At 65.9% G+C, this 109,123-nt stretch carries 105 protein-coding genes and 1 other RNA gene (1 of these 106 only partly in view); 58 read left to right on the top strand and 48 right to left on the bottom strand.

Going from position 1 to position 109,123, the window contains the following annotated elements; all coding sequences use genetic code 11:
- Positions 1 to 159: 159 nt before the first annotated feature.
- From AC3XQU_RS13500 to AC3XQU_RS13485, 4 genes are all read right to left on the bottom strand, one after another.
- Complete coding sequence (locus AC3XQU_RS13500; RefSeq protein ID WP_489874672.1) at positions 160 to 1,878, bottom strand: methyl-accepting chemotaxis protein; 1,719 nt, start codon at positions 1,876 to 1,878, stop codon at positions 160 to 162.
- Positions 1,879 to 2,204: 326 nt separating this feature from the next.
- Positions 2,205 to 3,143: a MerR family transcriptional regulator gene (locus AC3XQU_RS13495; protein ID WP_489874675.1), complete on the bottom strand. Its 939-nt coding sequence runs from the start codon at positions 3,141 to 3,143 to the stop codon at positions 2,205 to 2,207.
- 98 nt (positions 3,144 to 3,241) lie between these two features.
- On the bottom strand, positions 3,242 to 4,378 hold the full coding sequence (locus AC3XQU_RS13490; protein WP_489874671.1) for a PilT/PilU family type 4a pilus ATPase: 1,137 nt from the start codon (positions 4,376 to 4,378) through the stop codon (positions 3,242 to 3,244).
- A 9-nt stretch (positions 4,379 to 4,387) separates the two neighbouring features.
- The gene (locus tag AC3XQU_RS13485; RefSeq protein WP_489874670.1) at positions 4,388 to 5,431 is read right to left on the bottom strand and encodes a type IV pilus twitching motility protein PilT; all 1,044 of its coding nucleotides are present in this window, start codon (positions 5,429 to 5,431) and stop codon (positions 4,388 to 4,390) included.
- Between the two features lie 78 nt (positions 5,432 to 5,509).
- On the opposite strand from AC3XQU_RS13485, the gene AC3XQU_RS13480 reads away from it, so the two are divergent.
- On the top strand, positions 5,510 to 6,211 hold the full coding sequence (locus AC3XQU_RS13480; RefSeq protein WP_489874669.1) for a YggS family pyridoxal phosphate-dependent enzyme: 702 nt from the start codon (positions 5,510 to 5,512) through the stop codon (positions 6,209 to 6,211).
- 18 nt (positions 6,212 to 6,229) lie between these two features.
- Positions 6,230 to 7,045, top strand: a complete 816-nt coding sequence (gene proC / locus AC3XQU_RS13475) for a pyrroline-5-carboxylate reductase (protein ID WP_489874668.1) — start codon at positions 6,230 to 6,232, stop codon at positions 7,043 to 7,045.
- 47 nt (positions 7,046 to 7,092) lie between these two features.
- On the opposite strand, the gene AC3XQU_RS13470 is transcribed toward proC, so the two are convergent.
- The 5 genes from AC3XQU_RS13470 to ubiA form a co-directional block, all read right to left on the bottom strand.
- The gene (locus AC3XQU_RS13470; protein WP_489874667.1) at positions 7,093 to 9,297 is read right to left on the bottom strand and encodes a S8 family serine peptidase; all 2,205 of its coding nucleotides are present in this window, start codon (positions 9,295 to 9,297) and stop codon (positions 7,093 to 7,095) included.
- A gap of 254 nt (positions 9,298 to 9,551) precedes the next feature.
- Complete coding sequence (locus AC3XQU_RS13465; protein ID WP_489874666.1) at positions 9,552 to 9,854, bottom strand: hypothetical protein; 303 nt, start codon at positions 9,852 to 9,854, stop codon at positions 9,552 to 9,554.
- Positions 9,844 to 10,221, bottom strand: coding sequence for a phage holin family protein (locus AC3XQU_RS13460; RefSeq protein WP_489874665.1), 378 nt, complete (start codon positions 10,219 to 10,221; stop codon positions 9,844 to 9,846). The genes AC3XQU_RS13465 and AC3XQU_RS13460 overlap by 11 nt, the downstream gene beginning before the upstream one ends.
- 16 nt (positions 10,222 to 10,237) lie before the next feature.
- Positions 10,238 to 10,558 carry an ElaB/YgaM/YqjD family protein gene (locus tag AC3XQU_RS13455; protein WP_489874664.1) on the bottom strand — a complete coding sequence of 107 codons (321 nt, stop codon included), beginning with the start codon at positions 10,556 to 10,558 and terminating at the stop codon, positions 10,238 to 10,240.
- 57 nt (positions 10,559 to 10,615) lie between these two features.
- Complete coding sequence (ubiA, locus tag AC3XQU_RS13450; protein WP_489874663.1) at positions 10,616 to 11,470, bottom strand: 4-hydroxybenzoate octaprenyltransferase; 855 nt, start codon at positions 11,468 to 11,470, stop codon at positions 10,616 to 10,618.
- 246 nt (positions 11,471 to 11,716) lie between these two features.
- Here ubiA and AC3XQU_RS13445 point away from each other — a divergent pair, with 246 nt between their 5' ends.
- From AC3XQU_RS13445 to AC3XQU_RS13435, 3 genes are all read left to right on the top strand, one after another.
- Positions 11,717 to 13,219 carry a PhoX family protein gene (locus tag AC3XQU_RS13445; RefSeq protein WP_489874662.1) on the top strand — a complete coding sequence of 501 codons (1,503 nt, stop codon included), beginning with the start codon at positions 11,717 to 11,719 and terminating at the stop codon, positions 13,217 to 13,219.
- A gap of 30 nt (positions 13,220 to 13,249) precedes the next feature.
- Positions 13,250 to 13,816, top strand: coding sequence for a PEP-CTERM sorting domain-containing protein (locus tag AC3XQU_RS13440; protein WP_489874661.1), 567 nt, complete (start codon positions 13,250 to 13,252; stop codon positions 13,814 to 13,816).
- Positions 13,817 to 13,890: 74 nt separating this feature from the next.
- The gene (locus AC3XQU_RS13435) at positions 13,891 to 14,349 is read left to right on the top strand and encodes a YaiI/YqxD family protein (RefSeq protein ID WP_489874660.1); all 459 of its coding nucleotides are present in this window, start codon (positions 13,891 to 13,893) and stop codon (positions 14,347 to 14,349) included.
- A gap of 88 nt (positions 14,350 to 14,437) precedes the next feature.
- Here the strand turns inward: AC3XQU_RS13435 and AC3XQU_RS13430 are convergent, their stop codons facing one another.
- The 3 genes from AC3XQU_RS13430 to AC3XQU_RS13420 form a co-directional block, all read right to left on the bottom strand.
- Positions 14,438 to 15,391, bottom strand: coding sequence for an IS1595 family transposase (locus tag AC3XQU_RS13430; protein ID WP_489874659.1), 954 nt, complete (start codon positions 15,389 to 15,391; stop codon positions 14,438 to 14,440).
- Between the two features lie 133 nt (positions 15,392 to 15,524).
- Positions 15,525 to 16,496, bottom strand: coding sequence for a PEP-CTERM sorting domain-containing protein (locus AC3XQU_RS13425; RefSeq protein WP_489874658.1), 972 nt, complete (start codon positions 16,494 to 16,496; stop codon positions 15,525 to 15,527).
- Positions 16,497 to 16,686: 190 nt separating this feature from the next.
- Entirely contained in the window at positions 16,687 to 17,628 is a 942-nt protein-coding gene (locus AC3XQU_RS13420; protein WP_489874657.1) for a hydrogen peroxide-inducible genes activator, read from the bottom strand.
- A gap of 156 nt (positions 17,629 to 17,784) precedes the next feature.
- On the opposite strand from AC3XQU_RS13420, the gene AC3XQU_RS13415 reads away from it, so the two are divergent.
- The gene (locus AC3XQU_RS13415) at positions 17,785 to 18,969 is read left to right on the top strand and encodes a PilT/PilU family type 4a pilus ATPase (RefSeq protein ID WP_489874656.1); all 1,185 of its coding nucleotides are present in this window, start codon (positions 17,785 to 17,787) and stop codon (positions 18,967 to 18,969) included.
- A 6-nt stretch (positions 18,970 to 18,975) separates the two neighbouring features.
- On the top strand, positions 18,976 to 19,449 hold the full coding sequence (locus tag AC3XQU_RS13410) for an adenylyltransferase/cytidyltransferase family protein (RefSeq protein ID WP_489874655.1): 474 nt from the start codon (positions 18,976 to 18,978) through the stop codon (positions 19,447 to 19,449).
- A gap of 35 nt (positions 19,450 to 19,484) precedes the next feature.
- On the opposite strand, the gene AC3XQU_RS13405 is transcribed toward AC3XQU_RS13410, so the two are convergent.
- The 5 genes from AC3XQU_RS13405 to AC3XQU_RS13385 all read right to left on the bottom strand — a co-directional run bounded on the left by AC3XQU_RS13405 (position 19,485) and on the right by AC3XQU_RS13385 (position 22,416).
- Complete coding sequence (locus AC3XQU_RS13405) at positions 19,485 to 19,685, bottom strand: hypothetical protein (protein WP_489874654.1); 201 nt, start codon at positions 19,683 to 19,685, stop codon at positions 19,485 to 19,487.
- A gap of 34 nt (positions 19,686 to 19,719) precedes the next feature.
- The gene (locus AC3XQU_RS13400; RefSeq protein WP_489874653.1) at positions 19,720 to 20,355 is read right to left on the bottom strand and encodes a class I SAM-dependent rRNA methyltransferase; all 636 of its coding nucleotides are present in this window, start codon (positions 20,353 to 20,355) and stop codon (positions 19,720 to 19,722) included.
- An 81-nt stretch (positions 20,356 to 20,436) separates the two neighbouring features.
- Positions 20,437 to 21,000: a PEP-CTERM sorting domain-containing protein gene (locus AC3XQU_RS13395; protein ID WP_489874652.1), complete on the bottom strand. Its 564-nt coding sequence runs from the start codon at positions 20,998 to 21,000 to the stop codon at positions 20,437 to 20,439.
- A gap of 167 nt (positions 21,001 to 21,167) precedes the next feature.
- Positions 21,168 to 21,638 (bottom strand): tRNA (uridine(34)/cytosine(34)/5-carboxymethylaminomethyluridine(34)-2'-O)-methyltransferase TrmL, encoded by a 471-nt coding sequence (gene trmL / locus AC3XQU_RS13390; protein WP_489874651.1) that lies wholly within the window; start codon positions 21,636 to 21,638, stop codon positions 21,168 to 21,170.
- A gap of 22 nt (positions 21,639 to 21,660) precedes the next feature.
- On the bottom strand, positions 21,661 to 22,416 hold the full coding sequence (locus AC3XQU_RS13385) for a double zinc ribbon domain-containing protein (protein ID WP_489874650.1): 756 nt from the start codon (positions 22,414 to 22,416) through the stop codon (positions 21,661 to 21,663).
- 86 nt (positions 22,417 to 22,502) lie between these two features.
- Between AC3XQU_RS13385 and AC3XQU_RS13380 the strand changes: the two genes are divergently transcribed.
- The 6 genes from AC3XQU_RS13380 (at position 22,503) to AC3XQU_RS13355 (ending at position 28,497) form a co-directional block, all read left to right on the top strand.
- Positions 22,503 to 23,432: a methyltransferase domain-containing protein gene (locus tag AC3XQU_RS13380; RefSeq protein ID WP_489874649.1), complete on the top strand. Its 930-nt coding sequence runs from the start codon at positions 22,503 to 22,505 to the stop codon at positions 23,430 to 23,432.
- 338 nt (positions 23,433 to 23,770) lie between these two features.
- Positions 23,771 to 24,958: a cytochrome c oxidase subunit II gene (coxB, locus tag AC3XQU_RS13375; RefSeq protein WP_489874648.1), complete on the top strand. Its 1,188-nt coding sequence runs from the start codon at positions 23,771 to 23,773 to the stop codon at positions 24,956 to 24,958.
- A gap of 30 nt (positions 24,959 to 24,988) precedes the next feature.
- A complete protein-coding gene (gene ctaD / locus AC3XQU_RS13370; RefSeq protein ID WP_489874647.1) occupies positions 24,989 to 26,590 on the top strand; it encodes a cytochrome c oxidase subunit I in 1,602 nt (533 codons plus the stop codon).
- A gap of 114 nt (positions 26,591 to 26,704) precedes the next feature.
- A complete protein-coding gene (locus AC3XQU_RS13365) occupies positions 26,705 to 27,286 on the top strand; it encodes a cytochrome c oxidase assembly protein (RefSeq protein ID WP_489874646.1) in 582 nt (193 codons plus the stop codon).
- 2 nt (positions 27,287 to 27,288) lie between these two features.
- Positions 27,289 to 27,495: a DUF2970 domain-containing protein gene (locus AC3XQU_RS13360; RefSeq protein ID WP_489874645.1), complete on the top strand. Its 207-nt coding sequence runs from the start codon at positions 27,289 to 27,291 to the stop codon at positions 27,493 to 27,495.
- 144 nt (positions 27,496 to 27,639) lie between these two features.
- The gene (locus AC3XQU_RS13355; RefSeq protein WP_489874644.1) at positions 27,640 to 28,497 is read left to right on the top strand and encodes a cytochrome c oxidase subunit 3; all 858 of its coding nucleotides are present in this window, start codon (positions 27,640 to 27,642) and stop codon (positions 28,495 to 28,497) included.
- Positions 28,498 to 28,599: 102 nt separating this feature from the next.
- On the opposite strand, the gene AC3XQU_RS13350 is transcribed toward AC3XQU_RS13355, so the two are convergent.
- Complete coding sequence (locus tag AC3XQU_RS13350; protein ID WP_231059415.1) at positions 28,600 to 28,800, bottom strand: twin transmembrane helix small protein; 201 nt, start codon at positions 28,798 to 28,800, stop codon at positions 28,600 to 28,602.
- Positions 28,801 to 28,833: 33 nt separating this feature from the next.
- On the opposite strand from AC3XQU_RS13350, the gene AC3XQU_RS13345 reads away from it, so the two are divergent.
- The 6 genes from AC3XQU_RS13345 to AC3XQU_RS13320 all read left to right on the top strand — a co-directional run bounded on the left by AC3XQU_RS13345 (position 28,834) and on the right by AC3XQU_RS13320 (position 34,016).
- On the top strand, positions 28,834 to 29,577 hold the full coding sequence (locus AC3XQU_RS13345) for an SURF1 family protein (protein ID WP_489874643.1): 744 nt from the start codon (positions 28,834 to 28,836) through the stop codon (positions 29,575 to 29,577).
- Positions 29,549 to 30,169 (top strand): SCO family protein, encoded by a 621-nt coding sequence (locus AC3XQU_RS13340; protein ID WP_489874642.1) that lies wholly within the window; start codon positions 29,549 to 29,551, stop codon positions 30,167 to 30,169. The genes AC3XQU_RS13345 and AC3XQU_RS13340 overlap by 29 nt, the downstream gene beginning before the upstream one ends.
- A gap of 16 nt (positions 30,170 to 30,185) precedes the next feature.
- Positions 30,186 to 31,310 carry a COX15/CtaA family protein gene (locus tag AC3XQU_RS13335; protein ID WP_489874641.1) on the top strand — a complete coding sequence of 375 codons (1,125 nt, stop codon included), beginning with the start codon at positions 30,186 to 30,188 and terminating at the stop codon, positions 31,308 to 31,310.
- A 56-nt stretch (positions 31,311 to 31,366) separates the two neighbouring features.
- A complete protein-coding gene (gene cyoE, locus AC3XQU_RS13330) occupies positions 31,367 to 32,260 on the top strand; it encodes a heme o synthase (RefSeq protein WP_489874640.1) in 894 nt (297 codons plus the stop codon).
- Positions 32,261 to 32,304: 44 nt separating this feature from the next.
- Entirely contained in the window at positions 32,305 to 32,892 is a 588-nt protein-coding gene (locus AC3XQU_RS13325) for an SCO family protein (RefSeq protein ID WP_489874639.1), read from the top strand.
- A 65-nt stretch (positions 32,893 to 32,957) separates the two neighbouring features.
- Positions 32,958 to 34,016 (top strand): AI-2E family transporter, encoded by a 1,059-nt coding sequence (locus AC3XQU_RS13320; protein ID WP_489874638.1) that lies wholly within the window; start codon positions 32,958 to 32,960, stop codon positions 34,014 to 34,016.
- A 34-nt stretch (positions 34,017 to 34,050) separates the two neighbouring features.
- Here AC3XQU_RS13320 and AC3XQU_RS13315 read toward each other — a convergent pair whose 3' ends face one another.
- The gene (locus tag AC3XQU_RS13315; protein ID WP_489874637.1) at positions 34,051 to 35,547 is read right to left on the bottom strand and encodes a CYTH and CHAD domain-containing protein; all 1,497 of its coding nucleotides are present in this window, start codon (positions 35,545 to 35,547) and stop codon (positions 34,051 to 34,053) included.
- Positions 35,548 to 35,711: 164 nt separating this feature from the next.
- Here AC3XQU_RS13315 and AC3XQU_RS13310 point away from each other — a divergent pair, with 164 nt between their 5' ends.
- Positions 35,712 to 37,166, top strand: coding sequence for a Ppx/GppA phosphatase family protein (locus AC3XQU_RS13310; RefSeq protein WP_489874636.1), 1,455 nt, complete (start codon positions 35,712 to 35,714; stop codon positions 37,164 to 37,166).
- 25 nt (positions 37,167 to 37,191) lie between these two features.
- Here AC3XQU_RS13310 and AC3XQU_RS13305 read toward each other — a convergent pair whose 3' ends face one another.
- Positions 37,192 to 37,653 carry a SixA phosphatase family protein gene (locus AC3XQU_RS13305; RefSeq protein WP_489874635.1) on the bottom strand — a complete coding sequence of 154 codons (462 nt, stop codon included), beginning with the start codon at positions 37,651 to 37,653 and terminating at the stop codon, positions 37,192 to 37,194.
- Positions 37,604 to 39,784 (bottom strand): polyphosphate kinase 1, encoded by a 2,181-nt coding sequence (ppk1, locus tag AC3XQU_RS13300; protein WP_489874634.1) that lies wholly within the window; start codon positions 39,782 to 39,784, stop codon positions 37,604 to 37,606. The genes AC3XQU_RS13305 and ppk1 overlap by 50 nt, the downstream gene beginning before the upstream one ends.
- A gap of 249 nt (positions 39,785 to 40,033) precedes the next feature.
- Here ppk1 and AC3XQU_RS13295 point away from each other — a divergent pair, with 249 nt between their 5' ends.
- The gene (locus tag AC3XQU_RS13295) at positions 40,034 to 41,176 is read left to right on the top strand and encodes a DUF3616 domain-containing protein (protein ID WP_489874633.1); all 1,143 of its coding nucleotides are present in this window, start codon (positions 40,034 to 40,036) and stop codon (positions 41,174 to 41,176) included.
- A gap of 47 nt (positions 41,177 to 41,223) precedes the next feature.
- Here the strand turns inward: AC3XQU_RS13295 and AC3XQU_RS13290 are convergent, their stop codons facing one another.
- The 5 genes from AC3XQU_RS13290 to nhaR form a co-directional block, all read right to left on the bottom strand.
- Positions 41,224 to 42,108: an RMD1 family protein gene (locus tag AC3XQU_RS13290; protein WP_489874632.1), complete on the bottom strand. Its 885-nt coding sequence runs from the start codon at positions 42,106 to 42,108 to the stop codon at positions 41,224 to 41,226.
- A gap of 18 nt (positions 42,109 to 42,126) precedes the next feature.
- Positions 42,127 to 43,719 (bottom strand): hybrid sensor histidine kinase/response regulator, encoded by a 1,593-nt coding sequence (locus AC3XQU_RS13285; protein ID WP_489874631.1) that lies wholly within the window; start codon positions 43,717 to 43,719, stop codon positions 42,127 to 42,129.
- Positions 43,720 to 43,722: 3 nt separating this feature from the next.
- Positions 43,723 to 44,532, bottom strand: a complete 810-nt coding sequence (locus AC3XQU_RS13280; RefSeq protein ID WP_489874630.1) for an alpha/beta fold hydrolase — start codon at positions 44,530 to 44,532, stop codon at positions 43,723 to 43,725.
- A 94-nt stretch (positions 44,533 to 44,626) separates the two neighbouring features.
- Positions 44,627 to 45,967 (bottom strand): hemolysin family protein, encoded by a 1,341-nt coding sequence (locus AC3XQU_RS13275; protein WP_489874629.1) that lies wholly within the window; start codon positions 45,965 to 45,967, stop codon positions 44,627 to 44,629.
- A gap of 50 nt (positions 45,968 to 46,017) precedes the next feature.
- Positions 46,018 to 46,926: a transcriptional activator NhaR gene (gene nhaR / locus AC3XQU_RS13270; RefSeq protein ID WP_489874628.1), complete on the bottom strand. Its 909-nt coding sequence runs from the start codon at positions 46,924 to 46,926 to the stop codon at positions 46,018 to 46,020.
- Between the two features lie 133 nt (positions 46,927 to 47,059).
- On the opposite strand from nhaR, the gene AC3XQU_RS13265 reads away from it, so the two are divergent.
- From AC3XQU_RS13265 to AC3XQU_RS13250, 4 genes are all read left to right on the top strand, one after another.
- A complete protein-coding gene (locus tag AC3XQU_RS13265; protein WP_489874627.1) occupies positions 47,060 to 48,115 on the top strand; it encodes a DUF475 domain-containing protein in 1,056 nt (351 codons plus the stop codon).
- Between the two features lie 120 nt (positions 48,116 to 48,235).
- Complete coding sequence (locus AC3XQU_RS13260; RefSeq protein WP_489874626.1) at positions 48,236 to 48,811, top strand: TerD family protein; 576 nt, start codon at positions 48,236 to 48,238, stop codon at positions 48,809 to 48,811.
- Between the two features lie 52 nt (positions 48,812 to 48,863).
- Positions 48,864 to 49,559: a TIGR00266 family protein gene (locus AC3XQU_RS13255; RefSeq protein ID WP_489874625.1), complete on the top strand. Its 696-nt coding sequence runs from the start codon at positions 48,864 to 48,866 to the stop codon at positions 49,557 to 49,559.
- Positions 49,560 to 49,575: 16 nt separating this feature from the next.
- On the top strand, positions 49,576 to 50,160 hold the full coding sequence (locus AC3XQU_RS13250) for a TerD family protein (RefSeq protein ID WP_489874624.1): 585 nt from the start codon (positions 49,576 to 49,578) through the stop codon (positions 50,158 to 50,160).
- 204 nt (positions 50,161 to 50,364) lie between these two features.
- Here AC3XQU_RS13250 and AC3XQU_RS13245 read toward each other — a convergent pair whose 3' ends face one another.
- Positions 50,365 to 52,257 (bottom strand): sensor histidine kinase, encoded by a 1,893-nt coding sequence (locus tag AC3XQU_RS13245; RefSeq protein ID WP_489874623.1) that lies wholly within the window; start codon positions 52,255 to 52,257, stop codon positions 50,365 to 50,367.
- A gap of 218 nt (positions 52,258 to 52,475) precedes the next feature.
- Here AC3XQU_RS13245 and AC3XQU_RS13240 point away from each other — a divergent pair, with 218 nt between their 5' ends.
- Genes AC3XQU_RS13240 through AC3XQU_RS13230 form a run of 3 tightly spaced genes read left to right on the top strand, consistent with a single transcriptional unit; the run spans position 52,476 to position 55,029 of the window.
- The gene (locus tag AC3XQU_RS13240; protein WP_489874622.1) at positions 52,476 to 52,874 is read left to right on the top strand and encodes a GntR family transcriptional regulator; all 399 of its coding nucleotides are present in this window, start codon (positions 52,476 to 52,478) and stop codon (positions 52,872 to 52,874) included.
- Positions 52,871 to 53,620, top strand: a complete 750-nt coding sequence (locus AC3XQU_RS13235) for an ABC transporter ATP-binding protein (RefSeq protein WP_489874621.1) — start codon at positions 52,871 to 52,873, stop codon at positions 53,618 to 53,620. Before AC3XQU_RS13240 ends, AC3XQU_RS13235 begins: the two co-directional genes overlap by 4 nt.
- Complete coding sequence (locus AC3XQU_RS13230; RefSeq protein ID WP_489874620.1) at positions 53,617 to 55,029, top strand: hypothetical protein; 1,413 nt, start codon at positions 53,617 to 53,619, stop codon at positions 55,027 to 55,029. The genes AC3XQU_RS13235 and AC3XQU_RS13230 overlap by 4 nt, the downstream gene beginning before the upstream one ends.
- A 9-nt stretch (positions 55,030 to 55,038) precedes the next feature.
- Here AC3XQU_RS13230 and AC3XQU_RS13225 read toward each other — a convergent pair whose 3' ends face one another.
- From AC3XQU_RS13225 to AC3XQU_RS13210, 4 genes are all read right to left on the bottom strand, one after another.
- On the bottom strand, positions 55,039 to 55,929 hold the full coding sequence (locus AC3XQU_RS13225; RefSeq protein WP_489874619.1) for a bile acid:sodium symporter family protein: 891 nt from the start codon (positions 55,927 to 55,929) through the stop codon (positions 55,039 to 55,041).
- 43 nt (positions 55,930 to 55,972) lie between these two features.
- Positions 55,973 to 56,512: a YybH family protein gene (locus tag AC3XQU_RS13220; RefSeq protein WP_489874618.1), complete on the bottom strand. Its 540-nt coding sequence runs from the start codon at positions 56,510 to 56,512 to the stop codon at positions 55,973 to 55,975.
- A gap of 86 nt (positions 56,513 to 56,598) precedes the next feature.
- Positions 56,599 to 58,344 (bottom strand): gamma-glutamyltransferase, encoded by a 1,746-nt coding sequence (gene ggt, locus AC3XQU_RS13215; RefSeq protein WP_489874617.1) that lies wholly within the window; start codon positions 58,342 to 58,344, stop codon positions 56,599 to 56,601.
- 23 nt (positions 58,345 to 58,367) lie between these two features.
- Positions 58,368 to 58,775, bottom strand: a complete 408-nt coding sequence (locus AC3XQU_RS13210; RefSeq protein WP_489874616.1) for a hypothetical protein — start codon at positions 58,773 to 58,775, stop codon at positions 58,368 to 58,370.
- Between the two features lie 166 nt (positions 58,776 to 58,941).
- On the opposite strand from AC3XQU_RS13210, the gene pstS reads away from it, so the two are divergent.
- The 4 genes from pstS (at position 58,942) to AC3XQU_RS13190 (ending at position 64,088) form a co-directional block, all read left to right on the top strand.
- Positions 58,942 to 59,970: a phosphate ABC transporter substrate-binding protein PstS gene (pstS, locus tag AC3XQU_RS13205; RefSeq protein WP_489874615.1), complete on the top strand. Its 1,029-nt coding sequence runs from the start codon at positions 58,942 to 58,944 to the stop codon at positions 59,968 to 59,970.
- A 61-nt stretch (positions 59,971 to 60,031) separates the two neighbouring features.
- Positions 60,032 to 60,655 carry a winged helix-turn-helix transcriptional regulator gene (locus AC3XQU_RS13200; RefSeq protein WP_489874614.1) on the top strand — a complete coding sequence of 208 codons (624 nt, stop codon included), beginning with the start codon at positions 60,032 to 60,034 and terminating at the stop codon, positions 60,653 to 60,655.
- A gap of 80 nt (positions 60,656 to 60,735) precedes the next feature.
- Positions 60,736 to 63,462 (top strand): bifunctional diguanylate cyclase/phosphodiesterase, encoded by a 2,727-nt coding sequence (locus AC3XQU_RS13195; RefSeq protein WP_489874613.1) that lies wholly within the window; start codon positions 60,736 to 60,738, stop codon positions 63,460 to 63,462.
- A 65-nt stretch (positions 63,463 to 63,527) separates the two neighbouring features.
- A complete protein-coding gene (locus tag AC3XQU_RS13190) occupies positions 63,528 to 64,088 on the top strand; it encodes a manganese efflux pump MntP (protein WP_489874612.1) in 561 nt (186 codons plus the stop codon).
- Between the two features lie 8 nt (positions 64,089 to 64,096).
- Here the strand turns inward: AC3XQU_RS13190 and AC3XQU_RS13185 are convergent, their stop codons facing one another.
- From AC3XQU_RS13185 to AC3XQU_RS13160, 6 genes are all read right to left on the bottom strand, one after another.
- A complete protein-coding gene (locus AC3XQU_RS13185; RefSeq protein WP_489874611.1) occupies positions 64,097 to 64,657 on the bottom strand; it encodes a TMEM175 family protein in 561 nt (186 codons plus the stop codon).
- Positions 64,654 to 65,358 carry a YoaK family protein gene (locus tag AC3XQU_RS13180; RefSeq protein WP_489874610.1) on the bottom strand — a complete coding sequence of 235 codons (705 nt, stop codon included), beginning with the start codon at positions 65,356 to 65,358 and terminating at the stop codon, positions 64,654 to 64,656. Before AC3XQU_RS13180 ends, AC3XQU_RS13185 begins: the two co-directional genes overlap by 4 nt.
- Positions 65,359 to 65,371: 13 nt before the next feature.
- Entirely contained in the window at positions 65,372 to 67,240 is a 1,869-nt protein-coding gene (locus AC3XQU_RS13175) for an amidohydrolase (RefSeq protein ID WP_489874609.1), read from the bottom strand.
- Positions 67,241 to 67,256: 16 nt separating this feature from the next.
- Positions 67,257 to 67,949: a hydrolase gene (locus tag AC3XQU_RS13170; protein WP_489874608.1), complete on the bottom strand. Its 693-nt coding sequence runs from the start codon at positions 67,947 to 67,949 to the stop codon at positions 67,257 to 67,259.
- 163 nt (positions 67,950 to 68,112) lie between these two features.
- Positions 68,113 to 68,955 carry a glutathione-dependent disulfide-bond oxidoreductase gene (yghU, locus tag AC3XQU_RS13165; RefSeq protein WP_489874607.1) on the bottom strand — a complete coding sequence of 281 codons (843 nt, stop codon included), beginning with the start codon at positions 68,953 to 68,955 and terminating at the stop codon, positions 68,113 to 68,115.
- Positions 68,956 to 69,054: 99 nt separating this feature from the next.
- Entirely contained in the window at positions 69,055 to 69,645 is a 591-nt protein-coding gene (locus AC3XQU_RS13160; RefSeq protein ID WP_489874606.1) for a TetR/AcrR family transcriptional regulator, read from the bottom strand.
- Between the two features lie 73 nt (positions 69,646 to 69,718).
- Between AC3XQU_RS13160 and bdcA the strand changes: the two genes are divergently transcribed.
- Both bdcA and AC3XQU_RS13150 read left to right on the top strand, forming a co-directional pair.
- Positions 69,719 to 70,432, top strand: coding sequence for an SDR family oxidoreductase (gene bdcA, locus AC3XQU_RS13155; RefSeq protein WP_489874605.1), 714 nt, complete (start codon positions 69,719 to 69,721; stop codon positions 70,430 to 70,432).
- Positions 70,433 to 70,648: 216 nt separating this feature from the next.
- A complete protein-coding gene (locus AC3XQU_RS13150) occupies positions 70,649 to 71,083 on the top strand; it encodes a hypothetical protein (RefSeq protein ID WP_489874604.1) in 435 nt (144 codons plus the stop codon).
- A gap of 79 nt (positions 71,084 to 71,162) precedes the next feature.
- On the opposite strand, the gene AC3XQU_RS13145 is transcribed toward AC3XQU_RS13150, so the two are convergent.
- The 7 genes from AC3XQU_RS13145 to ftsY form a co-directional block, all read right to left on the bottom strand.
- A complete protein-coding gene (locus AC3XQU_RS13145; protein WP_489874603.1) occupies positions 71,163 to 71,618 on the bottom strand; it encodes a MarR family winged helix-turn-helix transcriptional regulator in 456 nt (151 codons plus the stop codon).
- A 52-nt stretch (positions 71,619 to 71,670) separates the two neighbouring features.
- Positions 71,671 to 72,681, bottom strand: a complete 1,011-nt coding sequence (locus AC3XQU_RS13140) for an alpha/beta hydrolase (RefSeq protein ID WP_489874602.1) — start codon at positions 72,679 to 72,681, stop codon at positions 71,671 to 71,673.
- A gap of 51 nt (positions 72,682 to 72,732) precedes the next feature.
- Complete coding sequence (locus tag AC3XQU_RS13135; protein WP_489874601.1) at positions 72,733 to 73,509, bottom strand: alpha/beta fold hydrolase; 777 nt, start codon at positions 73,507 to 73,509, stop codon at positions 72,733 to 72,735.
- Positions 73,510 to 73,740: 231 nt separating this feature from the next.
- Positions 73,741 to 74,631 carry an RNA polymerase sigma factor RpoH gene (rpoH, locus tag AC3XQU_RS13130; protein ID WP_489874600.1) on the bottom strand — a complete coding sequence of 297 codons (891 nt, stop codon included), beginning with the start codon at positions 74,629 to 74,631 and terminating at the stop codon, positions 73,741 to 73,743.
- A 453-nt stretch (positions 74,632 to 75,084) separates the two neighbouring features.
- Positions 75,085 to 76,017, bottom strand: coding sequence for a permease-like cell division protein FtsX (gene ftsX / locus AC3XQU_RS13125; RefSeq protein ID WP_489874599.1), 933 nt, complete (start codon positions 76,015 to 76,017; stop codon positions 75,085 to 75,087).
- Positions 76,014 to 76,688 carry a cell division ATP-binding protein FtsE gene (locus tag AC3XQU_RS13120; RefSeq protein WP_489874598.1) on the bottom strand — a complete coding sequence of 225 codons (675 nt, stop codon included), beginning with the start codon at positions 76,686 to 76,688 and terminating at the stop codon, positions 76,014 to 76,016. Before AC3XQU_RS13120 ends, ftsX begins: the two co-directional genes overlap by 4 nt.
- Before the next feature lie 6 nt (positions 76,689 to 76,694).
- Positions 76,695 to 77,819 (bottom strand): signal recognition particle-docking protein FtsY, encoded by a 1,125-nt coding sequence (ftsY, locus tag AC3XQU_RS13115; protein ID WP_489874597.1) that lies wholly within the window; start codon positions 77,817 to 77,819, stop codon positions 76,695 to 76,697.
- Between the two features lie 255 nt (positions 77,820 to 78,074).
- On the opposite strand from ftsY, the gene AC3XQU_RS13110 reads away from it, so the two are divergent.
- Positions 78,075 to 78,275 carry a hypothetical protein gene (locus AC3XQU_RS13110; RefSeq protein ID WP_489874596.1) on the top strand — a complete coding sequence of 67 codons (201 nt, stop codon included), beginning with the start codon at positions 78,075 to 78,077 and terminating at the stop codon, positions 78,273 to 78,275.
- Positions 78,276 to 78,448: 173 nt separating this feature from the next.
- On the opposite strand, the gene AC3XQU_RS13105 is transcribed toward AC3XQU_RS13110, so the two are convergent.
- Positions 78,449 to 80,152 (bottom strand): thiamine pyrophosphate-binding protein, encoded by a 1,704-nt coding sequence (locus AC3XQU_RS13105; protein ID WP_489874595.1) that lies wholly within the window; start codon positions 80,150 to 80,152, stop codon positions 78,449 to 78,451.
- Between the two features lie 187 nt (positions 80,153 to 80,339).
- On the opposite strand from AC3XQU_RS13105, the gene rnpB reads away from it, so the two are divergent.
- From rnpB to AC3XQU_RS13090, 3 genes are all read left to right on the top strand, one after another.
- Positions 80,340 to 80,693, top strand: an RNA gene (gene rnpB, locus AC3XQU_RS13100) — RNase P RNA component class A.
- A 42-nt stretch (positions 80,694 to 80,735) separates the two neighbouring features.
- Positions 80,736 to 82,244, top strand: a complete 1,509-nt coding sequence (glpK, locus tag AC3XQU_RS13095; RefSeq protein ID WP_489874594.1) for a glycerol kinase GlpK — start codon at positions 80,736 to 80,738, stop codon at positions 82,242 to 82,244.
- A gap of 186 nt (positions 82,245 to 82,430) precedes the next feature.
- Positions 82,431 to 82,691 (top strand): hypothetical protein, encoded by a 261-nt coding sequence (locus AC3XQU_RS13090; RefSeq protein WP_489874593.1) that lies wholly within the window; start codon positions 82,431 to 82,433, stop codon positions 82,689 to 82,691.
- 23 nt (positions 82,692 to 82,714) lie between these two features.
- On the opposite strand, the gene AC3XQU_RS13085 is transcribed toward AC3XQU_RS13090, so the two are convergent.
- The gene (locus AC3XQU_RS13085; RefSeq protein ID WP_489874592.1) at positions 82,715 to 83,665 is read right to left on the bottom strand and encodes an AAA family ATPase; all 951 of its coding nucleotides are present in this window, start codon (positions 83,663 to 83,665) and stop codon (positions 82,715 to 82,717) included.
- A 490-nt stretch (positions 83,666 to 84,155) separates the two neighbouring features.
- On the opposite strand from AC3XQU_RS13085, the gene mraZ reads away from it, so the two are divergent.
- The 19 genes from mraZ to lpxC all read left to right on the top strand — a co-directional run bounded on the left by mraZ (position 84,156) and on the right by lpxC (position 104,277).
- Positions 84,156 to 84,584: a division/cell wall cluster transcriptional repressor MraZ gene (gene mraZ, locus AC3XQU_RS13080; protein WP_489874591.1), complete on the top strand. Its 429-nt coding sequence runs from the start codon at positions 84,156 to 84,158 to the stop codon at positions 84,582 to 84,584.
- Positions 84,585 to 84,591: 7 nt separating this feature from the next.
- A complete protein-coding gene (rsmH, locus tag AC3XQU_RS13075; protein WP_489874590.1) occupies positions 84,592 to 85,563 on the top strand; it encodes a 16S rRNA (cytosine(1402)-N(4))-methyltransferase RsmH in 972 nt (323 codons plus the stop codon).
- Entirely contained in the window at positions 85,560 to 85,832 is a 273-nt protein-coding gene (gene ftsL / locus AC3XQU_RS13070; RefSeq protein WP_489874589.1) for a cell division protein FtsL, read from the top strand. Before rsmH ends, ftsL begins: the two co-directional genes overlap by 4 nt.
- The gene (locus AC3XQU_RS13065) at positions 85,829 to 87,616 is read left to right on the top strand and encodes a peptidoglycan D,D-transpeptidase FtsI family protein (RefSeq protein WP_489874588.1); all 1,788 of its coding nucleotides are present in this window, start codon (positions 85,829 to 85,831) and stop codon (positions 87,614 to 87,616) included. Before ftsL ends, AC3XQU_RS13065 begins: the two co-directional genes overlap by 4 nt.
- On the top strand, positions 87,616 to 89,136 hold the full coding sequence (locus AC3XQU_RS13060; RefSeq protein ID WP_489874587.1) for a UDP-N-acetylmuramoyl-L-alanyl-D-glutamate--2,6-diaminopimelate ligase: 1,521 nt from the start codon (positions 87,616 to 87,618) through the stop codon (positions 89,134 to 89,136). Before AC3XQU_RS13065 ends, AC3XQU_RS13060 begins: the two co-directional genes overlap by 1 nt.
- Entirely contained in the window at positions 89,136 to 90,503 is a 1,368-nt protein-coding gene (locus tag AC3XQU_RS13055; RefSeq protein ID WP_489874586.1) for a UDP-N-acetylmuramoyl-tripeptide--D-alanyl-D-alanine ligase, read from the top strand. Before AC3XQU_RS13060 ends, AC3XQU_RS13055 begins: the two co-directional genes overlap by 1 nt.
- Positions 90,504 to 91,673, top strand: coding sequence for a phospho-N-acetylmuramoyl-pentapeptide-transferase (mraY, locus tag AC3XQU_RS13050; RefSeq protein WP_489874585.1), 1,170 nt, complete (start codon positions 90,504 to 90,506; stop codon positions 91,671 to 91,673). It begins immediately after the preceding gene.
- Positions 91,674 to 91,677: 4 nt separating this feature from the next.
- The gene (gene murD / locus AC3XQU_RS13045) at positions 91,678 to 93,177 is read left to right on the top strand and encodes a UDP-N-acetylmuramoyl-L-alanine--D-glutamate ligase (protein ID WP_489874584.1); all 1,500 of its coding nucleotides are present in this window, start codon (positions 91,678 to 91,680) and stop codon (positions 93,175 to 93,177) included.
- The gene (ftsW, locus tag AC3XQU_RS13040) at positions 93,177 to 94,394 is read left to right on the top strand and encodes a putative lipid II flippase FtsW (RefSeq protein WP_489874583.1); all 1,218 of its coding nucleotides are present in this window, start codon (positions 93,177 to 93,179) and stop codon (positions 94,392 to 94,394) included. Before murD ends, ftsW begins: the two co-directional genes overlap by 1 nt.
- Complete coding sequence (gene murG / locus AC3XQU_RS13035) at positions 94,391 to 95,476, top strand: undecaprenyldiphospho-muramoylpentapeptide beta-N-acetylglucosaminyltransferase (protein ID WP_489874582.1); 1,086 nt, start codon at positions 94,391 to 94,393, stop codon at positions 95,474 to 95,476. Before ftsW ends, murG begins: the two co-directional genes overlap by 4 nt.
- A complete protein-coding gene (gene murC, locus AC3XQU_RS13030; protein ID WP_489874581.1) occupies positions 95,473 to 96,861 on the top strand; it encodes a UDP-N-acetylmuramate--L-alanine ligase in 1,389 nt (462 codons plus the stop codon). The genes murG and murC overlap by 4 nt, the downstream gene beginning before the upstream one ends.
- Positions 96,858 to 97,844 carry a D-alanine--D-alanine ligase gene (locus AC3XQU_RS13025; RefSeq protein WP_489874580.1) on the top strand — a complete coding sequence of 329 codons (987 nt, stop codon included), beginning with the start codon at positions 96,858 to 96,860 and terminating at the stop codon, positions 97,842 to 97,844. Before murC ends, AC3XQU_RS13025 begins: the two co-directional genes overlap by 4 nt.
- Positions 97,845 to 97,850: 6 nt before the next feature.
- On the top strand, positions 97,851 to 98,675 hold the full coding sequence (locus AC3XQU_RS13020) for a cell division protein FtsQ/DivIB (protein WP_489874579.1): 825 nt from the start codon (positions 97,851 to 97,853) through the stop codon (positions 98,673 to 98,675).
- Positions 98,676 to 98,688: 13 nt separating this feature from the next.
- The gene (gene ftsA, locus AC3XQU_RS13015; protein ID WP_171088011.1) at positions 98,689 to 99,921 is read left to right on the top strand and encodes a cell division protein FtsA; all 1,233 of its coding nucleotides are present in this window, start codon (positions 98,689 to 98,691) and stop codon (positions 99,919 to 99,921) included.
- A 168-nt stretch (positions 99,922 to 100,089) separates the two neighbouring features.
- Positions 100,090 to 101,286 (top strand): cell division protein FtsZ, encoded by a 1,197-nt coding sequence (gene ftsZ / locus AC3XQU_RS13010; protein ID WP_489874578.1) that lies wholly within the window; start codon positions 100,090 to 100,092, stop codon positions 101,284 to 101,286.
- Between the two features lie 127 nt (positions 101,287 to 101,413).
- A complete protein-coding gene (locus AC3XQU_RS13005) occupies positions 101,414 to 101,917 on the top strand; it encodes a peroxiredoxin (RefSeq protein WP_489874577.1) in 504 nt (167 codons plus the stop codon).
- A 46-nt stretch (positions 101,918 to 101,963) separates the two neighbouring features.
- A complete protein-coding gene (locus AC3XQU_RS13000) occupies positions 101,964 to 102,413 on the top strand; it encodes a GNAT family N-acetyltransferase (RefSeq protein ID WP_489874576.1) in 450 nt (149 codons plus the stop codon).
- A gap of 35 nt (positions 102,414 to 102,448) precedes the next feature.
- Complete coding sequence (locus tag AC3XQU_RS12995; RefSeq protein WP_489874674.1) at positions 102,449 to 103,291, top strand: DMT family transporter; 843 nt, start codon at positions 102,449 to 102,451, stop codon at positions 103,289 to 103,291.
- 50 nt (positions 103,292 to 103,341) lie between these two features.
- The gene (gene lpxC / locus AC3XQU_RS12990) at positions 103,342 to 104,277 is read left to right on the top strand and encodes a UDP-3-O-acyl-N-acetylglucosamine deacetylase (protein ID WP_489874575.1); all 936 of its coding nucleotides are present in this window, start codon (positions 103,342 to 103,344) and stop codon (positions 104,275 to 104,277) included.
- A gap of 188 nt (positions 104,278 to 104,465) precedes the next feature.
- On the opposite strand, the gene AC3XQU_RS12985 is transcribed toward lpxC, so the two are convergent.
- A complete protein-coding gene (locus AC3XQU_RS12985; RefSeq protein WP_489874574.1) occupies positions 104,466 to 104,858 on the bottom strand; it encodes a DciA family protein in 393 nt (130 codons plus the stop codon).
- Between the two features lie 448 nt (positions 104,859 to 105,306).
- On the opposite strand from AC3XQU_RS12985, the gene secA reads away from it, so the two are divergent.
- The gene (gene secA, locus AC3XQU_RS12980; RefSeq protein ID WP_489874573.1) at positions 105,307 to 108,090 is read left to right on the top strand and encodes a preprotein translocase subunit SecA; all 2,784 of its coding nucleotides are present in this window, start codon (positions 105,307 to 105,309) and stop codon (positions 108,088 to 108,090) included.
- Between the two features lie 97 nt (positions 108,091 to 108,187).
- Here secA and AC3XQU_RS12975 read toward each other — a convergent pair whose 3' ends face one another.
- Positions 108,188 to 109,123, bottom strand: the 3' portion of a protein-coding gene (locus AC3XQU_RS12975) for a D-amino acid dehydrogenase (RefSeq protein WP_489874572.1). 354 nt of this gene lie beyond the right edge of the window; 936 of the gene's 1,290 nt are visible here — the last part of the coding sequence; its start codon lies off the right edge, out of view; its stop codon occupies positions 108,188 to 108,190.

Below are 109,123 nucleotides of genomic sequence, written 5' to 3'. Positions count from 1 at the left end.
TCGACAATCGATCAGATCATCGTTTGACCGCTCCAGAACTCGGCAGTTCAATTTCTACAGCTTGCAGTGACAGCGCCATCGACAACGGGGTCAGGTCCAGCATGCGGACCTGACCCCGTTTTTCGTTCCCGGGTGCTTTGCCGGCCTACCGCCCCGGCATCAGAAGGTTTCCCACTCCGTGTCGTTCGGCGCCTTGTGCGCGGCCTTGGCGCGGGTGGCGGGCGCCGCGCGCGGCGCATCGAGGCGCTTCGCCGGCTGAGTGCGTTTGGCGTGAGCGGCGCCAGGGGCGGGGCTGGCGGTCGCCCCGGTGCCGCCGCCGGCGTCGACCTTGAACACCGACACCAGGCGCGCCAGCTTGCCGGCCTGTTCCTGCAGCGATTCGGCCGCGGCGGCGGCTTCCTCGACCAGCGAGGCATTCTGCTGGGTCACCTGGTCCATCTGGCTGACCGCCATGTTGATTTGCTCGATGCCGGAGGTCTGCTCCTGGCTGGCGGAGGAGATCTCGCCCATGATGTCGGTGACGCGGCGCACGCTGGCCACGATCTCGTCCATCGTGCTGCCGGCGTTGTCCACCAGCTTGGCGCCGATGTCCACCTTCGAGACCGAATCGTCGATCAAGCCCTTGATTTCCTTGGCCGCCGCCGCCGAGCGCTGCGCCAGGGTGCGCACTTCCGAGGCCACCACGGCGAAGCCGCGGCCCTGCTCGCCGGCCCTGGCCGCTTCGACCGCGGCGTTGAGCGCCAGGATATTGGTCTGGAAGGCGATGCTGTCGATGACGCCGATGATGTCGACGATTTTCTTGGACGAGTCGTTGATCGAGGCCATGGTGTCGACCACCTGCGAGACCACCGTGCCGCCGCGCTCGGCCACTTCCGACGCCGAAAACGCGAGCTGGTTGGCCTGGCGGGCATTGTCGGCGTTCTGCTTCACGGTCGAGGTCAGTTCTTCCATCGAAGACGCGGTCTCTTCCAGCGAACTGGCCTGTTCCTCGGTACGTGCCGACAGGTCCAGGTTGCCGGTGGCGATCTGACCGGATGCCGAAGCAATGGCGTCGGTGCCGCGGCGCACGTCGCCGACGATCTGCGCCAGGCTGTCGCGCATGGTCTTCATGGCGTGCAGCAGGCTGCTGGTGTCGTCCTTGCGCACGGCGACATCGACGGTCAGGTCGCCGGCGGCGATGCGGGTCGCGATATCGCTGGCATAGGCAGGTTCGCCGCCGAGCTGGCGGGTCAGGCCGCGGGTGATCAGTACGCCCAGGCCGACGCCGGCGGCGGCGCTGCCCAGCACCAGCAGCAGCATCAGGCTGCGGCTCGACTGATACAGAGCGCTCGCCTCGGCGGCGGCGTTGGCGGCATTCTGCTCTTTGAGCTTGGTGAGCGCGGTCAAGGCATTGTCGACCGTATTGGCCACCGGGGCCACGTTCTTGAACAGGTAGTCGACCGAGGCGCGGTTTTGCTGCGGCGGCTCGGCCAAGGTCAGCTTGGTCACCTCGGCAAGCTGGATGTCGTACGCGCCGAGCATGGTTTCCATCTCGGCGAACTGGCGTTTACCGGTGTCGGTGTAGAACAGCGGGCGCGCCTTGTCGAGGTTGGACTTGAGCGAGCGGCTGGACTTCTCGACGTTGGCCAAGGCTGCAGCGCGCTCCGCCTCGGTCGAAACCAGCAGCGCATTGCGCATGGCGCGGGCGATATAGATCAGGTCGATATTGGCTTCCTTGACATACGACACACCCAGCAAGTCCTTTTCGTACAGGGTCTGGGTGCGGCCTGCCAGCGTGGACATGTTGTAGATGCCGATGGCTGCGACGATGGCGCCCAGCATGGTCAGGGCCATGAAGCCCGCGATCAGGCGGGTGCCGACTTTCATTCTGTTGAACATGATGAATCCAGAAAATAGAGGGTTCGCGCGCCATGGTGGTCTCCCCGCGACGCGCTGTTTATCGTTGAGTCTTCGCCCGTTGTCGGGCAGTCCGTCAATGCACGATATCAGTGCATGATGGCAGTGCCAAGCGGCAAGTAAATACCGTATGAGGGTGCAAGTTCACGATCCGGCTGCTTTGTACAGCACAGCACGCTTACCCGGAATGGGTGACCGGTGCACACTTAACGGACTGTGCAATACAAAGCGGTTCACCGACAACGAAAGGTGATTTTAAGTTGTTTCTTCGGCGCAACGAAAAGATGGCCGAAAGATATTGAACAGGTCTACATGGGACGCCGCAGCGCCGCCGGCTGGACGCGCGATGCCTGCCAGCGCTCCAGCGCTGGTTCGATCGCTTCGAGCGTATCGAAGGTCTCGATACCGCTTGCGGGCACGGCCCAGTGACGCGCGCCATCGCCGCCGATCCACAGCATGGTGGCGGGAGGCAGGGCGGTACGCAGCGCTGGCACGTCGTGCGCCAGGCTGCGCCGGGGGAAATACGAGCTGAAGGACAGGGCAACGATGTCGGCGCCCGTCTCGCGCGCCGCCGCGGTGACCTCCAGCAGTGGGGTATCGGTCCCGAGCGGGATACAGGCCGCCTCGAACGAGGCCAGCACCGCTTCGGCCATCAGGATGCCGAGGGCATGGGTTTCGCCTCCGAGAGTGGCGAGCAGGACTTTCGGGTGTCCGCCTTCCAGCAGGCGTACGGCGGCCAGTTCGGCCTGCAGCACCGCAGCGGCAAGTTGTCCGAACAGGTGCTCGCATCGCACCGGCAGCTGGCCGCGGTTCCATGCCAGCCCGACTTCGACCGACAACGGGGCCAGGAATTCGATGACGAAGCGGCGCAGCCCGAGTTCGAGCAAGCGGCGCCGGAACGAGGCGTGCAGTTCGGACAGGCGGTAGTCGCGCAGCAGGGTGACGACGTGCTGGTAGTGGGGTGCGGCGGCGTGGACGCGCGCCGTGCAGGGGGCGGCTGTTTCGATGGCGACCGCGCCCGAAAAGATCTTGCCGGGCCTGACACCCTGATCGATCAGGCGCCGCACGGCATGCAGGCGCTCGACCTGGTGCGGCGGATAGACGCGGTCGCCGTGGCGGTCGCGCGAGGGCTGGGGAAAGCCATAGCGTCTTTCCCACATGCGCAAGGTGGCCTGGCGGATGCCGGTCTGGCGCTCGACTTCGGTGATGGGCAGCAGCTCGCACGGGGGCGGCGACTCGTCGCGCATACTCACGTTGGCGAATCTCCTTGAATGGGGATCCACCATAACGGAAAACGGGGCGGAGGCGTCGCACGCCCTCCGCCCCATCCCGGTCCCGGCTAGGATCAGACGATCCCGAGGTGCTCCATCCCCGCCGAGAAATCGCGGTTCTTCGCGTGCTTGCTGTTGAGCTTGATGTTCAGGCGCAGGTCGTTGACGGAATCCGCATTGCGCAGCGCGTCCTCGTACGAGATCTTGTCCGCCTCGTACAGGTCGAACAGGGCCTGGTCGAAGGTCTGCATGCCCAGCTCGCGCGACTTCTTCATGATCTCCTTGATCTCATGGACGTCACCCTTGAAGATCAGGTCGGAGATGAGCGGGGAGTTCAGCAGGATTTCCATCGCCACCACGCGGCCCTTGCTTTCCTTCTTCGGGATCAGGCGCTGCGAGATCAGGCCCTTCATGTTCAGGGACAGGTCCATCAGGAGCTGCTGGCGGCGCTCCTCGGGGAAGAAGTTGATGATGCGGTCCAGCGCCTGGTTCGAGCTGTTGGCGTGCAGGGTGGCCAGGCACAGGTGGCCGGTCTCGGCGAAGGCGATCGCATGTTCCATGGTCTCGCGGTCGCGGATCTCGCCGATCTGGATCACGTCCGGGGCCTGGCGCAGGGAATTCTTCAGGGCCGCCTCGAAGCTGTCGGTATCCACGCCCACTTCGCGCTGCGTGATCACGCAGTTGCGGTGCGGGTGCACGAATTCGACCGGGTCTTCGATCGTGATGATGTGGCCGTAGCTGTTCTCGTTGCGGTAGCCGACCATGGCGGCCAGCGTCGTCGACTTGCCCGAACCGGTGGCGCCGACCATGATCACCAGGCCGCGCTTGGACATGATCACGTCCTTGAGCGTGTCCGGCAGGTCGAGGTCCTCGAATTTCGGGATGGTGGTGGTGATCACGCGCAGCACCATGCCCACGCAGCCCATCTGCATGAAGGCCGAGACGCGGAAGCGCCCCAGGTCGCCCGGGCTGATCGCGAAATTCGATTCCTTCGAGAGCTCGAAGCCGGCCGCCTGCTTGTCGTTCATGATGGCGCGCGCCAGGTCGTTCGTGTGCGTGGCGTTGAGCGGCTGGTTCGAGACCGGCGTCATCTTGCCGTCGATCTTGATCGCGGGCGGGAAGCCTGCGGTGATGAACAGGTCCGAGCCGCCTTTGCTGGTCATCAGGCGCAGCAGGTCGAACATGAATTTGGATGCCTGGTCGCGTTCCATCGCTGATCCTTAGCCGGGGAAGTTTTCGGGGATCTTCGCGGCGCCGCGGGCGGCGGCACTGGAGATCACGTTGCGGCGCACCAGGTCGGTCAGGTTCTGGTCGAGCGTCTGCATGCCGACGTTGCTGCCGGTCTGGATGGCCGAGTACATCTGGGCGATCTTGGCTTCGCGGATCAGGTTGCGGATCGCCGGGGTGCCGATCATGATCTCGTGCGCCGCCACGCGGCCCGAGCCATCCTTGGTCTTGAGCAGGGTCTGCGAAATCACCGCCTGCAGCGACTCCGACAGCATGGCGCGCACCATCTCTTTTTCCTCGGCCGGGAAGACGTCGACGATACGGTCGATGGTCTTGGCGGCCGACGAGGTGTGCAGGGTTCCGAACACCAGGTGGCCGGTCTCGGCCGCCGACAGCGCCAGGCGGATGGTTTCCAGGTCGCGCAATTCGCCGACCAGGATCGCGTCCGGGTCTTCGCGCAGGGCCGAGCGCAGCGCGTTGCTGAACGAGAGCGTGTGCGGGCCGACTTCGCGCTGGTTGATCAGGCATTTCTTGGAGTCGTGGACGAATTCGATCGGGTCCTCGATGGTGAGGATGTGGCCGTACTCGTTTTCGTTCAGGTGGTTGACCATGGCCGCCAGCGTGGTCGACTTGCCCGAGCCGGTCGGGCCGGTCACCAGCACCAGGCCGCGCGGGCGCATGGCCAGCTCGCCGAAGATCTTCGGTGCGTTCAGTTCTTCCAGCGACAGGATCTTCGAAGGAATCGTGCGCAGTACGGCCGAGGCGCCGCGTTCCTGGTTGAAGGCGTTGACGCGGAAACGCGCCAGGCCGGGAATCGCGAACGAGAAGTCGCACTCGAGGATCTCTTCGTACTGCTTGCGCTGGCCGTCGTTCATGATGTCATAGATCATGCCGTGCACGTCCTTGTGCTCCAGCGGCGGCAGGTTGATGCGGCGCACGTCGCCATGCACCCGGATCATCGGCGGCAGGCCGGCCGAGAGATGCAGGTCCGAGGCCTTGTTCTTCACGGAGAACGCGAGAAGTTCCGAAATGTCCATTTATAATCCCTGTGCGATGAGCGGCGCCCTGGCGACCTGCCGCGCTGCGACTCAAAATATTTCCTATAGAAAATCATTATGTCCATAATCGCCGCGAACTTGCAAGCTGTCGAAGCGACAATCAAGGCGGCCTGCGCCCTGGCCGGCAGGGGGCAAAACGAGGTGCAATTGCTGGCCGTGTCGAAGACCTTTCCCCCTGAGGCGGTGGTCGAAGCCATTGCCGCGGGGCAGCGCGCCTTCGGCGAAAACTACCTGCAGGAGGCGCTCGACAAGATGCAGGCAGTGGCGCGCCTGCAACCATCCATTCCGGTGGCATGGCATTTCATCGGCCCGATCCAGAGCAACAAGACGCGGCCGATCGCCACCAGCTTCCGGTGGGTGCACACGGTCGAGCGCCTGAAGATCGCGCAGCGCCTGTCCGAGCAGCGCCCCCCCGAGCTCGGGCCCCTGGACATCTGCCTGCAGGTGAACATCAGCGGCGAAGCCACCAAGAGCGGCGCCGGCGAAGCCGAGCTGCCCGAGCTGGCGCGCCAGGTCATGCAGCTGCCCAACCTGCGCCTGCGCGGCCTGATGGCGATCCCCGAACCGAGCACCGACCCTGCCCAGCAGCGCGCCGCCTTTGCGCGCCTGCGCAAGCTGTTCGAATCCCTGCGCGCCGGCGGCCTGGCGCTCGACACGCTGTCGATGGGGATGTCGGGCGACCTGCCGGCGGCGGTGCAGGAAGGCGCGACCATCGTGCGGGTCGGCAGCGCCATCTTCGGCGCCCGCCACTATGAATAAGTCCCATCAAGGAATCGAATGAAAATTGCGTTTATCGGCGGCGGCAACATGGCCACGGCCCTGGTCGCGGGCCTGGCCGGCCAACTCACCGGCGCCGGCAGCCTGCACGTGGTGGACCCGAATGTCGAGGCGCTCGATCGCCTGGCCAGCCAGTACGGGGTGAGCACGGCCGGCGGCATCGACGTGCAGGTGGCCGGCTGCGACATCGTCGTGCTGGCGGTCAAGCCGCAGCAGATGCGCGAGGTCGCAGCAAGCCTGAAGCCGCAGCTGGGCGGCCAGCCGCTGGTGCTGTCGATCGCGGCCGGCATCCGGATCGCCGACTTGTCGCGCTGGCTGGGAGGCTATCGGCGCATCGTGCGTTCGATGCCGAACACGCCGGCGCTGATCGGCATGGGCATCACCGGCATGGTGGCGCAGCCGGACGTCGATGCGGCGCAGCGCCAGGCCGCCGACAATGTCATGCGCGCGGTCGGCCAGACCGTGTGGCTGGACAGCGAAGAGCTGATCGACCCGGTGACGGCGGTCTCGGGCAGCGGCCCGGCCTATGTCTTCTACTTCCTGGAAGCGATGCAGCAGGCGGCTGTCGACATGGGGCTGGATGCGGAGCAGGGCCGCAAGCTGGCGCTGGCCACCTTCACCGGCGCCGCGCAGCTGGCGGCGCAGTCGAGCGATCCGGTGGAGCTGCTGCGCCAGCGCGTCACCTCGAAAGGCGGCACCACCCATGCGGCGATCGAGAGCATGGACGCCTCGGGCGTCAAGGGGGCGATCGTCAAGGCCATGCAGGCCGCCAGCGCGCGCGGGCGCGAGCTGGGCGACGAGCTCGGAAAGGATTGAACGCAAGGCGATGCGGCCCAAGCCGCATCGCCCAACGGCACGCCGGCTTACTTGCGGCCGATCGTCGCCTGCTTCACTGCGGCCTGGGCCCCATCGTCCACCGCGCGCACTTCCACCGTCCACGGCGCCTTGCCCGACAGGGTCACGGCTTTCGAGAACACCAGGGCCTCGCCCTGCTGCACGAAGCCCGATTTGTCGAAGGACTGCAGCACCTTGCCGTCGCTGGTCACGACCTTCACCTGCACCTCGGCCACGCTGGCCACGCCGTTGGCGTCCATCACCCTGGCGCCGATCGTGACCGGCTGGCCGCTGGCCACGCGGGTGCTGCCCAGCGTGAGTTCGGCGGTGGGCGGCACGTTGTCCGGCACCGTCACTTCATACTTGCCGGTGTAGTCGGTCGAGACCAGGTTCACGCGTCCATCCACCCGCACATGCCAGACGCCGGCCTGCGGGAACTTGACCTCGACCGAGCGGTATTTCTGCACCGTCGTCAGGCCGGCCGACTGGGCCGCGAAGCCCACGCCCGTAGCCGGGTCCACGCCCGGCGCGTACAGGCTGACGTACAGGTTGTTCGCTTCCAGCGCCCAGGCGGCATCGGCGAACAGCTTGATGGCGCCCGGTTCGACCGTGACCTTGTGCAGGCCGTAGCCGGTATTGGTCTGGAAGGAGTTGAGCGTGGCGGCGCCGGCATAGGTGCCGCTGGCCACGCGCATCGGGCCCGGATTGAAGCTCACCAGGTCGCCGGCCGTGACGGCGGCCGGGATGGCGCCGGCGTTCACGGCATCGACCGCCTTGCGCGCGTCGACGAAGCCGGCGCCCGCGTCATGGGTGTCGTAGCCGGCCATGACCTGCTTGTTGGCGGTGACCTCGAGCAGGCGGATCACGTCCAGCGGCGCCAGGCGCGCTCCGCCTTTCTTGTCCTGGGCCTGGTGCACCAGCGCGGCGATGCCGCTCACGTGCGGGGTCGCCATCGAGGTGCCGGAGGCGGCGCCGTAGTTGGTGCCGGAGGCGGTCATCGGATGCACCGGATTCTGGGCCGAGACGATGTTCTCGCCCGGCGCGACGATGGCCGGGCGGTCGATGCCGAGCGGCTTGGCGGCGTGGTCCCAGGCCGCCTGCTCATCGGCGCTGGCGGCCAGGAACAGCGTCAGGTTGGCCAGCGCCAGCTCGCGGTCGTGGTTGCCGTCCGGCCGCCCGCGCGACGAGAAGCCGGCCATGCCGTAGGCCTTGTTGGTGGCGCCGATGCCCAGCGCATACGGGGCGTTCGAATACGGGTTCATGGTGTTCGGACCCGCGCCGTCGTTACCGGCCGCAAAGATCGACAGGACGCCCTGTTCGAAGGCCAGGCGCGAGGCGACGTTGGTCGCCTGGTTCGGGTTGAAGGGCCCGTAGCTCGAGCTGCCCCATGAATTGCTGAGCACACGGATGTCGGCAACGCCGTCGCGCTTGCTGGCGATGACATGGTCGTAGGCTTCCAGCGTGAAGGGCAGGTTGATGCCGGCGCTGGCGCCGTAGCTGATGATGGTCGCCTTGGGCGCCATGCCGCGCAGGTTGCCGTCCGAATCGGCGCCGGTGCCGGCGATGGTACCGATGCAGTGGGTGCCGTGGCCGTATTCGTCGGTGTTCCATTGCGTGCCGATGCCGTCGATATGGCGTTCGACGATCGAGGTCCCCACATCGATGCCGTTCGGCGTGAGCGACACGTACACTTGGGTCGGATCGTTGCCGAGCGCGCCCGCCACCTCGTAGTTCTTCCTGACGTTGCCCATGTCGGGGTGCAGGCCGTCGGCGCCGGTGTCGATGATGGCCACCGTCACGCCAGTGCCGTCCAGGCCCAGTACGCGCTGCACTTCCTCGGCGCGGGTCATCGCGCGGCCTTCGGCATTGAGCAGGCGCTGGGTGCGGCTCGGCTCGATGAAGCGGGTCTCGGCCCAGCCGGCCACCTGGCCGATCTCGGCCTTGGTCAGCAGCACGCGCGCCATCGGCAGCACTTTATAGGTCTTGAACTTGCGGCCCAGGACCGAGAGCCGCGCCGCGCTCTCCTTCTTGTCGAAGACGACGATGACGTCGTAGTAGACGTTGGCGAGCTGCTTGTTCAGCTCCTGGGCAAACTGGCTGTCGGTCCTGGCCGAGGCGAGGGTGCCGGTGACGACCGGCACCAGGCTGGTGACGGCAGCGGTGGCGTGGCCCTGGGCGCCCAGGGCCATGACGAGTGCTGCAACGAGGGAAAAACGACGACGGGATGGTCTCACGATGATGCTCCTCTTGGTATGTTGTTGTCTCCGGGATGCTCAGCTGGAACACGGCATTTCCGTGGTGCCGCCTGATGAGTATTCCTTTTGGGAGATCAAGAGGTCAAACGTGCATACATACGTCTCGAAAATATTTTTACAAATGGCAAAAATTGTCGTATTTGCACCAATACGCAATTGTGCGGGCGAACTGATGTGTTAGGCGGGGGAGTGCAGCAGGAGGGGAGCGCCCCGTCGAGGACGGGGCGGGTGCGTCAGTGAATCTCGAAGCCTTTCCAGCGCAGGATCGGCAGCAGGCGCTGGGCCAGCTGGTAGGCCGACACGGCGCCGGTGGCGATGCCGACCGCCCATTTCGGCTTGACGATGAACAGGCCGGCCGCCACGCCGGCAGCCACCAGCGCGGTCTTGCGGTGCCGGATCAGTACTGCCGGCACCACGCCCAGCGTCGCGGGCGAGGCCAGCGCGGCGTATTCGTAAGCCACCTGCGCGCGCTGGTCGGCGCAGCGTTCCACCAGCGCTGCGCGGCGCGCGGCCAGCGTATTGGCGTCAGCCTTCATGGAGGGATTCTCCCTTGAGCGAACCGGCATCCTTGCGCAGCTCGGCCAGGGTCGCCGCCATCACGGGCGGGCGCGCCTTGAGGCCGGCGCGCAGCCGGGAGACGGCGAACAGGCTGCCCAGCGCGAACAAAGCGGTCATGCCGCCGACCGCCAGCAGGCGGTGGCTGTCCCAGAACAGCACCAGCACGAACAGCACGGCGAGCAGCAGGCCGACGAAGGCCAGCAGCGCCGCGGTCAGCGCCCAGGCCAGGTAGCCGAACAGGCGCCGCGTCTCTTCCTGCAGCTCGATGGCCGCCAGTTCGAGCCGCGTGCGCAGCAGATCCAGTGTGCTGGCGCCGAGCGCCTTGACGTTCGCGATGAGGCTCATGCGCGCCGTCCCGGGATCAGCGGCGAGCGATCAAGAGGCCGATGACGACGCCGACGGCGGCGCCCAGGCCCACCGACTTCCATGGATTCTCGTGCACGTATTCGTCGGTGACCTTGGCGGCCTCCCTGGTCTTCTCGACCACGGTCTGCTGGTATTCGCCCAGGCTTTCCTTGGCGCCGGCCAGGGTCTGTTCGAACTTGGCCTTGGCGGCCTTGAGCTCGTCGCCGGTCAGGTGGCCGCCATTGCGCAGCCAGGCTTCGGCGTCCTGGATCACGGTCTTCAGGTCCGACAGCAGCTGGTCACGGGTGCCGGTTTGGGTAGGGATCTTTTCCATCATGATGACGAGCCTCGCTTAGGTAAGTGGATGCGGTGAATGAATGCCTTTTGTGCAATATTACCTGAATGTATAGTCGAGTGCGACACCTGCGAACAGTGCGGCGCCCAGCCAGTTGTTGTGGCGGAAGGCCTTGAAGCAATCCATGCGCTCGCGCCGGCGGATCAGGGTGTAGTGGTAGAGCGCCAGGGCGGCCGCCACCACGACCCCGGCCACGAACCACCAGCGCAGCCCGAGGTACCAGCCGCATACCAGGTCGATCGCCAGCGCGGCGCCATAGCAGAGCATGACGGCGGCGACGTCGAAGCGTCCGAAGGTGATGGCCGAGGTGCGGATGCCGATCTTCAGGTCGTCGTCGCGGTCGACCATCGCGTACTCGGTGTCGTAGGCCACCGCCCAGAACACGTTGGCCACCAGCAGCCACCAGGCCACGGCCGGCACCGTGTTCTGCACGGCGGCGAAGGCCATCGGGATGCCGAAGCCGAAGGCGATGCCCAGGTAGGCCTGGGGGATCGCAAAGAAGCGCTTGAACCAGGGATAGGTGCCCGCCACGATCAGGGCCGCGACCGACAGCTGCTTGGTCAGCGTGTTCAGCGGCAGGATCAACAGGAAGGCCAGCAGCGACAGCACGGCCGCCACCATCACCGCTTCCCAGCCGCGGATCTTGCCGCTGGTAAGCGGCCGCTCGGCCGTGCGCTTGACATGCTTGTCGAAGTCGCGGTCGGCGTAGTCGTTGATGGCGCAGCCGGCGGAGCGCATCAAGGCCGTGCCGAGCACGAAGATCAGCAGCACCAGGGGGGCGGGCACGCCGCTCGACGCCATCCACAGCGCCCACAGGGTAGGCCAGAGCAGCAGCAGGATGCCGACCGGCTTGTCGGCCCGCACCAGGCGGAAATAGAGCGCCAGCTTGTTCATTGATTCCTTGTCTTGGCGTGCAAGAACTGTTGAGCAGAAGACAGCGATTCTAAAGCCTTTGTCCCGCTTGCGCGCCGCCGGGCGCATCCCGGCCATTCCCCCGGTCGATCCAGCCGTTCCGGCAATGTTGCCATTTTGTTGTCATGGAACGGACATCTTCGTTTGTTTTAATGCATCGGCGCACCCTGCAACCGCCGGGCAGATCGATCCGCCGTCCGGCTCCCTCACCCTTTGGAGAAGCCCAGCATGACTGACACGCATACCTCGCCGCAACGCCGCAACCTGCTCAAGGGCCTGGCCGGCTCCGCCGCGCTGCCTTTCGTCGGCGCCTTTGCCGCGCTGCAAGCGCAACAGGCGAGCGCCGCCAACGGCGCCACCACCCTGGTTGCCAGCCCTTACGGCCCAATCGCACCCACCAACGACATCACCACCGGCCTGCCGCTGCTGCAGCTGCCGGCCGGCTTTACCTACAAGAGCTTCGGCTGGCGCGGCGACCTGATGACCGACGGTAAAACCTGCCCGGGCGGCCACGACGGCATGGGCGTGGTGCTGACGCGCAAGGTCGGCCGCAGCACCGAACTGGTGCTGGTGCGTAACCACGAACTCGGCGGCACCGCGCCGGTCAACTTCCTGAACGCGCCCGGCGTGTTCGACAACGGCGCGGTGAGCAGCGGCAGCACCAACAAGTTCGGCGGCGGCACCACCAATCTGCTGTTCCGCGACGGTAACTGGGTCAGCATGACCCCGAGCCTGGGCGGCACCCAGACCAACTGCGCCGGCGGCATCACGCCCTGGGGCACCTGGCTCACCTGCGAAGAGGTCAGCTCGGACGCGGTCAGCGCCTCGGGCAAGAAGCACGGCTACGTGTTCGAAGTGCACTCGGACCCGGCCTTGACCACCGGCCAGCCGATCATCGGCATGGGCCGCTTCGGCCACGAGGCCGCGGCCGTCGATCCGCTCACCGGCATCGTCTACCAGACCGAGGATTCGGGCGGCAAGTCGGGCTTCTACCGCTACGTGCCGGACATCCGCACGGGTGCGCCGGGCACGCTGGCGATGGGCGGCGTGCTGCAGATGGCCAAGGTCAAGGGCGTCAACAACGTCAACCTGGCCAATGTCCCGGTCGACGCGAAATACGAGCTGGAGTGGGTCGATATCGCCAACCCGGACGCCAACCGCGGCGACGCCACCGGTCCGAGCGGCGTGCGCATCACCAATGCCGCCGGCCCCTTCGTGCAGGGCTGGCTGCAGGGCGCGGCGCGCATGAACCGCGGCGAAGGCATCTGGTATGCGCAGGGCAAGATGTACGTGATGGACACCTCCGGCGGCGCCGTGCAGCGCGGCAGCATCTGGGAGCTGGACCTGGCCAGCCAGGTGCTCACCTGCATCTACTCGAGCCCGAGCCAGCTGGTGGGGAACATGGGCGACAACCTGACCGTCAGCCCGCGCAACGCCATCCTGATCTGCGAAGACGCCTCGACCGCCGCCACCGACTCCTTCGGTTTCGGCCAGCGCCTGATGGGCCTGACCGGCCTGGGCGACGCCTACATCTTCGCCAAGAACAACATCAACCTGACCGCCAACCAGCTGCAGACCGCCGGCAAGCTGGCCTCGCTCGCGGGCGACCAGCGCGCCAACGAATTCGCCGGCGCCTGCTTCGACCCGACCGGGCGCTACCTGTTCGTGAACATCCAGACGCCGGGCGTGACCTTCGCCATTACCGGTCCGTGGGCCAAGGGTCCGCTGTAATTCAATTAAATTAATCGATAGGGGAACTTCATGAATTTCACTAAACTTTTCGGCGGCCTGGCCGCGCTGGTCCTGTCCGTGTCCGCCCAGGCAGCGCTGCTGACCGGCACGACGGGTTCGAATACCGTCACCGACTACAGCAGCGCCGGCGTCGTCTCCTTCGACCTCGACCTGCAGGACTTTTCCACCACGACCCTGGGCTTCGTGCTCGAGCAGGGCGACCTGGCCGGCCCCTTGAGCTTCAACGCCCTGGTGCGCAACCTGGCCGGGGCCGGCCTGGACCGGTTTACCTTCAGCCTGCAGGGCGTCCGCTTTGCCGGCGCCGGCAGCGTCACGCCGGCCTTCGGCACGCTCGGCACGGTCCAGGCGGGCGAGCTCGCGGCGGCGATCAGCTTCGCCACGCCGGAATATGCCGAGTTCCAGTTCGGGAACGTGCTGGGCGGCGGCCAGGACTGGCTGCTCGATACGGCCGGCCTGCGCGTGGGCGACGCCTTCACCATCACGGCCAGCGTGCCCGAGCCGTCGACGACCATGCTGATGCTGCCGATGCTGTGCCTGGCCGGCCTGCTGGCGGCGCGCCGCCGCCGGGACGATTGATCGCATCGTTCGCTCGTGCGACAGGGAAGGGGTTGCCGTACAATCGACAGCCGACAACCTCTTCCATTTTCATCATGCACATCTGGGTCGATGCCGATGCCTGTCCCGGCGTCATCAAGGACATCCTGTTTCGCGTTGCCGAGCGTACGCAGATCAACGTGACGCTGGTCGCCAACCAGCTGATCCGCGTGCCGGGCTCGCGCTTCATCCGCGCGCTGCAGGTGCCGAGCGGCGCCGACGTGGCCGATGCCGAGATCGTCGAGCGCGTGCGTAGCGGCGACATCGTCGTGACCGGCGACATTCCGCTGGCGGCGCTGGTGCTGGACAAGGGCGGGCTGCCGCTCAACCCGCGCGGCGAGTGGTACACCAAGGATACGATCGCCCAGCAATTGACCATGCGCGCCTTCATGGAAGAGCTGCGCGGCAGCGGCGTCGATACCGGCGGGCCGGCCGCCTTCAGCCAGGCCGACAGCCGCAATTTCGCCAACGCGCTCGACCGCCAGCTGGCGCGGGTGCGCGCGGCCGGCAACTGAGCGGTCGGGTACTGTCGAGGTCGGAAAATCTTACAGTGGCTGTGGGCGCCGGCCGACCTGCGCCAGCAAGAAAACGGCGCTGTCCTCGTTATGTGTGGAAGATGCCCAGCGCCGCTCGCAGCAGCCGCTCTGCTGAAGTAATCCGCTCGCCATCGAGTGCCCAGCGCCAGCCCAGGTAGTTGGACAGGTAGCGGGAGGCAACGCCATGGAAACGGGTGAGCCATTGGCGAAAACGCTGGTGGTAGGAATTGACGTTCTGAACATGGACGACGCCGCGCACCCGTTCGCCAAGTCGCAGATTCACGAAAGCGTGAGCAATGCCTGCTTCGCGCGCAAAAGCCCGGTAGGCGCGATGCCCATCGGTCACTAGGAGCACATCCTTGTCGAGCCTGGCGCCGAGGTGACGGTGCAACTGCCGTTTGGTCACTGCAGCGCGGCCCGTGATGAAGTCGAGCGTCTGCCCGGTGCGGTCGCGCGCCACCAGGATGCAGACGTGTTCGTGCGTGATCCCGCGCGTGGAGGCAACCCCACCGCGTCGCCGCGCAGGCCGGTCCAGGGTGCGTGAACCCTTTTGCGACTCCAGTAAAAACATTTCATCGGCTTCGGCAATGCCCGTCAGGCGCTCGGCCCGGTCGTGCTTGGCCAATGCAAGAAAACGGTGGCGCCAGCGAAAGCTGGTGTTGCGGTGTACGCCGACTGCCTTGGCGGCCGCGCGCACGCTTTGCGTCTCGAGCATCCTTTCAAGGTAGTCAAGCCACTTGGCGCGATGGCGCAATCGCGACAAGGGCGTGCCGCTCAGCGCACTGAAGGTTCTGCGGCAAGCGCGGCAGCGGTAACGCTGGATGCCGCGGGTAAAGCCATGGCGGTAGGACTTGTCGGCCCTGCAAGCCGGGCAGCATGGCTTGGGCTGGGCTTGCGCAATTGCCGCGCAGACGCGCTCGAACCCGATTGCAGGTTGCAAGGCGTCCAGCAGTTGGCCTCGCTGGCGGCGCGTCAGCGAGGGCAGTTTCTTCAGCCACCTGCTAAACCCTGTCCCGTTCATATCCCATCCAACGCTCGATCAGACGGGAGGTTGGACTTCGCAAGAACTCAACAGTTCAATTTCTACACCTTGCGGTGACAGCGCCAAGAAAAAGGAGCCCCGCGAGGCTCCTTTGTCGTATGCACCGGACGAGTCAGCTGCGCGACTTGCGGGCGAACATGCCGGCTGCAACGAAGCCCATCAGCATGAGCGGCAGGGTTGCCGGCTCGGGAATCTGGTTGGGACCGGCGACGTTGCAATCGCTGCAGATCCAGAGCGCTTCGGAACCACCGTTGTTGCCCGTATAGCGGACGTCGAGCGACAGGAAGTAGTTTCCATTGACGAGGTTATACACGGCGTCGCTCAGGGTCTGGTTGAACGCGGCAAACTCCGCAACGCTGGTGCTCAGGTTGTTTTCAACGTAATAGCCTTGCGGGCCGCAGGAATTGGCATTGGACGCCGTGCCGATGTTATACGACACCCCCGTGGTCTTGTTCACGCAGAAATTGGCTGCCACCGGCAGGTAGTTCGCGAGCGAGGCGGCGCTGCATCCGCTGCCCGTGCTGAGCTCGAAGCACAGGTCGTTGACGGTGTTGCCGGCGGCATCGATGATGCGGGCCTGGCCCCAGACATTGAGCCACTGGCTCATGCCCGAGCCTCGCTGGTTGTTATCGAACAGGAAGACCAGGTCGTTGCCGTCGAGGTAAGTGCGCAGCAGGCTAAGGGAAATTTCCCAAGTGTTTGCCCGATCGCCGGTGAACTGGCCTGCGGCATCCGTCATCACGTAGGTCGAGCTCTGGTTGCCCTCGGGCGTCACGAAAGGATCGTCGACCGGATCGCCCACATTGAAGGGCGGGGTGTTGTCCGGACCGTTCGACCCCACCAGCACGATCGCCTGGTCTGCAATCTGCCCTGGAGAAGACTGGACCGGCAGGCCGGAAGCGGGCAGGCAGCGTGGATCGCCGGCTGCCGCGCACTGCCGCAGCAGGTCGAGCGAATAGATGTTGAAGCCGTTATAAGTAGTAACCGACATTTCATTGGCGGCGGGCAAACTCAGCTGCGTAGCCTGTGCCGAACCTGCCAGAAGTGCCACACCGAAAAATAGACGACCGATGAACTGTTTCATGAAATCCCCCTTTAGTTATGAATGAAGCTCCAATGCTGTAAGCATAAAGCGGGCCATTCACAAAATAAGGCGTGGATTCAAGCGCTTATGAAAAATGGGTAATCAAAACCGGTAGTCATTGTAAATACTACCGACAGTCGGTCATTGCTATGGCGCTTGTATTTACGATTGATAAGCTTAAAAAGCAGCCTCAGGCAGCCACTTCCAGCCTGACCATTTCCACGCCCGGCAGCCGGCATTCGCCGACCGCGCGCGCCACCGCATCGATGGCCGCGCGCCGCGTGAAGCTCTTGCGCCAGACCAGCACGACACGGCGCGAGGGCGTCGGGTGGGCAAACGGCACATAGGTCAGCAGGCCGTGGGGATCGTGCATGTCGGCCACCGAGGCGCGCGGCAGCACGGTCAGGCCGATGCCGCTGGCCACCATGTGGCGGATGGTCTCGAGCGAAGAGCCCTCGAAGGTGCGCTGCATGCCGTTGCCCGGCGACGAATAGCGCGCCATCTCCGGGCACACTTCCAGCACCTGGTCGCGGAAGCAGTGGCCCGCGCCCAGCAGCAGCATGGTTTCCAGCTTCAGGTCGTCGGCCGGGATCTCCTTGCGGCCGGCCCAGGGGTGGGTGCGCGGCATGGCCACCACGAAGGGCTCGTCGTACAGGGTCTGCATCGACATCCCGTGCTCCGGCAGCGGCAGCGCCACGATGGCGGCGTCGAGCTCGCCCTGGCGCAGCAGTTCCAGCAGCTTGTGGGTGAAATTTTCTTGCAGCACCAGGGGCATTTGGGGCACGGTGTCGATCAGGTTGCGCACCAGGGGCGGCAGCAGGTAGGGCCCGATGGTGTAGATCACGCCCAGGCGCAGCGGACCGGCGAGCGGGTCCTTGTTCTGCTTGGCCAGTTCCTTGATGGCGGCGGTCTGCTCCAGCACGCGCTCGGCCTGGGCCACGATCTGGGCGCCCAGCGGCGTCACCGAGACCTCGGAGCCCCCGCGCTCGAACAGCGTCACGCCCAGCTCGTCTTCGAGCTTCTTGATGGCGACGGACAGGGTGGGCTGGGCCACGAAGCAGGCTTCGGCGGCATGGCCGAAGTGGCGGGCGCGCGCAACGGCGACGATGTATTTCAGCTCGGTCAATGTCATAGGTATCGGTCCCAGGATGTTGCGGCCGTATTGACGTGCATCCTGACACAATGTTGGCTTTTAGTCAGCCAAGATTTTCATTCAGTGGGTATAGGTGAAATCATAGTCGATATAATTGCCCGGCAGGATTTTCGCCTGCGTTCTCGAGAGGTACCCATGTCTTCAACCTTCGGCCCGGCGGAAGCCCAGGCCTATATCCACAAGCTCCTGACGGTCATGCACCAGCAGGGCGGCTCCGACCTGTTCATCTCCAGCGATTTTCCGCCGAGCATGAAGCACCAGGGGGCCATGAAGCCGCTGAGCCAGCAGCGCCTGTCCGGCGAAGTCACGCGCGCACTCGCCCTGTCCTTGATGAACGAGCGCCAGCGCGCGGAATTCGAAGCCGAGATGGAATGCAATTTCGCGATCTCGCTGCCGGGCGTGTGCCGCTTCCGCGTCAACGTCTTCGTGCAGCAGCAAAGCGTGGGCATGGTGGTGCGCACCATCGCCTCCGAGATCCCGAACTTCGAGAAGCTCGACCTGCCCGAGGTGCTGAAAGATGTCGTGATGACCAAGCGCGGCCTGGTGCTGGTCGTCGGCGGCACCGGTTCGGGCAAGTCGACCACGCTGGCGGCCATGATCGACTACCGCAACAGCAATTCGGCCGGCCACATCATCACCGTGGAAGACCCGGTGGAGTACGTCCACAAGAACAAGAGCTGCCTGGTGACCCACCGCGAAGTCGGGGTCGACACGCATTCCTGGCACAACGCCCTGAAGAACACGCTGCGCCAGGCGCCGGACGTGATCCTGATCGGCGAGATCCGCGACACCGAAACCATGGAGCACGCGATCGCTTTTGCCGAGACCGGCCACCTGTGCCTGGGCACCCTGCACGCGAACAATGCCAACCAGACCCTGGACCGGATCATCAACTTCTTCCCGGAAGAGCGCCGCAACCAGCTGTTGATGGATTTGTCGTCGAACCTGCGCGCCGTGGTCTCGCAGCGCCTGGTGCGCACCGAGGACGGCAAGGGCCGCAAGGCCGCCATCGAGATCCTGCTCAACACCCCGACGATTTCGGAGATGATCCTGAAAGGGAACTTCCAGAACATCAAGGAGATCATGCACAAGTCGCGCGAGCTGGGCATGGTCACCTTCGACGGCGCGCTCTACGAGCTGTATAACAAGGGGCTGATCGGCTACGACGAGGCGATCCGCAACGCCGATTCGGCCAACGGCCTGCGCCTGCAGATCAAGCTCTCGGGCGAGCGCAAGGGGCCGGACGGCGGCGGGGGCAAGGCCACCGAGTTGTCGATGGCCGTGGAAGAAGAACCCGATCCAGATGCACCACCTACCTGAATATCCATGCCTTCATTTGAAAACAAGATCTGCACGCGCGCCGAACTGGCCCAGCGTATCGCCCACCTGCCCAAACCCGTGGTGCTGACCAACGGGGTATTCGACATTCTGCACCGCGGGCACGTGACCTACCTGGCGCAGGCGCGCGAACTGGGCGCCTCGCTGGTGGTGGCCGCCAATACCGATGCCTCGGTCAAGCGCCTGGGCAAGGGCGACGACCGGCCGCACAATACCCTGGCCGACCGCATGGCGGTGCTGGCCGCGCTGGAGTCGGTGAGCCTGGTGGTGGAGTTCGACGAGGACACGGCGCTGGAAGTGGTGCAAGAGGCGCGCCCCGAAATCTATGCCAAGGGCGGCGACTACGACATGACCGCGATTCCGGAAGGGCAGGCGGTGCTGGCCTATGGCGGGCGCGCCGTGGCAATCGATTTCGAGCACGAGCGCTCGACCACGAAACTGGTGGCGAAGATCCGCGGGTAAAACGCATCGGCCCGCCAGGGCGGGCCGATCGGCATTCAGGCCAGTGCTTCCTTGGCCGCTTCTTCGGGCGTCAAACCGTCGTAGAACTGGTCGGTGAACCATTCGACCTGTTCTTCGATATGGTCCTGGGCCTGCTTGACGGTGGCGCCGCCGGCAACGAGGAATCCCTCCACCTCGATGCACCAGTGGATGAACGCCAGCGTTTCTTCGTCGAGTGCTTCTTCTTTCTTGGCCATGTCGGCTCCTTGTCTGTTCTGGTGAACCGGCGCGTCAGCGCGGGTAGGTGAAGCCGGTGCGGATATCCATCGGCGCCAGGCGGTTTCCTTCGCGGACCATCAGCTTGCTTGGCGGCTCGTCGCCGGCCAGCGCGCCCGGCGTGACGGGCAAGCCTTCGCTCTTGCGCACCAGCGGGTCGCAGCGTTCGTACACATTGGCGCAGCCCGTGGCCTTCAGCAGGGCCTGCACGACCGGCACCTTCCACTGGTCGACGCCGCCGGCATTGAACTGGCACACCAGGTAGCCCGCGCGGCCGCCATAGCTGTGCACCAGCAGCCCCGGCAAGCCATCCTTTTCGCCATCGACGAGCAGGACCAGCGCCTGCGGGTCGGCGATGTCCAGCGCCACCGCGCGGCGCGCGATGGCGGACTGCACGCGGCGCTTGATCATGGCGTGGTCGACCGGCTCGTCTTCGCGCAGGGTCCAGACGCGGGCGGCGATCTGCGACTTGGCGTTGTAGGCGGCGCGGGCCAGGAACTGGCGCGAGGACGACTGCACGATCGCGGTGGCGCCGGGCTTGTTGCGCTCGGAGGGTTTGCCGTCGACCTTGTCGATGGCGGAGAGATAGATCCAGGGGTCGCCGGCCAGCAGGCCTTTTTCCTTACCCTGTTTGATGGTGATGATGAGCATGCGCGGCTTTCGTTTTCAAGCCGCGATGATACAGCAAGCCGCCATCACCCCCGGCAGCCCGCATGCCGCATGCCGCCCGCCTTAGCTGGCTTGGCTGCTGCGCCGCGCCCGCCACGCCAGTCCCAGCAGCCCCAGCCCGAACATGGTCCAGGTCTGCGGCTCCGGCACCGCCGCCATCATCGAGCTCATCGACAGCCGGGTGTCGCTGGTCCAGTAGAGGTGGCGCTCGACCGTCATGGACGGATTGAAGTCGTAGGCATAGTGCTGGTCGCCGGTCGTGATCAGGCGCCCGCCGCCGACCCAGCCTTCGGGGTCGCTGCCGTAGCTGCCGACGCTGAAGTTCAGGCCCTTGTCCTGCGAGAACGAGAAGCTGGTGGCGCCGCACTGGTAGTAGGCGTTGCTGGAGGAGGCGCAGGCGATGTAGTCGAGTTCGCCGACCACCAGGGACACCAGCTCCTCCCTGGCCAGCAGGCCGTCGCCGTTGAGGTCGTCGCCGCGGAACGAGCCGCTGATGACTTCCTGCGGCAGGAAGCTGTCGGTGACGCTGTCGTAGAAACCGTTGAAGGAAAAACCCCAGGAGATGGGATCGGCGTGGGCCGCGGTGCAGCAGAGCGCCAGGACGGCGCTTGGGAGAAGCTTCTTCATGTATTACCTCGAACAGGTGCAGGGTGCAGCGATGGAACCGATGCATTCAGCCTACTCCTGCGCGGTCGATATGGTCGCGTTACGGTGCAAATATTTCCATAATGTGTCGCCGGCCAGCCACAGTAATGTAACATTGCTGTTAGGCACGTTCGAGGTAGACAGCGAGCTCAGGCGCCGCCGAGATAGCCGTTCTGGCGCCAGGCTTCATAGACCACCACGGCCACCGTATTCGACAGGTTGAGGCTGCGGTTGTCCGGCATCATCGGCAGGCGGATGCGCTGCGCCGGGTCGAAGCTGTTGCGCAGCGCCGGATCCAGGCCGCGCGATTCGGGACCGAACACGAACACGTCGCCCGGCCGGAATTGCGCGTTCGCGAAGGGCGAGGAGCCGTGGGTGGTCAGTGCGAACATGCGCGCGGGGTCGGGCCGCAGGTCGGCCAGGAAGGCATCCCAGTCCTTGTGCACCTTCATGGTGGCGTAGTCGTGGTAGTCCAGCCCGGCGCGGCGCATCTTGGCGTCGTCCAGCGGAAAGCCGAGCGGCTCGATCAGGTGCAGCTGCACGCCGGTATTGGCGCACAGGCGGATGACATTGCCGGTATTCGGCGGGATTTCTGGTTCGACCAGTACGACATGGAACAACGCGTTCTCCTTGGTTGGCATATCAGTGCGGTGGCGTGCGCGCGAACACGAAGTTCGTCACGCGCGCCGCGCCGGCCGCTTTGAGCACGCCGGCCAGTTCGTCGAGTGTATGGCCGCTGGTCATGACGTCGTCGACCACGCCGACGTGCAGGCCGTGCAGGCTGGCTTGCCCATCGCGCAGGGCAAAGGCCCCCCGTACGTTGCTGCGCCGCGCGCCCGGCGCCACGCCCGACTGGGCAGCCGTCTCGAGCACCCGTTCCACCAGCCGCGGCGCCAGCGCGACGCCCAGCGCCCGTGCCAGGGGCCGCGCCACCTCGAGCGCCTGGTTATAGCCCCGCTCGGCCAGGCGGCGCGGGCCCAGCGGCACCGGGCACAGCAGCGCGGGCAGGGCCAGGCCCTGGCAAGCCTGCGCCGCGTCGCCCAGCCGCCGCGCCATCCAGGGCGCCAGCGCCAGCCGGGCGCCGAATTTCAGTTGCAGCACCAGGCGGTCGGCTGGGGCCGTATAGTCGCAGGCGGCCACCGTGGCGTCGAAGGCCGGCGGGTCGGCCAGGCAGGCGCCGCAATGGCGTCCGGCATCCTGGACGCCGACCGGGTTGGCGCAGCAGGCACAGCGTGCGGCGCTGTCGTCGATATGCGCCAGCGCGCAGGCCGGGCAGACCGCCTCGTCCCCGGGCATGCTGCACAGCACGCAGCTCGATGGCAGCAGGCTGCGCAGCAGCGCGCCGGGCAGGGCGCGCGGCCAGCGCGGCAGGAAACGCAGGCCAGGGGGCAGGGGCATCGTCTGGGGCTTCGGCTCACGCATCGGTTGGGGCTCACGCAACCATGTACACTCCCGCCATTATCTCATTTGTCCGCTCCACAACCATGGCATCACCGCAACCCCCTTCCAAGATGAGCGCGCCGATCGACGGCGCGCGCGTGCGCCGGCTCTTTGCCCGGCCGGAACGCATCGCCCCTTCCGATTTCCTGCGCCGCGAGATCGCCGCGCGCATGCACGAGCGCCTGCAACTGGTCAAGATTGTCCCGAAACAGGTGCTCGATGCCGGCTGCGGCGCCGGGGCCGATTTGGCGCTGTTGCAGAAAACCTATCCGGCGGCCCAGATCCTGGGCATCGACGCCGTGCCCGCCATGGCCGCGCTGGCCAGTGCCGCACCTGGCTCGGCGCCGGGCATGCGTTCGCTCAACCAGATGCTCAGCCGCCTGTTGCCGGCCAAGGCCGGCGTCGATATCCTGTGCGGCGACTTCGCCAACCTGCCATTTGGCGTGAACTCGGTCGATTTGCTGTGGTCGAACCTGGCGCTGCACTGGCATCCCCAGCCGGATCGCGTGTTTGCCGAATGGCGCCGCCTGCTGCGGGTGGACGGCCTGCTGATGTTCTCGAGTTTCGGTCCGGATACATTTGCCGAACTGCGCACCGCCTTCGCCGCCATGGACGACACTCCCCACACGCTGCCTTTCGTGGACATGCACGACTTTGGCGACCAGCTGGTCGAAGCCGGGTTTTCCACCCCGGTGATGGATGTCGAGCGCATTACCGTCACCTACGACACGCCCGAGGCGCTGCTGGCCGACGTGCGCGCGCTGGGTGGCAACCCCCTCGACACGCGCCGGCGCAGCCTGGTGGGGCGGGCGGCCTGGGCACGGATGCGCGCTGCGCTCGAAGCGGGGCGGCGCCCGGATGGCAAGCTGGGCCTGAGTTTCGAAGTCATCTTCGGCCACGCTTTCCGCCCGGCGCCGAAGACCACGGCGGCCGGCGAAGCGATCGTGCGTTTCCAGCCGCGCAAGCCTCAATAACGTGCGGCAACAACACTGCCCGATTTTCCTTGAATAAAAATTACTGGTTTGATTATAATCAGTGGCTATTTTTATCGTCCAGACGCGAAAACCGCTGAAAAAAGCAGCAGAAGCGGCGATAAATAGAATGAACTACGAAATGAATTGCAGCATCCGCAGAGCCGCCGGCCTCTGGTGACGAAGGTGTCACCCGGGCCGGCGTATGGTTTTACCACCGCTTCGCAGCGCAATATCGCGGAAGGGGTGGCCTCTCTGCGGCATTGATTCGGAGCGGCGGCAGTTCGTTCATGGAATTGTCGACCGTTAAAAATATTTTATTTTGGGTGGTTGGGGACAACATGACATACGCAACGCGACTTGGGGCCTGGATGTTCGGGCTCGCAGCAACGGCCGGCATCCCAGCATGGGCGGCTCCGGAAATTACCGGCCGGCCGGTGGAACACCAGTTGAACATGCAGACCCCGGTGACCGCCGTCGGCGCCGACATCTACGACCTGCACAACTGGATGATGATCGTCTGCCTGGTCATTTTCGTCGGCGTGTTCGGTGTCATGTTCTATTCGGTGTTCAAGCACCGCAAGTCGCTCGGCCACAAGCCCGCCACCTTCCACGAATCCACCGCTGTCGAGATCGCCTGGACCATCGTCCCCTTCCTGATCGTCATCGGCATGGCGCTGCCGGCCACCAAGACCGTGGTCGCGCTGAAAGACACCTCGAACGCCGACATCACCATCAAGGCCACCGGCATGCAGTGGAAATGGGGCTACGACTACCTGAAAGGCGAGGGCGAGGGCATTTCCTTCCTGTCGAACCTGTCCACCCCGCGCGCCCAGATCGGCCTGCCAGGTGAGCCATCGACCGAAGCGCGCGGCGAGAACTACCTGCTGGAAGTCGACAACGAGATGGTCGTGCCAGTCGGCAAGAAGATTCGCATGGTCTTCACCGCCAACGACGTGATCCACGCCTGGACCATCCCGGCCTTCGGCATCAAGCAGGATGCCATCCCCGGCTTCGTGCGCGACGGCTGGTTCAAGGCCGACAAGATCGGCACCTACCGCGGCAATTGCGTCGAGCTGTGCGGCAAGGACCACGCCTTCATGCCGATCGTCGTGCGCGTCGTCTCGAACGAAGACTACGCCGCCTGGGTCGGGACCAAGAAAAAAGAAATGGCCGCGCTGGCCGACGACCCGACCAAGGTCTGGACCATCGACGAACTGAAAACCAAGGGCGAACAGGTCTACACTGCCAATTGCGTGGCCTGCCACCAGGCCAACGGCAAGGGCGTGCCGAACGCCTTCGCGCCGCTGGACGGCTCGGAACTGGTCAACGGTCCGAAGCATCCGCAGATCGACGTCCTGCTCAACGGCCAGGACACCCCGCGCTACGCCTCGGCCATGCCGGCCTGGAAGCAGCTGTCGGACACCGAGATCGCCGCAGTGATCACCTATACCCGCAACACCTGGTCGAACAAGGCTGCGGAAAATATCGTACAACCGGCAGAAGTGCTGGCTGCACGCAGCAAGTAAGTTAGCTCAGTTAGCTTCAGGGATATCGACATGACTACCAGCACCATCGATCACGCACACGACGATCACCACGGTCACGACCACGCACACGAGACGCCGACCGGCTACCGCCGCTGGCTGTTCGCCACCAACCACAAGGACATCGGTACCCTGTACCTGTGGTTCTCGTTCATCATGCTGCTCTCGGGCGGCGTGCTGGCGCTGATGATCCGCACCGAGCTGTACCAGCCGGGCCTGCAGTTCTTCCGTCCGGAGTTCTTCAACCAGCTCACCACCATGCACGGCCTGGTGATGGTGTTCGGCGCGATCATGCCGGCCTTCGTCGGCTTCGCCAACTGGATGATCCCGCTGCAGGTGGGCGCCTCGGACATGGCGTTCGCGCGCATGAACAACTTCTCGTTCTGGCTGCTGCCGCCGGCGGCGATCCTGCTGGCAGGCTCGTTCTTCTCGCCGGGCGGCGCCACCGCCGCCGGCTGGACGCTGTACGCACCGCTGTCGACCCAGATGGGGCCCGGCATGGACATGGCGATTTTCGCGATGCACATCATGGGCGCCTCGTCGATCATGGGCTCGATTAACATCATCGTCACCATCCTGAACATGCGCGCCCCCGGCATGACCCTGATGAAGATGCCGATGTTCTGCTGGACCTGGCTGATCACCGCCTTCCTCCTGATCGCCGTGATGCCGGTGCTGGCTGGCGCCATCACCATGACCCTGACCGACCGCCACTTCGGCACCTCGTTCTTCAACGCGGCCGGCGGCGGCGATCCGGTGATGTACCAGCACATCTTCTGGTTCTTCGGCCACCCCGAGGTCTACATCATGATTCTGCCGGCCTTCGGCATCGTCTCGCAGATCATCCCGGCCTTCGCCCGCAAGCCCCTGTTCGGCTACGCCTCGATGGTGTATGCAACCGCCTCGATCGCGATCCTGTCCTTCATCGTCTGGGCCCACCACATGTTCACCACCGGCATGCCGGTGACCTCGCAGCTGTTCTTCATGTACGCCACCATGCTCATCTCCGTGCCGACCGGCGTGAAGGTGTTCAACTGGGTCGCCACCATGTGGAAGGGCTCGATGACGTTTGAAACCCCGATGCTGTTCGCGGTCGGCTTCATCTTCGTGTTCACGATGGGCGGCTTCACCGGCCTGATCCTGGCCGTCACCCCGATCGACATCGTGGTGCACGACACCTACTACGTGGTGGCGCACTTCCACTACGTGCTGGTGGCGGGCTCGCTGTTCGCGCTGTTTGCCGGCTTCTACTACTGGGCGCCGAAGTGGACCGGCCACATGTATCCGGAAGGGCGCGGCAAGATGCACTTCTGGCTCTCGCTGATCACGTTCAACATCACCTTCTTCCCGATGCACTTCCTGGGCCTGGCCGGCATGCCGCGCCGTTACGCGGACTACGCGACCCAGTTCACCGACTTCAACATGATCGTCTCGATCGGCGCCTTCGGCTTCGGCCTGTCGCAGGTCTACTTCCTGTTCGCGGTGGTGCTGCCATGCATCCGTGGCGGCAAGAAGGCCGACGCCAAGCCATGGGAAGGCGCGGAAGGCCTGGAGTGGACCGTGCCGAGCCCGGCGCCGTTCCACACCTTCGAAACCCCGCCGCTGGTGAAGTAATCATGGGCCGCGACGCACGGAAAAAGAGCAACCTGAAGACCGCCCTGGTACTGGGCGGGATCGCGCTGTTCTTTTTCGCCAGCGTGATCGTCAAGTTCCTGATAATGGACTGACATGAGCGTACTGAGCAGCCGTATTCGCCGCCTGAACCGCTCCACGCTGGGGAAACTCGTCGTGGTGGCGGTCATGATGTTCGGCTTCGGTTATGCGCTGGTGCCGGTGTACCGCCAGATCTGCGAAGTGCTCGGCATTAACGTGCTCACGCAGAAGGGCGAGTTCGTCGCGGCGCCGGTCAATTCGCAGATCGACAAGACGCGCACCATCATCGTCGAGCTGGACGGCAACTCGCAGGGGCCGTGGCGCTTCCGCCCGACCACCCGCAGCATCGAAGTGCATCCGGGCGAGCTGGCCACCGTGACCTACGAGGTGGTCAACACGCAGGCCAGGGCGGTCAAGGCGCAGGCCATTCCGAGCTACGCCCCGCAGGTCGTCACGCCGCATTTCAAGAAGGTCGAATGCTTCTGCTTCCAGGAGCAGACCTTGCAGGCCAACGAGGCGCGCCAGATGCCGGTGGTGTTCTTCATCGACCCGGCCCTGCCGCGCGAGGTGAAGAACATCACGCTGTCGTACACTTTCTTCGAGATCGGCGGCGCGATGAAGGCGGCCGCGGCGCCCGCCAAAGGGGCGGTGCAGTAATGATGGAAAAGCCGCATAGGCGCAAGGCGAGTTTCCTTGCCACGATGAAGGCAGTGTTCTGGTCGTTCTTCGGCGTGCGCAAGCGCAGCGACTACGAACAGGATGCGGCCAACCTGAACCCGGTGCACGTGATCATTGCCGGGCTGATCGGGGCGGCGATTTTTATTGGGCTGATCGTGCTGGCGGTAAGGTTCGCGGTAGCGCAGTAAGTTGTAACGGAGTCGTCGCAGGTAGCGACATCGGTCCAGGCAACAAGGTCATCCCGGCCCCGGCCAGGATCCAGTGCCGGCATTAACGTTTTAGCGACACAAGAATCACCCGATAATTCAAAGAGTCAGATTGAGGAGATGAAGATGAGTTCGCCACATACCGTGCCACATTATTTCGTGCCAGGCCCTTCCAAGTGGCCTATGGCCGCAGGCATCTCGATGCTGGTGACCATGCTCGGCGCGTCCGCATGGGTCAACAGCGTGTCCTGGGGGCCGGCTGTCTGCCTGGTGGGCATTGCCGCAATGCTGGCCGTGCTGTATTTCTGGTTCGGCGACGCCATCGGCGAATCCGAATCCGGTATGTACAGCCGCAACATCGACGTGTCCTACCGCTGGTCGATGAGCTGGTTCATCTTCTCGGAAGTGATGTTCTTCGGCGCGTTCTTCGGCGCGCTGTTCTATGCCCGCGTCATTTCCATGCCGTGGCTGGCCGACCTGGACCACAAGTTCATCTGGCCGGACTATGCACCGACCTGGGGCAACGGCGGCCCGGCCGGCGTGACCGACAGCTTCCAGACCATGGGTCCGTTCCCGATCCCGACCATCAACACCGCGCTGCTGCTGCTCTCGGGCGTGACCTTGACCATCTCGCACCACGCGCTGCGCGAAGGCCACCGCGCCAAGACTGCGATCTGGCTTGCCGCTACCATCCTGCTGGGCGCGATCTTCATGGGCTTCCAGGTCTATGAATACATGCACGCCTACCAGGAACTGAACCTGAAGCTGACCTCGGGCATCTACGGCTCGACCTTCTTCATGCTGACCGGCTTCCACGGCTTCCACGTGACGATGGGCGCGATCATGCTGTCGGTGATCCTGTACCGCGTCCTGAAGGGGCATTTCACGGCGGACAACCACTTCGGCTTCGAAGGCGCGGCCTGGTACTGGCACTTTGTCGACGTCGTGTGGCTGGGGCTGTACGTGGTGGTGTACTGGCTGTAAAGCTGGGTGGCCGGGTCGGGCCCGGCCATTGATCGCTGCGGCATGCATGTCGAATCGCGTAGGTGGGCAAGGAACTTGCCCACCCTACGTCAAGAAGTTTTCTCAGCGTATCCCCGTCGGCGCGATCCACCCCATCTTGTAGGCCCCCAGCAGGCACAGGAACAAGGTGATCGACAGTCCGACCCGCATCGCCAGCGCATGCACGGTGCGGTTGCTCTGCCCCTTGTCGCGCATCAGGAAGAACAGGGCCGACCCCAGGCTGGCGAGGATCAGGATGAAAGCGATGGCAACGAGCAGTTTCATAGTTGGCAAGGGAAAGGTTGAGGCATCATTGTAATGCGGTTCGCGTTCCGTTTTCGCCCCATTCCCTTCATTGCCGCACTCGTTCTCGCCATCCTGGGTATTGTTCTGGGTAACTGGCAGGCGGGCAGGGCGGCCCAGAAGCAGGCCGTGCAGGAGCAGCTCGACGCCCGCGCCGCCGAAGCCCCGGTTGCGCTCGGCCCCGCCGTCACGCCCGCCGCAGGGCTCGCTTATCGCCGCGTCACCGTCACCGGCGAATTCGTCGGCAGGTGGCCGCTGTTCCTGGCCAACCGCCCGATGGCCGGCCGTCCCGGCTATTACCTCGTGATGCCGTTTAAAATAGCCGATGCGACGTCGAACGCGGGAACCCACGTGCTGGTGCTGCGCGGCTGGCTGCCGCGCGCGGCCGAATACGGCAAGCTCCCGGCTTTCGACACGCCCCGGGGAACGGTGACGATCGAAGGCACGGTGGTCGCAACCGCCGGCCAGGTGATGGACCTGGGCGACGCCGCGCCGCTGGCCCCGAACGCGATTGTCCAGAACATCGACCCGGCCGCCGCGGCCAGGGCCACCGGCCTGGCGCTGCAGCCCTTCTTCGTGCAGCAGACCGGGCCTGCGCAGCCGGGCGAGACCCTGCAGCGGGTCTGGCCGTCGCCTTCGGGCGGCATCGACAAGCACCGCGGCTATGCCTTCCAGTGGTATGCACTGGCGGCGATGGCCATCCTCTTCTTTGTGATTACAGGATTTCGTAGTGGAACAAGAAAATCTGAAGCAGGCTGACCCCGCGCAGGCGCGCAAGCGCAACCGCGGCCGCTGGAAGCTGTTCGCCGTGCTGATGGTGTGCGCGGCGCCCCTGATCCTGTCCTACCTGACCTATTACGTCATCAAGCCGACCGGCCGCACCAATTACGGCACCCTGATCGACCCGCGCCAGCACCCGATTCCCGCGATGGGCAGCACGACCCTCGACGGCCGTCCGGCAAAGCTCGAGCAGTACGCCGGCAAGTGGATCATGCTCAAGGTCGGCGGCGGCGAATGCCTGGACGCCTGCCAGAAGCAGCTGTTCGCGATGCGCCAATGGCGCCTGATGCAGGGCAAGAACATGGACCGGGTCGAGCGCGTCTGGCTCGTCACGGACGACCAGCCGCTCGACACCATGACCATCCGCCAGTACGACGGCATGCGCCTGCTGCGCGCGCCTGGCGGCGCGGTCGCCAGCTGGCTGCCGGCCGAGAGCGGCACCGTGCCGGCCGACCACATCTACCTGATCGACCCGCTGGGCAACCTGATGATGCGCTTCCCGGTCAATCCGGACCCGCGCAAGGTGTACAAGGACATCGCCAAGCTGCTCAAGGCCTCGGCCATCGGTTGAGCGGTCGGACTACACCATGCAAACCTCTACGCTGCTGCAACTGGCCCTGATGGGCGTGCTGGTCGCGACCCTGCCGCTGGCCATGGTCTGGATGTCGTCCGACGCCAACAAGTTCCGCAAGCTGGTCTGGATCGCGGTCTTCCTGACCTTCGACCTGATCGTGTTCGGGGCCTTTACCCGCCTGACCGATTCGGGCCTGGGCTGCCCGGACTGGCCGGGCTGCTACGGCATGGCCAACCCCTTCCTGGCGCACGAGCAGATCTCGGCCGCCGAAGCGGCCATGCCGACCGGGCCGGTCACCGTGGTCAAGGCCTGGATCGAGATGATCCACCGCTACCTGGCCATGGGCATCGGCGTGCTGATCATGGCGCTGCTGTTCACCGCGATCGTGCAATGGCGCAAAACGAAGGCGCAGGCCTTCAAGCCCGGCATTCCGCTGGCGCTGTTCGTGTTCGTCTGCATCCAGGGCGCCTTCGGCGCCTGGACCGTGACGCTCAAGCTGCAACCCATCATCGTGACCATCCACCTGCTGCTGGGCATGGGCCTGCTCGCGATGCTGGCCTGGCTGGGCGGGCGCGAAGACTACCTGCTGCATCCGCCGCCGCGCTCGAGCGCAGGGCAGGGCGGCGCCGCTGCGTTGCGCGGCATCCGCAGCCTGGCCCTCGCGGCCGCCGTGGTCGTCACCGTCCAGATCGCGCTCGGCGGGTGGGTGAGCACTAACTATGCAACCATGGCCTGCGACGAATTCCCGCTGTGCGACGGTCGCATGGTGCCGGAGATGGACTTCGAGCACGGCTTCCACCTGTGGCGCGAACTGGGCAAGACGGCGGCAGGGCAGTACCTGCCGTTCCCGGCCCTGGTCGCGATTCACTGGGTGCACCGCAATTTCGCCATCGTCGTCGTCGGCGTGCTCGGCCTGCTGGCCTGGCGCGCCTGGCGCCAGCCTTACCTGGCCAGGCACGCGCGCTGGCTGGCCATCCTGCTGGGGGTGCAACTCTTGAGCGGCATCGCCACCGTCTACCTGGACTTCCCGCTCGCCATTGCAGTAATGCATAACGCCGGGGCCGCCCTGCTGGTACTGCTGGTGACCATGTTAAACTACCGGGTGAAGTACCAGATTGAAGTGAACGGCGCGACCTGAACCGCGCGACGTGAACCGCGGCATGTGCCGCGCCCACGCCAGCCAGCACCCCATTGATGACGACCCAGACCGCCCTCCACAAACCTCCGAGCCGCGTTGCCCAATACTGGGCCCTGACCAAACCACGGGTCACGCAACTGGCCGTGTTCTGCGCCGTGATCGGGATGTTCCTCGCCACCGACGGCTTCCCCGGCTGGCAGGTGCTCGTCGCCGGCACCGCCGGCATCTGGCTGCTGGCCGGCGCCGCCTTTGCCGTGAACTGCCTGGTCGAAGCCAAGATCGACGCCAAGATGGCGCGCACGGCCCGCCGCGCCACCGCGATGGGCGAGCTCACCACGACCCAGACCATCCTGTTTTCAAGCATCATCGGCGGCCTGGGCATGTATGTGCTGTACGTGTTCGTCAATCCGCTCACCATGTGGCTGACCTTCGTGACCTTTGTCGGTTACGCCTTCATCTACACCATGCTGCTCAAGCCGGCCACGCCGCAGAACATCGTCATCGGCGGCCTGTCCGGCGCCATGCCGCCGGCCCTGGGCTGGGCCGCGGTGGCCGACGCCGTGCCGATGCAGGCCTGGCTGCTGGTGCTGATCATCTTTGTCTGGACCCCGCCGCATTTCTGGGTGCTGGCCATGTACCGCCGCGACGACTACGCACGCAGCGGCCTGCCGATGCTGCCGATCACCCACGGCATGCAATACACCGGCCTGCAGGTCTGGCTCTACACCATCGCCCTGGCTGCCACCACCTTGCTGCCTTTCGCCGTCGGCATGAGCGGCCTGATCTACCTGACCGCCGCCGTCGTGCTCAACGTCCTGTTCCTGCGCCATTCGTGGCGCGTGCACAAGCACTACAGCGACATGGCCGCGCGCAATGCCTTTACCTGGTCGATCGTCTACCTGTCGCTGCTGTTCGCAGCGCTGCTGATCGACCATTACTTCAAGTTCTGACTGCGCGGCGTGTCGCTGCGCAGCTTTCCGATCACGGGCACTACATGAAAAAACTCCTGAGCGTGCTGGCGATGACCCTGGCGGTACTGGCCGCCGGCTGCGACAAGCTGGCCAACAAGACCCCCAGCTTCAATAACACCGACGTCACCGGCCTCGATTACGCCAAGGGCTTTTCGCTGACGGACCATACCGGCAAGGCGCGCACCCTGCAGGACTTCAAGGGCAAGCTGGTGGTGCTGTTCTTCGGCTACACCCAGTGCCCTGACGTCTGCCCCACCACGATGGCCGAGATGGCCGCCGTGCTGAAGGAACTCGGCCCGTCCGCCAAGGACGTGCAGGTGCTGTTCGTGACGCTCGACCCGGAACGCGACACCCGCGAACTGCTGGCTACCTACGTGCCGGCCTTCCACCCGAGCTTTATCGGCCTGTACGGCGACCAGGCAGCCACCGCGCGCACGGCCAAGGAATTCAAGGTGTTTTATTCCAAGGTGCCCGGCGCCGAACCCGGCAGCTATACGGTGGACCACACCGCCGGCAGCTATGTGTTCGACCGCGACGGCAAGCTGCGCCTGTTCGTGCGCCATAACGCCGGCCCCGGCCCGATCGCGGCGGACCTGCGCCAGCTGCTTTAAGCCGCATCTCATCCATGCAGTAACCGAGCTGTTATGATGGTGTAACACCAACTAACAGGGACGGCATGGAACAACGCGCAGGCAGGAACTACCCTCGCATCGCCATTGTCGTCCTGCTGACGCTGGGCTGCCTCTACGTCCTCAGGCCTTTCCTGGCCGCGATCGTGTTCGCGGCCTGCGTCGTGATTTCTTCCTGGCCGCTCTACCTGCGCCTGCTCGGCGCCATGCGCGGGCGCCGCTCGCTGGCGGCCCTGACCATGACGCTCACGCTCACCCTCCTGATCATCATCCCGCTGGCGATGGTCGCCTACAACCTGGCCGACGACGTGGCCAAGGGCTTCACCGAAGTGCGCCACGCCATCGAGCAGCGCGAGCTGCTGCCACCGCCCTGGGTACGCGAGCTTCCGCTGGTGGGCGACACCATCGATACCTACCTGCGCCAGCTGGTGGCCAGCCGCGACCAGATGATCGCGCTGGCCCAGCGCATGCTGGAACCGGCGCGGCGCTACCTGCTGGCCGGCGGCCTGATGCTCGGCACCGGCGTGGTCCAGCTCAGCCTGGCCGCGTTCGTGAGCTTCTTCTTCTACCGCGACGGCGCGACGCTGCGCGAGGTCGTCACCGTGGCGATGCGCCGCATGATGGGGGAGGGCGCCGAGTCGGTGTCGACGACGGTCAGCCAGACCGTGCGCGGCGTCATGTACGGCATGCTCGGCACCGCGCTGGCCCAGGCGGTGGTGGCGGCCATCGGTTTCACCATCGCAGGCGTGCCGGCAGTGCCGCTGCTGTCGGTCATGATCTTCGTGTCCTCCCTGATCCCGGTCGGGCCGCCCGTCATCTGGGGCGGCGCGGCAATCTGGCTGTTCCTGCACGGCGAAACCGGATGGGGCATCTTCATGGTGATCTGGGGTGCCTTCCTGATCAGCGGCGTCGACAACATCGTGCGCCCGATGCTGATCAGCCGCGGCAGCAGCCTGCCTTTCCTGCTCACCCTGCTGGGCGTGCTGGGCGGCGTGATCGCCTTCGGCTTCGTCGGCATGTTCATCGGCCCGACCCTGCTGGCAGTGGGCTACAGCCTGATGAGCGAGTGGACCGGTACGCCGGACCGGGTGATCCGCAAGAACTGACGCGGCCCCGGCGGGCCGCCCGGCGCCCCCGCCTTCAGCGCGGCAGGCGCAGCTTGGCCACCGCCTTGAGCGATGCAGCCAGCTCGCTGCTGTCGGCTTCGGACGCCGCGACCAGGAAGCCGCGTGCATACGCCGCCTGGCGTCCCAGTTCGCCATTGCCTTTTTGAAGTTCCGGCAGCAGCTGGCCAGCCACGGCGAAATCGTTCAGCATGCCCAGGTGGTCCTGCAGCTCGGACAGCCGCGCCACATAGCGCTTGACCTCCTTGGCCGGCAGCAGGTCGCGGAAGAATTCCGCCCCGTAGCGTGCCTTCTTGGCCGCGATGCGGATCCGATGACGCTGGTGCGCTTCCTGGCCGTCGAAGTCTGCAATGCGGCGGCTCAGGCGCTTCTCGGCCTTGCGCAGCAAGGGGATGCAGGCCTTTGCCGCCGGTTTGGCCAGCGGCGATTTCGCGGGCAGCTTGGCGTCGGTGCGCCATTGCCGTCCGTGCAGCCATCCGTTCACCCCCAGCAAGACCTCGGTGAAGCGTGCCGATTGCAGGGTGTGCAGCATTGCCTGGTGCAGCTTGTCGGCCCTGGCCCGCGCTGCCAGGCGCAATGCGCCGGGGTCGATGCCGTGCACCCGCGCCAGGGTGGAGTCGGCCAGTACGTCCCAGTCGCGCGTGGCGCCGAGCGCGCCGGCCAGCCAGTCGAGTCCTTCGGCAATGTGGGCCGGCGCCCGAGCCAGCTCGTCGAACATGTCGACCAGGGCCCGCAGGCGCCGCAAGCCGACCCGCATCTGGTGCAGGCTTTCGACGTCTTTCTGCAGCACGCCCGGCACATTCGCCTCCATCTGGGCCAGGCAGTTCAGTCCGATCTGCTGGAAGCCGTCTTCGAGCGTGGCATGCCGTCCGAGCCTGACTGCCTGCGCCTTGACGGGTTGCGCCGCTTTCTCGCTCAGCATGGCAAAGCCGCGCGCGGCCTTGCTGTCGTTCGACATGCGCAAGGGAATATCGGCATGCAGGGCCAGCGCCAGTTCGAACAGGTGGGTCGACGAGCCGCGCTTGATCTCCAGTTCGAGTTCGGCGATCTCGGCATGGTTGCCGCCCGATTCGATCCGTCCGGAGTCGAGCACGCATTCCACCTGGTCGCCGTCGGGCCAGGTCAGGAGCCAGCTGGTGCGGCGGGTGACGTTGCGGAAGATCGGGACCAACTGCTCCACCTGGACGCCCGAGAGCAGCGTGGACAGCGCAGCAGGCTTGATCTGGCGCGCCAGCAGCGCCGGTTGTGGCGTAGCATCGGGCAGCGCGCATTCCCACTCGCCCCGCTGGTGCAGTCCGGGCGAGGTCGCGGCCGCGGTTTTCACGGTCTGGGTCCAGGCGCCGGCCGATTCGCGCACGCGCAGGGTCAGGCCGCGCTTCCACAGGTCGTGCCCGGCGGTGTCGTAATAGGTGTCGACCAGCTGGTGTTCGTGCGCGCCGTCGGGGGCTTGCGCGGCCAGTATCGGATGCTGGCGCATCTGGTCGAGCTGGGCGGGTGGAACTTGCAACTTCAATTCGGTTTCCATATCGGTCCTTTCCCGGAACTTCTGCATGAGCCCGGTTTCGTGCATTCAGTTGGAGTCAGATTGTCATGTGGTTTCATGCTACCCCATCCGGGTATCCGGCGGCGCGTCGGCGGCTGTACACTCTGCCTGTCAATCTTTTGAAAGCCACCCCTATGTTTGCAGCAGTCGACCTCGGGTCGAACAGTTTCCGCCTGCACATCGGCGAACCGGTCGATGGCGAGATGCGCATCGTGCGCACTGCGCGCGACCCGGTGCGCCTGGCCGCCGGCCTGGACGCCAACAACAACCTGACCGCCGCCGCCATCGACGCGGCCCTGCGCAGCCTGGCCGGATTCGCCGACATCCTGGGCCAGTACCGGCTCGACGGCGTGCGCGTGGTGGCCACCAATACCCTGCGCGTGGCCCGCAATGCCCCCCAGGTGCTGCCGCTGGCCGAGAAGGCGATCGGCTACCCGATCGAAGTCATCTCCGGCGAAGAAGAGGGCCGCCTGGTCTACATGGGCGTGGCGCGCGCCCTGGCCGACCCTCAGGAACAGCGCCTGGTCATCGACATCGGCGGCGGTTCGACCGAAGTCATCGCCGGCAGCGGCGACGAGATCGCGCTGGTCGAGTCCTTCAGCATCGGGACCCAGCCGCAGGCATCGAATTTCTTCCCGGACGGGCGCATCGACGATGCCCGGTTCGACGCCGCCACCACGATGGCGCGCGCCATGTTCGAAGACGTCGCGCCGGCCTACCGCGCGCAGGGCTGGAGCGCGGCCTACGGCTCGTCCGGCACCATGCGGGCCATGGCCGAGGCCATCGCCCGCAACGGACTGGGCGACGGCGCGATGTCGCTGCAAGGCGTGCGCGCGCTGCGCCAGGCCCTGGTCGGCTTTGGCCATGTCGACCTGGTCGACATGGCGGGCCTCAAGCGCGACCGGGTGGTGGCGGTGCTGGGAGGCGTGAGCATCCTGGCCGGAGCCATGGAAGAATTCGGCATCGAGCGGGTCGGCACCGTCAACGCCGGACTGCGCCTGGGCGCCTTGTCCGACCTGGAAATGCGCGCCCGGCAGCACGACCGGCGCGAGCTGGCGATCGTGGCCTGCATGGAGCGCTTCGGCGTCGACGCGTCGCGCGCCCGCCGTACCGCAACCATGGCGCTGCACCTGTATGGCCAGCTCGGCGCCGGCGACGCCAGCTGCCTGCACTACCTGGGCTGGTCCTGCATGCTGCACGAGATCGGCCTGGCGGTGTCGCACTCGGGCGCGCACAAGCACGGCGCCTACCTCGTCGAGCACGTCGACCTGCCGGGCTTTACCACCCGCGAGCAGCGCCTGATGGCCACCCTGGTGCTGGGCCAGAAGGGCAACCTGCGCAAGATCCGAGAGGCCTTGTCCGAGCCGGCGCTGGCGCGCATGGTGCTGGCGCTGCGCCTGGCCGTGGCCTGCATGCACGCGCGCGTCGACGATGACCTGGACGGCTTCCGGCTGCGCATGAAGCACCGTATCGAGGTCGACCTGGCGCCGGGCTGGCTGTACGCGCACCCGACCATGCGTTTCTGGCTGGACCGCGAAAGCAAGGCCTGGGAAGAAGCCGGGGTGGCCTTCCAGTTCAGGGAAGCCTGAGTCGGAGCCGGGCGCAGCCCGGCTCTCAGCGCAGCTTGCCGATCAGCTCCGGACCGACCGCCAGCCGGATGAAGGGCCGCCTGTCTTCGGCGTCCGAGCCGGCGATCCAGAGCACGCCGGCCTTGCGTATCTTCCAGGGCTGTTTTTCGCCTGCCAGGATCAGGGCCGCCAATTCGCCCAGCTGCGGCTGGTGGCCGATCAGCAGGGCGGGAAAGCGGTGGTCCGGCCAGCCGCAGGTCGCCAGCATGCGTTCCGGGGTGGAATCGGTGTCCAGCGACTCATGGACCGTGTAGCGGCGTCCCAGCCCGTCCGCGGTCTGCAGGCAGCGCTTGGCCGGGCTCACCAGCACGCGGCATTGCTCGGGCAATTGCTGGGCCAGCCAGGCGCCGACCCGGGCCGCGTGGCGGCTGCCCTTCGAGGTCAGGGCCCGCTTGGCGTCAGGTTCCCCGGCTTCGGCTTCGGCGTGGCGCCACAGGATCAGGTCCATGTTCGTTCTCCTTTAAGGTGTCTTCCGCGGCGCCGGCGCCGAGCATCTCCATCAGCGTCTTCTGGGCGTCGTAGGGTTTTTGCCCGGAGCGCGGCTTGCGGCGCCGGTAGTGGCCGTTGCTGTCGAGTTCCCAGGCGCTGACGTTGTCGTTCAGGTAGGGCTGCAGGCCTTCGCGCAGCAGGCGCTTCTTCAGCGCCGGCGAGGACACGGGGAAGGTGACCTCGATCCGGCGCAGCAGGTTGCGGTTCATCCAGTCGGCGCTGCTGAGGTAGATGTCGTGCTTGAGGTTGTTGCGGAAGTAGAAAATCCGCGTGTGCTCCAGGAAGCGGCCGACGATCGAGCGCACCTTGATGTTGGCCGACATACCCGGCACGCCGGGACGCAGCGAGCAGGCTCCGCGCACGATCAGGTCGATCTTGACGCCGTCGCAGGAGGCGTCGTAGAGCGCGCGGATCACGGTCTCGTCGGTCAGCGAATTCATCTTGGCGATGATCCGCCCCGGCTTGCCGCCGCGTGCGATCGCGCCCTCCTGCAAGATTGCGCGCACCAGTTCCTTCTGCAGCGAGAACGGCGCCAGCCACATGCAGCCGAGCTGCTTGGGCTTGGTCATGCTGGTCAGGTGGATGAACACTTCGTTGACGTCGGCGGTCAGCGACGCGTCCGAGGTGAGCAGCCCGAAGTCGGAATAATGGCGCGCGGTGGCGGGGTTGTAGTTGCCTGTGCCCAGGTGGGCGTAGCGGCGCAGGCCGGCCGCTTCGCGCCGCAGCACCAGCGCCATCTTCGCGTGCGTCTTCAGGCCGACCACGCCATACACCACCTGGGCCCCGGCCGCCTCGAGCTTCTCGGCCCAATTGATGTTCGCTTCCTCGTCGAAGCGCGCCATCAGTTCGACGATGACGGTCACTTCCTTGCCGCGCTGGGCGGCGCTGATCAGCGCCTCGACCAGTTCTGAATTCATGCCAGCCCGGTAGATGGTCTGCTTGACCGCCACCACGCTCGGGTCACTCGAGGCGGCGTGGATGAAATCGATCACCGGCTGGAACGACTGGAAGGGGTGGTGCAGCAGCACGTCCTGGCGGGCCAGCGTGCCGAAAATGTCGTTCGGATTGAGCTTGGCCGGAAAGCCCGGCGAGTAAGGGGGGAATTTCAGCTCGGGCTGGGTGCTGCCGTTGACGATCTCGAGCAGCCGGCCCATGTTGACCGGGCCGTCCACCGCGAACACACGGCTGTCGTCGATGCCGAACTGCTGGCTGAGGAAGCTCGACAGGTGGGCCGGGCAATCGAGGCCGACCTCAAGCCGCACGGCAAAGCCGTACTGCCGGCTGTGCAGTTCGCTTTGCAGGGCCTGGCGCAGATTCTTGACTTCTTCCTCGTCGACCCACAGGTCGCTGTTGCGGGTAACGCGGAACTGCGAGGAAGCGACCACCTCGCGCCCGGTGAACAGGTCGGGCAGGTGGGCCTGGATGACCGAGGACAGCAGGCAATACGAGGCGCCCTTCTGGTCCGACAATTCATCCGGCAGGCGGATCACGCGCGGCAGCACACGTGGCACCTTCATGATGGCGATCGCGGTGCCACGCCCGAACGCGTCCTTGCCGGAGAGCTCGACGATGAAATTCAGGCTCTTGTTGATTACGCGCGGGAAGGGGTGGGCCGGATCGAGTCCGACCGGCGTGAGCAGGGGCCGGACCTCCTTGTCGAAATACTGCTTGACCCAGGCTCGCTGGGCCGGATTGCGGTCAGGTCGGCGCAGCATGTGGATGCCGTTCTCCGACAGGCGCGGCAGGATCTCGCGGTTGAGCAGCGCGTACTGGCGCGCGATCAGGCGGCTGCATTCCTCGGCGGCGCGCTCCAGTGTCGCGGCCAGGGGCTCGGGCATGCGCTCCAGGCCGCGTTCGATCGCGTGCTGGGCCAGCAGGCTGGCAACCCGCACCTCGAAGAATTCGTCCAGGTTGCTGCTGACGATGCACAGGAAGCGCAGCCGTTCGAGCAGCGGGACCCGCTCGTCCTCGGCCTGGGCCAGCACGCGGCGGTTAAATTCCAGCAAAGACAGTTCACGGTTCAGGAACTGGGCGCCGCGTTCGAGCGCAGGGGCGGCTTCCGTTTCTTCGTGTTTGACCTTCTTGTCCATTTTTCGCCGCGATTTCATATGAGAATACCAGTGTCGTTGCCAAAGATGACAGGCGTGTTACATCGTGCCCGCGCCGGTAGCTTCCATGTCCGCATGACCGTTCCGAAAACAGCATAGCGCATGCCGATCCGCCCGTGCGTCACCGATGACCTGACGGGCCGCGCCGGCCCATCGGTGGCGGACTGCGCCGGCGCGGCATGGTATCGTTGAGCGTCGATCCCGCTACCGCCCACGCCCGTAAAGGAAGCCATGCATCCCTCGAATATCGTCCTGCTCGAATTCCATCCCGAACGCGATGACCTCTGTCCCGGCAAGGAGTTGCGCGACGGCCTGTCGGTGGTGCTGCGCATGGGGAATACCCTGTGGGTCGCCAACGATGAATCGATCAGCATCGAACGCCTGAGCCTGTGCGACGAGGACAGCACCGGCCGCAGCAGCTTCACCCAGGGTCACCGGCAATATGCGCTGCACGACTACTTCTCCCTGCCGCTGCCGCCGCATGGCGAGACGCCGGACGACATCAACGAAGCCGATATCGAGGGCCTGGCCAGCGACGGCAAATACCTGTGGGTGACCGGCTCGCACAGCCTGCGCCGCAAGCAGCCGAAAGAGGGCGACGGCGTGAAGAAGGCGCACAAGCGCCTGGCCGCGGTCAGCGTCGACGGCAACCGCTACCTGCTCGGGCGCATCCCCATCGTCGAGGAAGACGGCGTCCCTTCGCTGGCCCGCAGCAGCGCCCACAAGGACAAGCGCCGCAGCGCCGCGTTGCTGCGCTGCGACGCCCACGGCAACGAGCTGACCGCGCTATTGAAGAACGACGAGCACCTGGGGCCTTTCCTGGCCATTCCCGGCAAGGACAACGGCTTCGACATCGAGGGCCTGGCCATCGCCGGCAAGCACCTGCTGCTCGGCCTGCGCGGACCGGTGCTGCGCGGATGGGCCGTGATCATCGAGGTGGCGCCGGTCGACGATGCGGAAGAAGGCTGGCTGCGCCTGGCGCCGGTGGACGGCGAAGGACAGCTCTACCGCAAGCATTTCCTCGACCTGAAGGGCCTGGGCATCCGCGACATGTGCATCCGCGGCAAGGACCTGCTGGTGCTGGCCGGGCCGACCATGGACCTGGACGGGCCGGTGTCGGTGCTGTGCTGGCGCGGCGGCGCCGCGCCCGGCAAGGAATGCGTGGTGCCGGCCGCCGAACTGGAACGGGTGCTGGACCTGCCTTTCGGCCAGGGCGTCGATCATCCGGAAGGCATGGCCCTGTTCACCTCCGACGGCGGCGCCACCGAAGCGCTGCTGGTGGTGCACGATTCGGCCTCGCCCAGCCGCCAGATCGGCGAAAGCACCCTGGTGGCCGATGTCTTTGCGCTGCCGCCGCGCGGCAAGCGCAGGTAGGCCTGCGGCCGGGCGTGCGCAAGGGGGGGGCGGCGCCCTGCGCGATGCTAGCGTCCGAAGTGCCCGTACAGCCCAAGGCAAAGCTCCACAAAAATCAGCAGCAGGATCGCCTGCTCGAGCCGGTGCGAGCTGTGGTAGCGCATGGTTTCCACCAGCGTCTCGGAGGTATGCGACAGGGTGGTGAGCTTGCGGTCCAGCGCCGCGGCGCGGTCGTGCAGTTCGTAGTCGCCCTCGAGCATGGCGTACAGGCCCGACAGGCTGGGGTTATCCCACAGCAGGTCGGGGCGGTCGAGCACGCCGGCGCGGCCGTTCAGGCGGTTTTCCGCCAGCAGCATGTTCCCGACCGTCTTGAGCAGCTCGGAAGGCTTCGCGGAAAAGCGCCCGTCCTCGGCCAGGTCGCGCGCGAGCGGCTCGCTGAGGTCGAAGTCGCGCGCGGCGCGGCGTTCCTGGAAGGACAGCATGGCCGCCTTGGCCATGACTTCGGCGATCAGCTGCAGGCGCAGCCGGTCGGCATTCTTGATCTTGATGTCCGGTCCGGACGGTCCTTCTTCTTCGTCGGGGCTCACGCACACGCGCGCGGATTCTTCGGCCTTGAGGTCGGCCGCGCCCGAGGCATGCGGCGCGATGCTGGCCAGCAGCTGGGTTTTTTCCTCGTCGGTGGCGTTGAAGAAGACGATGGCGCCATAGCGGAAGATCGCGGCGAGGCCTCCCGCGGCCAGCCGGATCGTGAACGGCGACTTGCCGACGATTTCGAAACCGGAAATGGCGCGCACGTCGATGCGCTCGGCCGCCATGATGGCGCTGGCCGCGAACTGGAGCTGCGAGATGACCGGCCGGTGGTAGGGCAGCTTCTCCGTGTTCAGGTGCAGTCCGGGGCGGGTGCGGGGACGCGGGTTCCAGGCAATCCGCTTTCGGTCGAGGTGGCTATCCATGCTGGTTCCGCTTGCTTGTCAGGACGCGAGGCTGCCCGGCAGCACGCTGCGCAGGCGCTCGAAGTCGATCGGCTTGGTGAGATGGTGGTCGAAGCCGGCGTCGAAGGCGCGCTGGCGGTCTTTTTCCTGGCCCCAGCCGGTGGCGGCGATCAGGGTCATGCCCCGGCAGCCATCGAGGGCGCGCAGGCGGCGCGCCAGCTCGTAGCCGTTCAGGTCGGGCAGGCCGATGTCGAGCAGGGCGACGTGGGGCGCGTACTCGGCCGCGATGTCCAGCGCAGCGCCGGCGGTGTAGACCGCGCGCGCCTCCCAGCCGAACAGCTGCAGCGCCATCAGCATCATCTCGGCAGCGTCGGCGTTGTCGTCCACCACCAGGATGCGCATGGCCTTCGGCGCCTCCGCCAGGGGCGGCATGGATGGCGACTGCGCCGCCGCCGGGGCCGCGTCCGGCAGTCCCGCGATCAGGGGCAGGCGCACCGTGAAGCAGCTGCCCTTGCCTTCGCCCTCGCTGTCGGCCGCGATGCTGCCGCCATGCAGCTCGACGATGCCGCGCACCAGCGCCAGGCCGATGCCCAGGCCGCCCTTGGCGCGATCGAGCGCCGGCTCCAGTTGCGAGAACATGTCGAACACGGTGGCCAGCGCCTGGGGAGGCAGGCCGATGCCGTCGTCGATCACGGCCAGCACCGCCATGCCGTTCTCGACGTGCAGGCGCAGCGCGATGGCGCCGCCGTCCGGGGTGTACTTGGCGGCGTTGGTGAGCAGGTTGACGATGACCTGGTTGACCCGGGTCGGATCGCCGTCGACCATGACCGGCAGGGCAGGCAGGTCGAGCGCGAGCCGGTGGCGCGCGCCGTCCATCAGGCCGGACGTGTCGGCGACCGCGGCGCGGGCCAGGACCGCCAGGTCGATCGGCTGGCGCCGCAATTCCATCTTGTCCTGGGTAATGCGCGACACTTCCATCAGGTCGTCCACCAGGTGGGTGAGGTGGTGCAGCTGGCGTTCGAACACGCCCAGCAGACGCTCGTCGTCGGCACCGGGGGCAAAGCGCAGCTTCATGACTTCGAGCGCGCTGCGCATCGGCGCCAGCGGGTTGCGCAGTTCATGCGAGAGCGTGGCGAGGAACTCGTCCTTGCGGCGGTCGGCCGCGGACAAGGTGGCGTTCATGGCCTGCAGCTGGCTTTCAGCCCCGCGCCGCGCTTCCAGCGCTTCCTCGGCCGCCTTGCGCGCGCTGCGCAGTTCGCGTTCGTACGACTGGCGCTCGGTCGCCATGAACACGGCCCACTCGTCATGCACCTGGCCGGCATGGAGACGGCGGACAATATTGACCAGCATCGGCAGGCGGCTGCCGTCGCGGTGGCGCAGGTCGATCTGCAGTTCCGCTACCGAACCGCGCACCTGCAGCACCGGCTGGCAGTGGGTGTGGTGGAACAGGCGTGCGCCGACCGTCAGCAGCTCCTGGATGCGCCGGATGCCGACCAGCTCGGCCGGGGCAAAACCCAGCCAGCCGCAGGCAGTGGCGTTCACGTGCAGCAGCAGACCGTGCTTGTCGGTCACCATCAGGCCGCAAGGGGCGTTCTCATAGAGGACCTCGGCGGAGGGGAGTACGCCGTCCATCGCTCAGTCCGGGAGCGTGGCCAGGAACGCGTCCATGGCGCGCGCGCTGGCGACGGGCGCGCTCAGGTGCGGGCAATGCCCAATGTTGTCGATGAGGTGCAGCTGGCTGCGCGGCAGGTGGCGGTGCAGGTAGTCGCCTGCGCCGAGCGGCGCGATCAGGTCGTCGCTGCACTGCAAGATCAAGGCCGGGGTCGGTGACTGCGCCACGTCATCGCGGTGGTCGGACAGGAAGGTCACGCGTGCGAAGTGCTTGGCGGTGTCGGGATCGTTGCGGCAGAAGCTCTCGGTGAGTTCCTCGCGTAACTCCGGTTGCGCCGGCGCACCCATGATGGCCGGGGCCAGGCTGCCCGACCAGCCGATGAAATTGGCTTCCATCGTCTCGAGCAGCTCGTCGATGTCGGCGCGGTCGAAGCCGCCCAGGTAGCCGGTATCGTGATCGTTGACGTAGCAGGCCGAGGGCGCCACCATCACCTGGGCCAGGAAGCGCTCGGGCGCCTTGATCGTGGCCAGCATGCCGATCATGCTGCTCACCGAGTGGCCGACGGTAATCACCGGGCCGGTCGCGAACTCCTCGAGGATCTCCAGCAGGTCGTCGGCATAACCCTGCAGGGAGGCGTAGCGCGTGCGGTCATATGCTTCCAGGCTGGAGCCGCCGCTGCCCACCAGGTCGTAGGTGATGATGCGGAACCGGTCCTCGAAGGCGGGCGTGATGAGACGCCACATTGCCTGGTCGCAGCCGAAGCCGTGCGAGAACACCATGGTGGCTTCGCCCGTACCCGAGACCCGCACGTTGTTCCTGACCTGGATCGACATCCCTGCTCCTCTGGTGAAACCGAAAAATGTTTCCGGCTCTTCGTTTAAATCTTGACAATTATGCGCTGCAGATGTTGCATGCGCAACAACTTCTTCAATCGTGGTCGTCGTCCTCGAGCCCGCGTTCGCGCCGCGGCAGCACCTTCACCAGCAGGATGCGCGGCCCGTTCATCTTCTTGACCACCACGTCGAACTGCGGGAACTCGATGCGCTGGCCCTGCTTCGGGATGTCGCCCAGCTTTTCCATCAGCAGGCCGCCGACCGATTCGACGTCGTCCAGGCCCATCTCTTCATTGTCGATGTCGATGCCGAGCAGGCGCTCGAGCGAGAAGATCGGCAGGCTGGCCTTGCCGATCCACGTGCCGTCGGACTGCGCCATCCAGTCGTTCTCGTTCATGCGGAATTCGTCGCGGATCTCGCCGACCATCGCCCCCAGCAGGTTGTCGAGCGTGATGAAGCCGACCGGACGCTTGCCCTTTTCGCCGATCAGGGCGAAGTGCGGCGCGCCGCTGCGGAAGCGCCGGAAGATGTCCTGGGCCGGGGTGCGCGCGGAAATCGTCTCCACCGGGCGCAGGTGCTGCTTCAGGTCGGTGACGGGGCGGCCGGCCTGCTGGGCGAAGAACAGGTCCTTCAGGTGGATCACGCCCAGCACTTCCTCGCCTTCCTCGTCGAAATACGGGTAGCGCGAGAAGCGGTTGCGGCGTACCGTCTCCATGTTTTCCTCGTGGGTGCGGCTGGCGTAGAGCGCGCTCACCTCGTTGATCGGGCGCATCAGGTCCGACACCGCCAGCTGGCTGAAGTCGAGCGACTGGGCCAGGATGTTGCGCTCGTCGGTGGTGAACTTCTCGCCCGGCGTGCTGGTGCGCAGGATGAGCTTGAGCTCGTCGGTGGAATAGTGGGTGTCGTGGCTGCCGGCGCCGGCCAGGCCGGCGATGCGCAGCACCAGGTTGGCGCTGGCATTGAGCAGCGCGATGGCCGGGTACATCGACCAGTAGAAAGCGTAGAGCGGGATCGCGGTCCACAGCGCCACCACTTCGGGCAGGCGGATCGCCAGCGTCTTGGGGGCGAGCTCGCCGACCACGATGTGCAGGAAAGAAATCACCGAGAAGGCGACCACGAAGGACACGCCATGGATCAGCTCGGGCGAGGTCACGCCCAGCATGGCGAACAGGGGTTCGAGCAGGCTGGCGAAGGCCGGCTCGCCGACCCAGCCCAGGCCGAGCGAAGCCAGGGTGATGCCGAGCTGGCAGGCGGAGAGGTAGGCGTCGAGCTGGTTGTGGACCTTGCCCAGGATGCGGCCGCGCAGGCCGGAAGTCTTGGCAATCGCGCGCACGCGCGTCTTGCGCAACGTGACGATGGAAAATTCCGCCGCCACGTAGAAGCCGTTCAGCGCCACCAGGAACAGGGCGAGAACGACGAATAAAAGGTTTTCCATTGAAGAGAGTTAAGTTAAAAAAGTGGCAAAGCCGGGGTCCATTGTACAGCTCACGTCCCGGCGAGCACGCCCTGGTGTACTGCCGAGAGGATGGCCTCGACGGCCGGATGCTGGATCTTGCGCTCGTTCGAGACGGCGTAGAAGTGCTCGCGCACCTGGGGCACGCGGCCCAGCTGGAGGGCGCCGAACTGCTCCTCGACGTCGTGCGCCAGGGCGGCCGGGGCGAAGAACAGGCCCAGGCCGCGCCGCCCGAAGGTGGTGAGCAGGGCGTTGTCCTCGAATTCGCCGACCACGTCCGGGCGCACGCCCTGCAGCTCGAACCATTCGTCGATCTTGCCGCGCAGGGCATTATTGCGTGTCGGCAGCAGGAACGGCGCGCCGTTCAGCGAGCGCGGGAAGTCCTGCCCATAGGCCGTGGCCAGGGCCGGGGCGCCGACCACGATGGTTTCGCTGTCCGACAGCAAGTGGCTGAACACGCGCAGGGTGGTGCCCGAGCGCACCGCGCGGTCGGTCAGGACCACGTCGAGCTTGTGCAGGGCCAGGTCGGCCAGCAAGCCGTCGAATTCGCCCTCGTAGCAGACCAGGCGTACCGGGCGCGGCAGCTGCGTGGCGATCTCGAGCAGGCGATACGCGGTAAGCTTGGGTAGCGAATCGGAAATACCGACCGTCAGGCGGATGCGCGTGCTGTCCGACTCGGCCATGGCTTCCTGCATCTGCTCGCCGAGCAGGAAGATTTGGTCGGCGTAGGATAGCGCGAGCCGCCCGGCCTCGGTAAGATTCAGGCGCCGGCCTTGTTGTGTGAACAAGGCCTTGCCCATGGATTGCTCGAGCTGCGACAACTGGGTGCTGACGGTCTGGATGGCCAGGCCCAGGCGTTCGGCAGCGCGGGTGATGCTGCCTTCCTTCGCAACCACCCAAAAGTAGTACAGGTGGCGGAAGTTTTGGGGCGTATGGTTCATGTATTCTGTTTTTGCGAAGTAACTCTTCGATTATCTTCGCTTTTTCAATATCCTGCATGAGCTTACACTCTGCTAATTCAACAACAAGGGGAAATCTGCATATGAAGCATTTCGATCAAAGAGGAAATCCAGCATGAAGCACTTTACTTGGTCATTTGTCGTCACCGCCGTCTGTATGGCGCTGGCGGGGTGGTGGGGATACGACCATGGCGGCGTTTCCGGCATGCTGACCGCACTTGGCATCACCGCCATCCTGTCGGTCATGGAAGTTTCGCTGTCCTTCGACAACGCGGTGGTGAATGCATCGGTCCTCAAGGGCTGGGACGAATTCTGGCTCAAGCTGTTCCTGGGCCTGGGCATGATCATCGCCGTGTTCGGCATGCGCCTGGTGTTCCCGCTGGTGATCGTCGCCGTCGCGGCCGACCTGGGCATGACGGAAGTGTGGAACCTGGCGCTGACCAACCCGAAAGCGTTTTCCTCGCACCTGACCAACCACCATGCGGAAGTGGCGGCCTTCGGCGGCATGTTCCTGCTGCTGGTCTTCCTGAACTTCCTGCTCGACGATGAAAAGGAAACCCACTGGCTCGGCAACATCGAGCGCAAGCTCGGCTCGCTCGGCAAGGTCTCGTCGATCGCCGTGCTGATCGCCCTCGGCTCGCTGATGTTCGCCATGGGCTGGGTGGAAGAAGCGCAGAAGATGGTCGTGCTGATGGCCGGCCTGTGGGGCATCCTGGTGTATATCGGCGTCGACATGCTCAGCAGCCTGCTCGAGAAGAGCGAGTCGGACGCGAACAGCAATGTCGGCGACATGGTCAAGAAGGGCGGTATCGGCGGCTTCCTGTACCTCGAAGTGCTGGACGCATCGTTCTCCTTCGACGGCGTGATCGGCGCGTTCGCCATCACCCAGGACGTCGTGATCATCATGCTGGGCCTGGCAATCGGCGCGATGTTCGTGCGTTCGATGACGGTCTACCTGGTACGCCAGGGCACGCTGGACGAGTATGTATACCTGGAGCACGGCGCGCACTATGCGATCGGCATCCTGGCCGTGATCATGCTGGTGAGTATGAAGTACCACGTGCCCGAGCTGTTCACGGGCCTGATCGGCGTGGCCTTCATCGCCGCTTCGCTGTGGAGCTCGCTGCAGCACAAGAAGCTGAACGGGTCGGCCGCAGAAAAAGTGGCATAAGCACGAAGGCGGTCCATACGGATCGCCCCGCAAGAACCGCACGGCGAGTGGCAGAACACCAGCTCGCTGTGCGTCTACCCGGTGTTCACAAGCAGTTCTATTTTTAGGAGATTCAACATCATGGCAATCAGTCTGCAAAAAGGCGGCAACGTCAACCTGTCGAAAGAAGCTCCTGGCCTGACCCAGCTGAAGGTCGGCCTCGGCTGGGATACCCGCGCCACCGACGGCGCAGCCTTCGACCTCGACGGCGCGGTGTTCCTGCTCAATTCGTCGGGAAAAGTGCGTTCGGATAGCGACTTCATCTTCTACAACAACCTGAAGTCCGCGGACGGCTCGGTGGTCCACTCGGGCGACAACACCACCGGCCAGGGCGAAGGCGACGACGAATCCGTGACCATCGACCTGACCAAGGTACCGGCCGACGTCGACAAGGTCGTGCTGGGCGTGACCATCCACGACGCCGAAACCCGCCGCCAGAACTTCGGCATGGTCGGCAAGGCCTTCATCCGCTGCGTCAACGCCGGCAACAACAGCGAGATCGCCCGCTACGACCTGTCGGAAGACAGCTCGACGGAAGCCGCGATGATCTTCGGCGAGGTGTACCGCAACGGCGCCGAATGGAAGTTCCGCGCTGTCGGCCAGGGCTTCGCCGGCGGCCTGGGCCCACTGGCCAAGAACTACGGCGTGAACGTCTAATTCAACAGGCGCGGCCTGCCTGCAGGCGGGCCGCTTTGAAAGGAAGCCAGCAATGCCAGTATTTACCGTGACCGGGGATGTCGATCCCTTCCTGCATGTCTCGATGCGACGCGGCGAAACCATCTATTGCGAATCCGATGCGATGGTGATGATGGAATCGACGCTCGACCTGAAGGGCAAGATGAAGGGCGGCCTGGGCAGCGCGCTGATGCGCACCTTCGCCAACGGCGAGTCCTTCTTCCAGCAGCACATCGAAGCCACCCGCGGCGACGGCGACTGCCTGCTCTCGCCGACCCTGCCGGGCGCGATGCAGGCCGTCGACTGCGGCCCGAACCAGTACATCATCAGCGACGGCGCTTTCGTCGCGGCTACCAGCGGCGTGGACCTGAAGGTGCGCACCCAGAACATCGGCAACGCCCTGTTCGCGCAGAGCGGCGGCTTCTTCGTCACCGAGACGACCGGCAGCGGCCAGGTGGTGGTGTCGGGCTTCGGGTCGATGTCGGTGCTGGACGTCGAGCCGGGCAAGGATGCGATCATCGACAACGCCCACGTGGTGTGCTGGGACAGCACGCTGCGCTACGAGATCTCGATCACGACCGGCACCAGCGGCGGCTTCCTGGGCAACCTGATCAACAGCCAGACCAGCGGCGAGGGCATGGTGTTGCGCTTCTCGGGCAAAGGGAAGGTTTACGTATGTTCACGCAACCGGAATGCATTCAAAGCCTGGATGCAGCAGCCGGCGCGCTAATAGGAGGAATACAGTTATGTCAGTTAATCTGCAAAAAGGCCAGAAGATCTCGCTCGACAAGGAAGCCGGCGGCGCGCTCTCGCGCGTCACCATGGGCCTGGGCTGGGACGTGGCCAAGTCCAAGGGCTTCTTCGGCTTCGGCGGCGGCTCTGGCGCCGCGGTCGACCTCGACGCCTCGGTGGTGATGTTCGACGAATCGAACCGCCCGGTCGACACGGTCTGGTTCCGCCAGCTCAAGAGCAAGGACGGCAGCATCACCCACACCGGCGACAACCGCACCGGCGCCGGCGACGGCGACGACGAACAGATCTCGGTCGAACTGTCCCGCGTGCCCGCCAACGTCAAGTCGCTGGTGTTCACCGTGAACAGCTTCACCGGCCAGAACTTCTCGACCGTGGAAAACGCCTACTGCCGCCTGATCAACGCCGGCAACAACCAGGAAGTCGCGCGCTTCAACCTGTCGGTCCAGGGTTCGCACACCGCGCAGATCATGGCCAAGCTGTACCGCCATGGCGGCGAGTGGAAGATGCATGCGATCGGCGAGAACGGCTCGGGCCGCACCTTCGACGACCTGATGCCGCTGATTACGCCGCACCTGTAATCTGCTGTACCGATGTGAGAAGAGCCGGGCGTTGCCCGGCTTTTTTTTTGCCGCAGTCGTTTGGCCAGCATCCGTTGGCCCGTAGGGTGGGCGGGTCTCCCGCCCACGCGTTCAAATGACGCCTGAATGACCTGCGCAGCACCTTACCTTCAACTATCACCGCGTGGGCAAGGAACTTGCCCACCCTACGGTGCGCGGCAGACCTCAGGCCAGCGGCAGCCAGACAGTGAACGTACTTCCCTTGCCCAACCCCTCGCTGCGCGCCTGCACCTCGCCTCCATGCAGCGCCACCATATTGCGCACCAGCGCCAGCCCGATCCCGAGCCCGCCCTGCGAGCGGTCCGGCGTGCGCTCGGCCTGGGTGAACAGGTCGAACACGTGCGGCAGCAGGCCGCCCTCGATGCCGATGCCGTTGTCGGTCACGCTGATGTCCACGCCGCCGTCGCGGCGCGCCACGTGCAGCACGATCATGCCGCCGCGCGGCGTGTACTTGGCGGCGTTGTTGAGCAGGTTGGTGATGACCTGCACCAGCCGCGTCGCGTCGCCGTCGACATGGGCGCCGGCGGCATAGATCTCGACCGACAGCACATGGGCGCGCGCCGCGATCAGGGGACGCGACTGCTCGGTGGCGCTCGACACCAGCGCGTCGACCGCGACCCGGGTCTTGTCCAGCTTGATCAGGCCGCGCGTCACGCGCGAGACGTCGAGCAGGTCGTCCACCAGCGAGGTCATATGGCGCACCTGGCGGCTGATCACCTCGCTCGAGCTGCGGATGTGCTCCGGGCTGACCGCCATCTTCAGCAGCTCGGCGGCGGTGGCGATCGGCGCCAGCGGGTTGCGCAGCTCGTGCGCCAGCATGGCCAGGAACTCGTCCTTGCGGCGGTCCTGCTCGCGCAGCGAGGCGTACAGCTGCGCATTGTCGAAGCCGGCCGCCGCGATCGCGGCCAGTTGCACCAGGATGGCTTCGTCCTGCTCGTCGAACGCGCCGGCGGCCTTGTCCGCGACCTCGATGCGGCCGATCTGCCGGCCCTTGCGGTCGATCAGCGGCACGCTCAGGCCGCCGCCGGCGTCCGCCGGCTGCGGCTGGCCTTCGGCATCGGCGAGCGTCACCGCCGCCCGGCCGACCCCGAGGATGGCGCGCACCTCCTGCTCCAGGGCCGCGGCGATCTCGCCGCTGGAGAGCGCCGTCTGCAGCGTGCGCGCGGCGTCGGCGACCTTGGCCAGCAGGGCGGACTGGCGCTGCTCGCGGTCCAGCCGCTGGGCCAGTCCTTCCTGTTCCATCACGCTGTCGTGGATGTCGCGGTTGGCGCCGATCCATTCGCGCACGGCGCCGTCGGGACCGAGGATGGGCATGCCCTTGACGGCGGTCCAGCGGTAGACGCCGTCGGCCCGGCGGAGGCGGTAGCGGGTCTCGAACAGCGAGCGGTCGGCAACGCACTGCAGCCAGATCCGCTGCGTCGGCGCGCGGTCGTCGGGATGGAGCGCGTCGAGCCAGCCGAAGCCCTTCCACTGCTCGTAGGTCTGTCCGGTGAAGGCGCGCCACGAGGGCGAGTCTTCCAGGACGTAGCCGTCGGCGGTATTGGTCCAGATGATCTGCGACGTCGCCATTGCCAGCGAGCGGAATCGTTCTTCGCTCTCGCGCAGGACGGTTTCGGCATGCACCCGGTCGGTGATGTCCTCGTGCATCAGCAGCACCTCGACGATCCGGCCCTGGGCGTCCTTGATCGGGTGGGCGAGCGAAGTCACCCAGCGCTTGCGCCCCGGCGGCCCCAGGGCCGAGGTGTCGTACAGCATGGCCGGCACCTGGACCGATTCGCCCGCCATGGCGCGTTCCAGGTAGGGCGTGATGCCCGCCGCCAGCAGTTGCGGATCGCGCAGCACGTTGTACTCGGTGCTCAGCACGTGGCGGTACAGGGGGCTGCCTTCGAAGATATGCCATAGCGCTTCCCAGCCCTTGTTCACGCGCACCGTGTAGCCGGCAGGCGTCAGGAGCTGGAAGCTGGTAGGCGCCTGCTCGAACAGTTCCCTGAACCTGACTTCAGGGTTGGAGAGGAGTTCCGCGCTGGAACCGGTAACCGTGTCTGCGCTGGGCGGCATGTCTTGTTCTTTTTCTGGAGGGGAGGGCGGCCGAATTATGGCGTTCGGAATGATGTCACAAATTCGCTCCCGCCGGACGAGGTTTTGCGTCACCGCGGGCTGCTCCGCACCAGGCTTCCACGCAGGCTGCATAAGTTGTGTCCTTCCTTGCACAAAACGGTTGACGATGCATTAAAGCAAGCGTAGTGTATTACTCAATTAATACACATATACGCCCCATGCCCACCCATTTGCCCCAGCTGTTTTCGATCACGCCCGGCTCGGCCGACCCGATCTACCGCCAGTTGATCGACCAGGTTCGCCGCCTCGTGGCCGGCGGCCAGATGGCGCCCGGCGACGCGCTGCCCTCGGTGCGCGAAGTGGCGCAGGCGCTGGCCGTCAACCCGATGACCGTCTCCAAGGCCTATGGCCTGCTCGAAGTCGAGGGACTGGTCGAGCGCCGCCGCGGCCTGGGGATGATGGTTGCCGAGCGCCCGCGCGCGACGCAAGGCAGCGCCGGGCGCGAAGCCCTGCTGCGCCCGACCCTGGAGCGGGCCGCCCGCGAAGCACGCGAACTCGAACTCGATCCCGACACCGTTCTCGCCCTTTTCACCCACATTTTGAAGGAAGCACCGTGACCGCACCCATCATCCAGATGCGCGGCGTGGCCAAGCATTTTGGCAGCGCCATCGTCCTCCAGGGCCTCGACTGGGACATCCGCCAGGGCCAGGTCATCGGCCTGCTGGGCCGCAACGGCGCCGGCAAATCCACGCTGATGGAATGCCTGCTCGGCCTGCGCGAACCCGATGGCGGCAGCGTGACCCTGTTCGGCGAGGACGTTGCGGCGCTGTCCGACGCCACCCGGGCCCGCATCGGCTACGTGCCGCAGAAGTGCGGCCTCTTCGAGTGGATGACCCCGGTGCAGATGTTCGACTACTTCAAGGCCATGTACCCGCGCTGGAACACGGTCAAGGTCGAGGCGCTGCTCGAACGCTGGGGCTTCGACGCCCTCATGCTCGCCAAGCCGATCGGGCGCATGTCCGGCGGCGAGCAGCAGCGCCTGTCGATCATCCGCGCGCTGGCGCACGACCCGGCACTGCTGGTGCTGGACGAGCCGGTGTCGGCGCTCGATCCGGCCGGCCGGCGCGCTTTTCTCTCCGAGCTGGTGGACGGCGTCATCGAGCGCGGCACCACGGTGGTGTTCTCGACCCACATCCTGACCGACCTGGAGCGGGTGGCGCTGGACGTGGCCTTTCTCAAGGATGGCCGGATCGCCCTGCAAGGCCCGCTCGACGAGCTGCTGGAGGGCGCGCGCCATGCCGTCGATGGGCGCATCGCCGAGCCGGTCAGCCTGGAAGACCTGTTCATCAAGGTGACGCAATGAATGCGCGGCTGCACGATTACCATGTGTTGTGGCGCGCCGCACTGTCGCTGACTGGCGCCTTCGATTCGGCCATCGTGCGCTGGGGCGGCGCCTTCATCGCCCTCGCATTCTGCGTCCCGGTCTGGTACAGCCGGGGCATCGGAGCCGCGCTGGCGCTGGCCTGGTGCATGGCATGGGGCGTGCTGCTGCTGACGTGGGCGTGGCGCTTCGTCCCGGGTGCGCTCAGGCTCGCTGCGCCCGCCGACGCAAAACTGGTTCCCGGCCTGCGCCGGCGCTTGATCGAGCTGGCTTGCCTGGTATGGTTCGCCTCCATGGCCGCCATCGCCTTGATCGCTTATGCGGACAACGGCGCCATCGGCATGTGGCTGCTCTGGATCATGCTCTGCACGGTGGGCAGCGCCCTGAGCGCCGCCGGGCACCAGGCTGGCGGCGCGATGCTCTTCGCGGGATGCGTGGGCGGAGCCTTCCTCGGCCGTCTGAGCGAATCGGTACAGGCGGCCCTGGCCCATCCAGCGGCCGTGGCGCTGGCGCTGCTGGCATGCGCCGGCGTGATCGTCGCCGCGGCGCGCGCCATCTTCCCCGAAGCAGGGGATCGCCACTGGCGCATGATCGGAGGGCGCGTCCGCATCTTCCCGGAAGCGGGCAAGCCCGACCCGCTGCTGGAGGAACTGGCCGGCAAGCAGGCCAGGAGCTGGTACGCCGTCTCGCTGCGCCGCGATTGCGCACGCCGGAATTCCCGCTGGCTGGTGCTGCATGCGCTCGGTCCGTCCCATCACATCGGTGAACTGCTGCTCGGGCTGGGATTGTTCGCCGGCGTGCTGCTGGTGCTGGGTGTCTTCACCACCTGGCGTACCAGCCCCGAGGTGGTCCAGGATGTCGGCTGGCTGATGGCCTGCACCTTGCTGTTTGCCCCGATCGCTGTCGCCGTGCGCTCGAGCGCACTGGTCGCTGCCTTTCCGGGCGAGCAGTCGCTGGTGCGGCTGGCCCCGGCGATGCCGGGATCGGCCGGCCCCTTCAACCGCTACCTCGCGCGCGGCTTGCTGCGGCTGGCGTTCACGGGCTGGTGCTTCGCCGCCGGCGCCAGCCTGCTGCTGGCTGCCCTGGGCAGGGCCGATGCGGCCACCCTGGTCAGCGTGGCCAGCATCTGCTGCCTGGTCTTGCCGGTACTGGCGGCGCCGCTGCGCAACCATGCGGCGGGTCCGGCTTCCGTGCTGGCGCCGCTGCTGCTGTTGGGGGCATCGATCGCTGCCAGCATGGCCATCGGTCTTGCGCTGCGGGCGCTGGCCGGGCTGCCGGCGCTGCCGGTTGCCGCGATCGTTAGCATCGCGATCGCGGCCTGGGCCATCACGCGCGGCTTGCGCGTGATGGCAGGCTCGCCCTGCGCCTTCCCGGCAGGGCGAATGGACTGAAGGCGACGCTCAGGCCGACGTCGGCGCCGCGGCGCCGGCGTGCTGCTTCTTGCCCAGCACGATCAGGCCGAAGGCGGTCGCGAACACATACATGCTGACCGAATAGATCGCCGCCGGCAGCATCAGCTGGAAGTCGCCCAGCACCGACACGGCCACGAAAATCGCCAGGGTCGAATTGTGGATGCCGATCTCGTAGCCGATGGCGATGGCGTTCGGCCGGTCCAGTCCCATCATGCGCGGCACGGTGTAGCCCAGGCCCAGGCTGGCGATGTTGAAGAGGATGACGGCCAGGCCGATCGAGGCGAACGAGACCACCAGCGCATCCCATTCCTTGGCAATGGCCACCACCGCCAGCGCCGCCAGCACCACCATCGAGAAGCGCTTCATCGGCTTGTCCATGCGCGCCGCAAAGCCGGGCGCGCGGCTTTTCACCAGCATGCCGATGGCCACCGGAATGAGCACGATGCCGATCACCTCGATCACCTTCCCGGTCTGCATCGGCACCACCTGGCCGCTGTTGGCGAAGGTGTCGATGGCGAAGTTGGCGATCAGGGGCAGGCTGACGATCGACAGCACCGTGTTGATCGCGGTAAGCGAGATGTTCATCGCCACGTTACCGCCGAACAGGTGGCTGAACAGGTTGGCCGACACGCCGCCCGGGGAAGCGGCCAGCAGCATCAGCCCGACCGCATAGATCGGCGCCACGTCCAGCAACACGATCAGCCCGTAGCAGATGGCGGGCAGCACCGCGGCCTGCAGCACCAGCGCCAGGATCACGGCCTTCGGGTGGCCGAGCAGGCGGCGGAAGTCGCCGAGGGTGAGGGACAGGCCCAGCCCGAACATGATCAGCGCCAGCGCTGCGATCAATAGGGTGGGCAAGAGGGTGATGAAATTGCTCATGGGTTGTCTCCGTTATTGTAGGTATGGGCAGGCGGGTTAAAACTTATTGGGCGCCGCGTTTCGCCACGCGCGGCGCCGGATTGAGTTCCATCGACCACACCACCGCGGCGATCTTCCAGCCGCTGTCGGTGCGGACCAGTTGCCAGCTTTCCTTGCCCCAGTTCTGCTTGTAGCCGCCGGCCATGAAGCTGTAGTCGAACCAGACCTGGGCCACGTCGCCATCGCTGTCGATGCGCAGGTTGGCGAAGGTTTCCTCGAGCTGCTCGGGGTCCTTGACGATGCTCTCGATGAAGCTGCGCGGGGAGCTGTTCCGGTATTTCGCAGGGCGCTTGAGCTTGGGATCGGGGCGGTTGGCGTAGAGGCGCTCGATGCTGGCGTCGGTGGTCACGCCGGTCCAGGTAATGCCCTCGTGCAGGAACAGCGGCAGGAAACTGGCCGTGTCCTTCTTGATGATCGCGGTGCGGAAGGTCTCGACGATCGCATCGATCTGCTGCTTGTCGGCCGCCGGCGTTTGCGCCAGCACCTGCGGTGCGGCCAGCAACAGGCCGAGGGCCAGTGCGCTTGCTGCGAAGAGTGATCTCATGGCGTCTCCAGGGGGAAACCGATGAGTATAGTCCTCGTTTGCGCCTGTAGCGTCACCGAAACTCACCGCGCCGGCAAAGAACCCCTTCAGTGCCCGCGGCGCTGCACCAGCGCCGTGCCCACGCCATGGCGCTTGCCTTCGCTGACGGCCGTCACCGTGCCGTCGGGGTTGAACACCAGCGCATTGGCTGCGCCGATTTCTTCCACCAAGGCGTCCCAGCGATGCCCGAATTTTTCCAGTGCGCGCGCCTGCTCGCTGCCGGCGAAGCCCGGCTCGATCGAGGTCGCCTCGCAGTTGCACTCGGACAGGCGCGGGGCGTTTACCGCCTGGTCCATCGGCATGCCCAGGTCGATGTAGTTGAAGATCGTCTGCAGCACCGTCGTGATGATGGTCGCGCCGCCCGGGCTGCCGATGGTGAAGGCGGGCTTGCCGTCCTTGAGCGCGATGGTCGGCGCCATGCTCGAACGCGGGCGCTTGCCCGCTTCCGGCACGTTCGGGTGCGGGCCGGAAAAATCGAAATCGGTCAGCTCGTTATTGAGCAGGAAGCCGTAGCCCGGCACCACGATGCCGCTGCCGCCCCAGGACTCGATGGTGAAGGTATAGGACACGACATTGCCGTCCTTGTCCGACACCGTCAGGTGGGTGGTGTGGGCATTCTCGCGCTGCATTTTCACCGACTGTGGGCGCAGCGGCACGCTCTGGTCGGCCTGGTAGGCATAGGGATCGCCTGGCGCCACGTTGCGCGCGGCCTGGGCGCCGATCAGGGTGCGGCGCTGGGCCGCATAGTCCTTCGACAGGATGCCGGCGAGCGGCGCGTCGATGTATTCGGGGTCGGCCAGGTAGGCGTTGCGGTCGGCGAAGGCCAGGCGGCTCGCTTCCAGATACAGGTGCTCGGCCCGTGCGCGCGGCATGCTCTTGAAATCGTAGCCTTCGAGGATGTTGAGCGCCGCGGCGACGGTGGCGCCGCCGCTGCTCGGCAGCGGCATGCCGTAGAGTTCGTAGCCGCGGTAGGTCGAGCGCAGCGGTTGGCGGATACGCGCCTCGTAGTTGGCCAGGTCGGCCAGCGTCATGCGCCCGGCGCGCGCCGTCTTGCCCGGCGCCAGCGGCGGCTTGTTCACGGCGTCGACGATGGCGCGCGCCATCGGGCCTTCGTAGAAGGCGCGTACGCCGCCGGCCGCAATCTCGCGGTAGGCCTTGGCCATGCCCGGATTGCGGATCAGGGCGCCCGGCTGCACCGCCTTGCCATCACGCAGGTAGAGCGCGCTGGTGGGCGCATACAGTTGAAATTTTCTTTCATTTTGGGCTGTCAAATGACTGAATATTTCAGTCACCCGATAGCCCTTATCGGCCACCTCGATGGCCGGGGCCAGCACCTGCGCAAAGCGCATCGTGCCGTAGCGCTCGAGCGCCTCGTGCCAGCCGCGCACCGTGCCCGGCACCCCGACCGAGGCGCCGCTGGCGACCGCCGTGTCGAAGTCGACCGGCTTGCCGTTTTCCAGGAAGGCTGCGGGCGTATAGCTGGCGGGCGCCGTTTCGCGGTGGTCGATGGTGATCACGCGTTTGTCCCTGGCCAGGTAGACGAGCATGAAGCCGCCGCCGCCGATGCCGCAGCTGAACGGATCGGTCACGCCCAGCGTCGCGGCCGCGGCCACGGCCGCATCGACGGCATTGCCGCCCCGGTTCAGGATGGCCATGGCCGACTGCGAGGCCTGCTGGCTGATGGTGGCGACCGCGCCGCCCGTGCCGGTGGCGACCGGGGGCCTGGCCAGTGCCGACGGCGCCTGCAGGACGATGGACACGGCAAGGGCGCAAGCGCCCACAGTCGCTTTCATGCGAACGATCCCGAACAACGCGCTTACTGCGCGTACATGTTGAAGGTGACCGGATACATCACCGGCCCGGGTTCGCCGGCCATGCCGCGCGGCGGCAGCGGGGTCAGGTGGTCGAGTTCGATGCGCGAGCCGCGCAGCGCCGGCGACATGTAGCCGGCCTGGCCCGGCACCAGGTAGAAGGCCTGCGCCACGCTGCCGATGCGCATCGTGAAGCGGTAGCTCAGGCGGCCCGGCCAGATGCAGCGGGCGTTGTCCGGGCAGCGGCTGTCCTCGGCGCCTTCGTAGGTGATCGACAGGCGCTCGGCCAGCGGCAGGGTCTGGCGCTCGGTCATGGTGTAGCGCGCCTCCGGCAGGCGGTCGTGGGTGGTGGCGCAGCCGCCGAGCAGCACAGCCAGGCCGGCGAGGGTGAAGACGCGGAGCAGGGGGCGCATACGGGTCGTCCTGTTGTTTTTTTGGAATTCCCATCATAGCAAAGCTGGCGGCGGCGGGCGCGCACGGTCGTGTCGATCGAGTCATAAACACGTCACATTCGGGGTCTAGACTTTGCTGCGTGGTCCAACACACACTCCCCCAACCAGGAATAGGAATAACAAGCCCATGTTCAAGAAGATCCTCGCCGGTGCTGCTGCCGCGCTCATGATGTCGACCTCGTTCGCTGCTGACATGACCGGCGCCGGCGCGACCTTCCCGTACCCGATCTACGCCAAGTGGGCCGAGTCGTACAAGGCTGCCACCGGCAACGGCCTGAACTACCAGTCGGTCGGTTCGGGCGCCGGCATCAAGCAGATCAAGGCCAAGACCGTCGACTTCGGCGCGTCGGACATGCCGCTCAAGGCGGAAGACCTGGACGCAGATGGCCTGATGCAGTTCCCGGCCATCATGGGCGGCGTGGTCACCGTGGTCAACGTCGAAGGCATCACCCCTGGCCAGCTCAAGCTGACCGGCCCGGTCGTCGCCGACATCTACCTGGGCAAGATCACCAAGTGGAATGCGCAGCCGATCGCCGCGCTGAACCCGGGCGTGAAGCTGCCGGACCTGGACATCACCGTCGTGCACCGCGCCGACAGCTCGGGCACCTCCTTCCTGTTCACCGACTACCTGTCCAAGACCAGCGCCGACTGGAAGAGCAGCGTCGGCGCCGGCACCGCGGTGAAGTGGGCCGTGGGCGTGGGCGGCAAGGGCAACGAAGGCGTCGCCGCCAACGTGCAGCGCATCAAGGGTTCGATCGGCTACGTCGAGTGGGCCTTCGCCAAGAAGAACAAGCTGTCGCACACCCAGCTCAAGAACAAGGACGGCGTCTTCCTGCAGCCGGACGACGAGCACTTCAAGGCCGCCGCCGCCGGCGCCGAGTGGACCAAGACCCCTGGCTTCGGCGTGATCCTGACCGACGCCGCAGGCAAGCAGAGCTGGCCGATCACGGGTGTGTCGTACATCCTGATGCACCGCACCCAGGCCGACGGCGCCAAGGGCGCGGAAGTGCTGAAGTTCTTCGACTGGGCCTTCAAGAACGGCGCCCCGGCCGCGGCTGAACTGGACTACGTGCCGATGCCGGCATCGGTCGTCAAGCTGGTGCAGGCCAACTGGAAAGCCCAGCTCAAGGATGCATCGGGCAAGGCCATCTACTAATCCGTTCGACCTGTCACGATCCGGCAGCCTGGCTGCCGGATGTTCTTTGGACTTTCCTTCCATGGCCAATACCATCGTTCTCGTGGTCGACGACAAGCCGGCCATCGCCGAGCTGCTCAAGTACGCGCTGCACGAAGACGAATGGATCTGGCACAGCGTCCCGACCCTGGCCCAGGCCTGGGAATTCATCGGGCGCGAGCGCCCCGAGCTGCTGCTGCAGGAATCGATGCTGCGCCAGGATGGCGGCATGCGCCTGCTGGCGCGCCTGCGCGGCGCAAGCGGCCTGCGCGAACGCCCCGTGATCCTGCTCGCCGCCGGCGCCGACGGACAGCAAGGCGCGCCGGCCCCGGCCGCCTTCGTTCCGCAGCCGCCCGACGATGCAATGGAAGAGCGCCTGCTGCGCTCCGGCCGCCTGGTGCTGGACCCGCTCAGCTGCAGCGTCCGGGTCGGCAAGCACCAGGTCGAGGTGCGCCATGCCGAATACCGGCTGCTGCGCTTCCTGCTCTGCCATCCGGGCCAGGTATTCTCGCGCGCCCAGCTCATCGAACAGCTGTGGGACGCCCACGGCACGCTCGACCAGCGCACCGTCGACGTGCACGTGCTCAGGCTGCGCAAGGCGCTGGGGCGGGCCAAGACCGTCATCAAGACCGTACGCGGGGCGGGCTACATGCTGGCGCCGGCGTGAACCCGCGCGGCATACATGTCATGCGGATGACATGAATGCAGGCTAGACTGTCGGCACATTGCCACAGTGAAACAACCAGCATGAGCTCCCACCCCGGCCAGGCCACCTCCCGCACCAACCGCACCCTGGTCTTCGTCTGGCCGGCCCTGGCCCTGCTGTTGTGCGCGGCCCTGTGGATCGCCACGGTCATGCGTGCGAATGCCGAGCACGAACGCGCCGGCGCCCAGGCGAGCAAGGACGCCGGCGCCTATGTCGAAGCCTACGAGCAGGTCGTCACCCGTTCGGTCGGCCAGATGGACCAGATCACCATGCAGCTCAAGTTCAGCTGGGAAAACGGGCGCGCCAGCGCACGCGATACCGGCCTGCTCGACGAACTGCGCCGCAACGGCATGTTCACCGACAGCGCTTTCGCCACCGTCGCCGTGGCCGACCGCGCAGGCATCGTGCGCGCCTCGACCCGTGCGGCGCTGATCGGCAGCGATGTCTCCGCCAGCCCGTCCTTTGTCGAGCACAGCAACCACATCTCGACGGCGCTGCGCATCGGCGCCGCGCCTTCCCGGCTCGGCGACGGCGGCGACCTGGTGCTGTTCACGCGCCGGCTCGATACCGGCGACGACGAATTCGACGGCATCGTGCTGATGGCGGTCGACGCCCGTTATTTCACCTCCTTCGTCAGTCCCGCCACCCTGGGCGCGGGCGGCGTGGTGGCGCTGGCCGGCCTCGAGAACTCGCTGCGCGTGGAACAGCGCAGCGGCGGCAACGATTGGCTCGACAGCGTGCGCAAGGTGCTGCCGCCCAACGACAGCCTGTGGGCGAGCGAGCATGGCGTGCAGCTGGTGCAGGGCGCAAGCGGCTTCGCCGACGGCCAGACGCGCGTGCTGGGCTGGCGCCATTCGGCCGCCTACCCGCTGGTGGCCCTGGTCGCGCTGTCGCATCATGCGGCCCTGGACGCCGCCGGAAGCTACTGGCGCGAGAGCCGCGACCGCGCCATCGCCGCCAGCTTCTGCCTGGTGCTGCTCGGCGGCCTTGGTTGCGTCATGGCGCGCCGCGCCGTGCTGCGCGAGCGCGAGCAGGACGAGGTGCAGCGCGCCTACCGCACCGCCACCGAAAGCGGCAAGGACGGCTTCTACATGGCCGCCGCCGTACGCGGGCGCGACGGACGGATCGAGGACTTCCGCATCGTCGACTGCAACGAGCGCGGCGCCTTCTTCTATGGCATGACGCGCGACCAGCTGGTCGGGCGCAGCCTGTCGCAGATCGACTCCGGCCTGTTCGGCGAAGAGTTGATGGAGACCTACCGCAAGGCGATGGAAGCCGGCTTCTACGAGGACGACCGGCGCATGCCGAGCGATAACCGCCTGAATATCAGCTGGGGCCACCGGCGCCTGGTCCGGGTCGGCAACGGCCTGGCGGTGACGCTGCAGGACATCAGCGAGCGCAAGGAGCACGAATCCCAGCTCGAACACATGGCCAACATCGACGCCCTGACCGGACTGTCCACGCGCCATGCCTTCCTGGGCGCGATGCCGGCGATGCTGGCGCAGGCCCGGGACACCGGCGCCGGCCTGGCGCTGCTGTTCATCGACCTCGACGAATTCAAGCATGTGAACGACTCGCACGGCCATGCGGTGGGCGACGCGCTGCTCAAGTCGGCGGCCGGGCGCCTGCTGTCGCTGCTGCGCCCGACCGACCGCGTGGCGCGCTTCGGCGGCGACGAATTCCTCGTGTTGCTGCACCCCGTGGACGGCGAACGCCAGGCCGCCTCGGTGGCGGCGCGCATCGTCGAGGCCTTCGCGGTGCCTTTCCTGGTCGGCGACGAGATGCATGCGGTGGGCGCCTCGGTCGGCATCAGCATGTACCCGCGCGACGGGCTCGATGCCGAGACCCTGGTGCGCCACAGCGACATCGCGATGTACGCCGGGAAGAACGATGGCAAGGGCCAGTACCGCTTCTTCGACCCTGCGCTGTCGAATTCCCTCACGTCGCGCGCGCGCCTGAAACAGCACATGCTCGAAGCGCTCGAGCGCGACCAGTTCACGCTGTTCTACCAGCCGCGCGTGGACGCCCGCAGCGGTGAGCTGCTGAGCATGGAAGCGCTGATCCGCTGGCAGCATCCGGACCTGGGCCTGGTGTCCCCGGGCGAATTCATCCCGCTGGCCGAAAGCACCGGCCTGATCGTGCGCATCGGCGACATCGTGATCGACAAGGCCTGCGCCCAGCTGGCGGCCTGGCGCGCGGCCGGGGTGGCGCTGGTGCCGGTCTCGATCAACGTCTCGCCCAAGCAGTTCCTGCGCGGCGGGGTGGGGCGCCAGCTCAGCGCGGCGCTCGGCAGGCACGGGGTGCCGGCCAGCCTGATCGAAGTCGAGATCACCGAGTCGGCCATGATGGGCGACCACGACGACATCCTGGCCGAACTGGCCTCGCTGCGCGCACTCGGCGTCAAGCTGCACGTCGACGATTTCGGCACCGGTTATTCGTCGCTGTCGCAGCTGCAGCGCCTGAAGATGGATGTGCTCAAGGTCGACCGCGCCTTCACCATGGAGCTGGGCAATTCGAAGGAGGGCACGGTGTTCTTCCAGGCGATCGTCTCGATGGCGCACGCGCTGGGCATGTCGGTGGTGGCCGAGGGCGTCGAGACCGCGGAGCAGCTGGCGATCCTGCAGGGCCTGGACTGCAACGAAGTGCAGGGCTATTTCATCGCGCGGCCGGTGCCGGCCGCGGACATGCTGGAGATGATGCGGCGGCGCTTCCTGCTAGAGAACCCGCCCCCGCCGGCCGCGGTTGCACCGAGGGGAGTTTGCGCCTAGAATGCCTGCGCCCCTGGGCCTGCTTCGCGCCATGCGCAGGCGCCCCGGCTTGACCGGATCCCTGCATGACCTACACCGCTCTCCTGTTTCTCGCCCTTGCCATGTCGACCGACGCCTTTGCCGCGGCGATCGCCAAGGGCGCCGCCCTGCGCCGGCCGACCTTCCCGCAGGCGCTGCGCATCGGCCTGCTGTTCGGCTGCATCGAGACCATCACCCCCGTCATCGGCTGGGCCCTCGGCTCGCTCGCGGCCGACGCCATCCGCCAGTGGGACCACTGGATCGCCTTCTTCCTGCTGCTGGGCCTGGGCGGGCGCATGATCTGGCTCTCGTTCGGCGAGGACGAAGAGGAAGAAGCGGCCGGCTCGCAGAAGCTGCTGGTGCTGGTGCTCACCGCGGTGGCCACCAGCATCGATGCGATGGCGGTCGGGGTCGGCCTGGCCTTCGTCGATGTGTCGATCGTGCATGCGGCGCTGGCGATCGGCGTCTCCACCACGGTGATGGTCACCATCGGCGTGCTGCTCGGGCAGCGCCTGGGCGCGGTCGTCGGGCGCAATGCGGAGCGGGTCGGCGGCGTGGTGCTGATCCTGGTCGGCACCACCATCCTGATCGAACACCTGTCGGCCTGAACGCCGGCCTAGTTCACGCGCTGCGGGGCGCGCACCTCCGGCATCAGCCACAGCACCGCCAGCAGCACGTGGATGAGGGCGCCGAGCGGCGCATACCAGAGCGACAGCAGGATCGCCAGCGCATACAGCGCGATCGAGACCCGGTTCTTGCGGCTGCCCCAGGCCATCGCATGGCCGCCGGCGCCGATGTCGAGGCGCCACGACAGCAGCATGAACGAGATCGAGCACAGCAGCAGCACCGCGCCGTATAGCGCCACCGGCGCCGGCGCCATCGGATATTCGCCCGCCCATGCCGTCACATACGGAATCAGCGACATCCAGAACAGCAGGTGCAGGTTGGCCCACAGGGCCGCGCCGTCCACTTTTGCCACCCGGTCCAGCAGCGCATGGTGGTTGACCCAGTAAATTCCCACATAGACGAAGCTGAGCGCGTAGCGCAGCCAGCCGGGCAGCACCTCGGCCAGGCCGGCGGCGTCGGTCGAATGCGGCGGTTTGAGCTCCAGCACCATGATGGTGATGATGATCGCGATCACGCCGTCGCTGAAGGCTTCCAGGCGGTTCTTGTTCATGGCGCCGCCGGCTCGGGCAGCACCAGGTGCAGGCACAGGATCGCCACCGGCACGATCAGGGCCACGAAACCGAATGCGAGATAGGCAAATGCTGCTGCCGCGCAGCCCAGGGCAAAGGCCAGCACCGGCCAGAAGAACTTGGCGCAGCGCGCACGGGTGGCCGCGTCGGCCGCGCCGCGCAGGCGGTCGACCGTGTCGATCACGAGCTGGGTGACGTTCCCGGTCATCATCGAGGTCGGCGCGAGATTGGTCAGCAGCAGCTTGCTGGCCGCACTGTGCGCGCCCATCGCCGCCGCGCCCAGCAGGCCGGCCGCCATTCCCAGCGGCGCGGTATCGTCGGCGACCGGCTCGGCCAGCATGCCGCACACCATGAAGCCAAGCAGCAGCACCAGTTGCAGCAGGTAGGACGGTTTCACCGCCGGCCTGCCGCGCCGCTCGCAGCGCGCCACCAGCAGCCTGGCCGCCGCCACGCCCAGGATAAAGGCGGGGAAGGCGAGCAGCTTGAGCAAGGAGGGCGTCTGCGCCGGGTCGGCCAGCGACACCGCGATCAGCACGAAGTTGCCCGTGACATGGGCCGTGAACAGGCCGAACAGGGCGATGAAGCCGAGGGTGTCGACATAGCCGGCCATAAAGCCCATGCCTATGCCTTGCAGGCGCTGGAATTGCGGCGTCGTCATCGAAGTGGTCGTCAAGATGCTCATGCCGGTCTCCTCGTCAGAATGCGAAGCAGCTGCAGCCGAGCGCGCCCCAGAAGCCGCCGAAATTCGACACCGGCACCGCCGACTTGCGGGCCCGGTCGTGCTGGTGGGCGTGCACGCCGCAGGGGCCGCCGCACTGGTGGGGCAGGGCGATCTTTTGTTGCGGCTGGGGGGCTGCACGGCGCCAGTGGCCCGGCACGGTGTTCACCGGCGACCACTCGGGCAGCACCGGAATCGGGGGCGGCCCCAGGCTGGTGAATTCGGCCGCGCCGAATACCACCTGGCCGCCCACCACGGTCAGCACCGATTCGATCGACTTGATGGCTTCGTCGTCCACGCTGAAGAAGTCGTTCGACAGCACCGCCAGGTCGGCCAGCATGCCTTCCTGGATGCGGCCCTTGCGTCCCTGCTCGTTCGAGAACCAGGCGCTGCCCGCAGTCCACAGCTCGAGCGCGACGCTGCGCGGCAGCAGGCCGTTGTCGCCGTACAGCGGCAGGCCGCCCACGGTGCGTCCCGTCACCAGCCAGTACAGCGCGGTCCACGGGTTGTAGCTGGCCACGCGGGTGGCGTCGGTGCCGGCGCCGACCGGCACGCCGGTCTCCAGCATCTTCTTCACCGGCGGGGTGGCGCTGGCGGCCTGGGCGCCGTAGCGGTCGACGAAATACTCTCCCTGGAAGGCCATGCGGTGCTGGATCGCGATGCCGCCGCCCAGCGCCTTGACGCGCTCGATATTGCGCTCGCTGATGGTCTCGCAGTGGTCGAACATCCAGTGCAGGCCATTGAAGGGGATGTCGCGATTCACCTTCTCGAACACGTCGAGCATGCGGGTGATCGATTCGTCGTAGGTGGCATGCAGGCGGAAGGGCCAGCGGTGCTCGACCAGGTGGCGCACCACCTTTTCGAGTTCGTCTTCCATGCCGGCCGCGAGCTCGGGGCGCGGCTCGAGGAAGTCCTCGAAATCGGCGGCCGAGAACACCAGCATCTCGCCGGCGCCGTTGTGGCGGTAGTAGTCGCTGCCCTGGCCGGGCGTGACCATGTCGGTCCAGCGCTGGAAGTCTTCCAGCTCGCCGCCCTTGTTCTGGGTGAACAGGTTGTAGGCGATGCGGATGGTGAGCTGCTTGTTGCGGTCGAGCTCTTCGACGACGGCGTAATCGTCCGGATAGTTCTGGAAGCCGCCGCCGGCGTCGATGGCGCTGGTGATGCCGAGGCGATTCAGTTCGCGCATGAACTGGCGCGTGGAATTCACCTGCAGGTCGTAGGGCAGGGTCGGGCCCTTGGCCAGGGTCGCGTACAGGATCATCGCGTTCGGGCGCGCGATCAGCATCCCGGTCGGGTTGCCTTGTGCGTCGCGCTGGATTTCGCCCCCGGGCGGGTTGGGCGTGTCCCTGGTATAGCCTACGGCGCGCAGCGCGGCGCGGTTGAGCAGGGCGCGGTCGTACAGGTGCAGGATGAACACCGGGGTATCCGGCGCGGCGGCGTTGATCTCGTCCAGCGTGGGCATGCGCTTTTCCGCGAACTGGAATTCGTTCCAGCCGCCGACCACGCGCACCCACTGCGGGTTCGGGGTGCGGTCGGCCTGGTCCTTGAGCATGCGCAGGGCGTCAAGCAGCGAGGGCACGCCTTCCCAGCGCAGCTCGAGGTTGTAGTTCAGTCCACCGCGGATCAGGTGCAGGTGCGAGTCGTTCAGGCCGGGGATCGCGGTGCGGCCGTTCAGGTCGATGACCTGGCTGCCCGCCTGCTTGAAACGCATCACGTGCTCGATGTCGCCGACGGCCAGGAAGCGGCCATCCTGGATGGCGACCGCATTCGCATTGGGCTGCTTGCGGTCGAGGGTGGCGAAGGCGCCGTTGATCAGGATGAGCGGTGCGGTGGACTGGGCGTGCATGGCGTCGGCTCCTCGCTTAGCGGACCGGCGCCGCGACCGGCGCCAGCACGTCGTTCTGTCCCAGGTTGCGCGCGGCGGCCTTGTGCACCATCGTATAGGCGTAGTCCACGCCCATGCCGTAGGCGCCCGAGTGCTCGGTGACGATCTTCATCACGGCGTCGTAGGTGTCGCGGTTCTTCCAGTCGCGCTGCCATTCGAGCAGCACCTGCTGCCAGGTGACCGGGACTACGCCGGCCTGCACCATGCGCTGCATGGCGAAATCGTGGGCATCCTTCGAGGTGCCGCCGGAGGCGTCGGCCACCATGTAGATCTCGTAGTCGCCTTCCAGCATGGCGCACAGCGCGAAGGTGGTGTTGCACACTTCGGTCCAGAGACCCGCCACGATGATTTTCTTGCGGCCGTTTGCTGCCAGCGCGTCGCGCACTTTCTGGTCGTCCCAGGAATTCATCGAGGTGCGCTCGAGGATCGGGTGGCCGGGGAACACGTCCAGGATTTCGGGATAGGTCTTGCCCGAGAAGGAGTCGGTTTCCACGGTGGTGATGATGGTCGGGATGCCGAAGGCCTTGGCTGCCTTGGCAAGGCCGACCACGTTGTTCTTCAGGGTCTGGCGGTCGATCGACTGCACGCCGAACGCCATCTGCGGCTGGTGGTCGATGATGATCAGCTGGGAGTTATGCGGGGTCAGGACTTCGAGTTTTGGGTTGTGCATGACATGCTCCTTTGAATGGCCGTTTGCTGCGGCGGTTGGGATTCGATGGAGTCATTATGTGCGGTGGTAGCAAGATTGAAAACCGGATAATTTGCAGATCTACAATCGAAAATTTCGATGATCGTCCGGCGCCTTTTTGCGGAGGCGCCGGCCGGGAAAACGATCAGTCCAGGTCGGATGCGTCGTGCCGTTCCGCGACCTGCTCTTCGGGCTTGCCGCGCACCCGGTTGACCTTGCGGCCGCGGATCACGGCCGGGCGCGCCGCCATCTCCTCGGCCCAGCGGCGCACGTTCTTGTACTCGTGCACCGACAGGAATTCGCCCGCCTCGTAGAGCTCGCCGAGGACCATGCCGCCGTACCACGGCCAGATCGCCATGTCGGCGATCGTGTACTGGCTGCCGGCGACATAAGCATGGCCGGCCAGCTGGCGCTCCAGCACGTCGAGCTGGCGCTTGGTTTCCATCGCATAGCGGTCGATCGGGTACTGCAGTTTTTCCGGCGCATAGGCGTAGAAATGGCCGAAGCCGCCGCCCAAGAAAGGCGCCGAGCCCATCTGCCAGAACAGCCAGTTCATGGTCTCGGCGCGCGCCGCGCCTTCCTTCGGCAGGAAGGCGCCGAACTTTTCCGCCAGGTAGAACAGGATCGATCCCGATTCGAACACGCGCACCGGCTGCGCTCCGGTACGGTCGACCAGGGCCGGGATCTTGGAGTTCGGGTTGATGTCGACGAAGCCGCTCGAGAACTGGGCGCCTTCGTTGATGCGGATGAGCCAGGCGTCGTATTCGGCCTGGACATAGCCCAGCGCGATCAGCTCTTCGAGCATGATGGTCACCTTGACGCCGTTGGGCGTGCCCAGCGAGTACAGCTGCAGCGGGTGCTTGCCGACCGGCAGTTCGGCCTCGTGGGTGGGGCCGGCGACGGGGCGGTTGATGCTGGCGAAGGCGCCGCCGGAAGCGGCAGGCGGGGTCCACACCTCGGGTGGAACATAGCTTGATTGATTGGTCATCGGGTTCTCCTTGTTGTGCCGGATGAAAGACCCATTCTATCGGGGGCGTCCGGGACGTGCAGGCGGCCGGGGATAGTGCGCCGCGTCCGTCCCGATGCGTCAGGCGGGAAGCACCTGCACCAGCGCCTTGCCCGCCAGGCGCGCAGTCGCCAGCAGGCGCTCCAGGTCCTGTCCATGGCGGGCGCTGGCCGACAGGCCCGCCATGGTGGTGCACACGAAATCCCCCACCTGATCCGCTTCCTGTGGATAACGTTCGGCAATGGCGTTGCGGATGAAGTCTTGCGCGGCGAGATGGAAGCCACGGGCAGCGTCGCGCGCTTTCGGGTCATTGCAGCGCGTTCCTTCCAGCACCATGCAGCCGGTAGCGGCCGCATCGGCGGCATAGCAGCGCGCTGCCTCTTCCAGCACCTCGGCCAGGGCCTCGGCCATGGGCCGGTCCTGCCCCAGGATCTGTTTCAGGGGAATCGCACCGGTCGTCGCATAACGGTCGAGTACGCGTGCATACAGCCCGGCCTTGCTGCCGAACGCTGCATAGAAGCTGGGCGGATTGATGCCCAGTGCCTTGGTGACATCCGCAACGCTCACGGCGTCGTAGCCCTTCTCATGAAACAGGCGCTGGGCAGTAGTGACCGCTTCGTCGGGATTGAACTGGCGCGGCCGGCCCCGTGGCGATTTTATATTTGTAGTCATGACTAAAAAATTCCTTGACAGGTCTGATGGGGCTTATTGTATCATGTGCTACATTAATCAAAAAGGAGTGGTCATGACAGATTTTTCAAACAAATCGGTGCTGGTGCTGGGCGGTAGCCGTGGTATCGGGGCCGCTATCGTACGGCGCTTTGCTGCGGATGGCGCGAAGGTAGCGTTCACTTACTCGGGCTCGCCGGAAGCGGCCCAGCTCGTCGCTTCCGAAACGGGAAGCACGGCCTACTCGACGGACAGCGCCGACCGGGACGCGGTGATCGCCCGGGTTCGTGAGAGCGGTCCATTGGATGTGTTGGTAGTCAATTCCGGCATCGCCATCTTCGGCGATGCGCTGGAGCAGGACCCCGACGCGGTCGACCGCATGTTCCGCATCAATGTCCAGGCGCCTTACCACGCGTCGGTGGAAGCGGCGCGTCACATGCCGGAAGGCGGCCGGATCATCGTGATCGGTTCGGTCAACGGCGACCGCATGCCGATGCCCGGCCTGGCGTCCTATGCCCTGACCAAATCCGCCTTGCAGGGCATGGCGCGCGGCCTGGCCCGCGATTTCGGTCCCCGCGGCATCACGATCAATATCGTGCAGCCAGGACCGATCGACACCGAAGCCAACCCGGCGGACGGCCCGATGAAGGACCTGATGCACAGCTTCATGGCGATCAAGCGCCACGGCCGTCCCGACGAGGTTGCAGCGATGGTGGCCTGGCTGGCGGGGCCGGAGGCGGGCTTCGTGACCGGGGCGATGCACACGATCGACGGTGCGTTCGGAGCCTGAGCGGCTTTCCCGGCAAGCACCTCGACGTCCGGCTCCTTCGAGACAGGCTTTCGAACGGAGCCGGACCCCCGGCAGCGCGCCTGTGCTCCAGGCGCGCCCGGTTTTCGGCCTTGTCCCCGACAAACAGTTGTTCAAGATTATTCTCGCTTCTGCATCGGCGCTTCCTATACTCAGATAACGGCCCGTGGGTCGAGGGCTGTGCATCAGGAGCCAATCATGAAAGCCATTGCTTGTGCCGCGGTCGTGGCCGCCCTGTCGGCGGCCGCCACTGCGCAGGAAACACCCTCGCCAGGGCAAGTGCGCATTACCGCGCCGCCGGAGCGCATCGTTCTGCCTCAGCAACTGCGCAACGTCTGGCATGAAGAGTTCGACCGCATCAAGGGAAGCTATGCCCTGTCGAACGGCAAGTCCATGCAGCTGAGCATGTGGGGCAACCGCATGTATGCCAGCATGGGCAGCATCGGGAGGGTACAGCTGATCGCGGTCTCGCCTTATGTGTTCGTCACGCGCGACGAGCAACTGCGGATTGTCGTCGAGGATCCGGCGATCTCGTCGTCGAACCGGATCAACGCCACCCTGACGATGCCGGCGCGGATGTTGTCGAGTACGGCATTGCCGGGCGCATTCGTCACGCTGCTCGCGCAACGCTAGGCTTGCCTGGAGCCAATGAAATGCGACACCCCGCCGGAGCGGGGTGTCTGCTTGCCGGGATGGTGCGGCCGGATGGGGCTCAGGTATCCGCGTTCAGGTTGCCGCGCAGGGCATCGAGCTGTGTTTTCATGGCCATGACCTGGTCCACGTCACAACCGGTCGCGCAAAGCAGTTGCGGCTGGAATGCCGCGGCGTCCTCGCGCAGTCGGCTGCCCTGTTCGGTCAGCGAGATGATGACCTGGCGCTCGTCGCTGGCGGCGCGGGCACGGGTCAGCAAGCCGCCTTGCTCCATGCGCTTGAGCAGGGGCGTGAGCGTGGCGGAATCGAGGAACAGGCGTTCGCCAATGCTCGACACCGTCTGCTCGTCCTGCTCCCATAGCACCATCAGGACCAGGTACTGCGGGTAGGTGAGCCCCAGCTTGCCGAGCAGCTTGCGGTACACCTTGCCCATGGCGAGGGAAGTGGAGTACAGCGAGAAGCACAGCTGGGCATCCAGCTGGGGCACCGCGGCCTTCGGTTTCGATGTGTCGTTCATGTGGACCAGTATAAGTAGCGAACTATCGAATAGCAAGCGACGCGCTAGTGAATCATTGCAGGCGTTGCTTGAGCTCTTGCGCCGCCTGGTCCAGTGCGCTGCGCGTCGCCGGCAGCTTGGCCAGGACGTTGAGCAGCCCGAAGTCGTGGATCATGCCGTTGTAGCGCACCGTCTTGACCTCGACGCCGGCTTCGTCCAGCTTGCGGCCGTAGGCTTCGCCTTCGTCGCGCAGCACATCGAATTCGGCGGTCTGGATCAGCGTCGGCGGCAGGCCCTTGAGTTGCGCGATGGTGGCTTGCAGGGGCGAGGCGTGGATCTCGCGGCGTGCGGCGCCGTCCGTGGTGTAGTTGTCCCAGAACCAGGTCATCATGTTGCGTGTCAGGAAGTGGCCATTGGCGAACTCACGGTAGGACGGCGTATTGAAATTGGCGTCGGTAACCGGCCACAGCAGCACTTGGGCGCGCAGGGCGGGGGCGCCCTGTTCCTTCGCCATCAGGCTGACCACCGCCGCCATGTTGCCGCCGACGCTGTTGCCGGCCACCGCCAGGCGCTTGCCGTCGATGCCGATCTGCGCGCCGTGCTCGGCCACCCAGCGCGTCGCCGCATAGGCCTGCTTCACCGCCACGCCGTAGCCGGCTTCAGGCGAGGGCGTGTAGTTGACGAATACCGCCACCGCACCCGAGCCTGCCACCAGGTCGCGCACCAGCCGCTCATGGGTCGGATAATCGCCCAGTACCCAGCCGCCGCCATGGAAGAACATGAAGGCCGGCAGCTTGCCCTTGGCGCCTGCTGGGCGCACGATGGTCAACTGCACCGGCTTGCCATCGAGGGTGACGGTTTTCTCGCTCACGTCGGCCTTGGGAAGTGCCACGCCTGCGCCCGCTTGCGCGCCGACCAGCACGGCGCGTGCCTCCGTCGGGCTCATCTGCTCGAGCGGCTTGCCGCCCTCGATGGCCTTCAGGAAGGCGGCGGTATGGCGTTCGACGCCCGGGAGACTGGCGGCGGTGGCGCTGTGGGACAGGGCGAGAAGGGAAAGGGCAAGGGCGGCGGCGGTGGTTTTCATGATGGACTCCTTAAGTGTGCGATTGGATAGTGCGCTATGTATAGGCTGGGTTTATTTGCCCTGTGCGGCTTCTGCGATCAGGCGGGCGACTGCCGCTGGATGCGAGGTCATCACGACGTGGGACGCACCGGGGATGGCGACGGTTTTCTTCGATTGCGCGCGCTCGGCCATGAAGCCCAGGGCGGCCGCCGGGATGTTCTTGTCGGCGGTGCCGTAGATGAAGTAGGACGGCAGCGCTTTCCAGGCCGGGGCGCCCGCGGCTTCGGTCAGCGCGGCTTCCGCGATCGGGCGCTGGCCGAATGCCATCAGTTCGGCCTGGGCTTTCGGCAGGTCGGCAGCAAATTGTTTGTGGAACTTGTCTTGCTGGATGTAGAAGTCCTTGCCGCCACTGGCCAGGACAACCGGTGCAGCCAGGGCCGGTCCGAGGGTGCTGCCCGGGTAGCGGCCAGAGAGTTCCAGTGCGGTTTCGCCTTGCTCCGGCGCGAACGCGGCCACATAGACCAAACTCCTGACGTTGGCGTTGCCGTTGGCGGCGGTGGAGATGACCGCGCCGCCGTAGGAGTGCCCGACCAGCACCACCGGTCCCTGGACGCCTTTCACGATGTCCGACACGACCTGGGCGTCGCCCTTGACGCTGCGCAGCGGGTTGGCGGCGCCGATCACGGGGAAGCCGTCGGCGCGCAGCTTGGCCGCGACGCCGTTCCAGCTGGCCGAATCGGCAAAGGCGCCGTGCACCAGGATGACGGTAGGCTTCACGGTGGCGGCAGGCGCGGCATGGGCCGATGCGGCGGTGCTCAAGGCGAGGGCGATGGTGGCGATGGTTTTCATGGTGGAGCCTTTCTAGTGTGTGATATTAAATAGTGCGCTATGTATCATGTTCAAAAAAATGGAGAGAAGATGCAGGGTGGTTTCCCTTGTCTGCCGTCCATGGAAAAAATTATATATAGCGCGCTATTTAATAGCAAGCGATTTTTGAAAAAATATGCGCTGCGCTGTTCCTTGCCCAGGCGGCAAAGAAAAAACCCGCCGAAGCGGGTTGTCGTGGAGCGGGAAGGCGCGTCAGACAAAGGCGGCCAGCGCACCTTTCATCTTCTTCAAGGCAGCCGATTCGATCTGGCGGATACGCTCGGCCGACACGCCGAACTCCTCGGCCAGCGTGTGCAGCGTAGCGCCCGAGCCGTCGTCGTTGGCCAGCCAGCGCGCTTCGACGATGCGGCGCGAACGCGGGTCCAGCTTGCCCAGCGCCGTTTCCAGGCCTTCGGACTGCAGGCGGGTAACAGCCTCGGCTTCCAGTACCTTGGTCGGCTCGGCCAGGTCGGACGACAGGTAGGCGATCGGCGAGAACTTGTCGTCTTCGTCGTCGGTCGGCGATTCGAGGGCGATGTCGCGGCCCGACAGGCGGGTTTCCATCTCGATCACTTCTTCGCGCTTGACGTCGAGCATCTTGGCCAGGTCGTCGACCTGGCCAGGCGTCATCGCATCGAGGCCGACCTTGTTACTGCGCAGGTTGAAGAACAGTTTGCGCTGGGCCTTGGTCGTGGCGACCTTCACCAGGCGCCAGTTCTTCAGGATGTATTCGTGCATCTCGGCCTTGATCCAGTGCATCGCGTACGACACCAGGCGCACACCCTGGTTCGGATCGAAGCGCTTGACCGCCTTCATCAGGCCGATATTGCCTTCCTGGATCAGGTCGGCGTGCGGCAAGCCATAGCCGAGGTAGCCGCGGGCGATCGACACCACCAGGCGCAGGTGCGACAGCACCAGCTTCTGCGCGGCGTCCAGGTCGTTGTCGTCGCGCAGCCGCTTGGCCAGCGATTGCTCTTCCTCGTGGGTTAGCATCGGCAGGCGGTTGACGGCCGAGATATAGGCGTCGATATTGCCCAGATTGCCGGTAAAACCCAGGTTCAGGGCACGACTGCCGGCTGGAACCAATGCGGATTGTGCGGACATAGTCATTTCCTCGTAGTTGTCTTGCTGCATCCTCACAGTGTCGCAGACCCATGTCTCGGGACACCGTTAACTGCCTGTTACAGGGATGCGTCACTTGATTTTTCGCTGTATTCAAGCCATATATTAGCACTCTCGTGGTGGGAGTGCTAGACGACCCATCGGTTTGCCGAAGTCGATTAAGTTTGGCTAAAGTATTGCCCGCAGGAATCAGAATCGCGTTTCGTTTTAACTGTAGAGCAGCTACTCCCCGTTTGATTGATACAGCTCAAAAGTGAGCCCGGAAGCGCTGGAAAATCCTTGAACACAGGTTAAGGGGGGGCGGAGATGGCTTCTGTTGAATGGCGCACGTAAGCCGGCCATGCCCTGTAGGAGGAGGGCGCGTCTGGACGTAGGGTCTGACGGCTAAGCCGTTGGGAAGCGACTTGTGGACGGCGGGAGCCGTCCACATCTGGTTCAGCTTACGCGTGCCAGGTGGCGCTGCACCGACAGCATGGCGCCAATCAGGCCAAGGCCTGCGCTGATGGCCAGCAGGCCTGCGATTTCGAGGCCGCCGAGCGGGGCCAACTGGAATTCCGAGGCATACAGCCGGGCGAATTCGGCAATCGCGCCGTTCAAGGGCGCCAGTCCCAGCAAGACCACGCCCAGGGCCACCGCGCCGGAACACAGGCCGAGCAGGGCGCCGGTGTAATAGAAGGGCCGGTGGATGAAGTTATCGGTCGCCCCTAGCAGCTTGGACACCGCGATCTCTTCCTTCTGGGTCAGCACCTGCAGGCGGATGGTGTTGAACACCACCGCGATCACCACGATGCCGAGCGTGACGGCCAGCAGCAGCAGGGCCAGGCGCAGGATGGCCAGCAGGGCGGCCAGGCGCTTGACCCAGGCCGAGTCGACCTGCACGGTCTCGACGCCCGGCAGTGCGCGCAGCTGCTCGACCATCGCATCGACCCCGCTGGCGGCATTGCCCGAAAAACCTTCGAGCTTGAGCACATAGCTGTCCGGCAGCGGGTTCTCGCCCAGCGTGTCCAATACGTCGCTCAGGCCGCTCTTGTCTTTCAGCGCGGCCAGCGCATCCTCGCGCGCCACGAAATTGACCTTGGCCTGGCCGTTGCCGCCCACGTTGGCGGCCGCGATGCTGCGGATCTGCGGCGCCAGTGCAGCAGCCTGCTCGCGCGTGGCCTCGAGCTTCATGAACAGGCTCATTTCCGGATCGACCGAGAGCTGCTGGGACAGCGGGCGCACGTTGTCGAGCAGGGTGATGCCGGCGAAGGGCAGGGTCAGCGCGAGCGCGACGACCAGGACGTTGAACAGGAAGCTGCCCGGCGCCTTGCGCACGCTGCCCAGCGCGGCCCGGAAGGCGAAGCGGTGCTGGCGGATCCATGGGCTCATTGCGCACCTCCGGTGCGGCCGGCGTCGGCGAGCATGCCGTGCTCCAGGCGGATCACGCGTCCGGCCGTATCGAGCACCTGCTCGTCGTGGGTCGAGATCACGCAGGTCACGCCGACCGCATGGAAGGCGCGCAGCGCGTCGAGCACGCGGTCGGCCGCGGCGCGGTCGAGGTTCGCGGTGGGCTCGTCGGCCAGGATGATCTGCGGGCGGTTGACGATGGCGCGGGCGATCGCCACGCGCTGCTGCTCGCCGCCGGACAATTCCAGCGGCAGGGCCTTGGTGCGGTCGAGCAGGCCGACCTTTTCCAGGGCCGCGCGGGCACGGCCTTCGGCCTGGGCGCGCGGCGCGCCGGTGACGAGCAGCGGCAGCATCACGTTGGCCAGGATGTTGCGGTCGTTGAGCAGGCGCTGGTGCTGGAAGATCAGGCCCAGATTACGGCGCAGGAAAGGAATGCCGGCCTTCTTGATGCGGCCGATGTCCTGGCCGTTGACGGTGACGACGCCGCTGGTGGGACGCTCGACCGCGGCCACCATCTTCATCAGGGTCGACTTGCCGGCGCCCGAGGGGCCGGCCAGGTAGACCAGCTCGCCCTTGGCGATGTTGATCGTGAGGTCGCGCAGCGCGTAGGCGTCGCTGGAGTACTGCTTGGAGACGGACTGGAATTCGATCATCAAGGCTTATCCGAGCAGGGCTTCGACAAATTCTTCGGCATTGAAGGGCTGCAGGTCGTCGAGCTTTTCGCCCACGCCGATGAAGTACACGGGCACCGGGCGCGTGCGCGCGATCGCGGCCAGCACGCCGCCCTTGGCGGTGCCATCGAGCTTGGTGATCACCAGGCCCGTGAGCTGCAGCGCATCGTCGAAGGCCTTCACTTGCGCCAGCGCGTTCTGGCCGGTGTTGCCGTCGATGACCAGCAGCAGTTCGTGCGGGGCGCCCTCCATGCCCTTGCCGATGACGCGCTTGATCTTCTTGAGTTCTTCCATCAGGTGCAGCTGGGTCGGCAGGCGGCCGGCCGTATCGACCATGACCACATCAAGGCCGCGCGCCTTGCCGGACTGGACCGCATCGAAGGCCACGGCGGCCGGGTCGCCCGAGGCTTGCGAGATCACGGTGACGTTGTTGCGCTGGCCCCAGACCATCAGCTGCTCGCGCGCGGCGGCGCGGAAGGTGTCGCCCGCGGCCAGCAGCACCGACTGGTCGAAGCGCTGCATGTGCTTGGCCAGCTTGCCGATGGTGGTGGTCTTGCCGGCGCCGTTCACGCCCGAGATCATCATCACGAGCGGATCGTGGCGGCCCAGTTCGAGCGGCTTTTGCAGCGGCGTCAGGAGCTCGATCATCAGTTCCTTGAGCGCGACCTTGACGGCGGCGGCGTCCACCAGCTTGTCTTCCTTGACCCGGCGGCGCAGGGAAGTGAGCAGGTAGTCGGTGGCATCCATCCCGGCATCCGACATCAGGAGCGCCGCTTCGAGTTCCTCGTACAGGTCTTCGTCGATGCGCGCGCCGACGAACAGCAGCGACAAGTTGCTCGAAGTCTTGGACAGGCCGGCCTTCAGGCGCGTCATCCACGACTGTTTTTTCTCAGCTTCCGTGGTCGGGCGCTCGGCGGTTTCCGGGAACAGCTCGGCGGTGTCGAATACGGGCGCATCGAGCGCGCCGGGGACGAACATCGGCGCCGGTACAGGGCTTGGAACAGGTGCGGGTGCAGCAGCAGGAGCGGTGGCAGGCGATGGGGCGGGCACGGCTTCGACGGCCGGCTCGGGAACCTGGGTCTCCGGCTTCTTTCTTTTGAAGAAACTAAACATAGTGGGGGTAGCGATTCCTGCGCGCGCATGCCGGAGGATTCCGGCGATGAAAAAAGGTGCGAATATTTTACCAGAGCAGCAAGATTCTTCCCCCAAGCGACGGGAATGGCCCGTAAACATGCGTAGGGTAAATTTCTTGTTGCATTATTGATGAAACCGATAGGCTACTCAACAGTGCGGTTCTGGAAATCGATGGCGAGTTGCGTTAAATTGAGCGCAGAGAGAAAACCATAAATAACGAACAACGGGGCCACCGTGAAAATCACCAACTTTCTGAAGCGGCTCATCTACGGCGACAACGCCACCGATGGCAGCGCCGCAACCTTGCGCAACATTATTGTGTGGGCCTTCATCGCCCTCGTCGCAACCTTCCTCACTAAACCGTCGGGCGAACCGGTCAGCTTCTTCGACAAACCGATCCCGCTGCCGGCCGAGCTCGGCCTGGAACAGCGGTAAGCGCTTGCCGGCTTCTCAAGAGCCGACGCTAACCCGTAGGGTGGGCAAGTTCCTTGCCCACGCGTTCAGGCGGCCGTGCTGCTGCCCGTGCGGCTGGTTACCTCGCAACGATCACCGCGTGGGCGGAATCCGCCCACGCTACGATTCCCTGGCAAGGCGACCGAGCGGCTGGACTAGCGCCCGGCCTGGGCCGCTTGCGCCGCCTGGCGCAGGGTTTCCAGCGTCGCGTTCGGCGTGATCAGGTTGCCGTCATAGCGCAATTCGATCAGGGCCGGCAGCAGCTGCTCGTTTGCATGCCTGAGCGCCCGCTGCAGGGCAGGCGCAAACGCCTCGGTCGACTCGACCACCTCGCCATGGCCGCCGTAGGCGCGCGCCAAGGCCGCGAAATCCGGGTTGCGCAATTCGGTGCCCGACACGCGGCCCGGATAAGTCTTTTCCTGGTGCATGCGGATGGTGCCGAACATGCTGTTGTTGAAGACCAGGATGACCACGCCGGCCTTGTATTGCACCGCGGTCGCCAGTTCCTGGCCCGTCATCATGAATTCGCCGTCGCCGGCAAAGGTCACGACGGCGCGCTCCGGGTGCACGATCTTGGCCGCGACGCCGGAGGGCACGCCATACCCCATCGCGCCATTGGTCGGCGCGAGCTGGGTGCGCATGCCTCCATAGCGGTAGAAGCGGTGCGCCCACGAGGCGTAGTTGCCGGCGCCGTTGGTGAGGATGGCGTCGCGCGGCAGCACGGCCATCAGGTCCTGCACCACCTGCCACAAGTCGAGCGGCGCGGCGCCGTCCTTGAAGATCGGCGGCTGCGCCTGGAAGGCCGCCAGCTCCTGCTTCGCCTCCAGCACGCTGCCGGCCCACGCCGTCGCATCGACCGGCTCCATGGCCGCCAGCATGGCGCAGGCCTGCGGCGCGCCGCTGGCGATCATCAGGTCGGCCTGGTAGACGCTGCCCAGTTCTTCCGCGTCCGCGTGGATGTGGACCAGGCGCTGGCGTGGCACCGGGGAGGCCAGCAGCGTGTAGCCGCCGGTCGTCATCTCGCCCAGGCGCGGGCCGATGGCGATCACCAGGTCCGCCTGCGCCACGCGCGCGGCCAGCTTCGGGTTGATGCCGATGCCGACGTCGCCGATGTAGTTCGGGTGCGCGTTGTCCATCAGGTCCTGGAAGCGGAAGGTGCAGCCCACCGGCAGGTGGTTGGCTTCGGCAAAGCGCGCCAGGTCGGCGCAGGCCTGGTCGTTCCAGGTGCCGCCGCCCAGCAGCACGACCGGGCGCTTCGCTTCCGCCAGCATGGTGCGCAGCGTGTCGATTTGCGCCGCCGATGGCGAAGCCTGCACCGGCTGGTAGCGGCGGGTGTCGGCAACTTGGGCTGTCGTGACCAGCATGTCTTCCGGCAGGGCCAGCACCACCGGGCCGGGACGGCCGCTGGTGGCGACCTGGAAGGCGCGCGCGAGGTATTCGGGAATGCGGTCGGCGCGGTCGATCTGCGCGACCCACTTGGCCATCTCGCCGAACATGCGGCGGTAGTCGATTTCCTGGAAGGCTTCGCGGTCGATGAAGTCGTTGCCGACCTGGCCGATGAACAGGATCATCGGGGTCGAATCCTGGTAGGCGGTGTGCACGCCGATCGAGGCATTGGTCGCGCCCGGGCCGCGGGTGACGAAGCAGATGCCCGGCTTGCCGGTGAGCTTGCCGTAGGCTTCGGCCATGAAGGCCGCGCCGCCTTCCTGGCGGTTGATCACGAAGCGGATAGCCGAGTCATGCAGCGCGTCCAGCACGTCGAGATAGCTCTCGCCGGGTACGCCGAAGGCGGTATCCACGCCGTGGATCGCGAGTGCATCGACCAGGATCTGGCCGCCGGTGCGGGAAGGGTGCGTCATGGTTCGGTCATCCTTGCTGGTTGGGTAACGGATGATTTTATGCCAGCAGGCCTGCGCGGGCTTTTGAAATGGCGACACAAAATTTCAGAAAACGCGACGCGGTGCGGGCCAGGCGCTGTGCCTGCAAACCACAAGCGCGCCCTTGACCCGGCGCTCGACTGCCCCGATCGGTTACAATGCCCCCCGTGAAGCAGGCCAGGCAGCCGCTGGCCGGTATCGTCAAGGTACTGGCGGGAGGAAGGTCCGGACTCCATAGAGCAGGGTGACGGTTAACGGCCGTCCGCTGAAAGCCGCCACGCGCAAGTGGGGTGGTATAAGGCGAGGAATAGGGCCACAGAGACGAGCGTATTCAGTTACGGTGAAACGCGGTAACCTCCACTCGGAGCAATTCCAAATAGGCACGCGTTGATGTTGCTCGCGGAGCGTGCGGGTAGGAAGCTTGAGCGCTGGAGTAATCCAGCGCCTAGAGGAATGGCTGTCCAGGCGGCGACCCGCAAGGGGAACCGCTACACAGAATCCGGCCTATCGGCCTGCTTTACATTGAATTTTGCCGGTCCCTCATGGACCCTGCCTTGGTGAGCCATTGATGAAATACATCCTTGCCCTCGACCAGGGCACCACCAGTTCGCGCGCGATCGTGTTCGACCACCAGGGCCGGCCGCTCGCCTGCAGCCAGCAGGAATATCCCCAGCATTTCCCCCAGCCGGGATGGGTCGAGCACGACGCGCTCGACATCTGGCATACCCAGCTTGCCTGCGCCCGCCACGCCCTGCGCGAAGCCGGCATCCACGCCTCCCAGGTCGCCGCCATCGGCATCGCCAACCAGCGCGAGACCACCGTCTTGTGGGACCGCGCCAGCGGCGAGCCGGTCGCCCGCGCCATCGTCTGGCAGGACCGGCGCACCGCCGATATCTGCGACCGCCTGCGCGCGCAGGGCAAGGCCGCCGATATCCAGCAGCGCACCGGACTCGAGCTGGACGCCTATTTTTCCGCCACCAAGCTGCAATGGCTGCTCGAGCACGTGCCCGGTGCGCGCGCACGCGCCGAGCGCGGCGAGCTGGCCTTCGGCACCGTCGACAGCTGGCTGGTGTTCCGCCTGTGCGGGCGCCACGTCACCGACAGCAGCAATGCTGCGCGCACGATGCTGTTCAACATCCGCACGCTGTGCTGGGACGATGCGCTGCTGGAGTTGTTTGATATACCTGCTTCCGTCTTGCCCGAGGTGGTGGGCAGTTCCGAAGTGGTGGGTCTGGCCGCCGAAGCCTGGTTCGGCCATGCGATCCCGATCGCCGGGATCGCCGGCGACCAGCAGGCCGCCACCTTCGGCCAGGCCTGCCATCGCAAGGGCCTGGTCAAGAATACCTATGGCACCGGCTGCTTCATGCTGATGCATGCGGGAGATACGCCGCCCGTGTCGCACAACCGCCTGCTGTCCACCGTCGGCTGGAGCGTGCAGGGCGCCACCACCTACCTGCTGGAGGGCAGCGTCTTCATGGGCGGCGCCACCGTGCAATGGCTGCGCGACGGCCTGGGGTTCATCAAGGACTCCAGCGACGTCGAGCCGCTGGCCATGAGCGTGCCCGATAGCGGGGGCGTGATGCTGGTGCCGGCCTTCACCGGCCTGGGCGCCCCGCACTGGGACCCCTACGCGCGCGGGACAATCGTCGGCATGACGCGCGGGACCACGGCCGCCCACATCGCGCGCGCCGCGGTCGAAGCCATCGCCTACCAGAGCGCCGAACTCCTTGGCGCGATGCAGAAGGACGCGGCCTGCGCCGTGCTCGAGATGCGCGCCGATGGCGGCGCGGCGCGCAACGACCTGCTGATGCAGTTCCAGGCCGACCTGCTCGGCATCCCGGTCGTGCGGCCGCAGGTGCTGGAAACCACGGCGCTGGGCGCGGCCTACCTGGCGGGACTGGCGGTCGGCTATTGGGAAACGGTCGAGGACATCGGCAGCCAGTGGCAGGTCGAGCGGCGTTTCGAGCCGCAGATGGATGCCGGCCGGCGCGGCGAACTGATGGCGCGCTGGGGCAGGGCGGTGGCGCATGCCAAGGCCTGGGAGGCCCCAGAACATCCTGGCGCAACACCATGAAGCAGCCATGCCGGTCCTGCACGGCTGGTGTTTGCATCGGGCGCGCTGCCGGCCTTCATGTGCGCGACTGTCATCGAGCCCTCCGGCTTCAAGCGTGTTCGGCGACCCGGCCGCGATAACGTATGATCCGCACGAGGAGGGCAGCCTGCACTCCGCCTGATACAGCACGCGCCAAGGAGGCCGGACATGTTGAATATGGGAGATGCGGACCCGCGCCTGGTCCAGAAGCTCGGTGGACTCGCCGCGCGCGCGGTCGAAGACGCGCTGGCGTCGGGCCTGAGCTGGGACCAGGCCATTCTCGCTTTTGGGGTCGCCAGCAAGGCGATCGCCGCGAATGCCGCCAGCCAGGGCGGCGGCGCCCCGGAGGAATACGCGGCGCGCGCCGAGCGGCGCCTGAAGGAAGGCATGGACCGCAGCGCCGATGTGCTGAAGGCTTACCTTCGCTGAACCCGGCTGCGCCGTTATCCGCTTCAGAAACCGATGCGCGCTTTGCCCGGCACCGGCCGCATGCGGATATCGCCCACCGCCACATGCCCGCGCCCGGCCGCCACCGCATAGCCCAGCGCATCGAGCAGCGTCTTGCGCAAGTCGCGCGGCGAGACTGGCGCCAGACAGTCCAGGACCTTGTCGGCCAAATCATCGTCGAACCCGCCCAGGTTCAGTTCCCGCACCAGGGCACGATACATGCGCTGCGCAATGCCGGCCGCCTGCTCGGGCGTCGGGGCCGGCACCTCGTATACCGCCATGCGATTCAGGAGCGGGGCAGGGATGCCCTCGGTGGAGTTCGCCGTCAGCACCCAGAAGATCCGGCTCGCATCGAGCTCCACGTCGATGAACTCGTCGCGGAAGCTGCGCGAGGTCTCCGGTTCCAGTAACTGATACAAGGCCGCCAGCGGATCGGATTGCGAAGAGCCGCTTGCCTTTTCCACTTCGTCGAGCACCACCACCGGGTTCGCATACTGTCCGCGCACCAGGCGCTCGGCCACCTTGCCGCACTTGGCGCCGCGCCAGCTGGCCGAGCTGCCGGTGATCACGAAACCGGCCGACAGCGCATTCATGCTGATCAGTTCGCATTCGGTCTGCATCATCCGCGCCAGCCGCCGCGCGAAGTGGGTCTTGCCCACGCCCGGGCCGCCCAGCAGCAGGATGGGCATCACATTGAATCCCTTGTTGCCGGCATGGGCCAGGCGCAGGTAGCGCGCCAGGTCGCCCAGCACTTCATCGAAATTCGGACATTCCTCGAACAATGGATCCAGTGCACTTGTCGAAGACGGAGTGGTGACGAAGCGCTCGGCACCGGTCTCGAGCATGCGCTCGTAGAAGGCCTCAAGCTCGGGAGAGCGGCCGCGGCTGCGGTCGAGCGCTTCCTGGACTTCGATCAGGTCGTACACCGAACAGGTGCGGGCGAGGGTGATGCTCACTGCGGACTCCCTGGTAGCAAACAAGGTTCAGCCTGGCATGTCCGTATCCCTTGGAGCGGCTTGTTGCCGGCTGAGTCATATGCGGGATGGGTGCTTGCCTTGGCTTGATGCTAGCGCGTCCTGAAGAGTGCCGCAATTTTGGAAGGGTCAATGCTGCAAGGGAAGATTAGTTTCTATATGTAAACACCATGCATGCCGTGATCTTTATCAAGAGAAATTATTGTCATTACAAGTGATGCACAACCTTCACTGTATTTCCTAAGTGACTGATTTAGGAGACATTTTAGGTTGACATAGGGTCAAGAGATGAAGCTAAGTCCTTGGTTTCATTAGAAAATTTAAGATTTGCCGGACGTGAATTCGCTTGACCACCAACATTGATTCCAATAAAGTGGGAAACAGTGTGAAAAAGTGTCGTTTTGTGGGGGATTTTCGGAACCCCGGACGGCTAAAAAATTCTAAATTGATAACTCTCCAAGCTAGGTAATCTGTGTTCCAGGGCGCGTCAGCGATCAATCTCGATGCAAAAGGCAGGATGTCGATTCCGGCAAAGCATCGTGACGCCTTGACGGTCCAGTGCGAAGGCCGCATGACGCTGACCAAGCACCCGCACGGCTGCCTCCTGTTCTTCCCGCGCCCGGTCTGGGAACAGCACCGCGACCAGATCGCCGCATGGCCGATGTCGGCACGTGCATGGCAGCGCATTTTCCTTGGTAACGCCTGCGATGTCGAGGTGGACAGCGCCGGCCGCGTGCTGATTTCGCCCGAGCTGCGCGCCGCCGTCGGGCTGGAAAAGGAAGTCATGATGCTCGGCATGGGTACCCATTTCGAGATCTGGGACGCCGCCAAGCTCGCCGACAGCGAAGCCGAGGCCGTTGCCGGCGGCATGCCCGATGTGCTTTCCAATTTCTCTTTCTGAGGCCTTGATGACCGACATGTCGCCGGCACAAGGCGCGGTATCCGAATACCAGCATCGCACCGTACTGCTCGACGAAGCAGTCGATGCGCTCGACCTGACGGGCGAGCGCGTCAACGGTATCTATATAGACGGCACCTTCGGCCGCGGCGGCCACAGCCGCCTGCTGCTCTCGCGCCTGGGGCCGCAGGGCCGCCTGTTCGCTTTCGACAAGGATCTGCAGGCGATTGCCACCGCCGGGCAGATCGACGACCCCCGTTTCACGATCGTGCATGACAGTTTTGCCACGATGCAGGACGCGCTGGCCGCGCGCGGCGTCAAGCAGGTCGACGGCATCCTGCTGGACCTTGGTATCTCGTCGCCCCAGGTGGACGACGCCACGCGCGGATTCAGCTTCCGCCAGGACGGGCCCCTCGACATGCGCATGGACACCACGCGCGGGATGTCGGCGGCCGACTGGCTGGCCATCGCGCCGGAACAACAATTGGAAAAGGTTATACGAGATTATGGAGAAGAGCGGTTTGCTTTCCAGATTGCAAAGGCGGTTGCAGCTCGCCGGGCAATCGAACCAATTTCGACCACACGACAGCTTGCCGCAATCGTGGCAAACGCGGTCAAGACTCGGGAAAAAGGCAAGGATCCGGCAACCCGGACCTTTCAGGCTATCCGGATTTTCATCAATAAAGAGCTTGAAGACCTCGAACAAGGCTTGAGTGCGGCCTATGCCATGCTCGCCCCCGGCGCCCGCATGTCGGTAATCAGCTTCCATTCGCTGGAAGACCGCATGGTCAAGCAGTTCCTGGCGTCCAAGGCGAAAGTCGAGCAGCCGGACCGCCGCCTGCCGATCCGCGCCGTCGACCTGCCGCAGCCGCTGATGAAACTGGTCGACAAGATCAAGCCATCGGACGAAGAAGTCGGCGCCAACCCGCGCGCCCGCTCGGCCGTGCTGCGCGTGGCCGAACGGCTGGGAGGCACGCCATGAGCGGCAAGCTCAATGCCCTGCTCGCGGCCGCGCTGGTCCTGTGCGCGCTGTCGGTCGTGAACGCCCGCTACAAGGCGCGCCACCTGCTGATCGAACTCGAACGCCTGCAGCAGCAGTCGCGCCAGCTCGACATCGACTGGGCCCAGCTCCAGCTCGACCAGTCCACGCTCGGCAAGAACGAGCGCATCGAGCAGATCGCCCGCACCAACCTGGACATGGTTCCCTTGAGCCCGGCCCGTACCCAGTACCTGACGGAAGGGGCGCGATGAGCCGGCCGAATGCGCGCGTCGAACGCCGTGCCACCTCGCGGGTTGCCGCCTCCAAGGGCGTGGCCTTCTCGAAGAGCCCCGTGCTGGCCGTGAACGTGCCGAGCTGGCGCTCGCGCCTGGTGCTGTTCGTGCTGTTCGCGGCCTTCGCCGCGCTCGGCGCGCGCGCGCTCTGGCTGCAGGGCATGTCGACCCAGTTCCTGCAAAAGCAGGGCAAGAGCCGCTACGAGCGCACGCTCGAACTGCCGGCCACGCGCGGCAAGATCATGGACCGCAACGGCGCGGTGCTGGCGTCCTCCCTGCCGGTCAAGGCGGTGTGGGCCATTCCCGAGGACGTGCTGAAGTCCCCGGGCGCGAAGATCACCGAACTGGCGCGCCTGCTCGAGATGCCGGAAGCCGAACTGCGCAAGAAGCTCGACTCGGACCGCACCTTCGTCTATCTCAAGCGCCAGGTCGAGATGCCGGTCATCGCCCAGATCGAGAAGCTCAAGATCGACGGCATCGATACCCGCAAGGAATACAAGCGCTTCTACCCGCAGGGCGAAGTGATGACCCACATGGTCGGCTTCACCAATGTCGAGGACATCGGCCAGGAAGGCATGGAGCTGTACCACCAGAAGGCCCTGGTCGGCGTGCCGGGCAGCCGCCGCGTGATCAAGGACCGCCTGGGCCATATCGCCGAAGACCTGGGCATGTTCCGCGAGCCGCACCAGGGCAAGGACCTGACCCTGTCGGTCGACAGCAAGCTGCAGTACATCGCCTTCACCAGCGTCAAGAACGCGGTCGAGAAATTCAACGCCCAGGCCGGCGGCGCCGTGGTGCTGGACGTGCAGACGGGCGAAGTGCTGGCCATGGCCAACTACCCGACCTATAACCCGAACGACCGCTCCAAGCTGACCGGCGCGCAGCTGCGCAACCGCGTCATCACCGATACCTTCGAGCCGGGTTCCACGCTCAAGCCGATCACGATCGCGCTCGGCCTGGAGAAGAAACGCATCACGCCCGACACCGTGTTCGACGTCTCGGGCGGGCGCATCGTCGTGGGCGGGCGCACCATCCGCGACATGCACCCGAAGGACGCGCTCACGGTCGGCGGCATCATCCAGAAATCCTCGAACGTCGGCACCGTCAAGATCGCCCAGATGCTCCAGCCCCAGGACATGTGGGAGCTGTACACCAAGCTCGGTTTCGGCCAGGCGCCGCGCTACGGCTTCCCGGGCGCCGTCGCCGGCCGCGTGCGCCCATGGAAATCCTGGAAACCGATCGAATATGCCAACATGTCCTTCGGCCACGGCCTGTCGGTCTCGCTCCTGCAGCTGGCGCGTTCCTACATGGTGTTCGCGCGCGACGGCGACATCATCCCGCTGTCCTTCCTGAAGGTGGACGAGCAGCCGGTCGGCCAGCAGGTGATCTCGCCGAAAACCGCGGCCCAGGTGCGCACCATGCTCGAATCCGTGGTTGGCCCGGACGGCACCGCCTCCAAGGCCCAGGTGGCCGGCTACCGCGTGGGCGGCAAGACCGGCACCGCGGAAAAGATCGTCAACGGCCGCTATTCGAAGACCGACAACATCGGCTACTTCGTCGGCATCGCGCCGATGTCCAAGCCGCGCTTCGTGATCGCCGTCATGATCGACAACCCGCGCGGCGCCCTGCGCACCGGCGGCAGCGTCGCCGCCCCGACCGCGGCCGACCTGGCGTCGAATGCGCTGCGGGCCGCCAACGTGCCGCCCGATTCCTCGGTGACCGACATCATCATTCCCGAAGAACCCCTCGAGGAGAGCATGTGATGGCCGTTCGCCTGCACGACATCTCCCAGTGGATCCGCGCCGCCGCACCAGGCGGCCGTCTCGTTTCCGATTCGCGCCGCGTGGCGCCGGGCGATGTGTTCTTTGCCTATCCGGGCGAGGGCGCCGACGGCCGCGCCTACATCGGCGCCGCGATCGACGCGGGCGCCGCTGCCGTGGTGTACGAAGAAAACGGTCATGCCTGGAGTGAAGCGCACACAGTCGCCCACCTGGCCGTCGCCGGCCTGAAGCAGCACGCCGGGCCGATCGCCCATGCGGTGCTGGAGCGTCCCGATGCCGGCATGTTCACCGTGGCCGTCACCGGCACCAATGGCAAGACGTCCTGCGCGGTATGGCTGGGACAGGCCCTGGCGCGCCTGGGCGAGACCGCCGCCATGATCGGCACCCTGGGCGTGGGCATCGCCAAGGGCAAGGCCGAACCGCAGTTCGACGCCACCGGCTACACCACCCCGGACGCCGTGCTGCTGGCCCAGACCCTGGGCGAGCTGCGCGCGCAGGGCGCCACCGCGCTGGCGATCGAAGCCTCGTCCATCGGCCTGGTCCAGGACCGCATGGCCGGCATGCATGTCGACGCCGCCATCTTCACCAACCTGACCCGCGACCACCTCGACTTCCATGGCGACATGGACAGCTACGAAGCGGCCAAGGTCAAGCTGTTCGAATGGGAAGGCCTCAAGTCGGCCATCGTCAACCTGGACGACCCGGCAGGGCAGCGCCTGGTCGCGCACCTGCGCACGCGCTTCGCGTCGCTGCCGGTCACCGGCTACACGCTTAAAAGCGAAGCCGAACAGCCGGCCATCGACGGCGTGGGCATCCTGCGCGCCGCGAACCTGCGCAGCCGCCATGCGGGCACCGAATTCACCGTCGAAACGCCGGCCGGCAACGCGGTCGTCAAGACCGCGCTGGTCGGCCACTTCAACGTGAGCAATGCGCTGGCGGTGCTGGGCGCGCTGCTGGCCAAGGGTGTGGCGCTCAAACACGCGGTCGAAGCCATCGAAGCCCTCGTGCCGGCCCCGGGCCGCATGCAGCAGGTGGGCGGCCAGGATGCGCCGATGGTCGTGATCGACTATGCGCATACGCCGGACGCGCTGGAAAAGACCCTGGAGGCGCTGCGCCAGGTGGCCCTGGAACGCGGCGGCCAGCTGTGGTGCGTGTTCGGCTGCGGCGGCGACCGCGATCCGGGCAAGCGCCCGCAGATGGGCGCCATCGCGCAAGCGGCCGACCAGGTCGTGGTCACCAGCGACAACCCGCGCAGCGAAGACCCGGCCAGCATCATCGCCCAGATCGTCGCCGGCATGGACAAGGACGTGCAGGCCATCGAAGACCGCGCCACCGCCATCCTGTCGGCCGTGAAAAACGCCGGCAAGCAGGACGTCATCCTGCTGGCAGGGAAGGGCCACGAGCCCTACCAGGAGATCAAGGGCAAGAAGATGCCGTTCTCCGATGCCGACCATGCCACGCTCGCCCTGAGCGCGCGGCTTACCATGATGAGGACTCACTGATGCGCGCAACCCTCGCACAACTGGCGGCGGCCATCCCGGGCGCCCGGCTCGTCGGCGGCAATGTCGGGATCGAGGGCGTCTCGACCGACAGCCGCAGCGCCCCGGCCGGTGCGCTGTTCGTCGCGCTCAAGGGCGAGACCTTCGACGCACACGGCTTCCTCGGCCAGGTCGAGGCCCGCGGCGTGGCCGCCGTGGTGGTGCACGCCCTGCCGGAAGGCTGGACCCTGCCGGCCATCGTGGTGCCCGACACCCTGGTGGCGCTGGGCCGCATTGCGAACTTCTGGCGCAGCCAGCACGCGATTCCCGTGATCGGCGTGACCGGCTCGAACGGCAAGACCACGGTCAAGGAAATGATCGCGTCCATCCTGGCCGCTTTCGTGGGCGAAGACGCCCGCCTGGCGACCCAGGGCAACCTGAACAACGAGATCGGCGTGCCCTTGACCCTGTTCCGCCTGGGGATGTGGCATCGCGCCGCCGTGATCGAGATGGGCATGAACCATCCGGGCGAGATCGCCCGCCTGGCGGCGATCGCCGCCCCGACGGTGGCCATGGTGAACAACGCCCAGCGCGAGCACCAGGAATTCATGCACACCGTGGAAGCCGTGGCGCGCGAGAACGGCGCGGTGCTGCAGGCCCTGCCGCCCGACGGCGTGGCCGTGTTCCCGGGCGACGACACATATACCGAATTGTGGCGCGGCCTGGCGCCGTGCCCGGTGCTGACCTTCGGCCTGGGCGAGGAATGCGACGTGCGCGCGACCTACACGGCCAGCGGCTTCGGCAACGCGCTGCAGGTGACGGCGCGCGGCGGGCAGTTCGCGATCAAGCTGGCCGCCGCGGGCGAGCACAACGTGCGCAATGCGCTGGCCGCGATCGCCAGCACCCTGGCCGCCGGCGTGCCGGTGGACGCCATCGTGCGCGGTCTGGAAGCCTTTGTGCCGGTGGGCGGACGCCTGCAGCAGAAGCAGGCCGCGGGCGGCGCCACCGTCATCGACGACACCTACAACGCCAATCCGGACTCGATGCGCGCCGCGATCGACGTGCTGGCCGCCTATCCGGCCCCGCGCATCCTGGTGGTGGGCGACATGGGCGAAGTCGGCACGCAGGGAAAAGAATTTCACGAAGAAGTCGGTGCCTATGCGCAGCAGCAGGGCATCGAGCACGTGCTCGCCACTGGCGAACTGGCCCGCTCGATGAGCGCGTCGGGAGCACGGCATTACGAGCAGTTCGACGACTTATTGGCAGCACTGGATTCCACACTGGGCGGCAATAGCAGCGCGACTGTGCTGGTGAAGGGCTCGCGTTTCATGAAGATGGAACGCGTGGTCCAGCACCTGACCGGATCAACACCTAGCAAGGACGCCCACTAAATGCTTCTCTGGCTCGCCCAATACTTCCAGGACTACATCGGTCCACTGCGTGTTTTCAACTACATCACTTTCCGTGCGGTGTTCGCCACCATCACCGCCATTGCCATCGGCCTGGTCTGCGGCCCGGCCGTGATCCGCAAGCTGACCGCCCTCAAGGTCGGCCAGGCGGTGCGCACCTATGGTCCACAGACCCACCTGGCCAAGCACGGCACCCCGACCATGGGCGGCGTGCTGGTCCTGATCGCGATCGGCATCTCGACCCTGCTGTGGTGCGACCTGTCGAACCGCCTGATCTGGCCGGTGCTGGTCGTGACCATGGGCTTCGGCGCCGTCGGCTGGGTCGACGACTACCGCAAGGTGGTCTACAAGGACCCGGAAGGCATGCGTTCGCGCGAAAAATACTTCTGGATGTCGCTGGTCGGCATCGCCTCGGCGCTCTACCTGGCCTTCTCGGTCTCGGCCGCGAACCCGTGGGAAGTGCTGCAGCTGTTCTACGCCTGGGTGCAGTCGGGCTTCTCGATGACCCTGCCGCCCAAGGCCGACCTGATCGTCCCGTTCTTCAAGTCGATCAGCTATCCGCTGGGCGTCTGGGGCTTCATCGCGCTGACCTATTGCGTGATCGTCGGCTCGAGCAATGCCGTGAACTTCACCGACGGCCTGGACGGCCTGGCGATCATGCCGACCGTGATGGTCGGCGGCGCCCTGGGCCTGTTCGCCTACCTGACCGGCAGCGCGACCTTCTCGAAATACCTCCTGATCCCGTATATCCCGGGCGCCGGCGAACTCCTGATCTTCTGCGGCGCGATGGCCGGCGCGGGCCTGGCCTTCCTCTGGTATAACGCGCACCCGGCCCAGATGTTCATGGGCGACGTCGGCGCGCTGGCGCTGGGCGGCGCGCTGGGCACCATCGCCGTCATCGTGCGCCAGGAAATCGTCCTGTTCATCATGGGCGGCGTGTTCGTGGCCGAGACCCTGTCGGTGATCATCCAGGTCACCTGGTTCAAGTACACCAAGAAGCGCTACGGCGCCGGGCGCCGCGTGTTCCTGATGGCGCCGCTGCACCACCATTTCGAACAAAAGGGCTGGAAAGAGACCAAGGTCGTGGTCCGCTTCTGGATCGTGACCATGATGCTGGTGCTGGTCGGCCTGTCCACCCTGAAGCTGCGCTAACAGAATGATCTACGACGGCAAATCCGCATTGGTACTGGGCCTGGGTGAATCCGGGCTGGCGATGGCGCAGTGGCTGGCGCGCTGCGGCGCGCGCGTGCGCGTGGCCGACACGCGCACCGAGCCGCAGCGCCTGTTCGCCCTGCGCCAGGCGCTGCCGAATGCGCAATTCGTCGGCGGCGAATTTGCCGCGACCCTGCTCGAGGGCGTCGATTTCGTCGCCGTCAGCCCGGGCCTGGCCCCGGAGCGCGAGCTGGCCGCCATCCGCCCGGCCGCAGCCGAACGCGACATCCCCGTCTGGGGCGAGATCGAACTGTTCGCGCAGGCGCTGGCGCACCTGAAGACCGAACGCGGCTACGCGCCGAAGGTCATCGCCATTACCGGCACCAACGGCAAGACCACCGTCACCAGCCTGACCGGCCTGCTGTGCCGCCGCGCAGGGCTGTCGACCCGCGTGGCCGGCAACATCAGCCCGGCCGCGCTGGACGTGCTGAGGGAAAGCCTGGACAGCGACGCGCTGCCGCAGGCCTGGGTGCTCGAGCTGTCCAGCTTCCAGCTGCACACGACTTCCAGCCTGCAGGCCGACGCCGCCACCGTGCTGAACCTGACCCAGGACCACCTCGACTGGCACGGCAGCATGGATGCCTATGCGGCGGACAAGGCGCGCATCTTCGGCAGCGAGACCTTGCGCGTACTGAACCGCGACGACGCGCGCGTCATGCGCATGGCCATGCCAGGCGCGCCTGCCTTTACCTTCGGCACGGGCGAGCCGACGGAGCCGGACAGCTTTGGCCTGATCAGCGAGCGCGGCGTGCTGTGGCTGGCCAATGCCGTCGCCAACGACGACGAACCTGCGAAGAAACTGAAGAAAGGCGAGGCGCCGGCGCCGGTGGAAGTCACGGTCAACCGCCTGATGCCGGCCGACGCGCTCAAGATCCGCGGCCTGCACAATGCCTCGAACGCGCTGGCGGCGCTGGCCCTGTGCCGCGCCTGCGGCCTGCCGCTCGCTCCACTGCTGCACGGCCTGCGCGAATACGCCGGCGAGCCGCACCGCGTGGAGCTGGTCGCCAGTATCGACGGCGTGGATTACTACGACGACAGCAAGGGCACCAATGTCGGGGCCACCGTCGCCGCGCTCGAGGGCCTGGGCAAGGCCTTCGCGGGCGAAGACCAGCAAATCCTGTTGATCGCCGGCGGCGACGGCAAGGGCCAGGACTTCGCACCGCTGGCATTGCCCGCATCGCGCTACGTGCGCGCCGTGCTGCTGATCGGCCGCGATGCACCAAGCGTGCGCGCCGCCATCGAGCCGACCGGCGTGCCGGTCTTCGATCTGCCCGGCCTGCCGGAAGCGGTGCACCGGGCCAGCGGCCTGGCGCGCCCGGGCGACTGCGTGCTGCTCTCGCCCGCCTGCGCGAGCCTGGACATGTTCACCAATTACGCGCACCGCGCCCAGGTGTTCGTCGACGCCGTGCGCGAGATCGCGCTCGAGAAGGGCCAGGAGATCTGATGGCCTTCCAGCTTCCATTCAAATTTTCCGGATCGAGCAGCGACGCCTTGACGTCGCCGCGCAGCCGTCCGTCGAAGATGATGGACTACGACCAGCCGCTGGTCTGGGTTACCGTGCTCCTGATGCTGTTCGGGCTGGTGATGGTGTACTCGGCCTCGATCGCGTTGCCGGACTCGCCGAAATTCGCCTACCTGGGCGACAAGAACGAATACTTCCTGTACCGCCAGTCGATGTACATCATCGTCTCGATGGCCGCCGCCGCCGTCGCCTTCCAGGTGCCGGTCGCCGTCTGGCAGAAATACGCGCCGATGATGTTCATCGCGACCCTGTTCCTGCTGGCGATCGTGCTGATCCCGGGCATCGGCGTGACGGTCAACGGCGCGCGCCGCTGGCTGCCCCTGAAGATCATGAACCTGCAGCCGTCCGAGATCATGAAGATCGCCGTGGTCCTGTACGCCGCCGACTTCACGGTGCGCAAGCAGGAATACATGCACAAGCTGACCAAGGGCTTCCTGCCGATGATGGTGGCGATCGGCCTGGTCGGCGGCCTGCTGCTGATGGAGCCGGACCTGGGCGCCTTCGGCGTGATCGTCTGCATCGCCATGGGGATCCTGTTCCTGGGCGGGATCAACATCGTCTGGTTCGGCGGCATCGGCGCGCTGCTGGTGGTGATCTTCACCTCCATCATCGCGCTGTCGCCTTTCCGCCGCGCGCGCATGTTCGCCTACCTCAACCCATGGGAAGAGGGCAATGCGCTGGACAAGGCCTACCAGCTGACCCACTCCCTGATCGCCTTCGGGCGCGGCGAGTTCTTCGGCGTGGGCCTGGGCGGCAGCGTGGAAAAGCTGTTCTACCTGCCGGAAGCGCACACCGACTTCATCATGGCCGTGATCGGCGAAGAACTCGGCCTGGCCGGCGTGCTGGTCGTGATCGCGATGTTCTACTGGCTGGTCAAGCGCGCCTTCGACATCGGCCGCCAGGCGATCGCCCTGGACCAGACCTTCGCCGGCCTGGCCGCCAAGGGCATCGGCATCTGGATCGGCGTGCAGACCTTCATCAACATGGGCGTGAACCTGGGCCTGCTGCCGACCAAGGGATTGACCCTGCCCCTGATGAGCTTCGGCGGCTCGGGCGTGCTGTTCAACTGCGTCGGCCTGGCGATCCTCCTGAGGATCGACTACGAAAACCGGGTGCGCATGCGCGGAGGCCGCACATGAAGAAGCTGATGATCATGGCGGCCGGCACCGGCGGCCACATCTTCCCCGGCATCGCGATCGCGCAGACCATGCGCGCGCGCGGCTGGGAAGTGTCGTGGCTGGGCACCGCGCACGGCATGGAAACCGACCTGGTGCCCAAGGCCGGCATTCCGATGGATACCATCGACTTCGCCGGCCTGCGCGGTAAGGGCCTGGCCCATACCGTCACCGGCGCCTTCAAGATGGCGGCGGCTTTCCTGACCTGCCGCCGCTACCTCGCCCAGCGCACACCCGACGTGGTGCTGGGCATGGGCGGCTATGTGACGGTGCCGGGCGGGATGATGGCGCGCGCCCGCGGCGTGCCGCTGGCCCTGGTCAATGCCGATGCCGCGCTGCTGCTGTCGAACAAGACCCTGGCCCCGATCGCTCAGCGCCTGCTGTTCGGCTTCCCGGCCGATTTCGGCAAGGCGGCCGGCAAGGCGGTCGTCACCGGCAACCCGGTGCGCCGGCAGATCCTGGACCTGCCGGAACCAGGCCTGCGCTTCGCGGGCCGCAGCGGCCCGCTGCGCATCCTGGTCGTCGGCGGCAGCCTGGGCGCGAAGGTGCTCAACGACAGCGTGCCGGCGGCGCTCGCGCAGATCGACCCAAGCGTGCGCCCGGTCGTGACCCACCAGTCGGGCAAGAAGAATATCGATGCACTGCGCGCCGCGTATGCGCAGGCAGGCGTACAAGCGCAGGTCGTGGACTTCATCGACGACATGGCGGCGGCCTATGGCCAGGCCGATCTCGTGATCTGCCGCGCCGGCGCGATCACCGTGTCGGAACTGACCGCGGCCGGCGTGGCCAGCGTGCTGGTGCCGTTTGTCGCCAGCACCACCAGCCACCAGCGCGACAACGCGGTCTGGATGGCGGGGCAACAAGCGGCCGTCTACCTGCCGCAGGGCGAACTCAATCCGCAGGGGCTGGCAAGCCTGCTGCAAAAGACCACCCGCGACGATTGCCTGGCCATGGCCCGGGCGGCGGCAAAGGTGGGCAAGCGCGACGCCAACGAAGCGATCGCGCGCGAACTAGAGAAACTGAGCGAGAAACTGGCGAACGCATGAAACACAAGATCAAGAACATCCATTTCGTCGGTATCGGCGGCAGCGGCATGAGCGGCATCGCCGAAGTGCTGGTCAACCTCGGCTACAACGTGTCGGGCTCGGACCTGTCGAGCAATGCGGCAAGCCAGCGGCTGGCCGACCTGGGCGCGCGCGTCTACACCGGCCACAGCGCCGAGCACGTGATCGGCGCCGACGTGGTCGTGACCTCGACCGCCGTCAACGAAAGCAACCCGGAAGTGGTTGCGGCCCGCGCCGCCAAGATCCCGCTGGTGCCGCGCGCGATCATGCTGGGCGAACTGATGCGCCTCAAGCGCGGCATCGCGATCGCCGGCACCCACGGCAAGACCACTACCACAAGCCTGGTCGCCTCGGTGCTGGCCGAAGGCGGCATGGACCCGACCTTTGTCATCGGCGGCAAGCTGACCGCCGCCGGCGCCAACGCCAAGCTCGGGCAGGGCGACTACATCGTGGCCGAGGCCGACGAGTCGGATGCGTCCTTCCTGAACCTGTCGCCGATGATCGAAGTGATCACCAACATCGACGCCGACCACATGGAGACCTACGAGCACGATTTCGACAAGCTCAAGGCTGCCTTCGTGCACTTTACTCACCGCCTGCCGTTCTACGGCCGCGTGATGCTGTGCATCGACGACCAGCACGTGCGTTCGATCCTGCCGCAGGTGACCAAGCCGGTCACCACCTACGGTTTCTCGGAAGACGCCGAAGTGCGCGCCTTCGACGCCCATGCCGAGGGCGTGCACATGCACTTCATGGTGCGCCAGCGCGGCTACCCCGACACCAAGTTCGTGCTGAACCAGCCGGGCATGCACAATGTGCTCAACGCCTGCTCGGCGATCGCCATTGCGCGCGAGATCGGCATCGGCGACGACGCCACCGCACGCGGCCTGCTCGAATTCCGCGGCGTCGGCCGCCGCTTCACCCGCTACGGCGAAGTTGCCCTGCCATCGGGCGGCAGCTTCACCCTGGTGGACGATTTCGGCCACCACCCGGTGGAAACCGAAGTGACCCTGGCCGCCGCGCGCGCCGCCTACCCGGGCCGGCGCCTGGTGCTGGCCTTCCAGCCGCACCGCTACAGCCGCACCCGCGACCTGTTCGAGGACTTCGTGAAGGTGCTGGCGACCCCGGACGTGCTGCTGCTGGCCGACGTGTATCCGGCCGGCGAAGCGCCGATCGTCGCTGCCGACGGCCGCGCCCTGGCGCGCGCGCTGCGCACCGGCGGCAAGACCGAGCCGATCTTCGTCGAATCGATTGCCGACATGCCGGCCGCGATCCTGCATGCGGCGCGCGACGGCGACGTCGTCCTCACGATGGGCGCCGGCTCGATCAGCGGCATTCCCCACCAACTGACCAACGCAAAGGCTTGAATCACGTGAACGCAACCACCTCTACCTTCGACCCGGCATCCTTCGGCAAGGTCGGCGTGCTGTTCGGCGGCCGCTCCGCCGAGCGCGACGTGTCGATCATGTCCGGCACCGGCGTGCTGGCCGCGCTGCAGAGCCGCGGCATCGATGCCCATCCTTTCGATCCGGGCACCCAGAGCCTGGCCGACCTGGCGGCGCAGCGTTTCGACCGCGTCTTCATCGCGCTGCACGGCCGCTACGGCGAAGACGGCAGCCTGCAGGGCGCCCTCGAGCAGCTCGGCATTCCCTACACCGGCAGCGGCGTGATGGCATCAAGCGTGGGCATGGACAAGATCACCACCAAGAAGATCTGGAAGATCGACGAGATCCCGACCCCGGACTATGTCTCGATCGACAAGACCACCGACCTCGACGAGGTCCTGGTCGCGCTCGGCCTGCCGCTGATCGTCAAGCCGCCACTCGAGGGCTCGACCATCGGCATCACCAAGGTCACCGAGGCCGCCGGCCTGAAGACCGCGGTGGAGCTGGCCGCCGGCTTCGACGAAGTGGTGCTGGCCGAGGAATTCGTCACCGGCCGCGAGTTCACCGTCGCCGTGCTGGGGCAGGGCGCCACGGCGCGCGCGCTGCCGATCGTCGAGATCGTGGCGCCGGAAGGCAACTACGACTACCAGAACAAGTACTTCACCGACGACACCCTGTATCACTGCCCGGCCGTGCTGGACGAGGCCTTGACCGAGGAAATCCAGCGCCACGCCGTGAACGCCTACCGTGCGCTCGGCTGCGAAGGCTGGGGCCGGATCGACGTGCTGGTGCGGGAGAACGACATGCGTCCGTTCTTGCTGGAAGTTAATACCTCGCCGGGCATGACCTCGCACTCGCTGGTGCCGATGGCCGCGCGTGCGGTGGGCATCAGCTACGAAGACCTGTGCATCGAGATCCTGGCGTCCGCACGCCTGAAGATGCCGATGCCGAAGGCGAAGGGTTAATCGCGCATGTGGCATGACGTCCGCGCCCTGAACGCAACCGCCAGCTCGCTGGTGGCGCTGACGGTGCTCGCCGCGCTCGCGTCCGGCGTGTGGTGGCTGTCGCAGCGCCCCATGTTCTCGCTGCGCGCGGTGACCGTCGAGAGCATGTACGGGCTGGATCTGCGCCACGTGAACGAACTCACGGTGCGCAATGGCGTCATCGGCAAGATCCGCGGCAACTTCTTCACCACGGACCTGGAACAGGTGCGGGGCACCTTCGAGACCGTGCCGTGGGTGCGGCGCGCCACGGTGCGCCGCGAATGGCCGAACCAGCTGATCGTCGAGGTCGAAGAGCACGAGGCGCTCGGCACCTGGGGCGAGGATGGCCGCCTGCTGTCGGTCAAGGGCGACGTCTTTACCGCCAACCTGGCCGAGGCCGACGACGACCATCCGCTGCCGGCCTTCGACGGACCGCTGGGGACCGAGAAGGAAGTGCTGGCCCGCTTTACCGAGCTGCGTTCGCTGTTCGCGCCGGTCAAGCTGGCGCCGCTCGAACTGTCGCTGTCCAGCCGCTATGCCTGGACCGTGAAGCTGGACAACGGCATGAGCGTGGCGCTGGGGCGCGAGCAGGACCGCGACACGCTGAAGAAACGCGTGCAGCGCCTGGTCGGCGTCTACCCGCAGCTGGTCGCGCGGCTGCAGGAAGGGCGTATCGACACCATCGACATGCGCTACCAGAACGGCCTGGCGCTGTCGTCGGCGGCCCTGAGCGTGCCGCAGGACGCCACCAAGCCGGTCAAGCCGGCGAAGAAACCGAAAACTCCGATCAACAAGACAACCAAGCAAACATAAGCAGGCAACAGCAATGACAAAAGACGCGAAGAACCTGATCGTCGGCCTCGACATCGGCACCTCGAAGGTGGTGGCGGTCGTGGCCGAAGTGATGTCCGACGGACGCCACGAGGTGATCGGCCTCGGTCAGCACGAGTCGAAAGGGTTGAAGAAAGGCGTGGTCGTCAACATCGAGGCCACCGTCGAGTCGATCCAGCGCGCGCTCGAAGAAGCGGAGCTGATGGCCGACTGCAAGATCCGCAATGTCTATGCTGGCATCGCCGGCAGCCATATCCGTTCGTTCAATTCGAGCGGCATGGTTGCAATCAAGGACAAGGAAGTCACCGCTACCGACGTGGCGCGCGTGATCGAGACCGCCAAGGCGGTGAACATCCCGACCGACCAGCAATTGCTGCATACGGTGCCGCAGGAATTCATCGTCGACAACCAGGAAGACGTGCGCGAGCCGATCGGCATGAGCGGCATCCGCCTGGAAGTGCGCGTGCACATCGTCACCGGTGCGGTGTCCGCAGTGCAGAACATAGTAAAGTGCGTCCGCCGTTGTGGCCTCGAGGTGTCGGACCTGATCCTGCAGCCGATGGCCTCGGCCGATTCGGTGCTGACGGTCGACGAAAAGGAACTGGGCGTGGTCCTGATCGACATCGGCGGCGGCACCACCGACATCGCCGTGTTCTCGGACGGCGCGATCCGCCACACCGCGGTGCTGCCGATCGCCGGCGACCAGATCACCAGCGACATCGCGATGGCCCTGCGCACGCCGACCGGCGAAGCGGAAGACATCAAGATCCGCTACGGCGTGGCCAAGCAGGTGCTGGCCGACCCGGGCGAGACGCTCGAGGTGCCGGGACTGGGCGACCGCGGCCCGCGCGCGCTGTCGCGCCAGGCGCTGGCGGCCGTGATCGAGCCGCGCGTCGAAGAGCTGTTTGCGATGGTGCACACGGTGGTGCGCGAGTCCGGCTACGAGGGCGTGCTCTCGTCGGGCATCGTGCTCACCGGCGGCAGCTCGATCATGCCCGGCATGATCGAAATGGCCGAAGACATCTTCCTCAAACCGGCGCGCCTGGGCACGCCGGACTACCGCGGCCAGCTGGCCGACGTCGTGCGCAGCCCCCGCTACGCCACGGTGCTCGGCCTGTTGCTGGAAGCGAAGAAGCAATACCTGCGCGGTCACATCGTCACGCGTCAGGATGGTTCGGTGAAGGCAGTCTGGCAACGCATGAAGGAATGGATCGCAGGGAATTTCTGAATTACGAGTTAAGTGTCGGAATACAGCATTAAATTTTCAGTACGTCAGCAACAAAGCGTTCACGGGTAAAGATTTTTTAAATACAATCGCTGTTTCCGGTTGCGGGGCCTGTCAGGGGCCTGGCAAATCCCCGCAACGGAAGCGGCACTGAATATTGGGAGTGACATCATGGAGTTCGATATGGTCGATAACGCAGCACTGGGAACCGTCATCAAAGTGGTCGGCGTCGGCGGCGCCGGCGGCAACGCGGTTCAGCACATGATCAACAAGGGTGTGTCCGGTGTCGAGTTCATCGCCGCAAACACGGATGCGCAGGCACTGGCAGTGTCCGGCGCGAACAACATCATCCAGATCGGCGAGTCCGGCCTGGGCGCAGGCATGCGTCCTGAAGTCGGCCGCCAGCTGGCCGAGCAGACCCGCTCGCGCATCGAAGACGCACTGCGCGGCGCGCACATGGTCTTCATCGCGGCCGGCATGGGCGGCGGCACCGGTACCGGCGCCGCGCCGATCGTGGCCGAAGTGGCCAAGAGCATGGGTGCGCTGACTGTTGCCGTGGTCTCCAAGCCGTTCTCCTACGAAGGCGACAAGTGCATGCAGGTCGCGGAAGCGGGCCTGGAAGAACTGAGCAAGCACGTCGACTCCCTGATCGTCATCCTGAACGAAAAGCTGGAAGACATCTACGAAGACGAAAGCATGCTGGAGTGGATGAAGCATGCCGACGACGTCCTGAACAACGCGGTGGCCGGTATCGCCGAGATCATCAACGTCCCGGGCCACATCAACGTCGACTTCAACGACGTGAAAACCATCATGAGCGAGCAGGGCAAGGCCATGATGGGCACCGCGACCGCCGCCGGCGTCGACCGCGCACGCATCGCCGCCGAACAGGCCGTGGCGTCGCCGCTGCTCGACGGTATCGACCTGTCGGGCGCCAAGGGCGTGCTGGTCAACGTGACCGCAAGCCGTGGCCTGAAAGGTAAGGAGATCAAGGAGGTCATGGCCGCCGTGCGCGCCTTCGCCGCGCCGGACGCGTCGATCGCCCAGGGCATCGCCTACGACGATTCGATGGGCGACGAGATCCGCGTGACCGTGGTCGCGACGGGCCTGGGCAAAGCCAAGAAGATGCAACTGGTCCAGCCGCAGCAGGTCCTGCGCACCGGTACCTACAATGCACCGGTGATGGCCGGCGCATCGACCGTGGCCGGCGGCCTGACCATGGGCCAGGCCGGTGGCGACGCGATGGGCGGCATGAAGCAGCCGGCCGTGTGGCGCCGCGAGCAGGCATCCGAGCAGGTCCAGGCGATGCAGCGCAACGGTGTCGAGACCTACGACATCCCGGCCTTCCTGCGCAAGCAGGCCGACTGATCGTCGAGCCGGTCGGGAAGTGAAGAGGCCAGCGCAAGCTGGCCTTTTTGTTTTCACGGCCTTGCCTGCAAGCTCCCCTCGGATCGGCGATAATTGCCGGATTCTCAAAACACACAGGAGTACACCCATGACCATCCAGATCGGCGATCGCCTGCCGGAAGGCACCCTCGCGGAATTCATCGAGACCGAAACCGCCGGCTGCTCGCTGGGCCCGAACACCTTCGAGGTCAGCGAACTGGCGAAGGGCAAGAAGATCGTCATCTTCGGCCTGCCGGGCGCCTACACCCCGACCTGCTCGGCCCAGCACGTGCCGGGCTACGTCCAGCACGCCGAGGCATTGAAGGCCAAGGGCGTCGATGAAATCTGGTGCATCTCGGTGAACGACGCCTTCGTGATGGGCGCCTGGGGCCGCGACCAGAAGGCCACCGGCACCGTGCGCATGATGGCCGACGGCAACGCGGCCTACTCGAAGGCACTGGGCCTGGACGCCGACTTCTCCAAGCACGGCATGGGCACCCGCTCGAAGCGCTATTCGATGCTGGTCGAAGACGGTGTCGTCAAGGCCCTGAACGTCGAAACCGCCGGCTTCGAAGTCTCCAGCGCCGAGAAGATGCTGGAACAACTGGGCTGATCGCCCGCGCTACTTCCAACGGCGCTGCGGCGCCGTTTTTCATCCCATGATCATCAACGCCGAAACCCCCGACCAGCCGGAAGTCAAGGCCATGCTGGAGCAGCTCGATGCCTATTGCGCGTCGCTGTATCCGGCTGAGTCCAACCACCTGATGGACATCGCTTCGCTGCTGGCCGACGGCGTGCTGTTCCTGGTCGCGCGCGACGTCGACGGGGTGGCCTGCGGCTGCGCGGCGCTGGTGCGGCGCGAAGGCTACGGCGAGATCAAGCGCATGATGGTGGTGGGCGAGCGGCGCGGCCGCGGAGTCGGCCACAAGCTGCTCGAGCAGCTGGCGATGTTCGCCCGCATGTCCGGCGTGGGCGTGCTCAGGCTGGAAACCGGCATCCACCAGCCGGAAGCCATCACGCTGTACGAGCGTTTCGGTTTCATCCGCTGCGAACCGTTCGGCGACTACCAGCCCGATCCGCTGAGCCTGTTCATGGAAAAACAGCTGTGAAGCGGCCTGCCGGCAACCTGTACGCCATCTACGCGATGGCGCTGGCCGTCTTCATGTTCGCCCTGATGGACACGGTGATGAAGCTGCTCACCGCGCGCTATCCGGCGATCCAGGTCGCGGCGCTGCGCTCGCTCACCTCGCTGCCGCTGGTGGCGATCTATGTCGGCGTGCGGGTGGGCTACCGCGACATCTTCCGCGTGCGCTGGCCGCTGCACCTGCTGCGCGCAGTGCTCGGCATCGCGATGCTGACCTTCTTCGCCTTCGGCATCCGCAACCTGTCGCTGGCCGAGGCCTATACCATCTTCTTCGTGTCGCCGGCCCTCATCACCGCCCTGTCGGTGTGGATCCTGAAGGAGCGCGTGGGCGCGGCGCGCTGGATCGCGATCGTGGTGGGCCTGGGCGGCGTGCTGGTGGTGCTGCGCCCGAGCGGGGCCGGCTTCCTGACCATCGGCGGGCTGGCCATCCTGGGAGCGGCCGCCATGTACGCCATCTCGGCGATCACGGTCGGCATCCTGGCGCGCACCGACCGCAACGAGCACATGGTGTTCTGGCTGATGGTGATGGTGGCGGTCGGCGCCAGTGCGCTGGCCGCGCCCGGCTGGGTGCCCATGGGCATGGCCGACCTGCCGCTGCTGGGCGCCCTGTCGCTGACCGGCTTCATCGGCCAGCTGGCGATCACCGAAGCCTTCGCCAGGGGCGAGGCCTCGAGCATCGCGCCCTTCGAGTACACGGCGCTGGCCTGGGCCGTGGGCCTGGACTGGCTCCTGTGGCAAACCCTCCCGGACGGCTACACCATGGTCGGCGCGGCCATCATCATCGGCAGCGGCCTGTATCTGCTGCGCCACGAAAAAGACCACGTCGAAGCCGAGCATCCCTAGCCGGGGAGGGGCCGTCAGCGCCGTCAAAAGCGCTGGGCTATAATCGCCGGATGCTGAAACAACGAACCATCAAGCAGGTCGTCCGCACCACCGGTGTGGGCGTGCACTCGGGCACCAAGGTCGAGCTGACCCTGCGTCCGGCCGCCGCGGGCGCCGGCATCACCTTCCGCCGCGTCGACTACGACCCGATCGTCTCCATCCCGAGCGCCGCCGACGTGGTCGGCGAGACCCGCATGGCCACGGTCCTGATCAAGGACGGCGCGCGCGTGTCCACCGTCGAGCACCTGATGTCGGCCTGCGCGGGCCTCGGGATCGACAACCTGGTGGTCGACGTGACGGCCGAAGAGATCCCGATCATGGACGGCTCGGCCGCCTCCTTCGTCTACCTGCTGCAGCAGGCCGGCCTGGAAGAGCAGGACGCGCCGAAGACGTTCATCCGCGTGCTCAAGGAGGTCGAGATCCGCCAGGGAACCGGCGCCGGCGAGAAATGGGCGCGCCTGTCGCCCTACGAAGGCTTCAAGCTCGACTTCTTCATCGAATTCAACCACCCGGCCGTGGACGGCACCATGCAGCGCGCCTCGGTCGACTTCGGCGATGTCTCGTATGTGCACGACGTGGCGCGCGCGCGCACCTTCGGCTTCATGCAGGACGTCGAAACCCTGCGCGGCCTGGGGCTGGCGCGCGGCGGCTCGCTGGAGAACGCAATCGTGATGGACGAATACCGGATCCTCAATGCCGACGGCCTGCGCTACGAAGACGAATTCGTGCGCCACAAGATCCTGGATGCGATCGGCGACCTGTACATCGTCGGCCATCCGCTGCTGGCCAGCTACACGGCCCACAAGTCGGGCCACGCGCTCAACAACGAGCTGCTGCGCAAGCTGCTGGCCCAGCCGGATTCCTACGAGCTGGTGAGTTTCGAATCGCTGGGCGATGCGCCGCCGTCGTACGTGCGGCAGATGACGCGGGAGTGGGCGCAGACCTGAACGGCTGCTACTTGAGAGTCGCTCGTCAGTCGTAGGGTGGGCAGGTTTCCTGCCCACGCGTTCAAAGTACAGTGCTGCTACCCGTGTGGCTGATCCGACTTGGGCTATCACCGCGTGGGCAAGGAACTTGCCCACCCTACGGGTAAGCGGCGGCTCATGCGTGGCAGGCATCGGCCTACTTCCCGCCGCTACTTCCGCTTCTCGGCGAGCCGGCGCAGCGCCGCCACCAGGTCCTTGTTCTGGGTCGTGTCTTCCAGCGATGCGGCCAGCTCCTCGAACGCCTGCACCGCGGTGGGCGGCAGCTCCAGGCTGCGCATCTCCGGCTTTTGCGGCACGGCGCGCGCCACCTGCACCTTCAGCTTGACCGATTCCACCTGCCAGCCGCGCCCGAGCAGGGCGGCCTGCAGCTTGGGCGCCATCTGCTTGACCCGCGCCGCAACGGCCGAGCTCGGCACGGCCAGCACCAGCGCGCCATCCTGGAACGAAATCACATCGGTATTGCCCGCCAGCGCAGGCAGGATCGCCGCGCAGTCCGACTGCAGGCGGGCCATGCGCATGGCGGCCGGCAGCAGGCTGGCCATGCGTTCATTGCCGCGTAGGAAGTCGGTCGCGACGATGGATGTCTGCCGATTTTTGGTACCGTAGATGTGCACTGGAAGGAGTGGGAAGGGGAAGTCGAGTACGTGCACGATAGCATAAACACCGCCCCGACTTCGCACAAACCCTGTGCCGGCCTGGCCCGATCCGGCGCAAGCCACCACCTTTTTCCCACCTGCTTAGCTCCTTGCCGGCGAGCGGCCGGCGCCGTCCAGCAGGCCCGGGGGCCGCACGGCAGGCCCCGCCACTGTCGCATTCAGTGCAATTTGATAACATTCTGCTGCTCAGCAGTCTTGTTATCCTGCCCATTGTCCCCAAGTGTGGCCGGATCGCATGATAAAATCAGTAGCTTTTTGCCATAGGCGGTCTTCGGCGGATGTGTTCAACCGTCCTCCCGGGCTCTTTTCGCGGCGTATTTTTTGTAGAGTTAGCATGTCATTCCTGACCCAGATTTTCGGCAGCCGTAACCAGCGTCTGCTCAAGCAGTACCACAAGACCGTGCGTCAGATCAACGCGCTCGAGCCGCAGATGGAAAAGCTGTCCGACGCCGAACTCCAGGCGAAGACGCCCGAATTCAAGGACCGGCTCGGCAAGGGCGAGTCGCTCGACGACATCCTGCCGGAAGCCTTCGCGGTCTGCCGCGAAGCCGCCAAGCGCGTCATGAAGATGCGCCATTTCGACGTCCAGCTGATCGGCGGCATGGTCCTGCACCAGGGCAAGATCGCCGAAATGGGCACGGGCGAGGGCAAGACCCTGATGGCGACCCTGCCGGTCTACCTGAACGGCCTGGCCGGCAAGGGTGTGCACGTCATTACCGTCAACGACTACCTGGCGCAGCGCGATGCCGAGTCGATGGGCCGCCTGTACGGCTGGCTGGGCCTGTCCACCGGCGTGAACCTGTCGCAGCTGGACCACGACAGCAAGCAGAAAGCCTACGCCTCGGACATCACCTACGGCACCAACAACGAATTCGGTTTCGACTACCTGCGCGACAACATGGTCTACGATGCGCGCGAACGCGTGCAGCGCAGCCTGAACTTCGCCGTGGTCGACGAGGTCGACTCGATCCTGATCGACGAAGCACGTACTCCGCTGATCATTTCCGGCCAGGCCGAGAACCACACCGACCTGTACCACCGCCTGAACGAGCTGCCGACCCTGCTGACCCTGCAGATCGGCGAGGAAACCCCGGACGGCAAGGGCAAGATCGACGTGCCGGGCGACTACACCAAGGATGAAAAAGCGCACACCGTGCTGCTGACCGAAGCGGGCCACGAAAAGGCCGAAGGCATCCTGACCCAGTGGGGCCTGCTGCCGGAAGGCGCTTCGCTCTACGACGCCGCCAACATCACGCTGGTGCACCACCTGTATGCGGCGCTGCGCGCCCACGTCCTGTACCACAAGGACCAGCACTACGTGGTGCAGAACAACGAAGTGGTGATCGTCGACGAATTCACCGGCCGCCTGATGACGGGCCGCCGCTGGTCGGACGGCCTGCACCAGGCCGTCGAAGCCAAGGAAGGCGTGCGCATCCAGAACGAGAACCAGACCCTGGCCTCGATCACCTTCCAGAACTACTTCCGCATGTACGGCAAGCTGTCGGGCATGACCGGCACCGCCGATACCGAAGCCTACGAATTCCAGGAGATCTACGGCCTCGAGACCGTGGTCGTCCCGCCGAACAAGCCGTCGCAGCGCAAGGACCGCCAGGACCAGGTCTACAAGTCGGCCGAGGAAAAATACAACGCGATGCTGATCGACATCCGCGACTGCTACGAGCGCGGCCAGCCGGTGCTGGTGGGTACCACCTCGATCGAGAACTCGGAACTGCTGTCCGGCATCCTGACCAAGGCCAGCCTGCCGCACAACGTCCTGAACGCCAAGCAGCACGCGCGCGAAGCGGAAATCATCGCGCAGGCCGGTCGTCCGAAGATGATCACCATCGCCACCAACATGGCCGGCCGCGGTACCGACATCGTCCTGGGCGGCAACGTCGAGAAGCAGATCCAGCTGATCGAAGCCAATGCCGCGCTGGCGGACCCGGACAAGACGGCCCAGTCGCAGACCCTGCGCGACGAATGGCAGTCGCTGCACGACCATGTGGTAAACGCCGGCGGCCTGCACATCATCGGCACCGAGCGCCACGAATCGCGCCGCGTCGACAACCAGCTGCGCGGCCGTTCGGGACGCCAGGGCGACCCGGGTTCCTCGCGCTTCTACCTGTGCCTGGACGATCCGCTGCTGCGCATCTTCGCGGGCGACCGCGTGCGCGCCATCATGGAACGCCTGAAGATGCCGGAAGGCGAGCCGATCGAGGCGGGCATCGTGACCCGTTCGATCGAGACCGCCCAGCGCAAGGTCGAGGCCCGCAACTTCGACATCCGCAAGCAGCTGCTGGAATACGACGACGTCGCCAACGACCAGCGCAAGGTGATCTACACCCAGCGTAACGAGCTGCTCGAATCGACCGAGATGACCGACCTGATCGTCTCGCTGCGCAACGGCGTCTTCACCGACGTGGTGCGCGCCTTCGTGCCGGCCGAGTCGGTCGAAGAACAGTGGGACATCAAGTCGCTGGAATCGACCCTGGCGGCCGAATGGAGCCTGGACGTGCCGCTCGAGCAGATGCTCAAGGACGACCCGAACCTGAACGACGACGACGTCCTCGAGCGCGTGCTCAAGGCGGCCGAGCAGTCCTACGACGCCAAGGTCGGCGTGGTCGGCAAGGAATCCTTCGGCGGCTTCGAGCGCAACGTCATGCTGCAAAGCGTCGACACCCACTGGCGCGAGCACCTGGCAGCGCTGGACCACCTGCGCCAGGGTATCCACCTGCGCGGCTACGCCCAGAAGAACCCGAAGCAGGAATACAAGCGCGAAGCCTTCGAGCTGTTCTCCAGCATGCTGGACATGATCAAGAACGAAGTGATCCGCACCGTGATGACGGTCCGCATCCAGAGCCGCGAGGAAGTCGACGCCGCCGAAGCGGCCATGGCGGCCCAGGCGGCCCAGCTGGAAAACATCAACTACCAGCACGCCGACTTCAACCCGTCGGCCGCGCCCGAAGAGCTGTTCAACCCGAACCCGGTGGGCGCGGGCGCCGAGCCGGTATCGGCGGAAGACCACAGCACCTACATGGGCGTGAAGGTCGGCCGCAACGATCCTTGCCCTTGCGGCAGCGGGAAGAAGTTCAAGCAGTGCCACGGGAAGCTGGCGTAAGGGCTTGCTGGCAGTGTTAACGGAAAACGGCCGGGGAAACCCGGCCGTTTTTTTCATGCTTGTCCGCCGCAGCCGCAGCCGCGGCCCACACGCCGGCTTATGCCTTGACCAGCTCCGGCTGCATCCCACGCGGCTCCCCGCCCGCATAACGGAACACCGCCAGGTCATCCGCCCGAATGGCCGGCTTCTTGCCGCTCACCAGATCCGCGATCACGCTGGCCGAACCGCAGGCCATGGTCCAGCCAAGGGTGCCGTGACCGGTATTGAGGAACAGGTTGGAGAGCGGGGTGGCGCCGACCACCGGGGTGCTGTCCGGGGTCATCGGGCGCAGGCCGGTCCAGAAGGAGGCCTGGCTGGTGTCGCCGGCGCCCGGGAACAGGTCGTTGACGACCATCTCGAGCGTTTCGCGGCGGGCCGGGTTCAGGTAGTTGCTGTAGCCGGCGATTTCGGCCATGCCGCCCACGCGGATGCGGTCTTCGAAGCGGGTGACCGCGATCTTGTAGGTCTCGTCCAGGATGGTCGATACCGGCGCGCGGCTGGCGTCCGTGATCGGCACCGTGATCGAATAGCCCTTGAGCGGATACACCGGCAGCTTGAACTGGTTCTTCAGCAGCAGGCGCGAATAGCTGCCCAGCGCCAGCACGTAGCGGTCGGCCGTCATCACGCCCTTGTCGGTGCGCACGCCGGTGACCTGGCCGCCGCTGGTGAACAGCTCCTTGATCGCGGTATCGAATTCGAAACGCACGCCCAGGTCGCGCGCCATGGCGGTCAGGCGGCTGGTGAACAGCTGGCAGTCGCCGGTCTCGTCGTTCGGCAGGCGCAGGCCGCCCACTAGAGTGGCGTGCTCGCCCAGCGCCGGCTCGGCCTGGCCCAGCGCGCGGCCGGCCAGCAGTTCGTATTCGACGCCGGCCTGCTTCAGGATCTCGATGTCTTTCGCTGCACTGTCGAGCTGCTTCTGGGTGCGGAACAGCTGCACGGTGCCCAGGCTGCGGCCTTCGTATTCGATGCCCGTCTCGGCGCGCAGTTCGCGGAT

The organism is Telluria sp. AZSoR62, from assembly GCF_058111565.1.
The sequence above is the reverse complement of the archived record's forward strand: the minus strand, read 5'-3'. Positions and strand labels throughout refer to the sequence as shown.

Excerpts from the sequence above, each read along its gene's own strand:
- AC3XQU_RS13500 (WP_489874672.1), bottom strand. The coding sequence starts at position 1,878 with ATGTTCAACAGAATGAAAGTCGGCACCCGCCTGATCGCGGGCTTCATG.
- AC3XQU_RS13495 (WP_489874675.1), bottom strand. The coding sequence starts at position 3,143 with ATGCGCGACGAGTCGCCGCCCCCGTGCGAGCTGCTGCCCATCACCGAA.
- AC3XQU_RS13490 (WP_489874671.1), bottom strand. The coding sequence starts at position 4,378 with ATGGAACGCGACCAGGCATCCAAATTCATGTTCGACCTGCTGCGCCTG.
- AC3XQU_RS13485 (WP_489874670.1), bottom strand. The coding sequence starts at position 5,431 with ATGGACATTTCGGAACTTCTCGCGTTCTCCGTGAAGAACAAGGCCTCG.
- AC3XQU_RS13480 (WP_489874669.1), top strand. The coding sequence starts at position 5,510 with ATGTCCATAATCGCCGCGAACTTGCAAGCTGTCGAAGCGACAATCAAG.
- proC (WP_489874668.1), top strand. The coding sequence starts at position 6,230 with ATGAAAATTGCGTTTATCGGCGGCGGCAACATGGCCACGGCCCTGGTC.
- AC3XQU_RS13465 (WP_489874666.1), bottom strand. The coding sequence starts at position 9,854 with ATGAAGGCTGACGCCAATACGCTGGCCGCGCGCCGCGCAGCGCTGGTG.
- AC3XQU_RS13460 (WP_489874665.1), bottom strand. The coding sequence starts at position 10,221 with ATGAGCCTCATCGCGAACGTCAAGGCGCTCGGCGCCAGCACACTGGAT.
- AC3XQU_RS13455 (WP_489874664.1), bottom strand. The coding sequence starts at position 10,558 with ATGATGGAAAAGATCCCTACCCAAACCGGCACCCGTGACCAGCTGCTG.
- ubiA (WP_489874663.1), bottom strand. The coding sequence starts at position 11,470 with ATGAACAAGCTGGCGCTCTATTTCCGCCTGGTGCGGGCCGACAAGCCG.
- AC3XQU_RS13445 (WP_489874662.1), top strand. The coding sequence starts at position 11,717 with ATGACTGACACGCATACCTCGCCGCAACGCCGCAACCTGCTCAAGGGC.
- AC3XQU_RS13440 (WP_489874661.1), top strand. The coding sequence starts at position 13,250 with ATGAATTTCACTAAACTTTTCGGCGGCCTGGCCGCGCTGGTCCTGTCC.
- AC3XQU_RS13435 (WP_489874660.1), top strand. The coding sequence starts at position 13,891 with ATGCACATCTGGGTCGATGCCGATGCCTGTCCCGGCGTCATCAAGGAC.
- AC3XQU_RS13430 (WP_489874659.1), bottom strand. The coding sequence starts at position 15,391 with ATGAACGGGACAGGGTTTAGCAGGTGGCTGAAGAAACTGCCCTCGCTG.
- AC3XQU_RS13425 (WP_489874658.1), bottom strand. The coding sequence starts at position 16,496 with ATGAAACAGTTCATCGGTCGTCTATTTTTCGGTGTGGCACTTCTGGCA.
- AC3XQU_RS13420 (WP_489874657.1), bottom strand. The coding sequence starts at position 17,628 with ATGACATTGACCGAGCTGAAATACATCGTCGCCGTTGCGCGCGCCCGC.
- AC3XQU_RS13415 (WP_489874656.1), top strand. The coding sequence starts at position 17,785 with ATGTCTTCAACCTTCGGCCCGGCGGAAGCCCAGGCCTATATCCACAAG.
- AC3XQU_RS13410 (WP_489874655.1), top strand. The coding sequence starts at position 18,976 with ATGCCTTCATTTGAAAACAAGATCTGCACGCGCGCCGAACTGGCCCAG.
- AC3XQU_RS13405 (WP_489874654.1), bottom strand. The coding sequence starts at position 19,685 with ATGGCCAAGAAAGAAGAAGCACTCGACGAAGAAACGCTGGCGTTCATC.
- AC3XQU_RS13400 (WP_489874653.1), bottom strand. The coding sequence starts at position 20,355 with ATGCTCATCATCACCATCAAACAGGGTAAGGAAAAAGGCCTGCTGGCC.
- AC3XQU_RS13395 (WP_489874652.1), bottom strand. The coding sequence starts at position 21,000 with ATGAAGAAGCTTCTCCCAAGCGCCGTCCTGGCGCTCTGCTGCACCGCG.
- AC3XQU_RS13385 (WP_489874650.1), bottom strand. The coding sequence starts at position 22,416 with ATGCCCCTGCCCCCTGGCCTGCGTTTCCTGCCGCGCTGGCCGCGCGCC.
- AC3XQU_RS13380 (WP_489874649.1), top strand. The coding sequence starts at position 22,503 with ATGGCATCACCGCAACCCCCTTCCAAGATGAGCGCGCCGATCGACGGC.
- coxB (WP_489874648.1), top strand. The coding sequence starts at position 23,771 with ATGACATACGCAACGCGACTTGGGGCCTGGATGTTCGGGCTCGCAGCA.
- ctaD (WP_489874647.1), top strand. The coding sequence starts at position 24,989 with ATGACTACCAGCACCATCGATCACGCACACGACGATCACCACGGTCAC.
- AC3XQU_RS13365 (WP_489874646.1), top strand. The coding sequence starts at position 26,705 with ATGAGCGTACTGAGCAGCCGTATTCGCCGCCTGAACCGCTCCACGCTG.
- AC3XQU_RS13360 (WP_489874645.1), top strand. The coding sequence starts at position 27,289 with ATGGAAAAGCCGCATAGGCGCAAGGCGAGTTTCCTTGCCACGATGAAG.
- AC3XQU_RS13355 (WP_489874644.1), top strand. The coding sequence starts at position 27,640 with ATGAGTTCGCCACATACCGTGCCACATTATTTCGTGCCAGGCCCTTCC.
- AC3XQU_RS13350 (WP_231059415.1), bottom strand. The coding sequence starts at position 28,800 with ATGAAACTGCTCGTTGCCATCGCTTTCATCCTGATCCTCGCCAGCCTG.
- AC3XQU_RS13345 (WP_489874643.1), top strand. The coding sequence starts at position 28,834 with ATGCGGTTCGCGTTCCGTTTTCGCCCCATTCCCTTCATTGCCGCACTC.
- AC3XQU_RS13335 (WP_489874641.1), top strand. The coding sequence starts at position 30,186 with ATGCAAACCTCTACGCTGCTGCAACTGGCCCTGATGGGCGTGCTGGTC.
- cyoE (WP_489874640.1), top strand. The coding sequence starts at position 31,367 with ATGACGACCCAGACCGCCCTCCACAAACCTCCGAGCCGCGTTGCCCAA.
- AC3XQU_RS13325 (WP_489874639.1), top strand. The coding sequence starts at position 32,305 with ATGAAAAAACTCCTGAGCGTGCTGGCGATGACCCTGGCGGTACTGGCC.
- AC3XQU_RS13320 (WP_489874638.1), top strand. The coding sequence starts at position 32,958 with ATGGAACAACGCGCAGGCAGGAACTACCCTCGCATCGCCATTGTCGTC.
- AC3XQU_RS13310 (WP_489874636.1), top strand. The coding sequence starts at position 35,712 with ATGTTTGCAGCAGTCGACCTCGGGTCGAACAGTTTCCGCCTGCACATC.
- AC3XQU_RS13305 (WP_489874635.1), bottom strand. The coding sequence starts at position 37,653 with ATGGACCTGATCCTGTGGCGCCACGCCGAAGCCGAAGCCGGGGAACCT.
- ppk1 (WP_489874634.1), bottom strand. The coding sequence starts at position 39,784 with ATGGACAAGAAGGTCAAACACGAAGAAACGGAAGCCGCCCCTGCGCTC.
- AC3XQU_RS13295 (WP_489874633.1), top strand. The coding sequence starts at position 40,034 with ATGCATCCCTCGAATATCGTCCTGCTCGAATTCCATCCCGAACGCGAT.
- AC3XQU_RS13290 (WP_489874632.1), bottom strand. The coding sequence starts at position 42,108 with ATGGATAGCCACCTCGACCGAAAGCGGATTGCCTGGAACCCGCGTCCC.
- AC3XQU_RS13285 (WP_489874631.1), bottom strand. The coding sequence starts at position 43,719 with ATGGACGGCGTACTCCCCTCCGCCGAGGTCCTCTATGAGAACGCCCCT.
- AC3XQU_RS13280 (WP_489874630.1), bottom strand. The coding sequence starts at position 44,532 with ATGTCGATCCAGGTCAGGAACAACGTGCGGGTCTCGGGTACGGGCGAA.
- AC3XQU_RS13275 (WP_489874629.1), bottom strand. The coding sequence starts at position 45,967 with ATGGAAAACCTTTTATTCGTCGTTCTCGCCCTGTTCCTGGTGGCGCTG.
- nhaR (WP_489874628.1), bottom strand. The coding sequence starts at position 46,926 with ATGAACCATACGCCCCAAAACTTCCGCCACCTGTACTACTTTTGGGTG.
- AC3XQU_RS13265 (WP_489874627.1), top strand. The coding sequence starts at position 47,060 with ATGAAGCACTTTACTTGGTCATTTGTCGTCACCGCCGTCTGTATGGCG.
- AC3XQU_RS13260 (WP_489874626.1), top strand. The coding sequence starts at position 48,236 with ATGGCAATCAGTCTGCAAAAAGGCGGCAACGTCAACCTGTCGAAAGAA.
- AC3XQU_RS13255 (WP_489874625.1), top strand. The coding sequence starts at position 48,864 with ATGCCAGTATTTACCGTGACCGGGGATGTCGATCCCTTCCTGCATGTC.
- AC3XQU_RS13250 (WP_489874624.1), top strand. The coding sequence starts at position 49,576 with ATGTCAGTTAATCTGCAAAAAGGCCAGAAGATCTCGCTCGACAAGGAA.
- AC3XQU_RS13245 (WP_489874623.1), bottom strand. The coding sequence starts at position 52,257 with ATGCCGCCCAGCGCAGACACGGTTACCGGTTCCAGCGCGGAACTCCTC.
- AC3XQU_RS13240 (WP_489874622.1), top strand. The coding sequence starts at position 52,476 with ATGCCCACCCATTTGCCCCAGCTGTTTTCGATCACGCCCGGCTCGGCC.
- AC3XQU_RS13230 (WP_489874620.1), top strand. The coding sequence starts at position 53,617 with ATGAATGCGCGGCTGCACGATTACCATGTGTTGTGGCGCGCCGCACTG.
- AC3XQU_RS13225 (WP_489874619.1), bottom strand. The coding sequence starts at position 55,929 with ATGAGCAATTTCATCACCCTCTTGCCCACCCTATTGATCGCAGCGCTG.
- AC3XQU_RS13220 (WP_489874618.1), bottom strand. The coding sequence starts at position 56,512 with ATGAGATCACTCTTCGCAGCAAGCGCACTGGCCCTCGGCCTGTTGCTG.
- ggt (WP_489874617.1), bottom strand. The coding sequence starts at position 58,344 with ATGAAAGCGACTGTGGGCGCTTGCGCCCTTGCCGTGTCCATCGTCCTG.
- AC3XQU_RS13210 (WP_489874616.1), bottom strand. The coding sequence starts at position 58,775 with ATGCGCCCCCTGCTCCGCGTCTTCACCCTCGCCGGCCTGGCTGTGCTG.
- pstS (WP_489874615.1), top strand. The coding sequence starts at position 58,942 with ATGTTCAAGAAGATCCTCGCCGGTGCTGCTGCCGCGCTCATGATGTCG.
- AC3XQU_RS13200 (WP_489874614.1), top strand. The coding sequence starts at position 60,032 with ATGGCCAATACCATCGTTCTCGTGGTCGACGACAAGCCGGCCATCGCC.
- AC3XQU_RS13195 (WP_489874613.1), top strand. The coding sequence starts at position 60,736 with ATGAGCTCCCACCCCGGCCAGGCCACCTCCCGCACCAACCGCACCCTG.
- AC3XQU_RS13190 (WP_489874612.1), top strand. The coding sequence starts at position 63,528 with ATGACCTACACCGCTCTCCTGTTTCTCGCCCTTGCCATGTCGACCGAC.
- AC3XQU_RS13185 (WP_489874611.1), bottom strand. The coding sequence starts at position 64,657 with ATGAACAAGAACCGCCTGGAAGCCTTCAGCGACGGCGTGATCGCGATC.
- AC3XQU_RS13180 (WP_489874610.1), bottom strand. The coding sequence starts at position 65,358 with ATGAGCATCTTGACGACCACTTCGATGACGACGCCGCAATTCCAGCGC.
- AC3XQU_RS13175 (WP_489874609.1), bottom strand. The coding sequence starts at position 67,240 with ATGCACGCCCAGTCCACCGCACCGCTCATCCTGATCAACGGCGCCTTC.
- AC3XQU_RS13170 (WP_489874608.1), bottom strand. The coding sequence starts at position 67,949 with ATGCACAACCCAAAACTCGAAGTCCTGACCCCGCATAACTCCCAGCTG.
- yghU (WP_489874607.1), bottom strand. The coding sequence starts at position 68,955 with ATGACCAATCAATCAAGCTATGTTCCACCCGAGGTGTGGACCCCGCCT.
- AC3XQU_RS13160 (WP_489874606.1), bottom strand. The coding sequence starts at position 69,645 with ATGACTACAAATATAAAATCGCCACGGGGCCGGCCGCGCCAGTTCAAT.
- bdcA (WP_489874605.1), top strand. The coding sequence starts at position 69,719 with ATGACAGATTTTTCAAACAAATCGGTGCTGGTGCTGGGCGGTAGCCGT.
- AC3XQU_RS13150 (WP_489874604.1), top strand. The coding sequence starts at position 70,649 with ATGAAAGCCATTGCTTGTGCCGCGGTCGTGGCCGCCCTGTCGGCGGCC.
- AC3XQU_RS13145 (WP_489874603.1), bottom strand. The coding sequence starts at position 71,618 with ATGAACGACACATCGAAACCGAAGGCCGCGGTGCCCCAGCTGGATGCC.
- AC3XQU_RS13140 (WP_489874602.1), bottom strand. The coding sequence starts at position 72,681 with ATGAAAACCACCGCCGCCGCCCTTGCCCTTTCCCTTCTCGCCCTGTCC.
- AC3XQU_RS13135 (WP_489874601.1), bottom strand. The coding sequence starts at position 73,509 with ATGAAAACCATCGCCACCATCGCCCTCGCCTTGAGCACCGCCGCATCG.
- rpoH (WP_489874600.1), bottom strand. The coding sequence starts at position 74,631 with ATGTCCGCACAATCCGCATTGGTTCCAGCCGGCAGTCGTGCCCTGAAC.
- ftsX (WP_489874599.1), bottom strand. The coding sequence starts at position 76,017 with ATGAGCCCATGGATCCGCCAGCACCGCTTCGCCTTCCGGGCCGCGCTG.
- AC3XQU_RS13120 (WP_489874598.1), bottom strand. The coding sequence starts at position 76,688 with ATGATCGAATTCCAGTCCGTCTCCAAGCAGTACTCCAGCGACGCCTAC.
- ftsY (WP_489874597.1), bottom strand. The coding sequence starts at position 77,819 with ATGTTTAGTTTCTTCAAAAGAAAGAAGCCGGAGACCCAGGTTCCCGAG.
- AC3XQU_RS13105 (WP_489874595.1), bottom strand. The coding sequence starts at position 80,152 with ATGACGCACCCTTCCCGCACCGGCGGCCAGATCCTGGTCGATGCACTC.
- AC3XQU_RS13090 (WP_489874593.1), top strand. The coding sequence starts at position 82,431 with ATGTTGAATATGGGAGATGCGGACCCGCGCCTGGTCCAGAAGCTCGGT.
- rsmH (WP_489874590.1), top strand. The coding sequence starts at position 84,592 with ATGACCGACATGTCGCCGGCACAAGGCGCGGTATCCGAATACCAGCAT.
- ftsL (WP_489874589.1), top strand. The coding sequence starts at position 85,560 with ATGAGCGGCAAGCTCAATGCCCTGCTCGCGGCCGCGCTGGTCCTGTGC.
- AC3XQU_RS13065 (WP_489874588.1), top strand. The coding sequence starts at position 85,829 with ATGAGCCGGCCGAATGCGCGCGTCGAACGCCGTGCCACCTCGCGGGTT.
- AC3XQU_RS13060 (WP_489874587.1), top strand. The coding sequence starts at position 87,616 with ATGGCCGTTCGCCTGCACGACATCTCCCAGTGGATCCGCGCCGCCGCA.
- AC3XQU_RS13055 (WP_489874586.1), top strand. The coding sequence starts at position 89,136 with ATGCGCGCAACCCTCGCACAACTGGCGGCGGCCATCCCGGGCGCCCGG.
- mraY (WP_489874585.1), top strand. The coding sequence starts at position 90,504 with ATGCTTCTCTGGCTCGCCCAATACTTCCAGGACTACATCGGTCCACTG.
- murD (WP_489874584.1), top strand. The coding sequence starts at position 91,678 with ATGATCTACGACGGCAAATCCGCATTGGTACTGGGCCTGGGTGAATCC.
- ftsW (WP_489874583.1), top strand. The coding sequence starts at position 93,177 with ATGGCCTTCCAGCTTCCATTCAAATTTTCCGGATCGAGCAGCGACGCC.
- murG (WP_489874582.1), top strand. The coding sequence starts at position 94,391 with ATGAAGAAGCTGATGATCATGGCGGCCGGCACCGGCGGCCACATCTTC.
- murC (WP_489874581.1), top strand. The coding sequence starts at position 95,473 with ATGAAACACAAGATCAAGAACATCCATTTCGTCGGTATCGGCGGCAGC.
- AC3XQU_RS13020 (WP_489874579.1), top strand. The coding sequence starts at position 97,851 with ATGTGGCATGACGTCCGCGCCCTGAACGCAACCGCCAGCTCGCTGGTG.
- ftsA (WP_171088011.1), top strand. The coding sequence starts at position 98,689 with ATGACAAAAGACGCGAAGAACCTGATCGTCGGCCTCGACATCGGCACC.
- ftsZ (WP_489874578.1), top strand. The coding sequence starts at position 100,090 with ATGGAGTTCGATATGGTCGATAACGCAGCACTGGGAACCGTCATCAAA.
- AC3XQU_RS13005 (WP_489874577.1), top strand. The coding sequence starts at position 101,414 with ATGACCATCCAGATCGGCGATCGCCTGCCGGAAGGCACCCTCGCGGAA.
- AC3XQU_RS13000 (WP_489874576.1), top strand. The coding sequence starts at position 101,964 with ATGATCATCAACGCCGAAACCCCCGACCAGCCGGAAGTCAAGGCCATG.
- AC3XQU_RS12995 (WP_489874674.1), top strand. The coding sequence starts at position 102,449 with ATGGCGCTGGCCGTCTTCATGTTCGCCCTGATGGACACGGTGATGAAG.
- lpxC (WP_489874575.1), top strand. The coding sequence starts at position 103,342 with ATGCTGAAACAACGAACCATCAAGCAGGTCGTCCGCACCACCGGTGTG.
- AC3XQU_RS12985 (WP_489874574.1), bottom strand. The coding sequence starts at position 104,858 with ATGGCCAGCCTGCTGCCGGCCGCCATGCGCATGGCCCGCCTGCAGTCG.
- secA (WP_489874573.1), top strand. The coding sequence starts at position 105,307 with ATGTCATTCCTGACCCAGATTTTCGGCAGCCGTAACCAGCGTCTGCTC.